Below are 115,343 nucleotides of genomic sequence, written 5' to 3' on the forward strand. Positions count from 1 at the left end.
CAACTATTATAACCTCAGTGCATTTGAGCTTTCCTGTCGTTATGAGTATATCGACCCAAATTATAAGTTAAATGCAAATGCAAGGCAAACTTTTACGCCAATGTTTGGTCTGGAGTTTTTGAAAAATTATGGTGCGCGGATACAGCTTGGTCTTCAACTCGATCGCTATAAGAAGCAGACTCAGAATACCAATGAATACAATAAAAACTTATTTATCGTACAAGTACAAAGTAGATTCTAATCTTTTAAACCTCAATTATTATGAAGGAAATTAGTATCAAAAATGTTGCCATCACTTTTATTGTTGCGCTCATTTTGTGGTTTATTCCAGTTCCTAAGGGCGTTAGTCCTGAAGCTTGGCATTTGTTTGCCATATTTGCTGCGACCATACTCGGGATCATTCTGAAGGCGGCGCCAATGGGTACCATGTGTATGATGGCGATTGGATTTACGGCGCTTACACAGGTTTTAGCTCCCGGAGATGCGGGTAAATCTATTACGAAAGCGTTGACCGGCTTTGGGGATAAGGTTATCTGGCTTATAGGGATATCGTTTTTTATCGCACGCGGGTTTATCAAAACGGGCTTAGGCAATCGTATTGCATTTCTTTTTATTCGAGTTTTTGGAAAAAGTTCACTTGGACTGGCCTATGGTCTAGGTTTGGCTGACGTGTGTCTGGCACCCGCGATACCTAGTAATACGGCCAGAGGTGGCGGTATCATTTACCCGATTATGAAATCTATGGCCATCAGTTTTGATTCTGTTCCAGACAAACCAGAGACGCATCGAAAGCTGGGATCCTATCTGACACTGAATAGCTACTACATGAATTTGATTGCCTCCTCCATGTTTTTAACCGGAACAGCGAGCAACCCGATGTGTCAAAAGTTTGCTGCTAATCTAGGGATTGATATTACGTGGATGTCTTGGGCCGTTGCAGGCTTTGTTCCGGGCATCGTTGCTTTTTTTGTTGTTCCACTTGTACTTTATAAACTGTATCCACCTGAACTAAAAAAGACGGGTGATGCACCCAAAATGGCGGCGGAAAAATTAAAAGAGATGGGCCCCATATCCAGAAATGAGTGGTTGATGTTATTGGCATTTTTTATACTTCTGGCGCTTTGGATTTTTGGAGGTTCGCTGTCGATTGATGCGACTACAACTGCATTTATTGGATTGACTTTGCTTTTGCTGACTTCGGTGCTAACCTGGGAGGATGTAAAAGCGGAGAAGGGCGCTTGGGATACCATTGTTTGGTTTGCCGTTTTGGTCATGATGGCCAGTTCGCTGAATGAACTTGGATTTATAGGTTGGTTTAGTGATTTGATCAAGGTACAGATTGGCGGGCTGAGTTGGCAGATCGCATTCCCCGTAATTGTTTTGGTGTATTTCTTTAGCCATTACATCTTTGCGAGCGCTACAGCTCACGTTGCCGCAATGTATGCTGCATTATTGGGAGTGGGTGTATCATTAGGCATCCCGCCCATGTTGTTGGCCATGATGCTTGGGTTTCTGGGCTCCATCTATGGCGTGTTAACACATTATGGTCATGGTCCGGCACCCGTATTCTTCGGTAGCGGTTATGTTGATCTTAAGTCCTGGTGGTTGCGGGGTCTGGAAATCGGGATTGTGCTGCTGATTATCTATATGGGTGTAGGTGGTTTATGGATGAAAGTTATTGGTTATTATTAAATAAAAGGCTTATGTTATCGACCTTATCAAAGAAAATACTTATGTGCTTAACGGGGTTATTTCTCGCTTTCTTTTTGCTTATCCATTTTCTGGGAAATTTGCAGCTATTTTTACCTCAGGAGCAGGCACATTTACAGTTTAATGCCTATTCACACTTTCTCTCTGGAAACATCTTGATTAAAATTGTTTCCTATGTTCTTTATCTGAGTATTATACTGCATGCGATCGACGGATTGGCCATTACTATAAAGAATAAAAAAACAGGCGGGGAATATCAGTCAGACCAGCGTGGACGGGCAAGCAAATGGTATTCCCGAAATATGGGAATTCTGGGTACACTTATTCTGATATTTTTGGTTATCCACTTTCAAAATTTTTGGTACGTATATAAGTTTGGAGCTCCACCACTGGATGCAAAAGGAAATAAGGATCTCTATGTATTGGTTATTGCAGTGTTTCAACAATGGTGGTATGTGCTTATTTATGTTTTGTCCATGGTAGCCTTATGTTATCATCTTATCCATGGGATTCATAGTGCGGTGAGAACCCTCGGACTGTATCATCCAAAATTTGTCCATTGGTTTAAGGTAATTGGTACAACCTACTCCATTGTCATCAGCATAGGGTTTGCCTTAATGCCAATTTATATATTTTTTACTGTTAACTAAAGGCGAAGACATGACTTTAAACTCAAAAATACCAGCGGGACCTTTGGAGCAAAAGTGGACACGCTATAAAAAAACTGCAAAGCTTGTTAACCCCGCCAATCGCAAAAAATTGGATGTCATTGTTGTGGGGACGGGCCTGGCGGGAAGCTCAATAGCGGCATCTCTTGGCGAAATGGGCTATCAGGTCAAATCATTCTGTTTTCAGGACAGTCCCCGAAGAGCCCATTCTGTAGCAGCCCAAGGGGGAGTTAATGCTGCCAAAAATTATAAGAATGATGGCGATAGTGTCTATCGTATGTTTGTGGATACTTTAAAAGGGGGCGATTTTCGTGCGCGTGAAGCTAACGTCTATCGAATGGCTGAATGTTCGTTGAATTTGATAGATCAGGCGGTGGCGCAAGGTGTTCCCTTTGGACGTGAATATGGGGGATATCTGAACAATCGCTCTTTTGGTGGGGTTCAGGTGAGTCGAACATTCTACGCAAGGGGGCAGACCGGACAGCAGCTGCTATTGGGAGCTTATCAGGCCTTGATGCGGCAGGTCGGTAAAAAAACTGTTCAGCTCTTTTCCCGCCATGAGATGTTGGATGTTGTTGTCATCGATGGGAAAGTGCGTGGTATTATTGTTCGCAATTTAGATACTGGAGAGATTGAACGACATGCTGCACATGCTGTTATACTTGCAACGGGTGGATACGGCAAAATCTATTATCTATCTACCTTAGCAATGGGTTGTAACGGATCGGCAATTTGGCGGGCACATAAAAAAGGGGCATTGATGGCATCCCCAAGTTGGATTCAGGTTCATCCGACCTCTTTACCGCAATCAGGCGATTATCAATCCAAGCTGACGTTGATGTCAGAATCCTTACGTAATGATGGTCGCATTTGGGTTCCATTAAAACAGGATGAAAACAGAGCGGCCAATGATATCCCAGAAGAAGATCGAGATTATTACCTTGAACGTCGATACCCCGCATTCGGGAATCTTGCACCGCGGGATATATCCTCTAGAGCGGCCAAGGAGCGGATTGACGCTGGTTTTGGTATAGGTCCTTTAAAAAATGCCGTCTACCTTGACTTTGCGAAAGCAATCAAGGAACAGGGGAAGCAAAAAATTGAAGAGAAATATGGTAATCTCTTTGATATGTACCATAAAATAACGGGCTATGATGCGTATTCTGAACCGATGATGATATCACCCTCGGCCCATTTTTCGATGGGCGGACTTTGGGTTGATTACGAGCTGATGACCACCTTGCCAGGGCTATTTGCACTTGGTGAAGCTAATTTTGCCGATCATGGCGCTAATCGCTTAGGGGCAAATTCGTTGCTTCAAGCTTCAGTGGACGGTTATTTTATTGCGCCTTATACCATCGCCAATTATTTATCGAATGAAATTCACACCGGAAAGATTTCTACAGATCATGCGGAGTTTGAAAAGGCAGAGTTAGCGGTTAGAAAGCAAATTGATGAATTATTACAGATTAAGGGTAATAAAACCGTCGATTATTTCCACAAAACACTTGGGAAGCTGTTGTATGATTATTGCGGTCTCGCTAGAAATGAGCAGGGACTTAAATATGCAATAGTGGAAATCAAGAAGCTTAAGCAGGAATTTTATAGCAATGTTATGGTTAGTGGGCAACTAAATTCATTAAATACGGAATTAGAAAAAGCTGGACGTGTTGCAGACTATTTTGAAATCGGTGAATTGATGTGCTATGATGCGTTGACCCGTGAAGAATCCTGTGGCGCACATTTTAGGGAAGAATACCAAACAGCGGATGGAGAAGCGCTGAGAAATGATGCTGAATTTCAATTTATCTCCGCCTGGGCCTGGAAAGGAGAAGGGGAAGAACCTGAATTGATCAAAGAACCATTGACTTTCGAAGAAATACAACCTACCGTAAGAAGCTACAAATAAAATGAACAATTATGAATCTACATCTTAAAATCTGGCGACAAAAAGATAATCAAACAGCAGGAAAACTGGTAGCCTATGATCTACAGGGCCTTAATCCACATATGTCTTTTCTTGAAATGTTGGATACCTTAAATGAAAAGCTCATTGTGAACGGAGAGGATCCTGTTGAATTTGACCATGATTGTAGGGAAGGGATCTGTGGCCAATGCGGTGTAATGATTAACGGTATTGCGCATGGTCCGTTGAAACATACGACTACGTGTCAGTTGCATCTACGTTCGTTCAACGATAATGATACTATTGTGATAGAACCCTTCCGTTCATCAGCATTTCCGGTGAAAAAAGATCTTAAAGTGGATAGGTCCGCTTTTGACCGAATTATTTCCCTGGGAGGCTTTGTATCTATCAATACAGGTCAGGCACCGGATGCCACAGTTATTCCCATTTCACATGAACTCGCTGAAGAAGCTTTTGATTCAGCTGCTTGTATCGGATGCGGTGCATGTGTTGCCACCTGTAAAAATGGGAGTGCAGCGCTATTTACTTCAGCAAAGATTACACATATGGCCTTACTGCCACAGGGAAAGGAGGAAAGAAATCACCGTGTACTCAGTATGGTCAAGCAAATGGATGCGGAATCTTTTGGACACTGTTCAAATACAGAAGCATGTGAGGTTGAATGTCCACAAGGTATATCTGTCTTAAATATCGCCAGGATGAACTTTGAATATAATAGAGCCTTAATCTTTAAGAAGAAATAGCTTCTATTGTTTCAAAATTTTGCGGTCATGTATTAGACGATAATTAATGATATTAAACTGTTTAGACAAATATTTTTGTTGTTTTTGTAGCTGATTATCCCGGAAAATAGGGATTTATAAAATATTATACTTTTTAAGTAGGTTTTTGTAGTATTTTTGAAATGTAAAAAAATCACTTAAGTTATTAGGATAGATATGAAGTGTAGAAGGTTATTGGTCGCATTGTTCACATGTGGTGTGATCTTAGGTAATGTGTCGTGCAAAGATTTCTCCAACAAGGTATTGGGTAGTGGCAAAGAGGGCAGCAGGGATACTTTAAACGAAAAGTTAACCCAAAAGGAAAAAGTACCTGTTCTTTTGAATAAATGGGATTCTCTTCAAAAAAATCAGCTCCATTTTACAGTTGATAGTTTGCATCCTATCCCTGTAAAGCAACAAAAACGTAACCTGAAAGATTCGTTGCGAAGAGCTTTTGATGCACATCCAAAGCATATTTATTTGACATTTGATGATGGACCTTTGATCGGGAGTGCGGCGATAGATTCTTTGGCAAAAGAGAAAAATATAAAAGTAAGTGTGTTCTTAATCGGTAAGCATGCCAACATGAGCAAGGGGAGAAAACGGGATCTTCAGAAATATGAAAGTAATCCATTAATTGCTTGCTATAATCATAGCTATACGCATGCAAATAACCAATATTCACGATTCTATAATAATCCGGAAAAAGCTTTTGCAGATTTTGAAAAGAACGAAAAGGATCTTAATCTTCAGCATAAAATTGTTAGACTTCCGGGTAGAAATATCTGGATGTATGATGATATCCGGAAGATAGATTTAAAAAATGGCGCTACAACAGCTGATATGCTTCATAAAAATGGTTATCGTATTTTTGGTTGGGATGTGGAATGGCGTTTGAATAGTATTACAGGTAATGCGATAGTGAGCCAAGAAGCGACATTATCCCATATACGCAACTTTATGAACAATAAAAGTTCCATGGTCCCGAATAATGTAGTTTTTTTAATGCATGATGACATGTTTCAGACTAAGAAAGGGCAACAACAGTTATCTTCATTAATCGATGCACTTAAAAGCGATGGATACCAATTCGAGCTTATGCAAGATTACCCCATTAAATATTAAATAAAAAAGGATTGGCTGTCATCTACAGCCAATCCTTTTTATGTTATTCCAAACTCTTTTGGATAGACAACCACTCCTTTAACTCCGATTAATGCTCCCTGGTGGAGTTCGATAATCATGCAATTTTCATCTGGAACCTCAAATGGCATTTTAATACCATATTTGACCGTTTGTTCATAGCCAAATCTTGGGTAATAATCTGCATGCCCTAGTAGGATAATAGATCCGAAATCAAGTTGCTTTGCGATTTGATTGACTTCTGCAATTAGTTTACCTCCGATACCTTTTCCCTGAAATTCAGGTAATACTGCAATTGGGGCTAAAGCAAGAGAAGGATAGCTCTCTTGATTTTCTTCATTAACAATTTTAATCCTTGTCACTAAAATATAGCCAACTGGTTTACCATCGATCTCTGCAACTAGTGCAAGTTTGGGTATGAATCCAGTCGATTGACGGAGTTTTTCAACCAGAAACTGTTCCTGATGATCACTATATTCTTCCTGCTCAAATGCTTTCTGAACGAGTTCAAAAACGGCTTGATAATCACTTGGGATTTCTTGTCTAATGTGTATCTTCATGATTGAGGCAGATTTTTTTCGAAAGATATATTTCTACATTATTATTTCTATTGCTATCCGCAATTAACCAATAACAATGTTTCTTGTAAAAATACGTATTTCCATATAATTCTATAGCGATTATAATTAAAACTTATCATGTGATTTTTTCAAAATATAACTGTTCTATTTTTAAGTAAAAGATCAGACGTCTATGTATTTAGACGATATTTTTTTGAAACTACCAAATAGGGGGCTATATAACTATAAATTGGTTATTGTACAGCTTCAACCAGATCGATTTTACCCGGTATTATCAAGCTGTAGCGATCCATATATTTTCTTTTAATGACTTGTAAATGAGTTGTCTGCTTGTGTATTTTTAAATAGTGTTAAAATAACACTTGCATTGTTTATTTATTTTTGTATTTTCATCTATTCAAAATTCAATTATAAACCGCCTTTGATAAGATCCTAAACCGAGTATCTTGTGAAAGCAAATAAATAACTAATAAACATACAATTTAAACCATTAAACAGTTTTTATGATTAATTGCCATTATTTCTCAAATCAATGGAAGAGAGCGTTTTGGACAGGATCACTGTGTTCAATCGTCGCACTGAGCCCCCAAACTGTAGATGCTGTAAGCCTAGCGTCTTACGGAAATCTCTTTCAACAAGAATTAAGTGTCACTGGTATCGTGCGAGATGAATCAGGAATGCCAATTTCTGGAGTAACCGTTTCGGTTAATGGAACTAATTTGGTGACAAAAACGGACAATGAGGGTCGCTACAAATTGGACAAAATTCCGCCCAATAGTACGGTCAATTTTCGCATGGTTGGTAAACAGACTATGGATGAAGTGATCAATGGACGACGTGCCATAGATGTAACACTGCTAAATTCTCAATCCAGCTTGGATGAAGTCATTGTGGTTGGTTATGGTAAACAGCGGAAGGAAACAGTAACCGGTGCAGTAGCTACAGTTAAGGGGAGTGATCTTGCCCAGTCACCGGCATTGAACATTTCCAATGCAATGACGGGAAGAATTCCTGGGGTTATTGCTACAAATGGTAGTGCGGAGCCCGGAAATGATGGATCCACGATCAAGATCCGTGGTACAAATACCTTAGGGAATAGTAGCCCATTAGTGGTTATTGACGGTGTTCCGGCCCGTGAAGGGGGAATCGAGCGGCTTAACCCCCGCGATATTGAAAACATTTCTGTTCTAAAAGATGCTTCAGCAGCAATTTATGGTGCAAGGGCAGCGAATGGCGTTATCCTCGTGACAACACGTCGGGGGAAAACCGGTAAGCCACAGTTTTCTTATACCTTCAATCAAGGGTATTCTCAACCAACGGTAATTCCCAAATTGACAGACGCTACACAGTTTGCGGAAATTCGTAATGAGCTTGAAATCTATAACTTACCTGTAGATGAATGGTCAGCAGCATTAACCGCTATAAATGGTACAGGATCTTATACCAAAAAGGATGGAACAGTGTTGGGAGCACCTTTTAAACCTGACGATATTCAGAAATTTAAAGATGGTTCAGATCCTTGGGGACATCCGAATACAGACTGGTATAAATCTACATTGAAAGATTGGTCTCCTCAACAACGTCATAATCTCCAGATTAATGGAGGAACAGAAGATGTTAAATATCTATTGTCATTGGGTTACCAAAATCAAGATGCTTATTACAAAAATTCTGCAACCGGTTACAAACAGTATGATTTACGTATTAACCTTGACGCAAACATAAGTCAATACATCAAAACGCAGTTTGGTGTCTTGGGGAGGCAGGAAAACCGTAACTTTCCGACAAAAAGTGCAGGAACTATTTTTCGTATGTTGATGCGCGGAAACCCTACTCAACCAGCGATATGGCCAAATGGAAAACCGGGACCTGATATTGAGAATGGCGAAAATCCTGTCGTTATTACAACGAATGCCACCGGATATGATCGGGATAAGCGATATTACTTCCAGACAAATGGACAAGTGGATATCACAAATCCATGGGTAGAAGGGCTTAAACTAACATTAAATGCTTCTGTTGATAAGTACGTAAAAAACCAGAAGACCTGGGGTACTCCTTGGACATTGTATTCCTGGCCGGGTGCTTACGAAGCGGATGGTAAGACGCCACTATTGCAAGCTGGCCGACGTGGCCCAGCGGATCCAAACCTAAATCAAAGTAATGAAGATCAGCTCAATATTCTATTAGGGGGGATTTTAAGTTTTGACCGAAAATTTGGAGACCATCAAGTAAACGCTATTGCTGGGGTGAACAGAGAGACGACGGATAACGACAAGTTTAGTGCCTATAGGCGTTACTTCCTCTCAAATAGTATAGATTACCTATTTGCAGGTGGAGAACAAGAGAAAAATAACGACGGAACAGCTTGGAAAAGAGCGCGGTTAAATTATTTTGGCCGTTTCGGTTACAACTATAAAAGTAAATATATTGCGGAGTTTCTCTGGCGCTATGATGGCTCCTATATGTTCCCTGAAAGTGAACGTTTTGGATTTTTCCCTGGTGCAATGGCTGGTTGGGTGGTATCGGAAGAGAATTTCTGGAAGGAAAATATCCCAGTCATCAACTATTTTAAAATTCGTGCCTCTTATGGGCAAATGGGGAATGACAATATTTATTGGGAAGATAAACTGCAAGAATATCAATACTTTTCTACCTATTCATTTGGAACCTATGTTGTGGATGACAAGCTAGCCAAAACATTGTTTGAGAGCCGTGTACCAAATGAAATGGTTACCTGGGAGGTTGCCAATAATTATAATTTGGGCTTTGATTTCCAATTTTTACAGGGTAAGTTAAATTTTGAATTTGATATCTTCAAAAATCGCCGGAATTCCATTCTATGGCGAAAAAATGCTTCTGTTCCGCAAAGTACCGGTATGACTCTACCAGCTGAAAATATTGGTAAGGTGGATAATAAAGGCTGGGAATTTAATCTCGGTTATAAGGGTAAAGTCGGTGAACTTGGATATACAGTCGGAGTCAATGGGGGATATGCGAAGAATAAAATTATTTTCTGGGATGAGGCTCCAGGTGCTCCTGCTTGGCAGCAAAGTACAGGCAAGCCTATCAAAACAGATATCTATTATGTATATGACGGAGTATTTCGAGATATGGATGATATCGCTGCCAATAAACTTGATTATAGTGCCATTACCAAAACTTTACGTCCGGGTGATATGAAATACAAAGACCATAATGGCGACGGGAAAATCACACCGGATGATAAAGTAAGAAGAGATAAAAATAGTGACCCAACATTCCAAGGAGGATTTAATTTTAGTTTGAGCTATAAGGATTTTGATTTGTCTGTTTTGTTCCAAGGAGCAACAGGCGGAGAAATTCGTGTTGGTACAGATGAATCGGGTTCTATTGGTAATTTTCTGGAAGAATTCTACGATAAACGGTGGAGCATAACTAATCCGAGCAGTGAATACCCTCGACTAACGGATCGGAGTAACCAATATTACTCGTACAATAATACATATTGGATGCGGAGCACCGATTACCTACGCCTAAAAAATGTAGAATTGGGATACAACCTTCCATCAACAATCTGCGATAAAATTGGTATTGGTTCATTGCGTGTGTATGCGAATGGTATGAATTTAGTCACTTGGAGTAAGCTAAAGATGTACGATCCAGAGGCTGTAAACGCACTGGGACAATATTATCCACAGGCGAGATTACTGAATGCAGGGGTGTTGTTATCGTTTTAAGTAGTATAAAATTATGAAAATAAAGAAAGGCTAGTTGTCCGTACTTATGGACCAATAGGTTTTGGGTACAACGAATAGCCATTGGAAATTTATTCTCAGAAAAATAAATCAGATAAGAAAATGAAAAAAATTGTAAATATATCACTATCTATACTTGTATTATCGGCCGGACTCCAGTCATGTAACGACGATTTTGTGAATACAAAGCCGCTTAGTGAAGTTCCTAACGAACTGGTGTGGTCTGATCCAGGACTGTCAGATGCTTTTGTGGTTGAAATATACAATGGTTTTGGTGTGGGCGGTTTCTACGAACAAGAGATGGCTTCTATGACAGATGAAGCACTATTCACTCACCCAAATCGTGGGATTAATACAGTAACTGAATCACGGTCCAATCCAGCTGATCAAGGCTATATCATGGATACCTATGAATATGGACGTATGTATGTACGTATTCGGGCAAGCAATATTGCTATTTCAAATTTGAGACAGGCAAAATTTGATCAAGTAAAAGCAAATAAAATATTAGGGGAGGCGTATTTCTTGCGTGGATATTATTATCAGCAACTCTTACGTTTCTATGGTGGTGTACCCGTAGATAATAAGATCTATACCTTAAATGATAAGGATTTTATGAAGCCTAGAAATAGCTACGCTGAATGTGTCGATGCGATCGTCAAAGATCTAGATAGCGCAGCGCTACTTTTAAAGGATATAACACCAGCCAAAGGGAGGGCAAGTGAAGCAGCAGCTTTGGCACTAAAATCACGTGTATTGTTATATGCCGCGAGTGATCTTCATGATGCTAATAAGGCCGGTGCGAAATCGGCACTTTTGAAAGCATATACAAAACCGGAATATTTGATGTATACCAGTGGTAGCCAGACTGAGCGCTGGAAAAAAGCAAAGGAAGCGGCAAAAGCAGTCTTGGATCGGGCCAGTTTTGCCTATAAACTGGATATGACCAAGCCCGTATCGGCAACAGAGGGAACGGCAAACTATATGGCTTTGTCGCTAGGGGGTGGAAGTAAAATGGCAGATGCTGCAGGGGCAAAAGATATTATTTTGGGCCGTTTTTTCATTAATGAAAAAGACGAACGCGGTGGATGGGTTGGACGTGATAATGGGCCAAATGGTTATCACAACTGGGCGGGAAATACACCTATTCAATTGCTTGTTGATGATTATGAGACGGATAAGGGGCAAAAATTTGATTGGTCAAATGCTGCCATGGCTGCGGCTCCCTATCAAAACCGTGATCCGAGATTGAAGGCAACAATTCTATACGATGGTTCCGACTGGAAACCAAGGACAGCCGATGTGACAAAAAGAGATCCCAGCAATCAGATCCAAACCGGTCAATATGAAATTGTTAATGCGCAAGGTAGTAAAGTCACGCATTTTGGTTTAGACACTAGAAAAAGTCCTGTTGAAGACTGGAATGGCTCAAGAACGGGGTATTATATGCGGAAGTTTGTTGATCCTGATCCTGCTCAGGAAGATCAAAATACAAGACAACGTATTCCCTGGCCGATGTTGCGTTATACTGAAGCTGTATTAAACTATGTGGAGGCCTGTATCGAATTAGGCGAAGAGGCGGAAGCAAGAACTTGGTTAAATAGAATTCGATTCAGAGCAGGAATGCCTGCAATCGCAGTTGAAGAGACAGGGGCAGCACTCAAAAACCGCTACCGGAATGAGCGCCGAATTGAATTGGCTTATGAAGAGCATCGTTTTTTTGATGCAAGACGCTGGATGATCGCAGCAGAAACGATAGGACGTAAAGCCAACATCATCAATATCACAGGAACGCTAAAAGACAATAAGACAGTGACATTGTATAAATATGATCCGAGCAATTATAATTACAAATATTTTGTAAGTAATATTGATCCAGGAATCGAAAATAGAAACTGGGATGATAAGATGTATTTTACTTCTTTACATCGTGATGAAATAAATAGAAATACACAGCTTATTCAGAATCCGGGATATTGATATCTTTAGAAACATCTCTCCGGTAATTATCGGAGAGATGTTTTTTTATCAGGCCTTTTTCTGACGTTCAATATTGGGTAATAAGCCCGTCGCAATACCGATCAATGGAAGATAGGCGCAGATGTTAAAGACGTGTTCAATGGAAGTTCTATCTGCGAGCCATCCCAAAATGGCAGAACCAATTCCCCCCATCCCAAAGGCAAGTCCAAAGAAGAGTCCAGCGATCATGCCTACTTTTCCCGGAATCAATTCCGTAGCGTAAACCAATATAGCAGAGAAAGCAGAAGATATAATCAGTCCGATCAGAATAGACAGTATCATTGTTAATGTCAGCCCCACATGTGGCAAAAGTAATGTAAAGGGCGCCGCACCAAGTATTGAAACCCAAATAATGAGTTTACGGCCGTATCGATCGCCTAATGGGCCACCGAGTATTGTTCCAACCGCTACGGATGCAAGAAAAACAAAAAGATAAATTTGTGATTCTTGTACAGTAATGCCAAACTTATCGATAAGATAAAATGTAAAATAGCTGGTCATAGACGCCATATAGAAATACTTTGAAAATATAAGAATCAACAGGATAACTAGAGCAAAGATGATTTTAGATCTGGAAAAACTCGATTTTACCTGTGTCGCATTGAGTGCGCTGACCGTAGCTTTTGGTTTAAGATGCAATTGATACCAATTTCCGACATAGGTAAGAATTAAAATGGCTAGAATGGCCAATACACCAAAAACGCCGATGTATTGTTGGCCAAATGGGATAACAATCAGCGCAGCTAGGAGAGGACCAATTGCACCACCTGCGTTTCCACCGACCTGAAAAATTGATTGCGCCAATCCTTTTTTGCCACCAGAAGCTAAGTGTGCAACACGGGAGGCCTCGGGATGAAAAATAGAAGATCCCATGCCGATCAGGCTCACTGAAAGCAAGATATAGATAAAATTGGAAGCAAAGGCAATACAAAGCAAACCGGCGAGGGAAAACAACATTCCGATAGCCAAGGATCTTGGCGTAGGATTCTTATCCGTGTAAAGTCCAACAAAAGGTTGCAGAATGGAAGCTGTCAGTTGAAATACTAGGGTGATAAAGCCAATTTGCGTAAAGCTAAGAGCATAATTAGATTTTAACAGCGGATAAACAGCTGGAATAACTGATTGAATAAGATCATTCAATAGATGAGAAATACTAATTGCAAATAAAATAGGGTAGACCGTCTGGGAACTATTCCAAGAACCATCTGCTTTTAAAGATTCTGTTTTCATAAATTAATACATCAGGTCATCTGATGTTTTGTGACATTATTTATTATTGTTTGGTTTTCGTGATTTTTATTACAAAAGCTTTTAAAAATTATTTATGTTGGATAATTTGATTTGCGACGGCAACAGCTTGTTGGATGTTTTTATCTTTAATAGCTTCCATCAGCTCCTCATGTTGCTTTTGTGATGCAATGAAGGGTGTTGTATCCTTATAGATTTCCATAAAAAATTTATTCACGTGAACCGATAAGGTATTGTATAACGCTGTTAGAATATTATTTCCACAAGATTCGGCGATTGCGCTATGAAAAGCGATATCTGCTTCTACACAAGCGATAAGATCTCCGCTAATGGCATATTTTGCTCTATTTTTAAGCGCAAGAGCCATATCTTTCAAACCTTTTGCGCTACGATTTATTGCGGCTTTTTCAATGATTTTCAATTCCAGAACGTGTCTAACCTCGAAAATATCGTTAAAATTACCTTTTTCAATTTTTGCATCAAGTGCATGGTGTCCGGTCACACTTTTGATAAATGTTCCCAAACCTTGTTGTACATTTAGATAACCAGATTGACTTAAATACTTTATTGCTTCCCGAATTGTAGATCTTCCAACAGCAAATTGTTTCATCAACTCGGGCTCAGTAGGGAGTTTTGAATCCACCGGAAAATTACCCAATTTGATTTTTTCTTCAATTGCGGCAGCGACTTCTTCAGCCAAGGATCTTCGTACGATGTGTTCATTTTTCATATAGTCATATCATCTGATGATTGCAAAGGTAAAATAAAATTCAGCTACAACACAAATAAAATTTCATTTTTATTATCGGGCCCATTGTGGGAGTTTTTCGGATACTTCAATATCTGCTGAAGCATATTGATATTGAAAAATAATTTCGGGCTCTATGTGGTTTTCCCGCACATCTACTCCTTTTAATGTATCGAAAATATCCAAATTGCGTTTCAGGAGTGGGAGTGCCCGAATGTATAAATCCTCAATATTTTCTAAACTGCGAGGTATTTGGCTACTCTTCCGATTTTGTGCCCGAGCCAGACAAATGTCGAGATTGTCCGTATAGAAAAATAATATTTCGATTCTATTATCAGGGTGGAAAGCTTTTATTTGTCTCAACAGGTCGAAATGTTTTTTCAATCCTAAATTGATTTCTATTGCAAAATCCTGATTAGCTAGAAGCATATCCTGCAACATTTTCTCGAACCGTTTGTATCCATTCATTATTCCGAGCTCGCGATAACGCTGTATAGTGAGATCGGCATCAAGTATTTTAATGCCTTCGGGTATAAAATATGGCCCACAAGTGCTTTTTCCAATGTTTGGTGGTCCCGCTATTACGTAGATTGTTGCCATATTCAGATAAATTGAATTGTCCCATCCAAGTACTCAGCAATCATTTGTCCGTTCTTATGATAGATCAAAGGTAATTGCTGTGAGAACAGATGACGGCGGATATTTTGTCCTAGGTCTTTTTTCCAGGCTATTTTTTCTTCGATTGCCATTATAAAAGGATCCTTTTGCATCCTTCCGATTGTAATCAGTTCTTCTTCCGGGATTATTTTTTTCATTTAGTATTTAATTAAATGTTGTCAGGTTTGTTTTAAATATAAACAGATATTGTTAAATACTAAAATTATATTAACATAAAATACATAGATTTCTGAGTATTTCTTTTGTATGTTTGTATAAAAGTATCCGCGGTTTGGAAATCGAAATAGCTAAAGGCAGGTAACCGCAGGCATGGGGTGGGCTGACTGTCTATGCTTGCTAATATTTCTCCGATCTATGTGGTCCATGCTGATTGGGGAATTTTAGCTAAAAAAAAATACTATTTGTTACATTTTGAATAAGCAGTATGTTGTCAAAAGAAAACAAAACACCAAAAATATTCTTTTGTTAACTAACTAAAACTATAAAAATGATTAATTCACGTAGAGATTTTATTAAAAAAGCGGGATTGCTGGGAGCCAGTATGTATACAGGAACACATGCTTTCAGTGCTTCAAGTTATCGACGGATTATTGGTGCAAATGATCGCATCAATATTGGAGTGGTTGGATTTTCAGATAGACATAAAGGGGCACATGCACCTTCGTTTCTCGCGGCTTATAAAGATTTGAATTTTGATATTATTGCTGTAAGCGATATCTGGAAGTTGCGCCGAGAGGAAGGTGCTGACTTCTGGAAACAAAAGTTAGGACATGCCATTAAACCATGTCTAAATAATGAGGCCATGTACGACATCAAGGATATTGACGCTGTATTTGTTTCAACTTCCGACTTTCAGCATGCTATACATACGATAGAAGCTGTTCATGCTGGTAAAGATGTCTATGTCGAAAAACCATTAGCCGATACGATGGAAGATGCACGTGCAGTACTAAAGGCCGTTAAAGATAGTAAGAGGATCGTGCAGATCGGTTCACAACGTCGGAGCGGTTTAAATTACTTTGCCGCAAATGATTTTATTAAAAGCGGAAAATTTGGAGATATTGTCATGGTTGAACTCACTTGGAACGTAAATCAGCCGGGACGATGGCGTAGACCTGATCTAGTGGCGAAGCTAAAAGAGGAAGATACTGACTGGAAACGCTTTTTGCTTAATCGCCCGTATGAACCTTTCAATGCCAGACATTATCTGGAGTATCGATTATTTTGGCCCTATTCATCTGGTATTCCCGGACAATGGCTATGCCATCAGATTGATACAGTGCATTGGTTTACAGGTTTACCACACCCACGTAGTGTAGTTGTAAATGGAGGAAACTATCTTTGGAAAGATGGAAGAGAAAATGCGGATACCTTTACTGCTGTATTTGATTACGGTCCATTAGACGATCTGACTAAAGGATTTCAGGTATTGTTTAAATCCAGGCAGACAAATTCAGGCGTCCTGAACGGGGAGGAGGTGAAGGAAATTTATTACAGCAACGGCGGAACGCTCAATTTGGATACCAATAACATCTCAGCTACAGGTGGTCTGACTGAAGAGTACGCTCGTGCAATGGGAATGAAGGCAAATTTATTGCCGGATATTAGTCTGAATAATATCCGTGTTGGTACAGCGGCGAATACCGGTGGGGATGTTGTCACCATGGCACATATACGCAACTGGATGGAATGTGTCCGCAACCGTAAAGAACCCAACGCACCAATTGAAGCGGGGTACAACCATTCTATTGCAGTTATTATGGCAAATGCGGCCTACAGGACAGGCGAAAGGGTTATTTTCGACGATAAGCAACAAGAAGTGATTGCGGGAGGAAAAGTATTCAAATATTAGCGGGGTTTAATTCAGATCAATCAAAAAAATGAAAAAAATACTCTCATTTACGCTATTTCTGGCGGCCATTATACCCATAGTCTCCGCCCAAAAAAAGCAATTCATAACCGTTCGGGAAGACAGTGCACGTAAAGAAATTATCGTTATGGCAGATGATAGCCCCTTCACCGCGTTTATCTATCCAGATAATTTGGAAAAACCTACATTGTATCCGATTTTTGCAGCCAATGGCGAAGTTATTACCCGAGGGTTTCCATTGGCCCCACGTCCTAATGAACCAACGGATCACCCCCATCATATAGGCTTGTGGATGAACTATGAAAGTGTCAATGGTCTTGATTTTTGGAATAACTCGTCTGCCATACCCGAAATTAAGAAAAACAAATATGGCTGGATAAAAACAACGGCCATTTCCGAAACTAAAAGCGGTACAGCAGGTGTCATAAAATACACGGCAGACTGGTGCGACATTAAAAAACATGTGCTATTGAAAGAGCATACGGCATTTACTTTTACGGCAACGACCAACTTTCGAGTCATCGACCGGACGACAACATTTACTGCTATGGAAGCTGTTTCTTTTGCCGATGTTAAGGATGGGCTATTAGGCTTGCGCGTGGCACATGAACTGGAATTGCCTTCCAAAGAAGAACGGCAGTTTACAGATATGCATGGTTCTGTAACAACAATTAAGGGTAATTCTGAGAGTAATACCATAGGCCATTACATAACAAGTGAGAATAAGGTGGATGATGATGCTTGGGGTACGCGTGGGAAATGGTGTATGCTTTATGGACAAAAGGGAAAGGATACTATTAGCATTGTGATCATGGACAATCCAGATAATGTCGGTTATCCGACCTATTGGCATGCACGGGGCTATGGTTTATTTGCAGCCAATCCGCTCGGACAAAAAGTTTTTAGTAATGGAAATGAAGTCTTGAATTTAAGATTGGAAAAGGGCAATTCAGTTACATTTCGCTATCGTATCCTCATCGCATCGGACAAAAAAAGGTTGTCAATAATGGCAGTCAACAGATTATGGGAAGAATTTGCTTTTTCCAATAAGAGGGATCGGAAGTAATAGCGATTTACCTTTGGTAACGCAGTGTACAATTTTGTTTCAGCTATAGTTCGAAGGAAATTGACTTGAATAATTTATTTAGGTGAATAAAATGATCTTATGAAGAAGCCTTCAGTTTTATTAGGAGCTGCAGTTAAGTAGCGAAAACACAAATGAAAAAAGTAATTTAGAGATAATTTTCATTCTGTTTTAATAATCTTCATAATTATAGGATGTGAATACATACTATTTTTGTATTCACTATACAGGGCCTATCATCTATATGGTTCTGCTGTCAGTTATCTCATGCTTTGGGCTTACGGTAGTCGGCAATTATCAGGGTGTAATGAACTTGCTATTCTACGTCACGTTTACTTTTCTTTTATTGGCTTCTTTAGGTTTTCCACGTATGAAATGCACAGCGATAGAAGATCATTAATACTAATAAAAATGATTCTCAGTAGTTTTTCGACTACCGTTCATAAGACATAGATTTCAATAAGTTTTTTCTAAATTAGATCTTATAAATTGATCTCATGAAAAAACTTCCAATTTTATTCCTTTTACTGATTTCTAATACACTCTATTCTCAAAATCTTACGCCGTACGAAAAAGGTAATGGCAATCAATCCACTACTTATGAGGAAATGCGTGAATTCTATCGGGGATTGTCAAGGCAATTTCCAGCGATCAGTTATGAAACAAGGGGGGAGGACGATAATAAGGCTCCGATTGATGTAGTGATTTTCAACCCTTCAGAACAAACTTTGGAAGGATCAAGAAAAGACAAGTCAGTGTTGTTTATCAATAACGGGATTCATCCAGGTGAGCCAGATGGAATCGACGCAACAATGATGCTGATGAGAGATTTGGCGACAGGAAAAATAATAGCACCTAAAAATGTAATTATCGCTGCCATAGCTAGCTATAATATAAGTGGAATGTTAAACCGAAATGGTTTTTCTAGGGCGAATCAAAACGGGCCAGAGGAGTATGGATTTCGTGGAAACGCTAGAAATTACGATTTAAATAGGGATTTTATAAAAACAGATACCAGAAATTCGAGGAGTTTTCAGCAGATTTTTCAATGGATAAAACCGGATGTGTTTATTGACAACCATGTCAGTAATGGTGCAGATTATCAATATACGTTCACCTATATTTCTACCAATAAAGAGCGTTTGGGAAAGGAGTTAGGAGACTATTTTAATGGTCATATGCAACGAAAACTGCTTATGGATCTTGAAAATGACGGTTTTATTTCCGTCCCTTATGTCAATATTCATAATGATGTTCCCGATGGTGGTTTTCCAGTTTTTATGGATTCGCCACGATATGCAACCGGCTATACAAGTCTATTCAATGTAATTGGTACCGTCGTGGAAACACATATGTTGAAACCTTATAAAGAACGGGTAAAGGCAACATATGATTATATGCTATATAACCTCAAATTTATTGATGAGAACCATAAAGCTATCCGACAAAAAAGAATAGAAAATCTCAAACAGTATCGTATAGGGAATAGATATCCCATTATGTGGAAACTCGATTCTACAAAATATGAAAACATCGATTTTAAAGGTTTTGAGGCTAAATATAAGCCGAGTGAAGTTTCCTCAGAAAGTAGATTATGGTATGACCGAAATGCCAAATTTTCAAAACAAGTTAAATTGTATAACAGCTATATCCCGACCAAAGAGATTACTATACCAAAGTATTATGTGATTCCACAATCCGAATGGAAAGTTCTTGATTTATTGAAACTCAATCAGATTAAATTGAATCCAATACAAAAGGATTCTATTATTACTGTCGAACAATATAAGATCAAAGATTTTAAGACAACTTCAAGCCCCTATGAGGGACATTATCTCCATTATGATACTCGCGTACTCAAAGAATTGAAGAAAATTAAGTTCAGAGCTGGGGACTGCTTAGTCCCGCTGAATCAAGAGGGGGTAAAGTTTCTTTTGGAAACACTCGAACCAGAAGCGATTGATTCCTATTTCAACTGGAATTTCTTTGATGCGATTTTAGGCCAAAAAGAATACTATTCGGCCTATGTTTTTGAAGATACTGCTGCTAAACTTTTAAAAGAAGATAAAGATCTAAAATCTGCATTTGATAAAGAGAAAGCAAGCAATCCAAAATTTGCTGCTGACGGAAAAGCACAGTTAGATTGGGTATACAAACATTCAAACTATTATGAAAAGTCACACCTTCTTTATCCTATTTTTAGGATTATGCCTTAGGTACTTATAAATAGCAGAGATTCTGTTACAGATTTCCCTAATTGAGTTACACTGATTATTACAGTTCTTCAGAACTTTGTGTCTATAGGTAAAACAAAATAATATGCAAACAATATTAGGTGCCAATGGACAGATTGGCGAAGAACTGGCAAGGGAGCTTAAGAAAAACTTTACTTCAGCTATTCGCATTGTCAGCAGAAATGCAAAAAAGGTAAATGATACGGACGAGGTATTTTCAGCCGATCTTTCCGTATACGAGGAAGCAGTTGAAGCAGTGAGAGGAAGTAAAATTGCCTATTTTACATTAGGTCTTCCGATTAATTCGGCATTGTGGGAAGAACAGTTTCCCCTTATTTTAAGGAACGTGATTGACGCTTGTAAGATCAATGGAACAAAACTTGTATTTTTTGATAACACTTACATGTATCCTCAGAATGATCATGCTTTAACTGAAGAAACGGCATTTGCTCCAGTAGGAAGAAAAGGGAATGTAAGAAGGAAAATGGCCGAAATGGTATTAAGTGAAATCGAATCCGGTGAACTAGACGCAGTTATATGTCGGGCACCTGAGTTTTATGGACCAGATAAAACCCAGAGCATTACCAACACCCTCATTTTTAACAATATTAAGGAAGATAAGAAACTCAGGGTACCATTGAGCGATGGTAAGAAAAGAAGTCTAATATGGACACCAGATGCAAGTCGAGCAACGGCTTTGATTGGAAATACACCTGATGCATTTGGCCAGACCTGGCATCTTCCTGTTGACAAAAAACACCCTACCTACAAGGAGTTTATTCGTATCGCGTCTGGTATTTACAATAAGGAACTACAGTATGCCGTTGTGCCAAGGTTTGTATTTAAGATAGGAGCACTATTTAATAAGCGATTAAAAGAGCTACTTGAACTTCTTCCAAGATATGAATATGACAATATATTCGATGATTCAAAATTTCGGAACAGATTTCCGGAGTTTCAGGTAACATCATACCATCAGGGCATCAGTTTGATAAAAATGAACAGCTCACAATCAAAATATAATAAGTAAATTCGTATGTAAACTCGACAATGAACACATGAAAACCCCGGAGAAGGTTTCATCAATTAGCACACTGCATCAATTTTTGGGATTGACAAAACCTTCAAATCCATTGATCAGTGTATTTAATTTTGATCAGGTCAGGCTAGAATCAGAAACTATTCTCAGCGCGGTGACGACAGATTTTTATGTTATTGCTTTAAAGAAAGACTGTGCAGGAGGAAAATGCAGGTATGGTCAACAATATTATGATTTTGATGAGGGTATCATGTATTTTATCGCTCCACATCAGGTATTGCGATTTAAAGATGTACTATTGAACGGTGTTCAAGGCTTTGTTCTGGTTGTTCATCCAGATTTCCTACATGGATATACATTAGCATCCCAGGTAGGAGCATATGGATACTTTTCCTATACAGCAAATGAAGCTTTGTATCTTTCGGATAAGGAGGAAAAATCCATTACAGATATTATAAACAATATTGAAAAGGAAATAGATACGAATATGGATGCGTTCACACAAGATTTGCTAATCTCTAATCTTGACCTCTTATTAAAATATTGTGACCGTTTTTATAACCGTCAATTTCTGACAAGAAAAAAAGCAAACAACGATCTACTTTCTAAACTGGAAATCTTATTGGATGATTATTTCAAGAATGATAAATTGATTGAAAATGGGATCCCCAGTGTTCATTCTATTGCAGCACAATTGAATCTCAGTGCAAACTATCTCAGTGATATGCTTCGGGTTCAAACTGGACAAACAACACAACAGCATATTCAGAATCGGCTTGTTGAAAAAGCGAAAGAATTGCTCTCAACCACCGAGATGTCTGTTTCCGAAATTGCATACCATTTGGGCTTTGAACATCCGCAATCTTTTCATCGCTTATTTAAAAGCCGTACCTCGATTTCTCCATTAGAATTTAGGGTATCATTTAATTAGTGCCTGTTACAGAGATTAGGCTACAACTTTCCTTATTTCGGTTACTTCATTTCAACTGTTTCTAGAGAACTTTGTTATACTAAAGGAAATAAAGATGAGCATGCTGAAAATCTTAATTATTGTGACCAATGTTGGTGTATATGCAAATAGTAAGCTAGCAACCGGTTTATGGTTGAGTGAGCTGACCCATTTGTATCATGCTGCGAAGGAGCGGGGCTACACGGTTACGATTGCGAGCCCTAAAGGAGGTGATATTCCCGTCGATCCCGAAAGCCTCAAGCATTTTACACTTGATCAAACTTCTAAAAGATATTGGAATGAGGACAGTTTCCGAAAATTGTTGAATAATAGTAAGCGATTGACCGAAGTCGCAGATGAAGATTACGATTTGATCTATCTTGCGGGGGGGCATGGTACGATGTATGATTTTCCGGATGATTTAACAATACAATCGATCATTAAGACACAGTACGAAAGTGGGAAAAATGTTGCTGCGATTTGCCATGGTGTAGGGGGACTACTTAATGTCAAGCTTTCCAATGGCGAATATCTGATCAAAGGAAAAACAATTACTGGCTTTGACTGGTTTGAAGAAACAATTGCTGGTAGAAAGAAAAAAGTACCGTTTAATCTTGAAGCGGCTATCAAGGCACGTGGAGCGAATCTTAAAAAGGCGTTTATCCCGATGACTTCAAACGTAGAAGTCGATGGCCACCTTATCACAGGACAGAATCCTTTTAGTTCCAAGGAGATGGCCAAGATTGTTGTCCGACAACTTGAGGGGAAATAAATTAATAAATTGAACTCAACGAGCTACAATAGTTACGTTAATCATTAAAATTCTAATTATGGCACAGAACATGAAAGCGGAAAACGATCCGCAAATCCTTTTGGATATCCGAGAATTTTTGAAAGCGCTAAATAATAGCGGCGGTAAACCATTAGAAACATTGACACCCGAAGAGGCAAGACAAGTACTAGTCGATGCACAAAAATCAGTAAAAGTCGACTATTCTGGTATTACCGAAACAGAAAGAGAAATTACGCAGGACGGATTTACAGTGAATATACATATTGTAAAACCAACAAATGCTGCTTCCGAAAACCTTCCCGTATTTATGTTTACGCACGGCGGCGGTTGGATATTAGGAGATTATCCAACACATCGGAGATTAGTACGGGATTTAGTGGTAAATAGCGGTGCAGCTGCAGTGTTTACAGATTATACGCCTTCGCCTGAAGCCCAATACCCTGTTGCTATCAACCAAATATATGCCGCTACGAAATGGGTCTCTGAAAATGGCGCTGAAATTGGTGTAGATGGTCAAAATTTGGCTGCTGCCGGAAATAGTGTTGGTGGCAATATGACTGCTGTTCTCTGTCTAATGGCCAAGGACAAAGCTGGTCCAGAGATAAAATTTCAATTGTTGTTATGGCCGGTCACAGATGCCGATTTCTCTCGTGAGTCTTGGCAGAAATATGCTGAAGGACGATTTCTTACAGCGCCGTTAATGAAGTGGATGTGGGCGAATTATCTACCGGATACCGCAAAACGTAAAGAATATTATGCAACACCTTTCAATGCTTCTATAGAACAGTTGAAGGGACTTCCGCCGGCATTGGTGCAGCTAGCGGAAAACGATATCCTGTTTGACGAGGGATTAGCCTATGCTAGAAAATTAGATGAAGCAGGTGTCCCAACTACTATTCAAACTTATAATGGGTTTATTCATGACTATGGATTATTGAATCCTTTGGATCATATCGAAGCAGTGAAGCTTTCAACAGAACAGGGCGCGCTAGCGCTCAAAAAGGCGCTATTTAGAAAGTAGCAGCAAGTGAATTTTAGATTAAGGTATATATTTTATTCGGTGATGGCGTAAAAGTTATATTAGAATAAAGTATATACCTTTATTGTCTGGTAACGAACTGTTTACATTCACATTTGAGATTAAAAAAATAATGAGTTAGATGAAGTACATAGTGAAAGATATCATAAGTTTGACAGATAGGAAGAGACATTTTATTGAACGCTTTGTTGATGATCTAAGCGCGATAGAACACATTGAGGCGATTGCATTGGGGGGATCACATGCGACGGGAAGAGTAAATGAAAACTCCGATATTGATATAGCCATTTATTATAACGAAAAGCAGCCTTTTTCAATCCAAGGCATCAGAGAATTTGTGAAAAAATACACAATGGATGATACTCCGGTAGTCGTTGGTTTTTATGAATGGGGACCATGGGTAAACGGTGGCGCTTGGATGCATACAGAAGTAGGAAAAGTAGATCTTTTATATAGAAATATAAATCAGATTGAAAATACGATTGACGAAGCACAAGTGGGCAAATGGGAAAACCATTATGAACAACAGCCACCTTATGGATTTACATCAATGATTTATTTAGCAGAATGTATTGCTTGTATTCCTTTGTATGATGCAAAAGGTATTATAAATCGGTTAAAGCGGCTGGCCACAAAATATCCCCAGGCATTAAAAGAAAGTGTGATAAATAGGGCTCTCTGGTCAGCAGAATTTACATTGGCGCATCTTGATGGCTTCACTTCAAACAAAGACATGTACAATCTGTCGGGAAGCTTTGCCCGTATATTGAAAAGTTTGGTGGAAACATTGTTTGCATTAAATGAAACATATCCTATCAGCGACAAGTATGCCATCCAATTGCTTTCAAAGGCAAAAATTACGCCTCAAAATCTTGAAAATAAAGTGAATGCTATTTTGACTTTGGATATAAAATCCTTGGAAAAAAATACAGCCGAATTGAAAAATCTATTTAATGATGTAGTCCTTCTCACCAAGGGTTTATATCACCCAAAATTTGATTTTAAGAAGTAATACAGATCGGACCTATTTGAATATCACTGGAAATAAGAGGTAAATTATGTTGCTTTAGTATCTTCGGTATTTTTGGCTGCTGTTTGCACAACTTTTGGGGCCCTGCTTTTGGCGGGTGATTTAACTGCAGCTGTTTTAGGAGCTGGTGAAGTTATTTTTGTAGGCGCGACCTTAGACTGTTGTTCGGTTGAACTAAGGGTATTTTTGGCTGCTGTTTGCACAACTTTGGTGACCCTGCTTTTGGCGGGTGATTTAACTGCAGTTGTTTTAGGAGCCGGTGATATTGTTTTTGTTGGTGCGGGCTTAGGCTGTTGTTTGGTTGAACTAGGTGTATTTTTGACTGCTGTTTGAGCGACTTTAGGTTGTTGATTATCTACGTTTGTCGTTTTAGTAACTGGTTGAGCATCTTTAATTAGTGTTTTTTTAGCTGATGCTTTAGGTGTATTTTCTTTGATAGGAGTAGACTTACTCTTATCAACAACAAGTTCTTTTTTTATAAGTTTTTCTTTTGCTGACTTAACGCTTTTTTTCTTTAAATCCTTACTTTTAATACCTTCTGTCAATAATTTGGCGGTTTTTTCTATCCGGTTACGAAACTCCTTTTCGCTTAAATGGGCACGCAAATACTCGATTGCACCCTGTAGATGAATAATTACTTGATTTTTTAATTCTTTTTTAGGAGATTGAATTTTCGCAGATTTTGCCATAATTTATTATTGTTTTCGGAATTAACATAAATATAACATTAATTTAAGCATAAATACAATAAGTGAAAATAAATTTTGTTGACCAATAACCGATATATTGAAAGGGCTTTCTACTCGTATCTGGGAATATTCAATAAAAGTTGAAATTGTAATAGTTACATAGCATTTAATATCATAGTCTTCAGTATGATTAATAGTCTCAAGTAGCGTTTTCATAATTTTATCTTTTATACGATTGGGAATTTGAGTGATTTTTAAAATTTTCAAGAATTCAATTTGGGCTAAATTCTATTCATCTTCAATAATTTTATCAAATAAGCTCCATTTGGTATGATCTCCTGCATTTTTTGATAAACTTATTTCGTCATTAAATCGTCGCAACTAGTCACTATTTTTTCAACAAGATACCAGTACCTTTTAAGTTTGGCTAAACAATTCGAGATAAGCACATGCTTGTCTAAGATTTGAACATATAAAATACATAACAATGCCAAAAAGATATTTTCTTGTTCCGTTAATAGGTTTGTTCCTTATGGGTAAATCCATTTTTAGTGTTTACAGTTTCAGATCGGAGGTTGGAGATCGCCATAGCCCAGCAATGGAAGATTCAATAGTGACAGCAAAATTAAACCGTATTATAAAGAAATATAGGGAAATTGATAAGTCTAGATTCGTATTTATGGACAAATATGATAGTAACGCCTGTTATCAAGGATCAATAGGGCTAATCTCTTTAGACCCAGTTAAAAATTAGCTGTTACCGACGGAGCCAGGTTTCATCTTACGATGAAACCTGGCAAATTTGATGATGTGAGATGGTCGCATACTGGAGACGGTCAGTGTATACCAATATTCATGATTTCATGCTTTAAAGCCAGTACGATGCCTCATAACGCTAACTTACTATCAAAATCTGAGCTGACAAGAACGACTGATGTCTCAATTTGTCGCAAGGGGATATTCCAATATTTCCGCAGTAATTCTTCTTTTTCTATATGGCTAACTTGACGAAAGCCGTTTTTTACATAGAAACCAATTACCCAATTGGCATTAGCCCAAGTGCCAATTAGGATGGGCTTATTTGTAAGTGTTGAAAGGTGTTTTAACAATTTGCCACCAATTCCATTGTTTCGGGCTGTCGTCCTCACATATGCGTGGCGGATTAGGGTCACATCTGATTTGTGTTGAATCCCCATTACACCAAGTATAGTGTTATCTTTGTGATAGCACCAAAATTCAACCCCATCAGCAATTTGTTCCCGCAACTCGTGTTCATCCATATAAGGCTCTTTCCACCGGTCTTCAGGTATCTTACCCTTGTAAGCTGTAGATGCATCGTTAATAATTTCGTAGATCGTATCGAATTCTGAATTTAGACTCTTACGTATCATATCCCTTGACATATAATTCATGAAATATTTTCTTTTGTTATTTTATAAATCAAAGTTATAAGACTGAGATCGCATAGTGCTTTACATATGTTGATAAAAATATTATTTTAACTGCTTACGAATTCTGCTAAGCTGAGTGGGGGTAATACCGAGATGGGAAGCGATATCCCGTAAGGGTACGTAATTCTCTATATTAGAATGACGTTTTAAAAATTTCTCATATCTAATTTGAGCTTCCTCCATGACGATGGATACTTCTCGTTCTTCTTTATCGATGACCCAGTTCTTTTCAAGATAATGAATATAAAAGGATTTTAGGTCGTCTGTTTGGAAAAGCAGTTCTCTGAACTTTTTATAGGAAAGACTCAATAATGAACAGTGGGTTATGGCTTGAAGGGTAAATTTTGAGGGACGATTTAGAATGCAGGAAACTGTGGATGCGACAAAGTCACCCCCAACGGCAATATTCTTGTTATAAATTTGTCCCTTTTCATCACTTATATATGCTCTTAAATAACCTGTGTGCAAAAAGCAAAACTCCCGCCCAATGGAACCCTGTTGCACAAGTACTTGATTTCTTTCGAGGTTCACAACTGTTGCTATTTTTAAAAGATTCTCAAATGAAACTTGTGAAATTTTATGATATGAGTATATTTTTTCCTTAAAGAGTTGTTTCAACGATTCTTCCATAGGGATAAAAATAGCAAATTTAAGATAGTAGTAATTGCGTCGTGTAAATTTTGTGTTTGTTTTATAAAGTATCGATTGTGCTTTCTATTGTCGTTTATTTCTATAACAATTCTTTTATTAAATTATGTTAGAATACACAAAAGCAACCTTTCCGTTGCCGGAGGTTGCTTAAGTTACACCACAAAGCAGCTGATATCGTTTCAACGTTTATTCACAGACCGATGGAGCAAGTTTTGCGTGCATTGTCTCTTCACTTTCTGTATTTTCTTTTGGAAAACTGACGAAACTCATAGCGAATGTTACAGCGAGCAACAGAATACTTACCCATAAAACATAATGAACTCCGTAATATGCACTTATTATTCCACCGAGAAATGCACCTAAGGATATGCCAATATTGAATGATGAAGTAAGTAAGCTATTGACAAATTCTAAGGCATGATGAGGAACAGACTGTGTCGTTCTAATATTTGAAACTAAAAAGCCTCCCGTATGAATCATTCCCCAAAGGGAAACAATAACGACCATTGGCGTGAAGATTCCACCAAGGTAGTAAGCTAAAACCTGTACTGTAATTAAAGAAGCCAAAAATAGTCTTGCAGTCAATAGCACATTTCTATTCAGGGCTAATCCCATAAGCCAGTTTCCTAAAGTTCCCATGCCACCAAAAAGAAGCAACATGATACTGATCTGTGCTCCATCCATTTTTGTAATTTGCTCAAGATAGGCGGTAAGATAAGTATAACTAGAAAACATTGCTGCTAATGTACAAATGGTAGAAATCAGATTGAGCCACAATTGCGGGCTTTTTAGAACAGACATCTGATTCTGTGCAGATTTTGTGTTATCTGCAGGGATCGAAGGTATGAAGAGTAATAGACCGATAAAGGCAATCAAACTGATTGCGCTACTGAGGAAGAACGAAGCCTGCCAATTGTGGAAGAGATCTACAGCATAGGTCGTTAATGGAATACCTAATACTGTAGCTAAGCTTAGCCCTAACATCACTGTAGAAACACCTTTTGCACCACTGTTTTTAAAAGCTATGGCAATAGAGATATTCCAGAATAGGGGATGTAAAATGGCTGGTAGTATACGGGCGACCATGAGTACCGAGAAATTTGACGAAAATGCTGAGATTAAGTTTGAGAAAACGAATATGCTCATGACCAAACACAAAAGGAGTTTTCGATTTATTTTGGTCGTGAATGAAGTGATAAAAGGAGAGGAGACTGCGACAGTTATGGCAAAAGCACTAAGCAACCACCCCGCAGTATCTATCGATACGTGGAATTGCCGACTAATTGTCGGAAGGATGCCAACTATCCCAAATTCAGTGGTGATTATGCCAAAGGCGCCCAAGGCCAGGACGTAGATTGAATTTTTCATTGATGTCTAAAATTTATGTATAGCAAATTTGAACAGAAAAATTCTGAAAAATCAGTATATTTTAATGATAAATAGGTATTTTTACATGATGAAACGTGAGAATATCGACCAACTTGTCAAAGTAGAACATCATAAGGAGGTAAACTGTCCACTAAAAGACAATCAGTTCTCTTTTTTTCAAATCATATATGTGATTTGCGGAAAAGGATTCCTTAAGATAAATAACAATACAGCCTCATACAGCGAAGGCAGCCTGATCCTCCTTACACCAAATGATCAGCACTATTTGGAAGTTGTCGAGAAAACGGAACTTTTGCTTATCAAGTTTAGCGAACGTTATGTTAAGGATTACAAATGGAACAGTATTAATTCTATGGAGTGCCTATTATACGGTGCTTCCTATTTGTCGGGCTGCATCTTACAGAATAAACCTGATGTTATTTTGGTTGATTCGATTGTATCGTCGCTTCTTCATAATATCAATCATCCAGACCTCTTTCATGAAGAGCTGACACTACACTATGTGAATGCTATTATTGTAATTGCTGCACGCAATATTTCAAAGATGAGAGTAGAGCATGTAGCCTCGAATACAGACAAGAGGGCCTTGGATATCATTAATTATATCCAAGGAAACATCCATGATCCAGCGCTGCTAAAGGTTTCTTCCATAGCACAAAAATTTGGTTTCTCTGAAAGCTATCTCGGTAGCTACTTTAAAAAGCAATGTGGTGAAACTATCCAGCATTATATCTTGAATTATAAAATAAGATTGATTGAGCATAGGCTTCTTTTCAGCGATATGCGGGTTAATGAAATTGTTTCCGAATTTGGATTTTCCGACGAAAGCCATCTCAATAAATTCTTTAAAAAGCGGCATGTAATGAGCTTGACTGAATTCAGAAAGACAAAAGGACAAACAGCGCTACAAGCGTAAATAAGACATCGGAGCTACCTGTACCAAGAAATTCGATAGCAAACGAATGATAGAGCGCTTGAATAAATGATTAGAATTGATTTGCGATAAATATATAAGTGGAAAATAGTGAAACATCTGAATAGTTTCGGGACATAGTAGAAAAGGCAGTACTTCGTAGGGAAAAGCTGAAAGAGATACTCATTGTTTTTTCTAAAGACGAAATAATTAGGTTTCAGGAAGAATTTGTGGATACTTCTATTGAATTACAGTGTGAACCATATACTGATTATATGGAAGAGTCTGAAGATGGGATGGGACGAATAGTCATGTCATAAGAACGAAACGCTATACATCAAATATAAGATTGTGGTTCGTTGTGGTGAAAAATAACGTAGTTTTAAATTGAATTTAACGTTAATCTGTGATCAACGCTTTGAAAAAAGTCATAGAAATGATTGAAACTACTTAACGGAGGTTCATATTTTGAATGTATACTTGGAAATATATGAAAAAAATTATCTTTAGGTTTTCGCTGTTTAATCTTCTACTATGTGTTATATTATTTATCTTTTATAGAATTGTTATTGGTGGATTAGAGCCTGCCGGTACAACTCTTTTTGATAGTTTTCTTATTATTATGGATTTGTTTCTAAGTCTTGGGTTTTCAATGCTATATGTTGTTGCTATTTGCGTTAGTACCTTGTTGTTTTTTCTAAATCAAATTGAAAAAATTAGAAACAGTTATTTTTTGTCCTTATTGACATTTTCAGGAATTCCGTTTTTGTGTGTTGTTTTTCTAACTGTCACTGTTTTGGTTGATATTTACCAATATAGTGTAACACTGATTCCATTAAAAATACTGTTATACTTTTCAATAATCTATTTACTATGTACTGTTGTTGAATTTCTAGTGTTCAGAAAGAAGCTTAGAAAAGTAATAGATAGCTGATTTGAATATAGATGTGGAAAAGCTAATTATATACCTTCGCTAGCTAATATAATAATCGTTATTGACTGGAAATTGCCAATAACGATTGTATACTATCAATGACTTAGAGCTCATTAGGTCAAAACTTCGTCTATTATTCCAAATTCTTTTGCTTCGGCTGCGACCATCCAATGATCTCTGTCACTAACATCGTGAACTTTCTGATAGCTTTGGCCGCTATGCTTGGCAATAATATCATAAAGTTCTTTTTTTATTTTTAAAACTTGATTGGCAGTAATTTCAATATCTGATGCCTGTCCTTGCACACCTCCTAACGGTTGGTGCAACATGACACGTGCATGCGTCAGCGCGCTTCGTTTGCCCTTAGCGCCACCACAAAGTAATATTGCACCGAAAGAAAGGGCCATGCCGGTACAGATTGTGGCAACATCCGGACTAATTAATTGCATGGTATCGTAGATACCAAGTCCAGCATAAACTTCACCGCCTGGAGAGTTAATATACATGTGAATATCTTTTTTGGGGTCAACGGACTGAAGGAACAATAGTTGGGCTTGTACGATATTTGCAATATTGGGTTCGACAGGAGCTCCCATAAATATAATACGGTCGATCATTAACCTGGAGAAAACATCCATCTGTGATACTCGCAACTCGCGTTCCTCGGTAATATAGGGTGTCATTGCATGGGGGATACTGGAGCTTTCAATATGTGCAATGTAATTATCTACCCTTTCTTTTGGGACATAGCAGTGCCCGGCCGCAAATTTGCGGAACTCATTTTTGTCAATATTCATGATTTTGGAGATTTATGGTTTTCTAAACAGCCGCATTACTTTTTGGCTAAAACGTATGTATTTGGGTTGTGTAAATAGTGTTTGATGTATAGCTTCAATTTCACTTTTTAACTGCTTGCGACCATATCCTTGTATGGCTTCGTAAGCTTTTTGTTGCATGATTACTTTCTCCGCCAATTCCTCGTCCAGCAACAAATGGGCTTCGAAAAGCAATATTTCACTAGGATGGTTTGTGCCTAGGAGATGAGTTTCTATCTGTTGGGTTTCATTCCATGAAGTCGTCATAAACCAAGGATTTTTCTTTAACAGTTTCTCTCACTTTCTCTAAGCATTTGTATTTTTGAACAGTAGCACTGCGGGTTCCTGAATACCCGAATTCATCTGCGATCTCTTGAAGTGACATCTGGTCATAGTAAAAGCTTTTTAATAAATCCATACATTTGCGTCCTGCAGTCTCCAGGAAGCGAAGCAGTCGTTTACTTGAAGGAGACTCATCGTTCGCTAATGGGATTTCAATATGATCTAAGGGTAGGTTCTGGCTCGTTTGATAATAACGTTTCAACCAGAGGTTTTTGGCTGTACCGACTAGATATCCAATATCATTCGTCAATACAGTTGGAGTCTGCGTAGTCTTTTCATAATATACCACCAAGGCGTCTTGAAATACATCCTTGGCTTCATCAAAGTTTCCTCCCATACGACTGACATATTTGGCGACTGCTGGAAATGCACTTTTATACAGATCCATTATAAGCGTCTGTCGCCTCATGGCTCGATTTGAATTACTAATACTGTGCATAGTATAATTATCTTTTATAACAATGTACCAATTGTGGTCAAAGTATCACCTTTTATTTTGAAAAAAATTATCTTTCTTTTCGGACTATTACAGTCAACATGTAGCTTAATCTTTTAGATTTTGCTATCTTCCTGGTATTTCCTAATTTTTATGACAACGATTACCCATCTCTATGCAGACTGACTATTGATTCAGAAGATGCAGTACGTTGATAAAGCTAACGATTTTTTGCACGAATATAAATTCATTAATAGGAAATAAAACTAACCTCAAGGGAGCAAGCCGTTAGATGCAATGTTTGGATTTACTTATGACGAGCCTTGGAATTTAGTCGATAAATTGCCTATTTTTAGGTAGTAAATAAAGAATATGATTTTGTCTCAAAGAAGCCTTGCTGCTTTCATCGCAATATTAAGCTGGACCGCTATTGGTGCTCAGTTTTTAATTAGTTGCAGCAATTCCTCTATTGCGATTAGCGAATTAGTCGTGAGGTTCTTTAGTTATTTTACAATCTTGACAAATCTCATGGTTGCGATTTGTTGTACTAGTATCGTACTGTTTCCGAAGAATAAAATAGGGCTCTTTTTTGCGAAACCGACAACAATCACAGCAGTGACATTGTATATTCTGATTGTTGGACTTATCTATAACCTGATACTTCGTTTCCTGTGGCAGCCTGCTGGAATAGCTAGGATTGTGGATGAAATGCTCCACTCACTTATTCCCATTTTGGTTCTAATCTATTGGGGGAGTATGATTGATCAGCGTATTATACACTGGAGATCTATATTTAACTGGTTATTGTACCCCTTTGTCTATTTGCTCTATACTTTGTGGCATGGAGCGCTTTCTGGATTTTACCCTTATCCTTTTGTAGATGTTTCTGAGCTGGGTATGAATAGCGTACTAACAAATAGCGTGATTATAACTGTGGCCTTTCTGCTAATAGGATTACTCTTAATCCGAATAAATAGACGAATAGCCCAAAAAAGGTAGTAAATGCACACGGACTAAATCCAATCGAAATATACTACGAATATATTTTTATTTGCATCAGGAAGGAGCTAGTCTATAAAAATTTTCTGTAGTATCTATAGATCGAGTCAAGTCTGTAAGATCTATCTGGACATATAATATATGCTTAAAGATGGTTATATTTAAAGTTATATAATCCGTGCCATGGTGATAGCCGACAAAAGAAAGCCCATAAGAAAGTTGACGATAAGATTAATGCTTCTGTGTATTATTTTAAGTCTATGTGGATGTGCTTCGTTGAAGCAGACGAGCCCAGATAGTATGCATGAAATTTCGGAACTACAGCTCTTCGATGGAACTTATGAGAATCTAACAAGTGATCATGAGGGGAGCGAATTTTCGTCTCTATGGAATCAGCTTATCCTGAAAAATGAAATTGATACGTTGGATTTCAAGAACGCGAAAATAAGACTCAAGGCAATCGGAAGGAGCCAAATCAAAGCAACTTGGTTGGATAGAGGTCTCGAAAAGAAAAGCATTGTGCTAAAAGGAAAGTTAAAAGGCAATTATTTCGTATCTCAGCATAAGCGTACCATCATACCTATCCCACTAATATATGGAATGATCCAGAATAACCAATTCCAACTCTGGTTGGACCAAGATAGCCAGTTGCATGTGGATAGGCTGCAGAATAGGTGGGGCTGGATATTTGTTTTCCTAGCGGGAACAGATAATACGTCTAACTACAAATACATAAAGGTGAAGGAATAGGAACGTAATCGAGTTTTGGTAGTATTGGTGAAGCTTAGCTATTATTAATTGATGCCATCAAAATTTGTAAAAGAGATTAGTTCAGATGGTAAATTTACAATTGGGTTTTGCGATGAGATACCACATTTGCGTGAATGATAGCGAATGAGTAGATTAGTATAAAAATCAATTCGATATGAAAGCCCTATTAACCTGTATTTTTTGCTCATTGATTTCCCTTTCGCTATTTGCCCAAGTACAAAAAAATAAAAATGATCATTTTGCTGCTATTGATTCGGTACTAGAACGGGTTTTAAGCGATCATCATGTCGCTGGTTTTGCAGTCGCGGTGGTGAAAGGGAATAAGGTCATTTATAGTAAAGGATTTGGCTATCGTGATATCGTCAATAAGAAACCCGTCACACCCAATACGCTTTTTGCCATAGGTTCCAGCTCCAAAGCTTTTACGGCTTCATTGTTAGGTTTGTTGAGGCAGGATGGTAAACTGACATTTGAGGACAAGGCGGTGACGCTACTTCCTAAGTTGAAGTTCTATAGCGATGAGATGGATAATCAGATTATTCTTCGGGATCTCATGGCGCATAGGACGGGTTTGTCTAGGTATGATTTATCCTGGTTTCTATTTAATAGCGATAACAAAGACAGTCTGATAACACGTGTTAAGTATATGAAACCTAGTTCGTCCGTACGGATGAAATGGTATTATAATAACTTTATGTATCTGGCACAAGGAATGATTGTTGAACGATTAAGTGGTAAAACTTGGGAGAAAAATATACAGGAAAGATTTTTCAATCCTTTAGAGATGACGCGTTCCAATACGGATATTCAGACATTTCAAAGAGATAGTAATGCTTCTTTACCCTATACTGTCTCTAAAGATAATGTGATTAAACAGATTGATTATTACAATATTAATGGAATGGGACCGGCTGGAAGTATAAACAGTAGTGTTAGTGACATGGCCAACTGGCTAAAGATTTGGCTCAACGGGGGGCGTTTCAATGGGAAAGTTATACTGCCAGTAGATTATATTAGTGAGGCTGCAAGTTCTCAAATGGTTATGGACACAGCATTACCGGACAAACACAAAGACATTTTCCTCTCCAATTATGGTTTAGGCTGGATGATAGGTTCCTACAGAGGGCATTATCAAGTAGAACATGGGGGTAATATAAATGGTTTCTCCGCAAATGTTGCATTTTTTCCAACTGATTCTCTGGGAATAGTGGTATTGACCAATCAAAATGTTTCTAAGGTCCCCACTGTCGTAAGGAATTCTATTGCGGATAGGCTACTCCAATTAGAGCCAATCGATTGGAATGGTGAAAAAAAGGCTGAAATTGAAGCTTCTCGTTTAGTTAAAAAAGAAGAAGAAAAGATTCCTGTCCCATCAACAACACCATCTCATAAGCTGAAAGATTATACTGGCTCCTTCGAGAATCCCGCCTATGGAATTATTAAAATACATCTTAAAGATAATAACTTATACACTGTGCTTGGTTATGAAAACATTATTCTCAAACATAGGCATTATGATGTTTTTGATCCAAGGTCAGTAGATAAAAATGGGGTTGCAGACACGGAACCAAGCAATCTTTTATTTAATTTTTTTAGCGATGTGGATGGTCAGATTCAAGGTATAGGAATTTTACTTGATGGTAGTGAAAAACCGATTATGTTTGATCGTAAGGCAACGCCTGTTGGCGCAATGAAGTAAAAGTTGATGTAAATAAATATAATAAGTACGATCAAATAACCCATGAATCATTGTGTTTATAATAAAGCGAATTATAGATGAACGCTATCAAATATCAATTGATAGGTCCCCCTTAACAGGAAATAAGGTAGATTTAAGTGGAATTTAGTTTTCGATCACAAATAAAATGATGGAGTATAATAGTAGATTGGTGACTAAAATTAGTAAAAATGGAAATACAAACCTCTTCATAAAAGTTAGAGAATGCTAATAGATATAATCAAAGATGCTAAGATAGAATTGCTTAAAAATGACCTCGGACATTTGCCCTTGATGAATAGGGCTCATATCGCTGAAAACCTGCGTGATCCGATAAAGATTAATAAGGTTTTCCTAGCCTGCTGTAAACTTGTCTATTCGACTTTAGAAATAAATGACAGTCTATTGTCCAATATCTTGAACAAAGCGGAACGCCATTTATATGGAAAGGAAAACTTTGATTTTAAAATGCTTTATGACAAAAACAAAAACTATTTAGAGGCAGTTAATTTAAAACCCCTCTCGGATGTTGGATTAGCCTGTTTGGCTCTTTGTGGGAGCATTTATACTGATGCTGCAAGCCTATTCGATATTGACGATTATGAAGATGATAATTCTTATGATCCGGAGAGTTGGTCAACAGATTTTTGTGCGGCAAATGCGTTCGCTGGTGGAAATCCTTTCTCCCATGAGGGAAGTAAAGAGAAAAGAGTACAATTTTGGAATTTCTTTTTGGATACTGTGGTTACAATCTCAAATTCTCCGAATCTTTCTGTGGTTGATAAAATAGAATATGAGGAACAAGTACCCATCCAAATGGACAGATCAAAAGTTTATGTTGATAGTTTTATCAAGAATAAAATTGATCGGGTTGTAGAATTAATTTTGAAGGATTTGAAAAATTCTATTGGGGAGGCATATTGGAATCGGGTGGAAATAGAGGGGCAAGATATTGGTGGTGTAGGTATGAAAGGATACTATTTTGACGCCAATGATCATGGAGAAAGATTAGAATTAACATATTATTTATATGATGGAGAGGAGTCAACTGTTAAATTATTGAGTGCGGTAAAGAAGTATATATACCAACAAAGCCCAGAGGAAGGTACCTGGTTTTCTTATAATTTGCTGATATATCCAAATGGAGAGTATCGCATCGTGTATAATTTTGACAATCCAAAGATTTATGCAGACAAACAGCCATCTTTAGAACCGTTTATAACGGAATTTACCAACTATCCAAGAACTAAGAGTTTTACCCCAAAATGGTGGCAGTCTATTGTCACCCAAAATAATCTGGAATACTTATGACAAACAAATTGTTAATTTGCTTATGGATAGACAGGAATTGAACAGGACGATATCCTGAAATCTAATGCGCTTTTTAGTCTTCCAGAAATTCCAAGATATCGCCTGGTTGACATTCCAATGCTTTACAGATAACTTCCAATGTACTAAACCTTATCGCTTTGGCTTTTCCAGTTTTTAAAATTGAAAGATTTGAAAGTGAGATGTCAACTTTCTCTGATAGTTCATTCAATGACATTTTTCTCTTGGCCATCATAACATCCAAGTTCACAATTATTGGCATCTTATACTGTTAAATCGTTTTCGTTTTGTAGTTCTATTCCTCTTCTGAAAATCACAGATATCACATAAATCACAGCCGCCATTAAAATAAAAGCTTGACTGTCTGTCCAGAATTGTGTTAAGTGTCCGATTTCATAGCCTTTTCGAATTATTCTACCGACAGTTTCTTGAGCAATACAGCTCAACAAACCAATTGAAAATGTAAAATAACTGATTCGTGTAATCTGTTTGGAAACTAAATTGCTAAATGGTTTATTTAAATCCAACTTGTGCATCATTTCGATCAGTAGATAAAATAAATGTGCTTTTAGTACCGCAAGGGCAATAATAAAAAAATAAATTGTATAAAAAGACATTCTGCTCTGATTGTACATCTCGGATAAATCAAGTTTTTGGTAAAGTCTTCCTACAAATTCTGGCTTGAAGATACTGAAAATGAAGTTAACGATAATGGCTCCAGCTTCAATCGATAATCCAATAAATATGATCCAAACGATTATATATAATCCTTTGAATACGATATTGTCCATTCCTTTCATGGTTTATAAGTTTAAAATTCAATACAATAATAATAAATATTTAGCGATAATCATAAAAAAAATATTATTTATCAATCATTTGTAATGACTTGAAGGTATCTGCCGATTTCCATGCGGACCTTCCCGAAATAGATTACGCAGGAAAACCACCCGTAATAAAAATAGACTGATATTTTTCTCCGGTTTCTTATTTAATCGTACAAATTATATGTATTTGAATTTTGTAATTAGATTAGTAATGTGTCATTCTGGAGAGTTTGAAACAAAAACGACGTCACACGCTGATGCACATATTTGAATCTCATCGCCAAGGGACCATTCTGCTGCTCTGGCTGCCATTGCCGATGGGACACCTTCGGAACCAGGGCCGGGTGGGACATCATAAGTTGCGTGTGCATCATGTGGGAGCAAAACATCAAAACCATATTCCAGGGCTGCTCTAGCGGTCGCAGCGAGGCACATTTCAGAAAGCAGGCCACATATTACTATTTTTCTAATTTCAAGTTTAGTCAGAGTAGCATAGAGGGATGTTCCTTCAAATCCATTATCTGTCTGTTTCCTAATTACATATTCTTCCGGTAGCGGAGAGAAGAACAAATTCCAACCCCAGGTAAAAGGTGCGTCTATCGCATCCGGAGGGCCGTCATTTTGAAGAAAGATTACAGGACATTTTGCAATTCTTGCTTTATCAAGTAATAGATCGACAGCAGAAATTAATCTGGTATGATCAGGTATTGCCGAGGAACCCGAAACAAAAGCGTTCTGAACATCAATTACAACCAAAGCCTCAGTTTGACTAATATTTTCTTCTTTCATTTGAAAATAGAATATTTAAAGTTTCATAAAATTACAACTTCAATCATATAACTAAGAATCTTAGATATTAATCAAAATATATCTGTTTACCGGTAATCTGATCATGAAATGGAACAGCAAACATATATGTTATAAGACTATATTCAAACCAAAGTTTTATTTACAAAGCGAATATAAATCCCCTAAAAGCGAATATTAAATGAAGCAAGTGCTTTTGGACATAATAATTTATATTTAATTATTGAAACCTTATTTTCGAAATGATAATACATTGAAAATTTTAGTTTTTGGTTAACGAATAACAATAGTCAATTTTTAAAAATTAGAGCAAATGAAGAAAATATTCCTGATAGCATTAATAACCTTTTCTCATTTTTTTGTTTTTGGCCAGCAGAAAAAACCGAATAAGAATACTATTCCGCCACCAATAAAAAAGAAGGAATATCCCATGCCCGAGGCGAAGAGAATAGAAGATATTGTTATGGAACAGACGAAGAGATGTTTTATTTATAAGATCGAAGAAAGGAAAGATTCGTTACTGTACGTAAGCAGCAATTTATTGGAGTATGGCTGGGCGGGAGATAATGCCCGAATGGTAATTAGCTCTTATAATTATGATCCGATAAAAAAGAAAGAAGCAGAACAGAAAGGGTATGTTCTGCTAGAAGAAAAGAATATTCAATTTATCAATGGATCATATAAGACAGAAAAGGATGTTTTGATTTTTACACCTGAAAAAGAAGATAGATTTGAAAAAAGAACATTCAAGTTGGTGTATAAACCTAAAACAAACAAAGTTGACTATCTCAAAGACGAGAAAAATAATAAATATATAGCTGGTGGCTGCCAAGAACCCATTATAGGTCAATAATTAAACCCATTATTCCTAATGAGGTATTGAATGATTTAATAGTGGATTATTGTCTAGTCTTTAAAACCTATCGTATGTATTTTTCAAAATAAAATGAAGACAGAAAGAGCTATATAGAAATTATCTTTAATTACAGGAGCGGAACCAAAAGTAATTAAATATAGTGGTAACACAGGTGATAGTATTCTTATTGAATTAACTGTTTAAAAGAAAAGTTAGGCTGGCGCATTTCAATTTCGTTTCTGCTTGAGGCCTGTTGTGCTTCCCGCGCGTAGACGAACATTTCTTTTTCATAGGCCTTAAGGGCGGCCTCAAGTGATGTGAAAGATTGATCACTGAGTTTTTCAGATAAAATCAATGCATCTAACAACCCCGTATTGACGCCCTTTCCTGCAAACGGAGGCATTAAATGTGCTGCATCACCAATAAGTGTTAGGGGGAGAGGACGATCATTCTTCCAAGGAGTGTCCAAGGAGAATTTTCTTGTCGGAAGATAGCTAAAAGATAATGTTGAAAGAAACAGTTCTTTAAATTGGTTATCCCAGTCATAAAGTCTATCCAAAAGGAAAGTATGTACGAAGTTTGGATTCTGGAATTCTTCTTCCTTATGATTGTTCCATCCAGCGGGCTTTTTGAAAATGATACCATAGCTCAACAATCCATTATTGTTTGGATTGACCACTAGTAAGTTTCCTTTATGGGCAACCATTAGCCTATGCCCATCACAGCGTTGATAAAATTTCGGGACATAATGTTCGGGATCAGAAATATCTCCCTGGATGATTATGGTTCCAGTATCTTCAACTTGTGCGTCAGTAAGATATGATCTCACTGTTGACATCCCACCATTGGCCCCGATTACAAGATCCGCTGTTGCCTGTAAGCCTGTTTCAAAATGTAGTAGCCATTGTCCGTCTGTAGCTTCAAGTCTTGTACATTTGCTATCCCAAACGACAGTATTAACAGTCAAACTCTCTAATAGCATTTTCCGGAAAACATTTCTGTTGATTTCAGGATTGTCGTATTGATTTTCAGGAGTAGAATGTTTTGTGAAAAGTGAAGCCCCTTTTTCATCAGCCATAATAATTCCCATAGGTAATGCCAAAGAATAATAATTCTCCAGCAGTCCTGCCTTTTTCAATGCTTCTTGACCTGAGCCTTTATGCAGATCAAGCGTACCCCCTTGAATTCTAGCTTGGGGATCTTTATCTCTTTCATAAACGGCGACATCTGCACCATTTTGTTGTAATAATCTAGCCAATGTAAGACCGGCAGGCCCAGCACCAATGATCGCTATTTTTTTATTTTTGAATACCATAATTTTTGTATTGTTTAAGATCGATACAAAATTGGCTGTCATTTTAGGAATAAAATAATTACATTAGACTCAAAAATAGCTATAAAAGACTTTTATGAAAAAAGATGATCAGACAATTCCCCTTGTTCTTCAAAAGCTGGCTTATTTCCTTGGAACTGAAATTAAAAGAAGAAAATTAGAGATCCCCAACGAATATGGAAACGGATACTGCATTGGGTTTGTTTTTAATGCACACATGAGGATGTTGATCAGTGACTACGAGTTGAATGAGGATGTTGTGATTGATAATCTAGAGCGTGATGATGCAAAAAAGGTTATATTTTTTAAGTTCCAAAACATTTTTCCCAGACTTGGATCATTATCTATAGGAACAAATCCCAAAGAAATACCTACCGTTTTGATTGCAACCAGTCGTATTAATACAGATGAGATAATTTCCATCCATTCCAATACGTCAACTATTAATATCGAAATAGAGGCCAGCTATCTGAGTAAATTATTTAGCATATCAGCGCAGTCTCCGGTTTTAGAAAGCCTCCTCGAGAATACACAACCTTATCTTTTTGAACAGATCATTTCGCCTTCTTTGCAGAAAGTGGTCGATGAGATTGTATCGGAAACTGTTGACGAAACGTTCGAACTATTCTTTCGAAGAATCAAAGCGGAGGAAATGATCTGCAGGCTATTGATGGAACTGGAAAAGCGGGATGAGAAACGTATGTATGCTTTGAGCAACCACGATATCACAATCCTGTATAGAATAAAAGACCAAATCCTTGACGACCTCGAAACGCCTCCTATTATTGGAGAGCTCGCACTTGAAGCGGCCATGAGCCCTACTAAACTAAAGCGACTATTTAGGCAGATTTTCGGCGACAGTATATTTAGTTATTATCAGAAGTTCAGAATAAAAAGAGCCGCTCTTCTCCTGCAAGAAAAAAAGTATTCCGTTTCAGAGGTTGGTTATAAACTCGGTTTTACCAACCTCAGCCATTTCTCAAAAGTATTCAAAAAGCATTTCGGTATCAACCCAAAACAATATACGATGATTAATGTCTGATCCTGCAGTGTAAACATGAAATTATGGTGATATTGTGGTAAGTGTAATGGGATAGTCTAATTTCAGTAAGGTATAAGAAGTTGCAGCCAATATACAGTTTTGAGAGACCATTTTTCAGCGGAGGATCACAGAACGAAAGAATTTTTAAGCGAATATAAATCCATTAAACACGAATAATAAATGACATAAGTATATTCATATCTGAAATGTATATTTAATTAGTGAATTGTCAATTTCAAAGGATATAATATAAAAAAATGGATGTAGATATTGAAAAGCAAAATCAGAAATGCGTCCGATACTGATTGTAATAATCGAAAAAATTGACCATGTACAAGTAAGAATTAAAAGACCGCAAAAAGCCCCCCGTGTTGGAACAGATTTTGCTCAATTATACAAACAAAATGATACCATTTTTTATGAACCTATGCGCATGGCAAAACCGATAAATAGACATAATATGCCCATTGTAGCGATTTCTCGAGGGTATATTGCCACAATTTCTGGCTGTACCATATTTATGGTGTTGCTTCTCTTTACCACTACGTGTTTCGCAACCTCGAGGAGGTATCTGCAAGATACCGTTCGAAGTGGTTCGGAACTGCAGGTCTTTGATACCATCGTGACGAAACGCGTCTATCAAGATGCATATGGAAAAAACACATTGCACGTAAAAGTTACGAATCCCTGCAATGCTGATTCGTCTAGATTTGATGGAGTACTCACCCAGATCGAAGCGCGTGTGAAAAACAAAAAAGGTTCTACATCGGTGGTCTACACATATCCCTATTCTCAAATGTCGTTAATCTACTTCGTAAAGGAAGAAATACATATTCAGAACCTTGGTGGGCGAAAGGCGGCTATCATTCCTTTTTATTACTGTGGGGGATATGAGAGTTATGATATGAAAGTATCCTATATTGTCATTTATGGAAACAAGGACTATATCTTCCATCTAGACTATTATTGTGGAGAAGGAAAGGACTGTAAACCTGTCCAAAGCTTAAAAGTTACGCTGAGTGTTCTTCCAAAAGATATTCGGACCTATTTGACCGGATACTTGACAAAAAAACATAAGTCCAGAGCCAGCTTCCACCAGGAATAAACTCTAAATATTACTATACGAATGTGACAGATATTTCTTGTCAATTTTTATGGTGGATATTATGTTTTAAATATAAGTTCGTGTTAAGAAATTATGAAATCTGCTACTTTGCTCATATAATGGTGATAGGCTTTGTATTTTTGTCTGGTGAACTTATTGGAACAACTTAATATTCAATTTTGGATTGTAGGCTTCTTACTAATTTTGTAGATTTATCTATAAAAGGTAAAAGACCTTATCCAATTATGAGTTAGCTTTTAGACATCATTTGTCTGATTTGAATAAAAATCGTTATGAAGAAGGAGTACTTCAAAGACCTATTTAATAGATACCATAAGAAAGTATTTTTATTCGTTCAATACTATATTGAATCCCAAGATGATGCTGCAGATGTAGTACAGGAAGTTTTTATTCATCTGTGGCGTTATGTTCATAAGCTATATGGCGTATCCAATCCAGAAGCAATAATTTTTAAAACCTCCAAGCAGGAAATTGCCAATTTTTATAGAAAACAAAAGGTTCAATTTACTTCCCTTGATAGCGCATACGAGCTGACAGAAATCGAAGAGAGGTTTGACGAATCTGCCTATCAGATTAAAGTAGACAAACTGAATTTATTATTGTCAGCTCTACCAGAACGTCGAAAAATAATGGTACTTGATAGTGTTGTGGATGAGTTAAGTTACAGTGAGATTGCTCATAAATTCAAAATATCCAAAACAGCCGTTGCTAAGCAGATCAACAAAGCCATGACTTTTCTTCGGGCTAATTTTTAATTTTTTTTTAAATAGGGGGTGTACGATATAGGGGTATAGACGTAATAGTTTATAGATACCATCTATACGATATGGCAAAAGGAAAAAAAGATCCGAAAGAAATCTGGGATGCAATTTCGGAGGACCCCTCCGTGAAACAGGAGACATCTCAATCCTTATGGGAAAACATTGATCAACGTATCCAGAAAAAGGAACGGGCTAAAAGAAAAAAGAGGAAAAGTATGCTACTTATTCTTCCCGTATTGCTGTTAGGAGCGTGGTTTATATTCCAACCCAAAAATGTGGAAGAACAGTACACTTTTGTGACAATGAACAATCGTGACACTGTATACCTTAAAGATGGTAGCCATATCATCATGGAACCCTTTAGTGAGCTGACTATATCTACCGAATTTGGGAGTAGCATACGAAAAGTAGCTTTCAGAGGGAAGGGATATTTTGATATCGCTAAGGACAAAAATAAACCTTTTCAGATTGATGCAATGGATTTTGATGTTGAAGTGCTGGGTACAAAGTTTGATCTTATTCAAACGGATACCGACCATCGGGTGCAATTATTTGAGGGAAAAGTTAAGATTAATAAAGACGGGAATACAACCTATTTAATGCCCGAAGAGGCCTGGTGTTTTAAAGCGGGATCGACACAAAAGCATTATATGCTACCATCCGCTAAAAGAACTTTTAAGTTTGACCACACTGAGCTAGCTATCGTATTACAACAACTGGAAGAATCTTACCAGATGAAAATAGCTTATCCAGATAGCCTAAAGGACAAAGTTGTGAGTGGTGCTTTCAGCGGTAATTTTGAGGATATCCTACAGATTATATCTTTCCCATTAGACCTAAAACCGACGCGAATTAATGAACAACAATATAGGTTAAAATAAAAAACACCGGTAACAGCCATTACCGGTGAATAAATCAATTCAAATAACTAGAATCAATTTTCAAATCATTTCAAATTTATGAAAAAAAACAGTTTTATAGCCTCTGCTATACTTTTTTCATTGTTTTGGTCCGCATTTCCTGAATCGACAAATGCGGCCCCTTACACTTTTGGTCAGCAGGCCAAGCTAAAATCACTGTCTTTACGCTCCGCGATCAACAACTTAGGCAAGCAGTTTGGTTACCAAGTCTACTATGTAGAAAGTGACCTGCAGGGACTATATGTGGAGGAAACAGTCCTTCAGTTTAAAACGATGAACGAATCCATAGATTTCTTCAAAAGGAATTTCCCGCTGGATTTCCTTGTTAAGGATAAGGTTCTTACGGTAAAACGTTTGATGAAGACAGCTAAACAACAACAGATCCTAGTTGGTGTTATCCGTGATCAAGACAACAAACCTGTTAGCGGTGTTACGATAGAATTTCTAAATAGCAGCGTTAAAACATTATCTCAAGCAGATGGGAGTTATCGACTAGCCGTGCCCAATGTGCCAGAAAAAGTTTTGATGGTTTCTCATGTGGGCTATGATACGTTCCGTACAACAATAGAGAGCCAAGATCAGCTTGACATTAAATTAAATACCAAAAATAGATTGTTGGATGAAATCGTGGTGATTGGGTATGGCGAGCAATCTCGGGCGAAAATCGTAGGTGCTGTCAGTAAGATTGACGCCAAAAGCCTAGAGAAGACTGCGGCGGCCAGTTTTGAGCAACAATTGGCAGGGAAGGTTTCTGGTGTTGTGATTAATCAGGCCGATGGCCAACCGGGAGCGAGCGCTCAAATTGTCATTCGGGGACGAGGTACATTGACTGCTGGGGCAAGTCCTTTGATTGTAGTTGATGGTTTCCCGCTATCCGAAGGAAATACATTAAACTCGATCAATCCTTCGGATATAGCAAGTATCAATATTCTAAAAGATGCTGCATCCGCAGCAATTTACGGTTCACGCGCTGCCAATGGTGTTATCCTGGTTACAACCAAGGAGGGAAAGATGGGAGCCGAAAAGACCAAAGTAGGCTTTGATGCCTATTACGGTTTCCAGCAGCAGACATCAGGCGTAAAACTTGTGGACGGTTATCAGTTGGCTCAATTCCTGTCTGAAGCTCGAGATTGGGGCTATGTATCCAAAGACCCAAGGAATCGTAGCGCTTCTGACCCAAATTCGGTACGTGTTACGAAAAAAATCAATGGCAAGAATATTGATGGGAGAGAGCTTTCGCTGGATTATCTAAGACCTTATCTTGACGGTCAGCAAGGTTTAACAAATACAGACTGGATGGATTTAGCGTTTCGAACAGCACCAATGTCCAGCTACAATGTTAATATTAGCGGCGGCGGAGCACAGTCAAAGTTCTACACCTCACTCGGGTATTTTAACCAAAAAGGAGTCGTCATTGGGTCTGATATGCAACGCTATTCTGCTGCCGTTAATTTGGAAACCAAAATATCAAGTAAACTTGATTTCGGGATTCATCTCAAACCAAGTTATACTCACCAAAATGCACGAGATCAATCTAGCAGAAGCGATGGCGCTTTGGGATTAATACCACTGTCTTTCCCATTTTATAGTCCTTACAAGGCAGATGGCAGTTTGAATATCAGTAACCAATTGGTACAAGAGCAACGTATTCTGGAAGGGGTAGCGATTAATGGTACACCCGTGGAGAATTTGCTAGCGACGTCAACATTGGTCAAAAACCTCAACCAGCGGTTCAAAACATTTGGTAATATCTTTCTCAATTATGAGATTATTAAAGGGTTAAAATACCGTTTTAGCCTAGGTGGTGATTACGATTCCTATTTAGCCGACTTCTATTATCCTTTAAGTGTTGGGGCATACCGGATTCCTGCGCCCAGACCGGACGCAGATGGAACACAAACTCGGATATCAACTTATAATTATCTCGTAGAGAATACCTTGAATTATGACTTCCGGATTCAAAAGCACTCATTTAACGTGTTGATAGGTCATACTTTTCAGAAAGAACGGATCAATTTAAATAAAACTACGGGGACAGGATATGCGGATGACAATATCCAGAACATTGCGGGGGCGAGTGCAACAAGATCAGTTCCTAAGATTGATATGTGGACATTAGAATCCTTTCTTTCCCGTATTCAATATGATTATGATGCGAAGTATCTCGTCTCGCTAGCGCTACGCCGTGATGGTTCCTCTCGATTCGGTGAAAACAACCGATGGGGAAACTTTCCATCAGCATCCGTTGGATGGGTTATGAGCAAAGAGAATTTCTTTCCTGAAAATAATTTTCTAAATTTTGCCAAATTAGCTTTAAGTTGGGGAAAGACAGGAAATAACCAAATTGGCAACTATAGTTCTTACGCGCTGGTTACCAATGTGAATGACTATACTAAATATAACTATGATTATCTCAATGGATCAACGGTTGCACCAGGGTATATTACGAGTACATCTTCCAATCCCAACCTTGGTTGGGAAATTGCCAATGCACAAAATATAGGCTTGGATCTAGGGTTTTTAAAAAATAGGTTAAATCTCTCACTGGCTTATTACAAAACGAATACCAAAGGATTATTGCTCAAAGTACCTGTCCCGGCTCAATCAGGTTATAGTGAGGCGCTTGCAAATGTTGGTGAAATGGAGAACCAAGGTTTTGAAGCTCAATTATCCGGTAATAATTTTATGATTGGTAAGGTCGCTATTGGTTTTAATGCCAATGCTACGCGTAATAGCAACAAAGTGTTGGCGTTAGGGCCGGGGCAAAACAAGATAGCCACTGGTGTCGATCAAAATTTCGTGACTAAAGTAGGTGGTTCTATTGCGGAGATCTACGCCTATACCGTTGATGGTGTATATAAAACCCAGGCAGAGATAGATAATTCGCCACATCTCGACGGAACGCTGACAGGGGATTATCGCGTAATCGATGTCAACAACGATGGTAAGATCAATGAGGAGGATAAAACCTCAAAAGGTTCATATGCACCAAAGTGGACTTATGGTTTTGGCTCAGATATCACATATAAGCGATTTAACTTTAGTTTTGATTTCGCCGGTATTTATGGACGGACATTGCTGGTCGGTGATATGTCTTCACTGACTGAATCCGGCGAGGGCTTCGCTGTTCCCTCGCAGTACTATTTTGAAAACAGATATCATCCCGAAAACAATCCCGGAGGGTTTCTGGGACAGCCTAATTTTGGTAACTTTTCCAATAGCCGAAAGCTGGTGCGCAGTTCTGTTGTTGTGCAACGCAATAATGGCGACTACTTTCGGTTACGAAATGTGCGCCTCGCCTATACCTTCGATTCAAGCTCTTTGAAAAAGATAAAGTTAAGTGATCTGCAGCTTTATGTTTCAGGTACAAATTTATTTACAAAAACCAAGTTTAGGGGCTGGAATCCTGATGGTACCACCATGGGAAATATTCTAACATCAGGATACAATACAGGAGGAAACTATCCAATTGCTAGAACAATAACTTTTGGACTCAAAGCAACTTATTAAAGATAACCATGGCAACATCGTTTAGACGAAATGTCAATAGAGAAATTAATTATACGAACGGAGTTTATTGAGATGAAAAAAATAATCTACATATTTTTGATTGGTTCGGCTACTATGCTGAGCTGTACAAAGGAACTTAAGATCTATCCTGAAACAGAGAAGGTTGCGCAACGGTTTTACCGAAATGAAAAGGAAATCGAAGAAGCGATAAATGCAACCTACGGTTCTTTACAGTTTAAAGGAATCTATAACTTGGGCATGCTGGCCATTGGTGAAATCCCCGGTGAGGACGCTTATGATGAAACGCCTGCCAATGATAATGGCGAGTATGGCATGTTGGACAATTTTACCAATATACCACAAAGCGGCCTCATCGAGGCAGTTTGGAGAGATCACTATATGGCTATTCAGAATGCAAATATTGTACTCAACAGAATTAAGGACATTTCGTTCAACAAAGAAGAATTGAAATCAAATAGGATCGGTGAAATGAAGTTTATCCGCGCCTTGCTTTATTTTAATTTGGTACGCTGTTTTGGGGATGTGCCACTTGTGGTTGATGAGATTAAAGATCCACAGGAGCTATTTGGTCAGGGCCGTACAAAAAAGGCAAAGGTTTACGACCAGATCAAAACAGATCTTAAAGAGGCCATTGCTTTGCTGCCAACACGTACAGAGTCCAATAAAGGCCGCGCGACAAAATCGGCTGCGCAAACACTAATGGGGAAAATCGAACTAACCTTAGGTAATTTCCAAAATGCCAAAACCTTTTTGGATGAAGTGATTAGTCCTACCTCAGGGCAAGGGTTGCTTGATGATATCACACAGGTCTTTCCAGTGGCCAATGAATTAAATAACGAAATTATTTTTGCTGTTCAGTTTGCTTCAGGTGTTAATTCCAACAGCGAAGGGACTGACGCTTATCGGATGTTTAATCCGACTGGACGTGTGGAAGGAAAGATGACTGGAACCAAAGGTCATGGTGTGCTAAGTAGCAAGTTCTATGGTCTATTTACAGATCAGGACAAACGTAAAGGAAGCTATGTCAAAAGCTTAGTTTCAGGTTTAGGCTATAGCAATAAAATTGCCGTTCCGGTGACTGTCGTTGAAGATGCCGGCAGTGATTTTGTTGTCTTGCGTTATGCGGACGTATTGCTGATGCTTGCTGAAATTGAAAATGAATTGGGCAGTACCACATCAGCTTTGAAATACCTTGATCAAATCCGGATGCGCGCAGGTATAGGCCCTTATAAAGGAGCTTTGACAAAACAAGATATTTTTGAGGAAATTGATATGCAGCGTCGCAAAGAACTCGTTTTTGAAGGCCATCGCTGGTTTGATATTATCCGTCGGGGACGTGCTGCGCTGCTTTTGGGCTTGACAGACAACAATAAGTTGTTGCTTCCTATTCCTGCAAGCCAGACCGCGACTGATCAGAGTATCTCACAAAATCCAGGTTATACTAAATAATTGGAAAATTGAAGCTTTTAAATCCATGAAGATAAATATCAGGCTGTTTTATTTCTATATGCTGCTACTTTTTGTACAGCAGTTACCAGCACAAGAGAGGGCTGCCAGCACTACGAACATCGAGCGGACAACAGCGCAACTGCGGAATTCACCCAGCGAAAAAGTTTGGGTCATTGCCCATCGCGGCGATTGGCGCAATGCGCCCGAAAACTCCGTTCAGGCAATCAAAAACTGTATTTCAATGGGCGTGGATATGGTCGAGATCGATGTACAACTGACTAAAGACGGAAAAGCAGTATTAATGCACGACTCCACTATTGACCGTACAACTACCGGAAAAGGAAGGGTCGGAGACTGGACGTTGGACAGTCTAAAGAACCTATTTCTCAAAGACGGGCTCGGTATAGCTACGTCACATCGTATCCCAACCTTAGAAGAAGCATTGTTAACCTGCAAGGGGCACATTCTTGTTAATATTGACAAGGGTTTTGAGTTGTTCCCTATCTGTTATGCGATTGCTAAATCTACAGGAACGCTGGATCAGATCGTGCTTAAAGCCAATAAATCGTATGAGGAAATCAAAGAAAAACTGGGTAAAGGCTTTGAAGAGGTAAGTTTCATGCCAATTATTAATATGAACAGTTCCAATGCGAAGGTTTTATTGGATAACCATCTTCGAAATTATAAACCCATTGCGGTAGAATTCACGATAAACAAGGGCCAGGAGGACATATTGAAAAGATTTCAAGAATTACGGCAACAGGGGATCAATATCTGGGTTAATTCACTCTGGCCCAAGCAGAATGTTGGGCATGATGACGAAAGAGCTGTAACTGACCCATCCATTTATGATTGGTTTCTGGAGAATCATGTTAACATGATTCAAACCGACCGTCCGGCGCTTTTGATAAAGTATTTAAAGAGCAAAAAGCAGAACCCATGAAGATGATTAGAAAACTAGGAATGTTAGTGCTATTCTTCGCATTAGAAGCACCATTCCTGTTGGCACAGCTATCCCCGGTCAAGCATGGAACTTCAGTACAGCAGAAATTTCCGTTTTGGAAAAAAGGGTACATGGATATACATCACATTAATACAGGAGAGGGAAATTGTACCTTTATTATGATGCCTGATGGGACACGTATCTTATTGGATGCGGGAACAGTGGATAAAAAGGGTTTTGAGAAAAATAATGCGCCATTGAAAGCGATCGGTCCCCGCTACGCATCGACTGGTACCATTCAGGATGCGCTGATTGAGTATATAGAGTGGGCCACTGGGAGCCAGCGAAGTCCACTAGTGTTGGATTATGCTATTATCAGTCATTTCCATAGTGACCATTATGGTGCCGTAATGGATCTGCTGCCGAGACTGGATGTTAAAACTATCATTGACCGTAGTTATCCAAATTACGACTTTCCTTTGGATCTAAGAGTTAAATTGAAGGATGATAAGTTATTTCAGCGATATCTCCAATTGGTTGATAGTCGTTTGTATACCATTCAATCTTTGCAAGTTGGACGTCAAGATCAGATCGTGTTGACAAAAGATCCTAAAGCTTTTCCAATGGTACATATTCTGAATATCAAAAATAATGCGCAGGTATGGAATCCACAAAGTAATGAAAGGACTGAACTTTTTTCAGCTAAAGATATGCTCGACTTCTACAAAGGGGGGTATAATGAAAATCCTTTGAGTATGGCTTTAAAGTTCCGTTATGGTAAGTTTGACTACTATGCTGGTGCTGACAATACCGGTTTGCACGACGACTCAGTACCATCTTGGTTTGATGTAGAAACTTCTATTGCCAAAGCCGTCGGACGCGTCGATGCGATGGTATTGGATCATCATGGAAATCGCGATGCCAACAACGCAAACCTTATAGCGACACTGGATCCGAAAATTGCCATTCAACAAGTTTATAGTTCAGATCAGCCCGGACAAGAGGTTTACTATAGGCTGCGGAATTTGGGGAAGGGAAAAGATAGGTTGTTATTCTCAACCAATATGCATGATGAAACTTTGGTTACTTATGGTCCATGGTTCCAAAAGGGATATCAGTCATTTCGTGGACACGTTATTCTTCGCGTATTTGAAGATGGCCAAAGTTACAAAGTATATATATTGGACGAATTCAACCGTAACGTTAAATGGGAAAGCGGACTTCTAACTGCTGATGACTAGAGAACCTTGCCGATTGTATCAGAACCATCGGTACAATTTAGGTAACCATTAAGAATTTATTGATAATTAGGCCACTTTGGACAATCTCAAAGTGGCCTTTCTTTTTGTTGGTGGTATTTCGGAGGTTGAAAATAGTAAAAAAAAGAAATATCGATAATTACAAGAATAGATTTACGAATATTAAATTGTAGCAGACGAATATTAGTATTTGCACTAATTTGAGAAACCAGTTATTGATATTTGTGTTGTATGTATGGGGTACCGTCCGAAGTCATTCTTCTTTCGAAGAATATTACCATTTCATGGTTCCCTTTCTATAATAGCTATATATGTATAAAATTAATATCATTTATTTTATTACTTTATTTTCCCTTTTTTCCAACTACAGTAATGCTCAGATAGAAAATAAGGCAATAGACACAGGAGTATGTTCGATCGATAAGGGATCATTGTTCTTTAACAGAAATAACACTGACCGTATAACTTTACCATTTGGATATTCAGATATTTCGAAACAAGGGAGCATTGACGTCATTCTGTCTACCATACAGAATGAAAATAAATTGAAAGAACTCCATGCATTAAACTTTGAAAAAGTAATCAAAAAAGATCTGATATTACTTCCCGAAGAATATGATATTTTTTTGCCATTTAGTGAGAATGTAAATGAGCAATATGATAGGCTTAAAATTGCATCTAATTTTCTGAGTTATGGAGTGCATTCATTGTACTTTGTGGCTGTATATAATACCGTCCGTTATGCCGAACCGTTTATTGAAAAAGTGTACTTAATTTCAACGAAGGACAGTAAGCTTATTGATATGAAAAGAATATATCTTCATCATGAGGGGGAAATGGGATTTGCACACTATAGCTTATTTAACATCACTGAAAATTATATAATTTCCATACAAGATTATGAATTTGGCGAAGACCCTTTAATATTAAGACCTTTACGTAAATATCAGATTCTTCCCTCTGGAAAATTTTCTAGATACTATGATAATGATGGCTTCTACAAAAGTGATGAGGAGCAAGGAATGGTGAAAAGCCATAAGAAAGAAGGGAAATGGATAGAGTTTAAATCAAATGGTCATATTGATTTACAACGGTATTCAGAATTCACGGATCCTTATACTTACTTGGAAGCGGAGTATAAAGATGGTTCTCCTGTTGGAACATGGAATTTTTATAAATTACTGCAAAAACACAATGACGAAACAGGAGGACCTATATTAAATACCAGGAAAAAAGGACGGTTAATTTATACCGAAATATATAGCGATGGAATATTAGAAAAACGGGACTTTCGGTTCTAAGAAGCCAATTTAACAGATTGGTCTTACATTTAGGCTTCATTACCCGCTCTTAGAGTATCTATTTAGGCCACGCCTTTTATTCCCTCAACCAACTTCAATCTTAAAATTCCATTCGGCCAAAGATTTAATTGAGCACATCATTACTGAAATGACAACATTCGAATAAAAAGGAAATTATCCAAAACTACCTCGTAGCTGCAGTTATACCAATCATGACTCCAAAGTCCCCATCATTTTGTACCCAGTTTTTCTCAGGAAGATAGGCTCTGGAAACAAAACCATCTAGGTATAATGCATTTTTGCATCCTGATTCCTTAAAAAATCGTGCAAGATTATAAAAACTGATATCTTCTTTGGACAGGACAAAGAGGAGATCCCCATTTCCCAAAATGCCCACACCGTTCCTTATATTCAGATTTTTAGAATCTTTTTGAAAAATGGGATTTATTTCTCCATTCATGAGTAGCATCGGTCCAGATTGAGTAGCATATCTGATTTCCCTGCTCTGTCTGAATTTTTGAGTTTCAACAATTACTGCCTGATTATTTTTCGTCAGGTAGAATATTCCATTTGGAGGAAGGTAGAAGTTGCCGTTGCCTTTTAGCGTATCAATTGATTTTAGCAGTTTAAAATTTTCGATATAAAGACCTTTCGGGGAATTGTCGGGCTCAAACATTCCACCATTCATGGCAAACAATAATGTTTCATTCCTAGCTTCAACTTCTTTCTTCAGCCGAGCAATACTTCTTAGAATGGTATGATCATTATTTTTCCAATACAATCTTACATTTCCTTTATTAGGACTTACCTGATAAATTACAAACTGATCTTCATCTTTTATTTTTTCTTTACAGGATAACATGAAGAGGAGCATGAGGAAGAGGATAAAATTGGTTGTAATTTTCATGGGCTTTGCTCTGAACATTCTATTGACCGAATTAAGATACGAAAGATTGTAACAAAATATTACCAAAAATAGTACTTTCTATAAAGGCTTTATGGAAAAGGATTTACTGTTTTTATCAAAAGAATCTATTAAATATCAAAACTTTTAAAACAGATTTACATATTGATAAAGTTCCACTCATTGAAGTATAGGTAGTTGCATTCATTAGTGCTAATGTTCTAGACTGTGAAGTAAAAGAATGAAAGACAGGGTTTTAATATCCTGCCTTTTTTAAGTCTTTATTAATAGCATTCCTTATGATCAATAACCACAGATGTTTTGTATAAATCGAAATAGTTCCATCCCACTAATACTATCGTAACGACATAATATAATTGAGTGAGCTAGATGACTTTCCTTATACTATGAGCTCTAACAATTAGAAAGCTGAGTGTTCATTGTAGTATATACATCTGTGATTTTAGAAAGCCATATTTCAATAACCTCAGGGGTGGCACGATCGGCTTTATCAAAAAAGAAATGCGCTGTGACCTGAAATCCACAATAGGTGTAGATACCTTTATCGGATGTCAGCAGTAATGCCTTATCCATACCGATAGTGCTATACTCTTCATTAGATTTTCCATGCGTATTGAGAACTATCGCTTGTTTTCCAGTTAATAGTCCTTTTTGTATACCCTGATCATAACGATAGGCAAAACCATAACTAAATACCCTGTCAATGTATCCTTTCATAATCGCAGGCATACCGGTCCACCAGATTGGGTAGATAAAGGTGACTATATCCGCCCACTTAATATATTCCTGCTCTTTTTTAATAAGTTCATTGACAATGCCTTTTCGCTGTGCTGTCATATCTTCCAACGACAGCACAGGATCAAATCCGAGCGTGTAAAGATCTCTGACGATTACATCTTGTTTTTGCTGTACTAGATTTTTTTCAATAGCTTGTTTAAACTGACCATTCAAACTTTCCTGATTTGGATGGGCATAAATAATGAGATGTTTCATAGCGTTACTATATTTGATTGAACAGTACAAATTTAAAATAGGGCAAATCAGGAAAATTGTATGAAAACGAAAATAGCTATTTGCTGGTAGCTTGACAGATATCCTGCTCGAACTTTAGGTAGTTCCTAGGCGAAAGATTAATAAAATGTTTAAAGTCGTGAATAAGCTGGCTTTGATCATAATAGCCGCATTTATTGATAATTTCAAACCAGTTTACCTTTTCTTTGGAAAAATCTATCTGTTGAATCAATTCAATCGCTTTAAAGAAACGATGATAACGGATGATCTCCTTGGCGCTGAAACCAAAGTGCTTTTTATGAATCAATTGAATGTTTCTTTCACTTTGCCGCGCTTTTTCTGCAATAAACTTGATTGGATTTATTGTATCCGATTTGAAATTAGCTAATAGATTAGAAGTTACATTTTGAAGGTTGAGATAGGGCCGGCAGAAATTGAGAATATGTGCCACCTTTTCCTGTACACCATCTATACTATTCAATTGTGCCCATAGACTAGTAAAACAATTTTCTTCCATTGCTTCATCGGGATGAATAGGCAAATGATTAGATAAAAATGCTTTGCCAAAAAAACGATAGAATGAATCATCTTTGAAATTGAGAACCAATATGCTGGAGTTTGGGGGGATACCATATCCAAATGCGGACTTAATTGGTCCCAAAACAATACATTTTCCAACCTTGATTTTCGTGTTTTGCTTGGAAATCAAAAATGCAGACGCACCGAAATTAAAAACCATGATGGTTTGGAAAGATGGCAAAAGGGTTTTGGTTATTGTTATTTCGGTCCTATTTTCCGCAAAATAAAAATGAGAGAATACTGTTTCAAACTCTTGTGGAGAGGGAATTCTGTAATCATAATATGTTCGTTTACTGGATTTCATTTTTATAGGTTACAATTTAGGAAAAAACATTCATAAGCTAGATATAAGATCATTTCTATCTTACAGTCTTTCACATTTACAATACTAAAACATAGCTTTTTATAGCGAGTAACTGTTTCTTTTTCATACTTTTGACTTATAGAAATTAATAGTTCAAGTTTATGAAATCAACAACTACAATAATAGCATATGCTTTTGTACTCATGTTGTTGATTTCTTGTACAAGAAATCAGTCTAAAAGTATTTCAAACGATGAAGATATCAATTTAGCTAAAATTGATTCTAAAGTGATCGATGGTCGAATACCTAAGCCTAAGTCTATCAGGAAACAAGGTGTGCAAAAATATATTGATACATTGCATATTCCGTCAAAATATGTCGTAACAATTCCCTTAGAAATTAATGAAAGAAAGATAGACATTCGATTGCTACTCGCTAAGTCTGAAGATTTGTTAAGAGGAAAAAATTATACCATTGCTGAAATAGAAGAGGGGACAAGTAACTTTTTACCGAAGTCTGCTTATCGATGTATTGAAGGAACTATTGAACTTCAGCATTGGCAAACTATAAATAACGGTTCATATTATTATACCTATGGTTATTATAAGGATAAAGAATTTAGAGAAAATGAGTTCGTAAGTAGAAAAAGAATGACTTTTCGTAATAGAGATTATAATTTTATAACAATAATAGATATGGATAATGATGGATATGAAGACCTTCTTATTCTGGATCTCGCAAGCTCAATGAGAGACAATGATATGTACCAATTTTACAAGTGGTCTGAAAAAGAAAGTAAATTTATATTCGTGCCAGATTTTTTTGATAAAGCGGCTTTCTATGGATGGGACAAAACAGGGAAATATTTAATAACGGGTGTAAGTTACAGTAGAGAAAGAAAACTCTATAAAAACAAAATCGTTCGGGGCAAACTGAAGACCATTGATCAATGTATAGAATATGCTGTATCAGATAAATTTTGTTGGTAAATCAATATTTATCTGGGATTGATGTTGGAATGTATGGAGAAGGTAAAATTAAGATTGAAATGCCTTTTGCAAAGTGGGCGTCAAAGATATTATAGATGCTTACTGAATAACCATTTTTGAAGTTCATCCGTCAATAAATAGGGAATCACAATATTATTATGTTGTAGATTTTTAAATGTTGTAAATACAAGCTTGGAATTGCCATTCAATTTTTTGTATAATACCTTGCTTCCGATGTACGGATTATCGATGTCTTTTTCCCCATGAATTAACCAAATATCCTTATGTCTTAAGTGATCAAGATTAGATAAGTCAGGGACAGCTGCTATTGAGACCATCGCAGCGAATTTTTCAGGGGCTAAGCTCAATAAATTTTGAGCCGTCGAAGCGCCCATAGAATAACCGATTAAGTAAATTCGACCCAAATCAATATTCGGGTAGTCTTGCTCGATTTTTTTAATTAGAGCCAGAATTTGCACAGCATCATTTGATGGAAATGATGTCAAAATTCCCTCCGCATCTTGAACATAAGTGGACGAGCGTTGTGTAAACTGAGGTGCTAAAACAAAACAACTGAATTTGTTAAAAATATCATCTCTAATCCATGTTCGTGCTAAATGTTCCAATTGATTTTCGTTATCATTACCTATTCTTGATGAATTATGAAATGTGATTACGAGCGGATATTTTTTTGATAGGTCAAAGCCCTTAGGCAGAAGAAACCGATAAGGTATATTAACATTCCCATTTGTAAATACCTTTTTTTCAAACCCATTTACGGAAAGATTGTTTAATATATTTCTTGTCTGCGAAAATCGTGCACTATCAATAGAAGTTTGGTTGATTATATGTGTTTGTGCCTGAGAAAAATTACAAATAATTATACAGACAATAGAGGTGATTTGGAGCTTAATTCTGTTGGTATGCATTGGGTTTTATAGTTCAATTGAGTAAAATTACATTTTTTCTTCGTACATTTTGATTAAAATATCTGATCTAGGGCTGCTGTTTTTTGGAATAAAATCATGATTAAATGTTATATACACTTTGATCGTAACAATTGCCCCTGTTATTAATCAATAATTTTTTGGATTCGTTTCTTATTAATAGGGAAGAGTTAGTTAAAAGACTATCATATGTAAGTGCTGGAAGAAAACGATATTTCTATTTTTGATAAGTAAATGCGGATTTAGTTTAATCAATGTAGCCGAATATAAGCGAGTTGTCGAAGCCAAGCGGAAGGGAAACCGACAGATAATCCGTATATTGAATCAATTACTGGAAGCTTTTACGATGAATGTCCGAACGTAAGCAGATTCCATTCTCTGGATGTTCTTTACAGAAATTTGTTGAAATGGCTCGGTAATGATATCCATCCAACTTTGAGCGAAGAGGAACTCTTTGCATTTATAGAAAAGGAGTTTTTAAATAGAAAATTGAGTTTAATCATTGAATAGATCTGAAAATAGAATAAGCATGCAAAAACTGTTTAAACTACTGTTGATAACAGTATTTTTTTTCTTAGGCTGCGACAGCAAAACGGAAAAGAAAACTACAAAAATACCGCTAATAACAAAAAGTATTGGAGATGATGGCGCTATTATAGAAAAAGGCAAAGAAATTTTCAATTATGATCTAGACTTATTGGCACAGCTTCCTCTAAGAAATCTTCCGATAATAGACAGTACTACTTTCGACAATGTTGAAAAATCTGGAGTATATGATACAGGTTTTCTGAAGCGTATAAAGTTTGATCCTGGATGTAAGGATGCAACAAACTTCAGGTTAAAATATAAAATACCTTTCTCTGAAAATTTTACTTCCATTGTGGTTAGCTATCAGTGCGGTGAACACGAGCTCCTCACAACATTGATTACAGTAAATAAAAAACACAAAATCATCGATAGACTTCAAATTGCTTATGACGAAATAGCAGAATCTGCATTTGGTAAAAGGAGCCAAGTTGAAAAAGATAAAATAGTCATAACGAGCTCAAACTGGATGAATGAAGAGCCCATTTTTGAAACAGAAACATATGCTTTACTAAACAATGGCAAGTTTAAAAAAATGTAACTGCAATATATGAATATGATAATAGTAGAATTTTACTAGAAAGCATACAAGGATGATTTAGACGTTTTTAAAAGATGATAAAATTGGAACAATATTACCCTGGGGATGAAGAATGAGCAGCATTTTCCACGTTGTATAGGTCTATGCCTCAGCTAGCGGTATTAACGGAATTGAAAAATAGATTTCTTGATGAGTCTTTAGTCTATGTTATAGTAGGAATAATTGGGGATACGGCCTTAGCATGGGTTGAAAGAAAAATAACCGCTTTGGATAATCTCCGTCCAGTAGATTGTGTTGGAAATACTAGGCTGGAAAGAAGATTAAAAACAATGTTGATGAGAATGGGCTAGTAGCATTAGGTATTTGAATACATCCTGACAAAAGTACAATTGACAACTGTAACATTAGTTAATTAGCGTGCTTTTCCATGGAAAGACTATCTTAACAATCGTCCAGTTGACAAGCAACAAGAAGAAAAAGATCTTATCACATAAGCTTTTGAGAAGATGATACTCATGTGATTTGAATCAATTGGCTTCGCTACTCTGCATTCCAATTTATTTCATTCATATAGCAATCCAATATTCTGTAAACTTTTATAGTATCATCTTCTGATATATATCTTTTTGCATCTTGCAAAGAGTCAAATTCTACATACATATCGTAGTCATCTTTCGAAAATAATTGAAACTCAATTGTGTAAGTGCCTTTTTCTATTCGAAGGGCGTCTGTCTCTTTTTTATTAGCAGCGATAAGTAATTGCGTATTAGCTTCCAGTAGTTCAAAATTACCTTCTAATACAGAAGAATACCTTTTTAGTAATTGTACCTTTTTATGTTTTCATTTTCAAGCTCGAGATTATCAATGTAATAGTTGTTTATTTTTGCCCAAATTGGGGTAGATACAATTGCTTCAAACCAAATATCAATCATTATATCATCTTTATGAGCCTCATAATGCATTTCATAAGTAATTTGGCGTTCTTCAAAATCCGAGAAACCATATTTTTTTTGCAAGAAGGAAAAAATAAGTTTGATGCTTTCAATAATATCTGTGTAAAAATTAGTTTCTTCCATGGGTTTATATTTGTTACTAAACTAGGATATAATCACAATATATTTTTAGATTTCTTTCAGGACTTATGATTAGCAATATGCGAACGGGTAATAGGAGAAAAATAGCAAATTATCAGATTCTAAGCAATTTTATTGCTGATCTAATAATGTGGAAATTGAAGTACGATAGGAACAACCATTTACAGAGATTTATGGACAGTTTTAAGTTGTTCGATTTTCAGTTATATTTATATCATGTCAATAATAAGTTAAAAGGGCCTGCAAGCTGTAAACAAAAAATAAACTTTACATATTTAAATCCTTTATCCTTATTTTTAATTCAATATATTATTTACAGCTATGAATAAGCATATAATTTTTGGAATATGGAACTTAATTTCTATTGCAATACTAATTGCATTTGCCTCATGTAATAGTTCTAATGAAGACAAAGCTGACCGTCTTAATAATGATGGAAAAACCGAGGAAGCAATCAAACATTATCAACTTGCCATCGAAGAGGGTAGTGTAGAAGCAATCAGCAAACTAGCATTATTGTACAGTAATACCCACCAGCCCGAAAAAGCTAAAAAATACTACATATTGGCATCGGAGAAGGGGGATAAAAAAGCAACAGAAACCCTTGCTAACTTCAGCCTAAGAGATGGATCTTACAATGATGTGATAACCTATCTTAAACCAATGGTGGAAGCCGGGGACACTACACAGGTTTACGCGCTAGGAAGTGCCTATGTAAAATTGAAAAAATATGACGAGGCAGTCCAAGTGTTGCTAAAAAATAAGGACAATGTCTATGTTAAGGCTATATTGGGTGAAGCTTATTATGAGCTTGGCGATCTAAAAAACGCCGAAAAATATTGGAAATCTGCCGTATACAACCATAAATCAGGAGGAATTAACTCGTACAACAAACTCTTAGAACTCTACCGCCAACAGGGTAGAGAGGCCGATTATAAAGAGCTTGAAGGGGCGTACTGATTAAACACAAACAACACTTGGCGCATCGGGAAAATTTAATGAAAAGAACATGCATTTACGGGATATAAGGGTAACTCGAAAAGCAGGCCAAAACCAAACAAGATGAATAGAATTAATAAAAATTTTTACCCTTACCTTATATTCTTTTTAATTGTAGTCCCAATGACTGCATTCTCTCAAAAGGTTAAAAATAAAAACAATTATACTTATCAGGTTAGAGAAGAAAAGGGGGACTTAAATCACGATGGTAAAATGGATAAAATAACTGTGAAAATGGATACTGTTGATGAAACAAGGCCGTTGAGATTACAAGTTTTCCTGTCTCAGCCTAATGGAAAGCTAACTTTGGCGGTATCGTCCGATAAAATCATCGAACCGCAATTTCCTACTGAAAATCATGGCAAATTTAATGGCTTTCAAATTCCGAATTTCTTTATAGAAAAAGGAGTTTTAAAAATGTGGAGTGAAATTAAGGGAGGAAACATTACTTACCACTTCAAATATAACAAGGGCAATTTTGAATTGATTTATGTTGATAAGCTCACAAGCGACACAACTAAGGGCTATGTTGACGAAAACACCATATTCACGGAAACAAAATTTAACCTGATTACGGGGGTTCGAACCGAATCCGATGAAAAATTAGGTTCAGCCGAAGCACCGAAAGTAAGAAAAAAAAGAGTTTTAATACGACCTTTACCCAAAATACAGGATTTTAAATTTTCTGATAAAAACCGATATTAATTATTGTCGAGTGAATATTGCATTCGGAGATCATCGTACAGTCAATCTGAACAAAATTGAAAAAAGTAACAAAGATAAAATAAAAGGAATTGCTGCTAGAATGACAATATAAAGACGTAAATTCGTGTATTACCAATAATAAATTTAAGGATATGATATATTTAGGAATTCTAATCTTTTTCGGACTTATTACCCTATTTGCTTCCTTTTATACTGTAAAACAAGAATCTGCAGCTGTGGTAGAAAGGTTAGGTAAATTTTTAAAAGTAAGCCATGCCGGTTTGCATTTAAAAATTCCGTTTTTTGATCAAATCTCCAAACGTCTGAATCTTAGAATAAAGCAATTGGATGTCATCATCGACACCAAAACATTGGATAATGTTTTTATAAAGATGAAAGTTTCTGTTCAGTATCAGGTGATTAGAGAGAATGTAAGAGATGCTTATTATCGTCTGGAAAATCCTGAAAATCAGATTACGTCTTATGTTTTTGATGTTGTGCGTGCTGAGGTTCCAAAAACAAAATTAGATGATGTTTTTGTAAGAAAAGATGATATTGCCATTGCCGTAAAAAGTGAATTGCAGGAAGCGATGCAAAGTTATGGTTACGATATTATCAAAGCTTTAGTGACAGATATCGATCCTGATGAACAGGTAAAACATGCTATGAACAGAATCAACGCTGCCGAACGTGAAAAAACTGCTGCAGAATATGAATCCGAAGCCCAAAGAATCCGAATTGTTGCTGTTGCAAAAGCTGAAGCAGAATCTAAAAAGCTTCAAGGACAAGGGATCGCAGACCAGAGAAGAGAGATTGCAAGAGGATTAGAAGAATCTGTGAAAATGCTCAATGCGGCTAATATCAACGCTCAGGAAGCTTCAGCTTTAATCGTGGTTACTCAACATTACGACACGCTGAATGCTATTGGAGCCAATAGTAGGAGCAATTTGGTTTTACTTCCGAACTCGCCGACGGCTGCAAGCTCCATGCTAAATGATTTGGTTGTCTCCATGGCAGCAACACAAAAAATAGATGAATACAATAAAGATCAATCACCTGAACTTCCCAAAAATAGAGGTCATCAGGAATAGAAACATAAAAGAGTTTGTTTCATAGGTATTGCTACTTTTTAGTTCATATATCAATAATCAGGCTGTTATTAAAACCATTATAGGCCTCATCAATATACCCATGCGGGTTACATATGATTTTAGTGTTACCTATTTTATACTGTATAGGTGTATGTATATGACCATGAATCCAATAGGAGGGTTGATGCTTTACTATAAAATCTTCCATATCCGAAGCGTATGCGGCGCTGATTGGATCATCTAAATATTTATTTGGTAAAGATTGTATTGTTGGCGCATGATGCGTTACAACAATATTATGTTTGGATTCACTGAGGCTAAGACTTTCCGCCAGCCATAATTTTGAAGTTTGGTGTATTCTAAAAGTGTCTATACTTCTCAATTTGCCATAGCTGTCACCCAACCTAATCTTTTTATAATCATTCATTCGACTTTGGCACAACGATCCATATACAGCGGGATTCCCTTTTAAGGAAAAATCAGTCCAGAGTGTGCAGCCGTGGAAACAAACTTTATCAATTTCCAAAGATTCATTTTCCAATACGTGAATATTTGAGTTGCTTGCTACATCTTTAATTTTATGTAATGTTTTAGGATAAGCCCCCTTATAGTATTCATGATTGCCCAGCACATAAATGATAGGTATATTCAAAGAGAGCGATTTGAGCCAGCTGATACCTTTTACACCCACATCAGTATCTCCCGCCAATATCACAACATCAGCTACACGCAGATCTATATTGTTGTATCCAAACTCTCTATGTAGGTCACTGATAATATGGACTTTCATTTTTGGCTTTTATCAAAGTTAATAAATTCAATGCCAATCATGGAAACAGAAACGGCATTGTCTTGCTGTTGGTGTCCTGGCCAATTTCCCACAATTGGGGCAGTAATTAAAAAAGATTTGTGAAACATGATCATGTATTATACGCGCTGCCGTATCCTCATTAAATTTCTCTAGGCCATTATTCAATAAACTTAACGCATTTTCGTCTTTGGTTAGCCATCCAGCTTTAAAGTAGACTCTCTTTATTTTTTCAATATCCTCATTTTGATCTATCTTTGAAAGTGAATGCGCATGTTTATATGCAAGCTTTTCTTTTGGAGACATCAAATGTAGGTAATGGTTTATGATGTAATCTTGTTTTTCTTTTTCCATAACTACGATATCTGAGTTTTCTTGATCAATTTTAATTTACGTGATCTTTCCCAAACACCATTTTCATCGAGAATTTTTAAATAGCTGTTCGTTGGTTCGTTAGCATGATAATAATGATAAAGCTGATCGGTTAATGCTGTGAGAAAGTCAAAAAAAACTAAAAAGTCTTCCTTTGAGTTGTAAAAACTGCCCCATTCGCTCAAAACCCAACGGAATATTTTGCTATCATCAGTTGTAATTGAAATTACAAGATTGGGCGTATCTACCTCGGTTTGTTTGTAATAATCGTACTTTTTCCCTCCAAGCAATGATATACTTCGCACGGGAATATTTATAGCGCTTATATTGGAAAATAAGACTGAACCGAAACAGGCACTAGTAAACCCTTCTTTATTTAGTGTAACACTGTCTGTCGACTGTCTTTCGGACACTGTTCTAAACAGCTTATAAATAGCAATTAACACTAACGGAAGGAAGATCAACAGTAGCCAGGTCGGAAAATATGGTCCCGAAGGTATGAGTAAAGTGATGCATGTTAAAGTAATCATCAACAATGTTGAAAAAAACCAAATCAGAATCGCTGAGGTTTTGCTGCTGTTATTAAAACGAAATCGATAAGTCTTCATTTTAACCTATACTTCCTTTTTTGTCTAAGCTTCAAATTTTTCATACTTCTTCTTATTTCGTTGTTCGATCACTATATTTAAAAGTCGGACTTGTTCGTCCGCAACTAGAATAGAGCCTCTATAATCCCTAAACAAGTTCTTCAAGTCTATAAAGAATTTTGATAATGAACGATTCCTACTTGAAATGAAGTCTTTATTAGATTAATACCAATTTACTATTTTTTTCAGTTTTATTATTCAATTAACACTGCAAGATATGTATATTGTATCTTGATGGGGGTATAATTGATTTACATCTGATGAAGTTAAAAGATACGCTAAAGAATATTTTGATAAGAGGTTTCGCAATTATTATGGAGCTTTTGACTAGTATATAAGTGTTTAAATTTATCATAATGAAGTCAGATGAAAAAGACAGCTTAAAATATTACAGATAATGATAACTTTTGGTCAGATGCGATTTATTCTCTCAATCTTCGGACTTATACCTTTTTTGGCTTTTAGCCAACCACAAGATATTTCTAAATCGAAGGGGGGGGAAATAGGGAACTCAGTATGCGTGAGATCCGACTTTAAGATATATTTTGATCAGTGTCAAGTAGATGGTTCAATTGCTATTTACGACAACACTAAACAGACCTGGATTCTGTCAGATACTATTGGAACAAAGAGGGAAGTTCTTCCTGCTTCAACATTCAAGGTAATCAATATGCTTATTGCTCTAGAAACCGAAGTTATTAAAGATGAGAACGAAATCGTGAAATGGCCAGGGAAGACCGATACAATAAAATACGGTTACCGACCAAGTATCTATCATGATATGTCAGTAAAGGAAGCTTTTGAAGTTTCGGCCGGATGGGCGTTCGTTGAATTATCAAAGAAGATAGGAAAGGAGAGATATAGGAGCTATCTGACCAAATGTCGTTACGGAAATCTAGATCTTTCCCAATCCGATCCAGATTTCTGGAATTATGGTAAGTTTGCGATATCACCAATAAATCAAGTCACTTTTTTAAAGAAACTATATGATGGCACACTTCCTTTTTCGAAACGGAATGTAGCTATTGTAAAGCGAGTCATGCTTACCGAACAAAAACAGAGCTATAGTATTCGGTCTAAAACAGGATGGACTAGACAAGATGGAATCAATACTGGCTGGTGGATTGGCTACTTGACAACGAAAGACAATGTATATTTCTTTGCCACCCGATTACTACAAGATCGTAAAAACAATCAGTCATCTTTTGGCAAGTGCAGGAAGGAGATCACACTGTCGGTATTGAAAGATCTGGGTGTATTAGATCAAAATACGACGGGTCAAACGTCTATCAACAAAGTAAAGCATTAGAATAATCCCCATAATAGTAAGTATTACAAGCACTGGTACACTCCATTTTGTATAACAGATATCATGGTTTTAGAAATAGACCAGCGACTAATGGGTGAAAACAATGTAAAACTTAAGCTTTCATTAGCTGAAGTTAGCGGCGATCAATTGCCAGAAATATGCTCAATTATACTTGTGCCTAGAAATTAGGAGTAATTCAATAGCTTAATGCTGCTAATTACGAAGCTGCCGTATGGGTAGCACGAAGCCATAAAGTCAAGATAAACTACTTTGCTTTTCTTTCAAAACGAGATTCTTCAATGCTCTTTTTCGAAGCTTTTGCTGACGGATTATAATCAAGACATATTTTAATCCAGTATTCAAAATCATCAGATTTTTGAAAACCATGAGGTTCTACGTAACAATACCCTTTGAGCTGTTTTCCTTTCATAATCATTGGCAAAAAGCCCTTTTTTTCCGAAACCTCATCCTCCAGTTCAGCGCTATAACGGCACATTAGATTGTCGTGGCTAATATTAATACACATTTTCCCATTTACAAGAAACGATAATCCGCTGAACATTTTCTTTTCCTCAACTTCAATATTTTCTTCTATTGAAAGTCTTTCACGCACCCGATTAACAAGTTCACTATTATAAGCCATCTTTTTAGTCTTTTTATTATTTACAAATTCAACCGATTTACTTTTTTTGGATGATATTGATATTTTTTGGAGTAACATTTCGATAGGTAAAATGTTTTGGAAAGGTATTTAAAAATATTCCTGCGATATTATTCATCCATTAAAAAGAGTAATCACTACCAATTTCATTATGGAGAGAGAGTTCACGATTACGATCCAATAATTGCCAGTGTTGTTATCAGCAGAAATATTTTTAGTTATGTTATAATATGGTAAAACTAACGGATGATCGCAGTAAAATAAGAACTGAAAATTGAAGACAGTTAGTATTACTTCAATTATTTTACTTTTTGATTTATAAAAGGAAAACCTATACCTGTTTCAATGAATGATTTTAGGCTGACAGTAAATTGTTTCCATCCATCGGAGCAAACCTGATAACATTCAATTTCAGGATGTAAACCAATATGGGTAAGGTGTAATTCTACACCATTGTCCTTTTCGGCTATTTCCCAAATGATTGTTGTTCCAATCCATTCCCTTTTATTTTCTAATCCCGGAATATCTAAAAAAGAATCTTCTACGTACCATACCACTTTTGTGTTAGGAGTAAGTTCATGTACTTTAAATTGTTTGAATACATGTTCCCCGAAATGGATGGTGAAAGACTTCCCCTCTTGATCTGATACACCTTCAAACATCTCTGTCCACCATCGTGGAATATCATTGCTTAAGGCGTTGAATACACTTCTATTAGATGAGTTGAGTTTTATGATATTACTATAATTTTCCATATCGTTCTTTTTAATTTCCCTAAAAAGTCATTCGACAATTAGAACTCCTACATTTTAATTTATAGCAGGTATTTGTGCTGATTGCCCTCATATCTTATGGAATTAAATCCCCTAAATATGCATTCGAATTTATGTTTTAGTTTTTTATTACTTCTTAGCATAGGGCAAGTTTTAATCTCCTTTTAAATTTTGTGCACCCGAAAATTTCCTGACCAGATATCTTCACCTCGATTTCTTAGAGAAGTTCTATTAAATGCAATATTAGATACGTTCTTAAACAGAAGTTTTATTCCTCTTGGTTCCCAATATTGACACCAAAATCCATATAGTTACAACTGTTGATATTACAGGTTTAATCGGTTGATTACTTGTGTTATAATGATAAAATTTGACAACAAATTGAAACAGAAATGCTACTTAAATTTTTGTTTTTAATGTACTTTTCAAAAACTACTGTAAAACTTTAAATAATGCCTCATAATAATTGAGAAAACATCGAATAACCAATAAAGATTTAAAATAGGCAATTCAATCGCTAATTGCTCGCAAACAATATTTTGTGAAAGCTTGATGAGCCAATAAGGACTAGTGCTAGCAATATAAGTAAGGAAAAATCAATTAGAATCAAATAAAAATAAAATAAATCAAAAATGAAAAGAAGAACATTTTTACAGGCCTTAAATTTAGGCATTGCATCCACAGCATTATATCATGGTGTAGGAAATGCCATGTCATTAACAGCTATCTTGAACAGTAACTTCCATGAGAAGGAACTTTCGTATCACCGGATACAGGAAATAAAATATTCAACCGTTCAAATGAAATATCCCCGCCTCGTAGGGAAAAATGCTCGACTGGATCTGCATGGCTATGGCCCCAATGTGGAAATCTGTGTTATCAAAACAGACAAAGGTGCTATGGGGTGGGCTTCTTTACGAGGATCCAGAAAAGATGCTAAGCAGATAGAAAAGGAACTCATCGGTAAAAAAGTATCTGAACTTTTTGCTTCCAATATGGGCATTTTGAATGATAGGCACATCGCATTTGATATTGCCCTTCATGACCTTGCGGGAGTAATCTTGCAGAAACCAGTGTATGAACTACTTGGCCGCGAGAAGCCGTATACCACGGACTATTATAGTGGGATGATCTATTTCGATGACTTGGAGCCATCTGAAAAGCCTGCGGGTATAGACCGGATTCTGGAAGAGTGCAGATATGATTATGGAATAGGGTATAGACAATTTAAACTAAAGATTGGGCGGGGACACAAATGGATGCCGTTCAAGGAGGGACTCCAGCGCGATATTGAGGTAACCAATGCCGTGGCCAAAGCCTTCCCTAATTGTGGCATTTTAGTAGATGGGAACAATGGTTTTACAGTAGATCAATTCATCCAATATCTAAAGGGTATTCCATTGGTCAATTTATTTTGGATAGAAGAACCCTTTCATGAAACCGTTGCCGACTATCAAAAACTGAGAAATTACATCAACGCCACGGGAATAAATACTTTGTTGGCAGATGGTGAAGCAGATCCCAATCCAGCGCTACTCAAGGAACTCTTTGAAAAGAAACTATTGGATGTGCACCTTACAGATATCGAGGGATTGGGCTTCACGAACTGGAGAAGATTGATGCCGCAATTGAAGAAAATGGGTGCGCAGGCTTCACCGCATGCATGGGGCTCGCTGCTTAAATCCTACTATACGGCACATCTGGCAGGAGGGCTTGGCAATACGGTTACAATAGAGGGGGTAGCGAGTACGTCGGACGACGTTGATCTTTCAGGCTACAAGATCCAGAACGGCAAACTGATCCCACCATCCACAGCAGGTTTTGGAATGCCTCTACTAAAGAAAATATGAAAAATGCTCACAATTTCTTTATCCGCCCCCATATTCATGATGAGGCGGATTTTTAATCCCTAGTACTGACAGTCGAAATGCGGAGTAAGGGAAGAAGACATCACAAACAATTATGAATATCTCTGGCTAAATGAGACTAAAGTAATCACTTCGATCATCTCAATGATTTATTCAATTTCGTTTAGTCACAGATAATTGTAAAGTCTTAACGGATAATAAATACAGCGTAACGAATCATAAATCTCCCTAGATATTGAGAAAACCAACAGATTTTAAGATCTGGTAATTTCTTCAATGCCTCCGATTCTTTGCATTGTTTTCTGTCCAATGATACACGCTGCCTAATTTCACCGATGTGCTGATAGATGGTAAGATCGGTACTCAGATACACCATATAGTCAGTGATGCGATCGCATGGAGTTGACAAAAGAACACATAAGAAACTCTCTGAGGGGTACATCTGCTCCAAATGCCCCGGAACTACAACAAACACTTTTAAATGACCAGAAAGCTGAGGTCGCTGATCAATAGTTTCGCGGGGGGCTTCGCTAGTTAAAATCCAAATCCTTTGCTTATCACCAAGCTTATATGTGTATACATATAGACTTATTTGTTTGGATATATAGTAGCGGATGTTTATATTAGCCTAAACTTAAATAAAAAACGTTCTATTTCATACCATAATTAAGCATTGGAGATGTTTTATAGCAATATTATTATAATATTCGATAGCATGAATTACAAATTCAACACTTAAGTAGTGTAACTTTTATATAGTAAGTTCTTGAAATTAAGTTTTATAGTTTCCGATATACGGCCATTCACAGGTAGTAATAAAGAAAAAAACACGAATTAGGGTAATGGAATATCAGATGTGTATAATAATCCATTAAACTAATAATAACCAATATAAATAGATAACACATATTAGACATTATTCAAGCGGCTGTTTGTTTTGTGTCTTAAGATTTAAACTAAAGTATGATGACTAGAAGATCTTTTTTTTCTAAAAACAACTCATGGGTAATCATCTCAGTTTTGGGTAGTTTAGCGATCATAATTTCTTTGTTAACGATGTGTAGCCCGAGTTCAGAATCCTCAACTTCAAGTTCTGGCACCAATGTTTTACCGAAGTTTGTGGATTATAATTACCACATCAAGCCTATTCTTTCTGATAAATGTTTTGCGTGTCACGGTCCCGATAACAATACAAGGGAAGGAGGGTTGCGCCTAGATACTAAAGAAGGGGCCTATAAAGCATTATCGGAAAGTCCTGATAAGCATGCGATTGTTCCAGGTAAACCACATATCAGTGAAGCTTTTTTGAGAATTACAACAAAAGATGAGTCGATTCGTATGCCTCCGATTGCCGCTAATCTTCCCTTAACTAATTTCGAAATCGAACTTATTGAACAATGGATCAAACAAGGTGCTGTATATAAACCACACTGGGCATTTACTGTTCCGGTAAAGCCCGAAATGCCAAAAGCGAGTGAGATAGAGTGGGGAAATGGCGAAATTGATAGATTTGTATTGGACAAGATGGTTAAGGCTGGTTTTAAGCCTAATCCTGAGGCAGATAAAAACCGTTTATTGCGTAGAGTGAGCCTCGATCTAACAGGTTTGCCTCCTGAGGAAAAGGTCATGGAGCGATTTCTTAATGATAAATCGAATAAGGCTTACGATCGGCTGATAGATGATTTAATGGCGTCTAAAGCATATGGCGAACAAATGGCGCTTCACTGGATGGATGTTGCCCGGTACGCAGACTCGTATGGATACCAAGATGATGATATCCGGACACAATGGCCATGGCGGGATTGGGTTATTCATGCTTTCAATAAAAACATGCCTTATGACCAGTTTGTTACTTGGCAATTAGCGGGAGATTTATTGCCTAATCCGTCTAAAGAGCAACTCTTAGCAACAGCATTTAATCGGAATCATAAGATCACTGAGGAAGGTGGTGTTGTTGATGAGGAATATCGAGTTGCTTATGGACTCGATAAAACAAACACTTATGCAAAAGGTATATTGGGAATTACAATGGAGTGTGCGCAGTGCCATGATCATAAATATGATCCCTTTACCCAGAAAAATTATTATGGGATGTATGCCTTTTTTAATAACTCTTTGGAGAAAGGCCTAGAAGGACTTGTAAACTCTGGGCCTTCGAAAACACCACGATTGACAGTCACAAAAGAGGACGTTAAAGGAATATTAAACTTTATAAACAAATTGGATGATGACGCAGAGGTGTCTGTCTCTGTAATGGGCGAGCGTGATACCGTCAGACCAACGTATGTTCTTGATAGAGGTGTTTACGATGCCCCAGGAGAGCGGGTATATCCGCAGACACCAGAAGCTATTCTACCATTTGATAGCAAAAAATATGTTTCAAACCGTTTAGGATTGGCACAATGGACATTTAGTGACAGAAATCCACTTACCTCGCGTGTGTTTGTCAATCAAATTTGGGCCATGATTTTTGGTCGTGGATTGGTCGCTTCAGTCGCTGATTTTGGTAACCAGGGTGATCTGCCCAGTCACCCCGAATTATTGGATTGGTTAGCGCTGGATTTCCAGAAAAACGGATGGAATGTAAAAAGATTAATCAAACAATTGGTCAGTACGGCAACTTATAAACAGTCATCTCAAATTACAACCAAGCACCTAGAAAAAGATCCGGATAACATTTATCTGGCACGGGCAAAACGCTTGCGATTACCTGCCCAGATGATTAGAGATCAAGTTTTAGCGACTAGTGGTCTGTTAAACAAGACTATCGGTGGGCCGAGTATCAAACCTTATCAGCCTGATGGCATCTGGGAGGTTAGCAGCTCAGGGCGGGGCACGTTGGCCCAATACGTACAGGACCATGGCAAAGACTTATACAGGAGAGGATTGTATGTGTTTTTTAAGCTGACTTTACCGCCACCTAATATGTTGATTTTTGATGCGAGTAATCGGGATGCATGTCAGGTGCAACGAACAAGGACAAATACCCCTTTGCAAGCTTTGGTTATGATGAATGATCCAGCAGTATTGGAGGCTGCACGAGTGTATTCAACACACTTAATTAATAGTGCCCCAAATAAGCCGCAATCCGATTATATAAAAACAGCTTTTAAACGCGTATTATGTCGCGATGCAACAGAAAATGAACTGAAGCTGCTGAACCAATATTATAGCGAGGAAATAGATCGCTTCAGCAAAAGAAAAGATGATGCAAAAGCATTTCTTCGTGTTGGAGAGGCTCCGCTCGACGATCGTATTCCAAAGGAAAAGCTAGCAGCATTAATGTCAGTGGTGCATGCCATATATAATTTGGAAGAAACATTGACTAAAGGGTAAATGAACAGGTAAAGAAGACTTTAAATTGATTGTTATGAAAAAGAAGCTAGATTCCAATTTTGAAAAAGAAGTGCGAGAAGCACAGTTATTTCAAAATCGTAGACAATTTCTTTCTAGTTTAAGTATTGGTATTGGGAGTGTAGCATTGGGAGCGCTGTTGATTCCTGATCTTTTCTCCGGAAAACCCGGAAGTCAGGAGGAATTTGAAAAGGCCTTGCCGCATTTTGCTCCCAAAGCAAAGCGTGTCATTTACCTTTTTCAGTCTGGAGGCGTCTCTCAGTTGGAGTCATTCGATCATAAGCCAAGATTGAGAGAAATGATGGGACAAGACCTTCCGGCTTCTATTCGTGGGAATCAAAGGCTTACAGGGATGACTGCTGGTCAGGCGAAATTTCCCCTTGTCGGTTCGTATTTTGATTTTGCTCAATACGGGCAAAGCAGGGCATGGGTGAGTAGTCTGTTTCCATATATGGCCAAGGTAGTAGATGATTTATGTATAATCAGATCAATGCATACAGATGCTATTAACCATGATCCGGCGATTACTTTTTTTCAAACCGGATCTCAGCAAGGCAGTAGAGCGAGTATGGGGGCCTGGTTGAGTTATGGATTAGGAAGTGAAAATCAAAATCTACCTGGCTTTTGCGTACTTGTCTCCAAAGGAAAAGGAAATGGTCAAGGCGTATATTCCAAGCTATGGACGAATGGATTTCTGGATTCAGTTCATCAAGGGGTTCAATTTATGGGAGGGCCAGATCCTGTTCTTTATTTGAATAACCCAGAAGGCACAGATAAAATAAGCAGAAGAAAATTATTGGATAAGCTTGCTGAACTCAACGGTATGCAATATGAAACCTTCGGTGATCCTGAAATTACAGCTAAAGTACAACAATATGAAATGGCTTATCGAATGCAGACCTCTGTTCCGGAGGTAACTGATCTTTCAAAAGAACCGGATCATATTATCAAAATGTATGGGGCAGAATGTTTAGTTCCAGGCACCTATGCCGCCAACTGTTTGCTTGCTCGGAAATTATCTGAAAATGGTGTTCGATTTGTACAATTGTACCATCAGGGATGGGACCAGCATGGTGGACTACCAAACGAAATGGCACTACAGGCAAAAGATGTAGATCAAGCATCCGCCGCATTAATTACCGATTTGAAACAACGAGGTCTGCTGGATGAAACGCTCGTGATTTGGGGCGGTGAATTTGGAAGAACAAATTATTGCCAAGGTGGGCTTACCGTGGATAATTATGGGCGAGATCACCATCCGCGCTGTTTCAGTATCTGGATGGCTGGAGGTGGGATCAAACCAGGCATAGTCTATGGAGAAACCGACGAATTGGGCTACAATATCGTGAAGAATCCTGTTCATGTGCACGACTTCCATGCTACTATTCTCCACACATTGGGCATAGATCACGAAAAATTAACCTATAAACACCTTGGTCGACGATATCGTCTTACCGATGTTGCTGGAAACGTTGTCAAAGATATTCTCGCCTAAATAGAAACGTTAGATGACTTTAAAAAATTCGCATTTCAATATTCTACTTGGCTTAAATAGCTTTATTGTGTTCTTCTTAATCTTTGAAGAAAAAATAGAAGTTCCTGTTTTTCTTCAGGTTATCGGTAGGATGCATCCCTTACTATTGCATTTTCCTATCGTATTGCTAATTATTTCCTGGCTAATATTTTTGTTTAGAAATAGATTGAAAAAGGAAGTCCCAGCGATTCAATCTATTATCAACATATTATTGTTCATCAGTTCTTTATTGACGGCAATTACTGTAATTATGGGGCTGATGCTTTCGAAAGAGGGCGGATTTGAAGGGAGCAATTATGACTGGCATAAATATGGTGGTGTGCTTCTTTCAATACTTTCACTTGGGCTTCTGGGTTATTTGAGGTTCAGGAAAAATAAAGATTATCACCCGGTCTTTGTTGTTGGAATTAATATAACCATGATTTTATTGTTAATGGTCGGACACTTTGGTGCGGCACTCACTCATGGCGAAGATTTCATAAGCAGTCCTCTAATTAGCAAGGAATCGAGAGCACTTGATGTCGAAAATGCAATGGTTTTTGAAGATGCAGTCCTACCAATTTTCCAAGCCAAATGCATGGGTTGTCATAACTCCAACAAACCTAAGGGCGGTCTCATTTTGTCTGATTCAACAGCGATATTAAAGGGAGGAAAAAATGGTAAGCTATTCATTGCTGGAAACCCAATGAATAGTTTGATGATTGAACGTTTGTTGTTGGATATCGAAAATCAACATCGTATGCCTCCTAAAGGTAAACCACAGCTGACCATTGATGAAATAGCGCTGTTAAGAGCGTGGGTTAAAAGCGGAGGAAAATTTAATGTGCCTCTAGCGACCTTTAGCGAACAAGATACATTAGTTCAATCTGCAAAATCCGTTTACGGATTTCAAGGAACTCAAAATTATGAATTTGCGGCAGCGGACGAAGATGAAATCAAAAAATTAATAACACCTTATCGAATTATTCATCCTTTAGATGCTGGCTCTCCGGCATTGGATGTTAATTTTTATGGAAAGGATTTTTTTAAAAGTCAATCTTTATCAGAAATCCTTCCGATTGCTGAACAAGTAGTCTCTCTTAACCTAAGCGGAATACCCATAAAGAAAGAGGATATTCAAACCTTAGGGAAATTTAAAAACTTGGGCACCTTGAATCTGAATAATACAAAATTGTCGAATGAGGATGTTCAATCGTTAAGTGCTATTGCAAGTTTAAAGAATATCAGCTTAATTGGTACTCAGGTAAATAAAAGCGGTTTGGAGAAACTTGCAAAAATGCCAAACCTTCGAAAAGCCTATGTTTGGAATACCGCGGTAAAACTGGATGAATTGGATGCAATCCGAAAAGCCTTTCCAAAGTTGAGAGTTGATGCAGGAATTAAATTTGATGAGCATCAGAAATTAGCCTTAACAGTTCCGAAAATTAGTCCCGCAAGAAGTTTCTTTCAAAAAGAAATGCTGCTATCGCTAAGTCACCCAGTGAGTGGCGTACAGTTGCGGTATACGTTGGATGGAAGTAACCCCGATAGTACTACAGCATCAATTTACAAATCACCCATTCGAATTCAGAAAGATGTGAGATTACGCGTCAAAGCAATTAAAGATGGCTGGTTACCCAGTAATGAAGTTAGCCAAGAATTTTATGCTGCGTTTATTATACCCAACAAAGTAAATTTAGAGAGTAAACCAAACCGACTATATAAAGCTAGGAAAGAACAAAGTTTTTTTGATCTTGAGAGCGGAGGGAATAATCATGCTGACGGCAAATGGCTCGGATTCCAGGGAAATGAACTTTCAGCGAGTATATTCTTTGATACTCCAATAAAATTGAATTTTCTTGCATTAAGTATTAAACAGGAGTATAACCAACATATCTACCCACCTCACTACATAGAGGTTTGGGGTGGAGCAGACACTTCAAATATGAAGTTGTTGAATAAGGTAACAGTAGATTTGGAAAAAGCAGATAAAATGAGAAAGAAGAGAATGGTTACTTGTAATCTGCCAGATCTAAAAGTAAGTGTTATCCGATTAAAAACTAAGCATTATGCCAAAATTCCTGAAGGATTCGCTGGAACAGGAAACCCACCATGGCTTTTTGTTGATGAAATAGTATTAAAGTAATTTATAGTCTCATTTAAACATGAATAGAAAAACATTTATCCAGAGATCCAGTTTACTGGCAGGGGGGCTTATCATCATGAAAGATCTTTTTGCAAGACCCAAAGAAATGCAGTATGGCCACAATAACATGAAATATACCTTGGATAAAAGCTGGGCAACAAAACATTCACCCAATCTGACCGTAAAAGACTGTCATGAAATGGTGCAAGATAAAAAAGGAAGGTTGTTGTTATTGACCAATGAAACCAAAAATAATATCATTATTTTTAATAAGGATGGTCGGGTTCTTGAAAGTTGGGGGCATGAATTTCCAGGTGGCCATGGCCTGACCATTCATGATGAAAGTGGGACGGAATTTCTATATATTACAGATAATGAGAGACACCAGGTTTACAAGGTTGACCTTAACGGTAAGATACTTTTGACTATCGATGCGCCGTTGGGCATTGGCTTATATAGTAAAAAAGAAGAATTTATACCAACAGAAACTGCAATTGATAGTAACGGAGACATCTTTATTGCCGACGGATATGGCGCTCAGCATATTTTGCACTATGATAGTAATGGTAAATTAAAAAATCATTTTGGAGGTAGAGGTGAAGGTGATTCCTTTTTGGATAATGCACACGGAATTTGTTTTGACCAACGAAATGGCAAGAAATCGCTTTTAGTAACAGATAGGGCCAGAAACTGCTTTAAGCGGTTTGATACGACGGGTAAGCTAATCGAGATCATAAGTTTACCTGGTGCAGGAGTTTGTAGACCCGTAATAAAAGGAGATAATCTTTATGCAGCTGTTCTGCGTTCTCCGAATATGAATGTCGAGAATTCCGGTTTCGTAACGATCCTAAGCAAAAAAAATAAAGTAGTTAGTAATATTGGAGGAACCGAACCTATTTATAAAGATGGCAAACTTCAGCTCATCCAACAGCAAGATAAAATATTCGCTCATCCCCACGATGTATGTGTGGATGATGATGAAAATTTATATGTTGCTCAATGGGCATCGGGCAAAGTCTTTCCTTACAAATTGAATCGGGTTTAGGGATCTAGGTCCTGTGCATTTGTCATAGACATAAAGTAGCTATAATTCGGGAAGTCTGGACAAGCCTTCGGGAAATGACGATATTTCCCGAATCTATTGTTGAAGCTAATTTTGTTGTTGTAGATCTTAAATAAAACAATTATGAGCTCAATCAAAAAAATTAGACAGACAGCAACGTACGCTCTTTGCTTTGGATGTGGTATTGCCATGCTTGCTTCATGCAGCGACGATGATATGATACCACAGGTACAGTCCAATACGATTACCATAGAAAATGTTTTGGATGCCAAGCCACTCGTCGAGTCGGGAACTTTTATGGGAACAGGTACTCCTCCAGTGATTTTCCCTGGACAGTCCATTAGTATAGAGTTTTATGCCGGCGCAGGGCAGGCACTTTCTTTCGCAACGATGTACGGTTGGAGCAATGACCTTTTCTTCGCGCCTGAAAATCCGGGCATAACCCTCTATAAAGCAGACGGAACTCCTGTGACTGGAGATGTATCCGCCCAGATCAAATTGTGGGATAATGGAACGCGGGTCAATCAAGCGCCAGGCATAAAGGTTGTGCACCCCGGAACAGCTGAGCCAAGTCCTGGCAATATAACCGAAGTAAACGGAAGCGATGCCCAAGGAAATATGTACCTGCCCGCGTCCCAATTGATGAAAGCGACTCTTTCTTATCAGGGCGATTCTAAATTTAAGCTAACGATCGAAAATAAGAGTGGTGGTACAGCTAATGAAACACCTTTTAGTCCCGGAGTGTGGACCGTTTCCTATGCTCCAGGGGGAGATATCCTTGAAAAAATGCCGATTTATACCAAAGGTAAACCCACAGCAAATGGACTTACGAATATTGCCGAGATGGGTGACAATGCTATGATGTCTGCACACCTTCGTGGAATGACTGGGATTTTTACGCCACTTTCTCCAGTACTCGTTGTTGTTTATAAGGGTAATGAAAACCCCTTTTATAAAGTAGGAGAGAAGGACAGAGCGGAGGGACTAAGTGATCTGGCACAGACCGGCAATGCCGACATACTTGCAGCAAAACTCCAGTCCAAATCCGGTGTTAAGAAAGTTTATGTACTAAAAGAGTCAGTGAGTACTGTTCTTCTTCCAAAGATTGGCAATGCTAATGGAGGTAAGGTTATGCAGCAATTGGATATCGAAAAAGGGGATAGGATTGCGATCGCCACCATGTACGGATTGAGTAATGACTGGTTTTATGCTACGAAGGGTAATGGTATCGATGCCACAAGAAAGGGCGATGTGTCGGATGAGGTATCTCTGTATGACAATGGGACGAAAAGGGACCAATATCCTGGGGCAAATATTCGGATTGATCTTTCAGGTATGTCCCTCGGGGAAAGTAAATCCATTCAAGAGGTACCTAATCCAAATGTATTTACTACTTTGCCGCAGATTGTAAAGGTTACGCTTAACTAAGATATACTGAATGGACGGGTTTCTTTCAGATTGATAAGCCTGTCCATTTATTGCTTAATCCGGATAATTCTTTACTAAATTTATACCACTGGATACGTTCAAAAGGAAGAGGATGAAATTAGAATATGTAAACGAAAAGACCAATGGAACTTTTGTGGTTGGCAATGATAAGTCAATACTTACCCATGCAGGAATTTTACGTGACAGCACGATAAATTCGATTGTATTTAATTTTCAGGAAGATCAGCTGGCATTTATAGATGAGGTACAATATACCTTTCCAAAGAACACTGTACTCCCATTGATGGCCAACCAAAATTTTAGATTCGAACACCCTGAACAATTGGTCGCCTGGCAGTTTAATCGGGAATTCTACTGTATTGTTGACCATGATGCGGAGGTAGGTTGTGTGGGCTTTCTGTTTTACGGTATCAGCAATCCCATGTTTATAGGGCTCTCGCAACAGGACATTGATGATATACAGCTGACAGGACAGTTTTGCGAAACGGATATGCAGGTTAGGGATCGGATGCAAAACGAGATGTTGCGTACGCTGCTCAAGCGGGTTATTATCAGTGTCACCCGTCTAGCCAGAAAACAGACCGCTGGTAATGCACTGCTTACCGATGAAAAATTGGATCTGATACGAAAATTCAATCTTCTTTTGGAATGTAATTTTAAAACCGAACATGAAGTTCGTTTTTACGCAGGGGAGCTCAATAAATCGCCCAAGACACTTGCTAATGTCTTTTCTTTATTGAAATTCCCTTCTCCTTCAAGTCTTATACAAAAGAGGATTATGCTAGAAGCCAAACGTTACCTGAATTATACGGATAGGTCAGCCAAGGAGATAGCTTATCAATTGGGGTTTATCAGTCCAGCGCATTTCAGCCGCTTTTTCAAACAGCATGCTGGAGATACGATTTCTGCGTTCAGGGATAAATAGTAACAAGATTAAAATATGAACAAACAATGCGAAAAATAATAATTACTCTATTTGGGATAGCTTTTTTTATGATTAATTCTGCTCAAGCGCAACCCAACAAGCAAGATCCACAGGAATATCCTGCAAAAGCTGAAGATATCAGCCCTCTGCTGATCGGAGAAATGATACCCAAGCAAGAATTGACAGATGTCAAGGGTGGCGCCATCGACATAGGAAAAGCAATTTCTCAAAAACCAACCATATTGGTATTTTACCGGGGTGGATGGTGTCCGTATTGCAACCTGCAGCTTTCAGGCCTACAGGAGATCGAAAAAAAATTGATTGGATTAGGATACCAGGTTATTGCAGTCAGTACGGATAAACCGGGGAATCTTCAATCCAGTATTGACAAAGCGCATTTGACATATACTTTGCTATCAGATGCAGATCTGTCGTTGGCGAAAAAAATGGGAATTGTATTTAAGGCGCCGATAGCCTACCATAAATTTTTGCCCGAGACAAGTGGTGGGAAAAATACCGATATGTTACTTCCTGTTCCATCAGTATTTATCTTGAACAAAAAAGGGGAGATACGATTTGAATATATCGAGCCTAATTTTAAGGAAAGGATCAGTCCAAATTTGCTTCAAGCAGCTGCGGGCGCACTTTATGATTCGCTTTGAAATATGTTAAAAGCCTAGATATTTCATATCTCTAATTAGGTTCTTCAATTTTTCAGGATTATTTTCGAAAGCTTTTATTTGGCCGATATGCTCAGCCGTAAATGAGAGGAGCGCGCCATTTGAATCGCTAGTTCTATTTTCATCCTTTGCTTTTAAGTTTCTGTAAATGTATACTGGAGTTTTCAGTATGCCAAAAGGAATTCCCCACCAGCCCAAGAGCGAACATGAGATGATGGCTTTTCTATTTTGCTTATCCAAACAATCCGGACAAGCAATGACTATCTTCGTTGCGGTAAATGTGGTAATTATAATGCTTTTGATAGTGTAGCAGACCGTTCCATTTAATTTATCTCGACTATTGTCACAGATTGGGCAAGGCAAATCTCGCAGTAGTTCCGAATGACGGTAGATATCTTCTAGAGAATGGTGTTCATTTTGAGATATTACTGCATTTAAAAGATTTGGGTCGAGATTACGCTTTCTAATTTCATTTTCTATGATTCCGAATACCTCCGGCTGAATTCCCTGTGCATTTGTAGTAATAACTTCGATAAGTTTGCTATCCGACATTCTCTCATAGTTTTTTTCTATCGCCCTTAAGTCCATATAATTTAATGATTAGATTTTTAAATTGATTTTGTTCGAATATCTATCTAATTAAAATTAGCGGCTGTCAGATACCCCGATGATCTTAGTTTTTCCAGGATATGTTTTGCTTCAGCTTCATCCATATCATTCGCAAATTTTATGGTTTTCAAACCATAATCAAATCGGATAGTGCCTCTGTTCCTAAAGACGCCTAAATCATTGCGTCGACCCCAAAAAACAAACTCAAAAGGTTCTTCCTCAACGTGAAATCTCTTTGCTTCCCGTAGATCATATATCTTCTGTCTGAAGAGTAAATCATTTTTTCTAGCAATACTTATTTGTTCGTGATCTATTATTATGATCTCCTGTCCAATTAAGTACCAGATTAAAGTTTTCATCACAAATAAACCACCAGCTATCCAAAAGGCCAACCATACCATAATAAACATACCCTCGATGCCCAAACTTCCATTTATGGTGCCGTAAAAATCTTCGAGCAACGAGCTAACAGAAATAATAGATAGTATCCAACCGACCAGCCACAAACTAAAGATAATAACAATAGGTAAATGTTTTTTTGCCGGGACGGCGATATGATATCCACTTGGGGTTTCGTGCAGAGTTGCGATGCCCCTATAAGGTCTCTCCATAATTTATTGGTATTTAATAGATTGTGCTTGCTTGAATAGTTTCCTTTTTTAATGGCTAATATGCGAAAAGTCAAAGAATAAAAAAACGAATTTCAATATAAATATTGGTCGGCAAGGCAATTTTTAACTTTCTGGAGACGTAATTTATCCTTTGTTTCTTGAACTTTTGTTCAACAGGGATGTTAATAGGAGCCATAGATAATGTTAATGGCCGTTTAAAAATATAGAAAGAGTGAGGAAAAACCGATGCAAAAAAAAAATACCATTATAAACAAATGGACATGATAGGTTGCAGTGCTATCTTCCTGCGACTAATTTTGAACCCGAGCATGTCCTTATCAATTTATGATAAGGACTATAGCTTATTGTTTCCATTTCATTTTTCCATTATTGTCAAACATTTCGATAGAAGGATTTCCTAGACTGTCAACTTTTAAAATAATTCTCGGTACTTCATGATTATCTTTCATCACCAAAGATGCATTCCCGTTTTCAGTTAGCAGGTTAATACGGTTGATATTATGTCCAGGCCTACCGGATAGGTCTTTGTCATTAATCAATAGACCAGCCCTGAAATAATTGTCGTGTTTATTATCTTGTGCCAAGATACCGATGGCATCGGCATTCTGATAATCAAATGCTAGTGCATTCAGATTAGTCTCCTCATTATCAGTAATCGCCAAACCACCTCTTTCGTCGCCATTTTTATCATAGAAAATCAGACCTGCAGGGGAGTAAGCCCTTTTGTACGTCTTCCCTTTGATAATGGGTTGCGGAATGTTATCTGTGTTTGCAATAACGATACGATTTTTCCCCGATCTGTCCTTGATATCTATTCTTTCTGCGGTTAAGCCGCGCTCGTTGTTTAAAAAAAAGTAGGCTACACAGGCCATCAGAACGACATTTACAAGAATAAGTGCGGTTAGAAATATTCTTAGTGTTTTAGAAATTGTTTCCATAATTTAATATCAGTTTTAGTTATTACTTGCTCATATTCGACTCTTGAATTAGCATTAATCTGTGCTCTACTTCAAATTAACATGCTATAATCTGCTTCTTTTATTGCTTATAAAAATCAAAAATAAAGTTTGGTTTCGAGTATACCCTTTACATAGGTTGAGTACAAGGTTATTTTTATCTTTTGTTTCCATCTCCGGTATGCAGGTCACTATACTTCACTTCCCTTAATAGATACTGTCAACAAATCAAGAATGCGATATTTACATTCCAATTTTGCCTGACCTATTATATTCACGGCAAAATTAAAGCATGATTTTAAGCCCACATTTTCAATAGGTTGAGCACAATGATTTTTTATCTGGTTAGTTCTTTCCGAATTCTGCTCAATTGTGTTGGGGTAATGCTCAGGTGTGAAGCAATATATTGTAGTGGAATTCTGTTCTCTATTCCCGGATGTGCTTGCAACAATTTTAGATACCTTGCAGTGGCACTTTCGGTAAGTAAGGAAATTTCTCTTTCTTCATTAATGACTATCCATTTTTTTTCCAGATAGGCAATGTACAGGTTCTTTAATTCATCATTTTGATTAATAGCCTTTCTTGTCTGATGATAGGGCAGACATACCACCGTGGTGTTTTCAATTGCTTGCAGTGTGAATTCATTTGGTGTTTTTATGATTGCCGAAAATCTGGTGCTCGCAAAATCTCTCTCCAAATAAATCCATTTATTCCAGATAGCTCCTTTTTCATCTATAAAATAAGAGTTTAGTGCACCTTTACAAACAAAGAAGATGTCATTAGCGACATGCCCTTCCCTTAGTAAAACTTCATTTTTTTTAAACTGCTGAATGTACACCGTTTCTGCCAACAAATTAAATGCCTTATCCGAAATAGGATATACGTTTACAACAGCTTCTTTAAAGTCTGCAAGGTATTTTTCTAGTTCTGTCATTTCTTGTGGTGGGCTTACCTGATGATATTACTTTTAAATAAATATAATGTATCTTTTAAATAGTTAAAATTGTTGAGCCAACATTTATGTTGGACGGGATAGGATATAGGTGAGCATATTTGGAACATTGATGTGTGTATTTTTAAAATGAAGTGGAACTTGTTCAAAACCAAGTCTTTTTAGCAGCCTCAGGGAAGAAGGGTTGTCACCAGAAGGGAATGCGATTATTGTTTCAACGCCCATGACGTCGAATGCATATGTGAGTATCCGCTCAATAACCTCTCCCATAATTCCTCTACCATGAAACTTTTCGAGCAGTTCATACCCGATTTCTACTGTACCTTTTGTAATATCAAAGTTCCAAAGGCATGCTGCTCCAATCAAAGCCGGGTTTCCCCGATAGGACACTGCCCAAAATATACATTCATTTTTATTGATCATATTATCAATCTTATCGATATATGCAATAGCCTCGTCGATGCTTGCACATGCTGTCCTTCCCGTCAGCGCAGCGACTTCAATGTCCGAACGCAGCTGATAGATTTCTTTTGCGTCATTCAATAAAAGCCTACGAAGAACCAATTTATTGGTCTCTAATACCGGGAAATTTGAAAAGTTTGGTTGCTTCATGATGTGTTAGGATCCGGTTTTTTCTAATACTAAGTTTTGGATGATACAATCCATTTGCGAGTACCACAACTTTAGCAAATTGATTATTGATAGATCCCTGTATGTTCTCTATTTTGTTTAGATCCTCCGATTTTTCTTCACTCTGTTACATCAAAGTAGATGGGCGAAGGAAACAGTTCCAATTTAAATATCAATATTTAATCAAAATTAGCGGCAGTCAGATACCCCGACGATCTTAAGGTTTCCAAGATATGGTTTGCCTCAGCTTGATCCATATCATTCGCAAATTTTATCGTTCTCAGACCATATTCAAATCGAATAGAACCCCTGTTCCTAAACAATGACAGATCATTTCGCTGACCCAAAAAGGAAAACTCAAGATGCTCTTCCTTAACATGGAATCTCTTTGCTTCTGTTAGATCGTATATTCTCGGCCTGAAGAACACATCATTTTTTCTAGCAATACTTATTTGTTGGTGGTCGATCATAATGATCTCCTGTCCAATTAGATACCAGACCAAAGTTTTAATCACAAACAAGCCAGCTGCTCCTCCAAAGACGAGCCAAACCATTGTAAACAAGCTATCAAACCCCAATTTTCCATTTATAATATTATGAAAATCATTACCGAACGAAGAGCCAAAAAAGTTAATTGCCATCAGCCAACCAACCAGCCACAAAGTAAGGAAAATAATAACAGGCAAATGTTTTTTTACGGGTATTGTGATATGATATCCGGTTGGGGTCTCATCAAGGATAGAGGTGCCGTTATAAGTTCTTTCCATATTCATTGGTATTTTTAAGTTTTACTAACTTAAATGTTTTGCTTTTCCGATTGCTAATATGCAAAAAGTCAAAGAACAAAAAGACGAATTCCAATATTATATTTAGATCATATACCCACATTCTCCCAATCTGAGGTTATAAATGTTGTGCCTAGCAGGGGATACCCGTCGGAAAACTCGCCTGAATAAAAAATCCGTCTACAATTGCTCATGTAGCAAATCGTAAACCAAAGCCAGCGAATCATAAATCCTTTTGGCGTGTTATAGAAGAGATACTTTAAATTTGAAGTGCAAATAAACAATTAAGCACTGAAAAACATGTATCAATTAAGTGAGTTGGAGCATGTTTGACAAACCGACAAAAAAATGAAACAAAATACAAATTTCAGTTTTATAGTAGTTATCGCAATTTTTTTATCTATTTCAAACTTAAGTTTATATGGACAAGAAATTGTCAATAACAGTCAAACAGAAACGATAAAGTTACCACTAAAGAAAGTTGTACGCTATTTTGATAATTTCAACGATTCTTCCATGCTTCAGTATAGTTTGAAAGAAACGAAAGTTGATTCTATAAGCCGAAACGAAAATATTGCGACTATTTACCTTACAGAGAACAAAAACTATGTTTCAGCCAACATCTTTACCGATTTAAATTTATACAAAAAAACAATTCGAGAGAAATCTTTTGAATCTAACATAATCATGCTTTACAAGGGTGAATATAATAAGGAAACACTTAAATATCCAATAAAACCAATGATTCATGAGTCTTTTTCCAAGAAAGGAATACTTAAATGGAAAGTTAACATTGAAGGAATTGATGAAAATTCTACAAAACTGACATTTATTTTTGACTCATTTGACGAGAAAAGTAAGCAAAATTTTATTTCCAATTTTACAAAAGAGATAGATAACTATTTCAACTATGCAATTCTAAAAATATATGTTTGTGACAATTTTAAATTTGATATCTTAAAATATTTAGAAAACTATTCAAAATCAGATGCATCTGATGTTCCACCGACAAAAGGAAATTAACAAAGTACTATTGCAAGACTTGTTGCTAGAGTAGCAATGAAAAGAGTTATCTGGATAGAAGCATTCAAATGCATGACTTACCCAAAGTTAAATTTTTGAAAACCAAATGAACCTTCACGAGCTTATAGAAAAATCATACAGCCTATTTGAGAAATATGTCATTGGGAAAACTTTGCATGTATGCAAAGTTTGTTGTGTAACCGCTGAGGAGGAATCAAGATTGATAAATACACCATTATGAACAGTATCAAGTGAATTATTGGAGGCTGCTTATTACCGATCTGCAAGAAATTATTCGGATAGAGAATTGTGGGAAATGAAACATTTCTTACCAAGAGTAGTGGAGCTTGCAAATAACTTTGATTTTCCTTGTCACTCAACAGAAATCGTATTTGCCAGATTAGACCTTGACAAGCCCGAAAAATGGGCCAAAGAGGAAATGCAGTTGCTCACTGAATTTTCAGTACTATATTTTAGAAAGTGTTTGACCTTTTATCCCTTTTCTCCAGAAAGAGAAAGAGTGGGTACTTATTTGGTCATGTTTGGTGTTGCAAATTTCAACCTAAAACCGCTTCTGAACGAATGGGAAAATACAGACAGTATTGAAGGTCTGCTACATTTTAAAGATTTTGTTTTGAACGATATAGAGTACAATGCTCAAAGTCCGTATAGATTGACAAATGCTTTTTCCAATCCAGCTATTGATGGGGAGGTAATAAATTGGTTAGCCAATAAAGCAACAAGACGAGCATTTTCTGTAAAAATAGAAAAGCAGATTATAGAAAATAAAAGCTTAGACGACGAAACCTTAGCCGAATTAAGCTGGACTTATGAATTGCTCCAACAATAAACGAAAATTCAGGAATTGTAAACGAATGAAGATGATACAACATATAGAAATTAGAAAAATAATGAAAAGATATACTTATCACCTATCTGTTGTTCAGTAATATTCGTGATAATTGCTTTGAAAATATTGCGCCCTTCTTAAAGAGAAATTATCAGTAGTCAAAATCGTCTCTCCTGTAAACTAAAGAATCATTCGTCTGAAAATACAATACGATTGAGAAATCTGTTAATAATGCTGCTGCAATAATAGTCTTGACATGATTTACTATCTATTCAAGCTACAAAACCTAATCTACGCCCCTTAACGAATTCTACTTATTGTAACTAACAACCTTGGAGTAGGTTTTTTTACTGCAGTAAAAACAACGCAAACGTTTGCGTATTATTTAAATTTGAAAATGATAATATTTATAAATATTTTGTTCCTACAAATATAACACTTGTTTGATTTTGTGAGTGGAATATTTATTTATATGCACTTGGTTAATAGTGGTTTGAGTGTTAATTAATAAATTAAAAGGCGATTAGGCGTGAGCAATACTGTTGGGGAGCAAAAATTATGGACGGAATTCAAAGGAGGAAGCTATGACGCATTTTCCGAAATCTACCATTTATTTGCGACCGATATTATAGCCTACGGATTTAAAATCCACCATGATGAGGATCTTATACGTGACGTGATGCACGATTTATTTGTTGAACTTTGGAGTACACGGGAGCGTTTGGCCAATGTAGGATCCGTTAAGTTTTACCTCTTTAAGTCTTTTCGTTACAAGTTATTAGCTACATTAAAGAGGAATGAGAAGCGAATTATTAAATATGAATTTAATGAAGAATTAGTTGATCAGGACCTGCTAGAACTTATCAATGATAAAGAGAATAAACTGAACAAATTAGAAGATACTCTTCATCAATTGGCTCCGAGGCAGCGGGAGGTCATTTATCTCTATTTTTACCTCTCTTACTCTATTACAGAAATATCTACTTTATTGAGTGTAAATTACCAGTCGGTTTCAAATCTGCTGCAACGCGCACTCATACGTCTACGTAGTCTACTCCATATTTTACTAAGTCTGTCTGGCTTTTTTATATCCCGTTTGCACATATAAAGCAAGCGATCCTGGCAATATATATACTTCCTTTTTTGTAAATGCATTTTTTTAACTGTGTACGTCTAAAATATTCATTGTTTTTTTGCATAAAAAACCAATGAATGAGGATACCCACATAAAAAAATAAAAAAAAAGCAGAAATAGGTGAGTATAAAAGCATACAATGATACACTATAGTATATAGACCAACGAATTTATGCTTAAATATTAAGAATGGAAGTAGAAGATTACTTGAAAGACAACCAATTTATTAAATGGGTAAATGAACCGAATGAAGATCGAAGCCGCTATTGGTCCGAATGGCTAGCTAATAATCCACAAGACGAGGACAATATGCTACGTGCTAAGGCTATAGTTGAACGCCTAAACAAGATCCATCAACCAACCAAACAGATTATAGAAATGAAGGATCAGATCTGGGAGCAGATCGAATTTACGGTATCATCTCAATCCCATCATCCCAAAAGATTCATTTCGAGTCTTTGGTATAAATGGACAGCTGCTGCAATAGCTTTTTTTATATTGTTTTATGGGAGTCTACTTTATGTAAACAATAAAGATCATAAATCTATTAATCTAGCATCGGAGCGTGGCTATAACGTTTATGTCAATAGGAGCAAGATTCCCAAAATTATTTTTTTACCTGATGGTACAAAAGCAAGCCTAGAACCAGGAGCAGTACTAAAACGCAAAACATTATTTAATGATAAAATAAGGGAAGTATCCATTAGTGGCCGCATATTTTTTGATGTGGCTAAAGATAGTACAAGAAGGTTTGTCGTTGAAACACCGTTTTTTAATGTAAAAGTAGTAGGGACTAGTTTTTGGGTATTGGCAGATGTGTATACGGAGAAACAACAAGTGGCGGTAAAGAGTGGAAAGGTGGAGGTCGGCCGTATTCAAGAAGCTGAAAGTAAACCGTATACGTTATTGCCTTCAGAAAGGCTGACACTTAATTCCAGCACCGGGCAATTTGTAAAAGACAAATTTGAAAACGAATCTACCTATACTACACCACAAATGGCCGATGATATACTGGTATTCAGAAATGTATCACTTAGTTACGTATTAGATAGTCTCTCCAATATGTATGATATCAAAATTCGATTTGATAGGGATCAATTAAATCAGTGCAAAGCAACCTTACCATTACCAAAAGGTTCTATCTATGATAAATTATTTATTATTTCCAGAACAACAGGATTGCGCTACAAGATAGAAGAACAGACTATTGTTGTGGATGGCACTTGTAGTGGGAGTAGAGAAGAAATAAGATAATAACCAAATATATAAGCCTATGTAAAATTTCAACCTACTTACGAAATAAGACGACGATGCGGGAACATCGTCGTCCGAAAAAAGATCTATACACATTCAAGGCATGTGTACAGGCTTTCTATTGTATTTACTTCAACCACTAATTTATGAACAAAAAGATAAATAACCAATTACAAAGACTATTTATGAGACTATCTTTTGTAAATGCGTTTTTAGTCAGTGCACTCATTGCCGAAGGAGCAACAAACACACTCCTCGGACAAGAGGTATTGAACAAAAAAGTAAACTTTACGGCACGGCAAGAAAGTCTATCTGTTATCTTAAGACGGATTGAATCCCTTGGTGGGGTGAAATTTAGTTACCTGTCATCTCTAGTAGATAACAAATCAAAAACTTCTGTCGATGTCAAAGACCAAAGTTTACAGGAACTTTTAGATGAACTATTGAAGCCACTTGATCTCAAGTACGAGATCTTTGGGAATCAGATTATCCTTAATAGGCTAGCCACAAATACAAATGCAATCTATTCTTTACAATTAATTCAAGGGGTTATCATTAATGAAAAGGGCGAACCAATAGCCGGAGCAACAGTTTCAGATAAAAAGAATCCTAAAACGGCCACTTCTACTTCTACTGATGGTAGTTTTAAATTGGACGTTGAAATAGGAGCTACATTGATCGTTTCGGCTATCGGGTACGAACAACAAACCGTTGTAGTAGACCGATCGACTATGCAGGTCCGTCTTAAGGTTTCAGATAATGCCTTAGAAGAAGTTGTTGTGGTAGGTTATGGATCTCAAAAGAAATCTACTGTAACAGGGTCTATTTCCAGCGTTTCAGGAGATGTATTGCGGCAGATCCCAACCTCCAATATTACCAACGCCATAGCAGGCAATATCCCGGGAGTCATATCCACTACACCAAATGGAACGCCGGGTTCTGGGTCAAATCTTCAGATTCGCGGTATCACCACCCTTAATGACAATTCACCATTAGTTGTTATAGATGGTGTCGTGCGTTATGATGGATTTGGCAACATTGGCTCTGACGAAATAGAGAGTATTACCGTACTTAAAGATGCATCAGCAGCAAGTGTGTATGGTGCCAGAGCAGCAAATGGGGTCTTTCTGATCACGACGAAAAGAGGTAAAATGGGGAAACCTGTCATTACATATTCTGGCATGATCGGTAAACAGCAGCCTACCAATTATCCCAAATTAATGTCAGCCTATCAATTTGCATCCTTAAGGAACAAGGCCTTGAAAAATATGAGTTATGATCCCGCTAATCCAAATCACGCAGGTCTATTTTACTCAGAAGATCAGCTTACTGACTTTCAGTCAAGAGGAGATGAAAATGTTTGGTATGATGCTACATTCAAAAAAAATAGCATGCAGCATGATCAAAATGTTTCAGTCAATGGCGGCACAGAGGTAATCAAGTATTTTGCGTCAGTTGGTATTTTTGATCAGGATGGTATGTATGATAATATCAATTTTAAACGCTATAATTTCCGAAGTAATACCGATGCACGCATAAACAAAAATTTGGTAGTAAAACTGGGGCTTGAAGGCCGCCAGGAAAATAGCAATAATCCTGGATTTGATGCCGGATCTATTTTTGCAGCAGTCTTAAGGCAAAATCCGACTTATTCTATTCTCAATTCGGATGGTTCATATTTTAATACCACAGGAGAACATCCTGTAGCAATGTATGAGTCAACAGGATATAATCGCAATGTATGGAATGTATTTCAGGGTTCACTATCCTTTGAGCATAAGCTGTCTTTTATAACAGAAGGTTTGAGTCTAAACGGCCTATATTCTATTTATAAAGACCGTCTATTCAATAAAACCTTCTTTACCCCTTATACGATGTACGATGTTAATCCTGCGGGTCAGGTGACGGGGACTAAGCTCGTTGGAAATCAAACTTCCCTTAATCAAAGGTACCAGGAAAGCGACCAACAGTTTTATAACCTTTCTGTCAACTATGACCGCAAATTTGGCAAACATGAAGTTAGGGGAGTTTTGGTTTACGAAGAGTATAACTCTACCGGGAATACATTTTTCGCTTACAGGCAGCAGTTTCTTTCCAACATCAAAGATGAACTATTTGCATCTGGGACTGAAAATCAGAACTTAGGTGGAAACGGAATAATTACTGATGCACGTCGCAGCGTGATCGGTCGGGTCAATTACAATTTTGCTGATCGCTATTTACTGGAAGGAGTATTCCGTTCGGACGGCTCTTATCGTTTCCCCGTAAGAAGCCGCTGGGGATTTTTTCCAGCCATTTCTGCGGGTTGGGTAATGTCAGAGGAACCGTTTTTTAAGGATAGCCCAATAAATAATGTAGTGTCTTATCTTAAGTTTTTTGGTTCAACAGGTTTGACGGGTAATGACCGTGTTCAAGCGTTTCAATTTCTGGATAATTATAGTATTGTTTCTGCTTCTGGTCCTATTTTAGATGGCAGCTCTACACCGAGATTAAATTATGGAGTCTATCCAAATGCAGCGATAACTTGGGAAAAACAGCAGAGTACCAATTTTGGGATTAACGCAGCTTTATTGAATTCAAAAGTCAATTTAAATTTTGAATACTTTATTCGGAATACCAAAGATATCCTTATGGCGAGAGCCTTGTCTGTGCCCGCTACATTCGGAAGAGATTTGCCCACTGAAAACTATGGTAAAATGAGAAACCGTGGCTGGGAAGCATCACTGGGATATCGCGAGAAAATAGGTGCTGTCAATGCGAACTTTAATTTCAATATTAGCCATGTTGTAAATAAAGTAACGAAAATTGATGATCCAGTCACAGCTTTGGACTATCAGCGCCAATTGGGACGAGTTTATGGATTTAGATCCGGCTACGAGACCGATGGCATTTTCCGGACTCAAGAAGAGGCCGATCAATGGTTTGGAGGTCAACAATTTGGACAAAAGTCTTTGGCCGGGGATCTCAGATATGTTGATATCAATGGCAATGGACAAATTGATATCCAGGATCAAAAGGTGATTTCCAACTACAACAATACACCCCGTATGATGTTCGGACTGTCGAGTACCTTAAGCTGGAAGCAGTTTGATCTTAACTTTTTGGTTCAAGGCGCCGCACAGCGTAATCTGATGATTCAGGGCACAGGCCGTGTGTTGTATGCTGGCGGAGGATCCTCAGGCAACTTTGCCTATTTGGAAGACTCATGGACCCCAGATAATATCAATGCTGAATACCCAATAGCTTGGACGGATGCAAGATCGATCAATAATAGAAATTCGACTTTCTGGCTTAAAGGTGCAGGGTATGTCCGACTTAAAAGTGCTAGCCTTGGCTATACATTAGATAATACCTGGTTGCACAAAAATGGCATTAGCAAAATAAGAGTCTATTTGTCAGGTTTCAACCTCCTGACCTGGAGTCAAATAAAACAATTTGACCCAGAGGTATCAGCGAGCAATGGACTCTATTATCCACAACAACAGAACTTCAATCTTGGCATTAACCTTACACTTTAAAAAATGGGACTATTTCAATCTAAAATATTCAAATTTATTTTTGTCGCATGGACGATATTGTTGTTCCATTCCTGCAAGAGCGGTATGTTGGACCCCGCTAATCCCGGTGCTATCACTTCAGACGATGTTTGGAAAGATACCAAGTTAATCGAAGCTTATGTGGCTGGAATGTACCAAGATGTCCCAGGCTGGGATTATAATCTGTATAACAACATTACGGATGAAGCGCGCAGCAATTATCCTGGGCAAGCTCCAAACAATGTTTTGGTAGGCGAGTGGGATGAAACAAATTGTCCTATGGATAACTGGGCAGGTAGCTATCAGCGCATTCGTCGAATCAATGAACTATTAGCACGTATCGACGGTAGTCCAGTACCTGCAGATCGCAAAAGTAGCATCAAGGGTGAAGCCTATTTTTTGCGAGCATTGCATTATTTTGGACTAGCCAAGCGTTATGGTGGAGTTCCGATTATTAGGCAAGCGCAGACATTATCCGATGATTTACTTGTAAAGAGAAATTCCATTAAAGAAACATTTGATTTTATTGTTGAAGATCTGGAAAACGCCTATGCCATGCTGCCTACTGATGTTTCACCAAGCAAAGCTTCAAAATGGGCTGCAAAAGGGTTACAGGCACGCGCTTTATTGTTTGCGGCAAGCCCATTGTTCAACACATCCAACGATCCCACATTATGGTCAAAGTCAGCAGCGGCTAGCAAACTTGTTATCGAAAGCGGGAAGTTTACCTTACATCAAAATCTAAAAACACTTTGGCAGGTCGCCAATAAGGAATCCTTGTTTGAGGTTCAATACAAGATGCCCGATAAACATCATGGGTTGGATGCACTGGTAAAACCGCTGCGACTGGCAAATAATGACGCAGGCCAATGTTCACCAACACAGGAACTTGTCGATGCATTCCCAATGGCAAATGGAAAACAAATAACGGAAGCTGGATCCGGCTATAATGCCCAAAATCCCTATGTCGGAAGAGATCAACGGTTTTATGCTGCTATTGCTTACAATGGTAGCAAGATGAAAGGGACAACTTCTGGTCCACCGCTACAGGAAATTACGGTAGAAACCTATAAAGGGGGACAAGATTTCGATGCAAATCCTGCAACAAAAATTTATAATACCATCACGGGATACTATAGGATTAAATCAGTTAATCAGGAAAACACCCTCTATTCCTATGGTTATGGAAGCACGCAGCCCTGGATCGAGCTTCGATACGCGGAGGTCCTGCTAAACTTCGCTGAGGCTCAGAATGAGGCGCTTTCAAATCCCGATGCCTCCGTATATACAGCGATCAACACGATACGCAATCGTGCAGGTATCAGCTCCAATATTCCACAAGGCAGCCTGACAAAAGAGCAAATGCGCGAACTGATTCGCAATGAGCGTTACGTAGAGCTCTGTTTTGAGGAAAAGAGGTACTTTGACCTGAGACGTTGGAAGGTTGCTGGTTCAGTATTACATGGGAAAAAAGGCACAGGCGTATTTATTACTAAGAATGCAGACGGTACCTTTACTTACCAATATTTGGCTATTGATCCCAATCCAATCGTATTTACGGAGAAAATGTATTTGATTCCAATTCCTTTTTCTGAAACCAGCAAAAATGCAAATCTGCTACCCAATAATCCCGGTTGGCAATAAGTTATTTCTGTAGGGAGCTTTTGTTAATCCCCCAGATGCGAAGCAAATGGGGGATAACATTAGTGTATAAAAAATAACCGCTCTATAAATAGGGACATTAGGAGCTGTTCTGATAATTAATATATGTGATATGTATAAAGTTTTAAAATATAAGGTATTATCGATCTTATTTTTCTTTGTTATAAAAGGTTATGGACAAGTCGATAGTCAACCTTACGAGGGGCTGGATGAGTGGTCCAAGACAAAAGACCATCGAATGGAATGGTTTCGTAAAGCACGCTTTGGCATGTTTATTCATTGGGGGCTTTACAGCGCGGCCGGTGGGAGCTGGCAAGGTAAGCAATACCCGCAGCATTATGCAGAATGGATACAGACATGGGCGACGGTACCGAGTAAAAGTTATGCAACAGAATTGAAACCAAAATTTACAGCAGCCAAATTGAATGCGAATGAATGGGCAACACTTGCAAAAAATGCGGGAATGCAGTATGTGGTTTTGACTTCCCGCCACCATGAAGGATTCAGTCTTTTCAATAGCAAACAGCCATTTTCAGTTTCGAATACCATCACCGGTGGAACAAATATATCACCCAAAGGGAGAGATCTTTACGGGGATATCGTACAAGCCTTTCACAAGAAGGGGCTTAAAGTTGGTGCATATTATTCACTATTGGACTGGCAGCATCCTGATTCCTACGAGGGAAAACAGTTCAATAGCGAATTGAAAGATCATATACCCGATCGTAAGGTTTATAAGGAATACCTTTACCAACAGATTAAAGAATTAGCAACCAATTATGGAAAATTGGATATATTATGGTTGGATTTTAGTTCTAAGAACCGACAAGGTGAGACTTGGGGAACCAAGCGTATCCTGAAAGATCTTCTCAAATGGCAGCCGGATATTATTGTTAACAATCGTTTTTGGAATGGTTTAGAGAATAAAAATGGTGATATTGGTACACCTGAAAAATACATTCCACCCACAGGGCTTCCAGGCATGGACTGGGAAGTGAGCCATACCATGAACGAAAGCTATGGTTTTAGCAACCATGACAGTAAGTGGAAATCCTATGATCAAATCATGCGCTTATTTCTGGAAACTGTAAGTAAAGGCGGTAATTTCCTATTGAACGTTGGACCAGACGCGGCGGGTACTATCCCAGAGCCAGCAGTTAAATTGTTGCATAGCATCGGAGATTGGATGAAAATCAATGGCGAATCTATCTATGGGACGACTGCGAGCCCCTTTCAGACTTTGGATTGGGGATATTGTACCCAGAAAAATGATAAGTTGTATTTCCATGTGTTCGATCGTCCTAAAGATGGTCAGATTTCCGTGCCATTAGCAAGCCCACTAAAGGAGGCTTACCTTCTTCAATCACCCCGGCACAAACTATCGATACAGGAAGGGCAGGGGACTAAAATCATTAACATACCTGAAAATAAGGCAATACAGTGGCCACAGGTTATTGTAGCTAAACTAATTGGACCACTTAAAGTGGCTGAAAACGCTGTTCAAACCTCAGCGGATGGGCGGATAGTGCTTACTGCGAACAATGCGAAATTACAAGGTAGTGGTGGAATCAAATTGATAGGTGCCACAACGCATGATCCTAACCGACCGAATGCCATTGGCAATTGGTCTTTGGCAACAGACCAGGCCTACTGGGATATTAAGGTTCAACGTCCAGGCAGCTATAATCTTGTGATCAGCTATCTTCCAAACAAAAAAATGGCTGGAACAATAGAAATAGCTCTTGGCGACCAAAAAATAAGCCATAAGATTCCATCAGGAGATGAAAATAAGTTTATAGAAAAAGAAATCGGTGTTTTAGAAATAGACCAGCGACTATTGGGTGAAACCAATGTAAAACTTAAGCTTTCATTAGCCGAAGTTAACGGTGATCAATTGCCAGAAATAAGTTCAATTATTCTTGTACCTAGAAACTAGTGGTCAATTCAATAGCTTAATGGCCTAATAACGATTCGGTAAAACACAATCAATAGTGAAACGCCTTGATTAAGCACCAGCTCTAAATGATGTTTACTTTTGGCCATTGCAAAATTAAGATAGATTTAGGCTCAATTACAGCCGCGTTAAAAAAGTGTTAGTATTTGCTAATATCGTTGCAAGCTATACTGGAGTAACCATCTATTTTTGAGATAATGCAGTTTGTGATTTTATGTTATGGAGAAAGCTAGCAAATCCATTCCTTTAATCATATAATACTATCTATAATAACTAATTAAAAATGAAGTCAATGATAAATCGTTTAACGGTCTACGTGTTACTTGCATCAAGTATATGTTTACAACCTAGGACGTTATTTGCGCAAGAAATGGACAAAATGTGGGGAGATAAAGCCGTCACCACAAAAAAATCACAAGCAGACTCAGATAAAGGAAAGCGCTTCCGTGAGGGGAAATATGCCATGTTTATTCATTGGGGGTTGTTTTCGCAATTTGCGAATAAGTGGAACGGGAAGACCTATTATGGTATTGGCGAATGGATGATGGATAAAAATATGGCCAATCTGACAACGGCGGAGTATGCGCCGATTGCAAAGGAATTCAATCCTGTGGACTTTAATGCCAAAGCCATTGTTCAGCTGGCTAAAAATGCGGGAATGAAATACATCATTGTTACTGCTAAGCATCATGACGGATTTGCGATGTATGATTCAAAGGCCAGTGATTTTAACATTGTCAAAGCCACACCCTTCAAAAGGGATCCCATGAAGGAACTCGCTAAAGCTTGTGCGGAAGCGGGAATGGGGTTTGGATTTTATTACTCCCACAATCAAGACTGGACAACACCCTATGGGACAGTCTTCAATACGAAGGACAACTTGGATCCCAAATCATTTGAGAGTTATTTTAGACATAAATGTTTACCTCAGGTGGAAGAAATAACCTCGAATTATGGTCCCATTGAATTGGTCTGGTTTGATACACCCGGCGATATGAAAAAGGAGTATATCGAAGAATTGGTTGCTGTGGTTCGCAAAAATCAGCCGAATGCTTTTGTTTCGGGCCGGGCTGGTCATGGACTGGGGGATTATAATACGCTTGGTGATATGGAGATACCATTAAGTAATGTAGATGGTTTATGGGAAGCCGTTGACGTCAGCAACGATGCATGGGGTTATGCCTGGTACGACAACAATTGGAAGGATCCCAAAGAAATTCTTAGACGTCTTATTTCAACGGTAGCCCGTGGCGGTACGTACATGCTAAACATTGGGCCAGATGGCAGGGGAAATGTTCCTCACCAGCAGCAGAAAACATTGCTGGCCGTTGGCGAGTGGCTGAAACGCTATCCAGATGCAATCTATCAGGCTGAGGCATCTCCCTGGAAGCATGCATTGCCCTGGGGCGATATCACAAAAAAGAAGAATAAGCTATCGCTAAGTGTTTACAATTGGCCAAACACGGGTAAATTATATATCCCAGGGTTACAAACGGCTATAAAGACTTCGAGACTCCTAACAGGGAAAAATACGATTCCTTTAAAGCATTATACTGAGCAGGGCTGGACAGTGCTGGATATACCATTTGCTCCCGGCGATCCATTGGTTTCTATTATCGAATTGGAACTTTCTGGCGAAGCTAGGGTAGACCCAAGTTTAGCGCTCGATCCGCAGGGCGTTTCTACCTTCGCCGCTGAATTCGCAGAAACCAGTGCTGTGAAAAAATTCCGAAAGGGCTGGATGGAAAAATTCGGGGAATGGAAACATGTTACCCAAGTGACAGAATGGACAGACCAAGGTACAGCTACGTGGACGATAAATGTACTTAAGCCGGGTTATTATCAAACCGAATTGGAATATAGTGGTGAGGGAAGGCTTGTTTGGCGCATAGATCAGAAAGGCGGACAAGCTGTACAGAATCAACAAAATTCATCAAATATCTATACCTGGCAGCCTATGGGTTGGATGTACTTTGCCAAACCCGGAACTTATGAGATTGCAGTTTCGTTAGTGGAAGGAAAACAAAAATCTACAAGTTTAAGTGGCTTACGGTTCTCTCCGATACGATTTTAATATGGATTATATAGCTTCCAAAAAATTAGCTAGTTAAATTCATCCTATGAAGTAAATAGGTAACTAAATAGTTCTGCATTTGATATTATATAAACAATGAAAAAAATACGGTTATTGGTCCTGGTTTTTATAGCCATGTATCATTCCTCCTGGGCGCAGTGGTCTGTTTTGATGGATGATAAAAAGTATAATGAAACGGAATTTTTCCTCTACCAACGTTTTACGCAGAAAGAATGGGATGCAAGCAATTTTGCCAAGCCGGAAGATATGAAATGGTTTTTGGACGCACGCTACGGTATGTTTGTTCATTTTGGTCTCAATTCCTACGTGAATAAAGATATGAGTTGGCCGATAGTCCGTAACCGCAAAATGCCAGATCATGGACAGGGAGCCTATCCTGACCAAGCCTGGCAGGTTGAGTGGCCTTCCAAATTCAAACTTGAAAAATTTAATGCAAAGGAATGGGTCAATATCGCACAGCGCTCGGGAATGAAGTATATGACAATTGTCGTTAAGCATCATGATGGTTTTCATCTATGGGATACCCAATTCTCTGATTTTAAAATTACAATTACACCTTTTGGCCGAGACTATTTAAAAGAATTAATTGATGCCTGCCATGCCGCAGGTTTGCCGGTTGGGCTCTATTATTCGCAGCGTGACTGGTATCATCCGGATTATGAACCTATAGATACCAATACAGTCCATTCTATTTCCGATCCGCCGTATTATGAGTCCCTACCGGGCAAACGTGTAACAGCAGGGGCAAAACATAAAAAATATATTGACTATCAGTTCAAAGCGATTCGAGAATTACTGACTAAATATGGTAAAATTGATATTTTCTGGTTTGATGCAGTCAGTTGGGGTGGGATGTTTACCGCGGAGATGTGGGATTCCGAGCGGTTGACGCGCATGATCCGAGAATTACAGCCTGGGATTGTTATCAACAATCGGGCAAGTCTTCCCGGAGATTTTGATACACCAGAGCAGCGCATTGGCATGTATCAAGAACGACCCTGGGAGAGCGCAATGACCTTAAATGGCAGTTGGGGTTATGATCCGGAGCATAAAATAAAACCGGTTAAAAATCTGGTTCGTGAAATGCTGACTGCTGCGGCAGGCAATGGCAATGTATTGATAAGTTGGGGTGCAAAATTTGATGGGGCCTTTGACAGTCCGCAAATTGACAGCTTGTTGGCAATAGGTCATTGGTTAAAACAATATGGAGATTATTACTATGGCACCAGAGGTGGTCCCTGGATGCCAACAAAGGAATATGGTGCCGTTCATAAAGCAAATAAAGTATATCTCTATCTTTTTGATCAGGCCATGGAAACGATAAAACTTCCCATCTTAAAACATAATCGTTTGCGCCGGTTTCATCGTGTAGGTGATGATAAGGCGTTGAACTGGAAAGAGGCAAATAACAATTACGTGTTTACAGACATCAAAACGACTGACCCTATTGTACAGATTTTTGAACTTGAATTCGATAGCCCAATTCAAGAAACTGTCGGGGACAGGACTTACTCTATTTTTGATTCCCCAACATATGGTAAGTTGATCTATGAAAAAAAGCTGAATAAAGTGCCTCGCAGGAGAATTACCGTTGATTTAAAAAAAATCAGTAAAGTAACAGGTATTGGACTCTATGGGAATATTGAAAATTTAATAGTAGAATATAGCATCAACAATCAGGATTGGGAAAAACTTTCTGTAAAGCAAGGTTTGAGTCAACAAGAATTGAGTCTGAATAGCTTTATGGCTGGGATGCAGGTTCCGGGTAAGGAAATACGCTATCTGCGTATATATGGTAAACCAAACCCGGAGGTGAATATAAAGATCTTTTCGCAATAATTTGTCTGCGTTTAAGTTGTACTCTTTCAATTATCTCTTATTGATACCTCTGCAGATTGAATTGAAAAAAAATTAACAAGTGGGGATCGCACAAGCCCTTTTGTTGAAAGTTTATCTTCAAAAATCCCCAATTTTTCGGATACAAATCTTTAGCATAATTCAGAAATTCATCAGTACTTTTATCATATAGGAGTTTAGGTGCTCAGTCTCATATAATTTTGATTCATAGCAATAATTATTATTGCCTTAAAGAACTGCGATCTTCTGTATCCTACACTAAAGATGATTAAGTATAAAGACCTTTCTCTAAAATTAGTCAATTTATTTCATCATGAAATCTTCTGATGCATCTGAGACAATGAACACTGCGAGATATTATATAAAAATGTAACACAATAAAACTTTTCCCTAGAAGGACTTGTTTCATATCTAGTTATCAATGGTAAACGGAGTGGGGGGCAATGGACAGATAGGAGGGGTGATGAGGATTGATGTTGTACCTTAAAAACAGAATATATGAGAGCGATCTGGAATGGAGCAATAGGTTTTGGCTTGGTAAATATACCGATCAAGCTGTACTCGGCCAGTGAATCGAGTACCTTGGATTTAGATATGCTGGACAAAAAAGATTTCAGCAATATCAAATACAAAAGGGTAAATGAAAATACCAATAAAGAAGTAGCTTGGGAAAATATCGTAAAAGGCTACAAAATAGAAGACAAATATATCGTATTGGAGAACGCGGATTTTGAGGCAGTAAGTCCCGAAAAATCTAAAATATTGAGTATTATTCAGTTTGTAAAAGAAGAAGAAGTGGATCCGGCACTTTTCGAAACGCCCTATTTTCTGGAGCCTCAAAAAAATGGCGAAGCGGCCTATAGATTATTACTGGAAGCATTAATGAAAACCAAAATGGCGGGAATAGGTTCATTCATTCTTAGAGAAAGGGAAATCCTATGTATGATTCGTCCTTACGAAAAAGAGGTCCTGATGGTGAACAGAATGCGGTATCCTGAAGAAATGAGAAATTATAGTGAATTGAATATTCCATCAGGTAAAGCACCAAAACCCGAAGAACTGAAGATGGCAGAAACCTTAATCAAATCATTAGCAGAAACTTTTGATCCCTCAAAGTACCGAGACACCTACAATGAAGACCTGTTGAAAATTATCCAACAGAAAGCAAAAGGTAAAAAGACAAAACCTAAGGAGATCAAAGAGCCAGCTGGAAAAGCGGCGGATCTTATGGCAATGCTAAAAGCTAGCCTCGAATCTGGAAAAAGAAAAGTGGGATAGATTAATTTAAGTTTTTCAATATGCCATTAGAAGAATATCATAAAAAGAGAGACTTTAAGGCTACTTCCGAACCGGAAGGTAAACAGAATGAAAATGCCACAAAATTAAAGTTTGTCGTTCAACGCCACGCTGCAACACGTCTGCATTACGATTTCCGGTTGGAAATGGAAGGGGTTCTTAAAAGCTGGGCCGTTCCCAAAGGCCCTTCCCTTAATCCATCGGACAAGAGATTGGCCATGATGGTGGAAGATCATCCCTACGAATATAGGACATTTGAAGGAAGCATTCCCCAAGGAAATTACGGAGCCGGAGAAGTTGAAATTTGGGACGAAGGAACTTATGAACCATTAGAGAAAATAGCAGGAAAAACCGACGATTTGATCATGCGTGCTGAACTGCACAAACAATCTCTAAAAGTTGTCTTACATGGTAAGAAGCTGAAAGGCGAATTCGCGCTGGTAAAAATAAAAAATGCCGCAGAAGAAAATGCATGGTTGCTCATTAAGCATAAAGACAAATATTCTGTTTCCGAAGATTATGATGCCGAAGAACATATCTCAAAAAATTCTAAAGTCACAGCTTATCTTCAGAAGAAGACCAGCAAAAAAAAAATGAAAATGCCGAAAGTCTGAAGCATTATAAAAATTATGCGCAGGCACTTTCTCAAGAAAAGAAACTGCCCGGTTTCATCAAACCCATGCTATGCAAAACGACCGAAAAGCCTTTTGATGACAAAGATTGGGCTTTTGAAATAAAATGGGATGGATACCGAGCTATCGCAGATATTCGGAATGTCAACATTCAGCTATATTCCAGAAACGGACTGGATTTTTCGACATCCTTTAAAAAAATTGCTGGTGCGCTCAAAATTCAAACGCATGAGATGATACTCGATGGTGAAATCGTTGCCTACGATGATAAAGGAAAGCCCAATTTCCAATGGTTACAGCGCATAGGGGAACAACACATAGATCTGGTGCTGATATATCAGGTTTTTGATCTATTATGGCTGAACGGGCATTCTACGGAAAACCTTTCTTATCTGCAGCGAAAAGAATTGCTAAAAGAAGCCTTAGTGCAAAATGAAATTATCCAGTATCATGATCATATTCTACATAAAGGGAAAGATTTCTTTCGGGCTGCTAAAGATATGGGACTGGAGGGTATTATCGCTAAAAAACTGGACAGTACATATAAAGAAAATATGAGAAGTTCGGAATGGCTGAAAATAAAGATTCATAAAAGCGACGAAGCGGTGATCTCTGGGTTTACAGAACCGAGGGGATCAAGGAAACATTTCGGATCACTTATTTTGGGAAAGTACCTGGAGGATGAACTGGTTTTCTGTGGGCATACCGGCACAGGCTTTACGGATAAACTCCTCCTAGATTTATATCAGAAAATGCAACCACTGATTGTGAAAGAATCGGCATTTAAAGTAACGCCTAAGACCAATTCCAAAGCTACCTGGCTCGATCCTGAGTTGGTGGCTGAGATCAAGTTTAGCGAGCTTACAGCAGATCATATTTACCGACATCCTGTTTTTTTAAGATTAAGAGAAGATATTGATCCATTAGATGTAAAATTTGCGACAGACCTACCTGATAAAAAAACTAAAATGGAATCTAAAACACCGAAAAAGGCCCCTGAAAAAGATCAAGTAAAGAAGATCGGCAAACAACAGGTCACCCTTACCAATCAGAACAAGCTGTATTTTCCCGAAGATGGAATTACTAAAGGGGATGTTGTTGATTATTATCAGCGTATTTCCAAGTTTATTCTGCCACATCTTAGAAACCGCCCCCAGTCACTCAATCGTTTTCCAAATGGCATTGGAGGATTAAGTTTTTATCAGAAAGATGCGGACGAACATACACCTGATTGGGTCACCTTACAGAAAGTGTTTTCTGAAAGCAATGATAAATACCTCGATTATATCATTTGTAATGATAAAGAAACACTGGCTTACCTCAATAATTTAGGCTGTATTGAGCTTAATATATGGACCAGCCGAGTACAAAAAGCTGAATTTCCCGATTATCTGGTACTCGATCTTGATCCTTCCGAAAAAAACACATTCGAGGATGTTATAGAAACAGCGTTATCCGTAAAGGAAGTATTGGATGGGGTGGGGATTTCAGGATATCCAAAAACTTCAGGAAGCTCTGGTATTCACGTCTACATACCTATGGGAGGAAAATACACCTATGATCAGGTAAAAGATTTTGGGCATTTACTCATGCAGCTGGTTCAGGAGAAACTTCCCGATCTTACCACATTAGAAAGAAGCCTTCAAAAAAGGCACAAAAAGAAAATCTACCTGGACTATCTCCAAAATAGAAGAGCACAGACTTTGGCAAGTGTGTACAGCATACGTCCAAAAGCAGGAGCGCCAGTTTCTGCTCCTCTGGAATGGACTGAAGTCAAAAAAGGTCTTCGCCCAACTGATTTCAATATCTTCAATATAGCAGAACGGTTGAAGGAAAAAGGAGATTTATTCAAGCCCGTATTAGGAAATGGAATTGACCTTCTGAAGGCGCTGAGCAATTTTGAAAATCAATCCGATTTATAGATTTCCAAATTATTGTGAAATATTGCTAGTAAGCTAATGAGATGTGTGATTTTCGCTGGTTCGAAAATAAATTTAGACTCATTATAATGGGGATGTATAATCCTAAAGGGTCATATCCATATTCCTATCTTATATTACTTTGCTAGACTTCTGAATCAAAAAATAAGCAACAGCCAAATTTGGAATCCAGCACCACCATGCTACAACAATATATGCGGTTTCAAAATCACCTAGTATTGCATTTAGGAAGGGGAGCCAAAGTCTTAGTGTAACAGCTGCAAAACAACAAGCATAACTATAAATTATCATATTCCTGTGTGGTAGCAATTGACGCCTCTTGATAGATAGAAATGCCATTAAAGTTGTATAGAACCAAATAACGCTAAGGGTCATAAAACCAAAAGCCGCATACAGTCCTGCTGTTGTATAAAAAGCAATATGAAATCCTGCAACCGAACTCAATAAAACAGCGGTTATGTATACTTTACCGATTTGCCTGTGAAGCATGACATTTTTGTTTCTGATTTTGTGGTTGAATTGAAGCCATCCAATAAGCAAGGCAAGCCCCCCAAGAATGATGTGCGTATAGAAACTCAGATTCCAAAACGGATTAAGAAAAACCTCCTCAGGTTTAGTTTTCAATACACCTGTTTTACTTTCTCCTATAAAGTATAAACTTGGATAAAGACCAATTATGAGTGCTAATACAGCCATCAATAACCATAATATTTTTCTTAGCATTTAAGTACAATTTGAGCTTCAAAAGAAGTAATAATCCATCTCTCAATCGCTCCAAAAGGTAAGGTGATACTTTTTTATATCCGATTACTTAATTGTATTTTTTCTTGTTGACAAAATTGTGTTGGAGAAAGTCCAGTTGCCTTCTTAAAATTTCGGTTGAATGATGTTTTAGAATTAAATCCTACTTCGAATGCCAAAGAGAGGAGTGTATATTTGTTATTTTCGGGCAATATAACAATACGTTGAAACTCTTTGACACGAAAATCATTGATGTAGTCATAGAAGTTTCTTTGTTCCATTGAATTAATTACCTGCGATAAGGTATTACTATGAATATTTAGTCGTTTTGCTACTTCACTCAGGTTTAGTTCGGGTTCTCTAAAAAGTCTTTCTGTTAGCATTAACAGGGTTAATTCTTGGTGAATCTTTAACATCAATTCATCGCTAATAGGTGTTTTCTGATATTTAATTTTTTCATTGCCATCAGGATTTTTAATCTGAGGATCAGACATTTCCTCTGTGTTTTCGGCTTCTATTGTATCACTACTAATCTTTATTAATTGATTATTGAAAATGCCAACCTGTTTTACCCCGAAATAACCGATGAATAAAACGAATAAATCAACTAGAAAAAAAGTGGAAATATCGTTTCCGAATATAACCGATATCCAAATAACAGTCATTCCAATAGTGAGATATACCAACCAGTCCAGATTTATTCTTTCAGAATAGGAAAATTGTCGTTGGATATTGATATGGTGTCTTTTTAGTAGTAATAGCGAAAAAGATATATAAATTATGCCTGAAGGTATGATCGGGATCTGTATGGCTGAAACAAGATTTTCATATCCAAAGCCATGATTTTGATATACTATGATCTTTTGCTCAAATGGAAGGATAAGAAAACCTGACAATAAAAGAAATGCCACAGATACAGGAATGAAATGGATAGACCAATGTAACTTTCTACTTCTTTGATTAGTTAAAGTAGCAACGTATAAATAAAAAAATGGACTATGAACAAGTGGCAACGGGATTTCCATTCCCAGAAAATAAGGGAAATCGAGATAAATACCTGAAACCAATAAATAATAGCAAACTAAATGAAAGGCAATTACAATCAGCCATAGCCCTAAAATAAAATCAGCAACTGATTTGCCCTTTTTTGTAAAAAGAAGCGACGCGAGAAAAGATGAAATAACTATTCCTATAATGTGAACCATTTATTTTTTATATGTAATATTGCTTATAACGTTTTTTTTCGACGATTTTACATGCCAGTTGATATGACCCTCTCCAAACACTTGAATCACAGTTTCATATTCACCTCCGCGCTTAGGGGAGTTTATTGTTCGTTGAATTTAACTTTTTCTTATTATTAAGACAATACAATGTTAATGGATTTTTTGAATATTTATAATCAACTGTTAGTTAGTTATTTATATCAAGAACCGGTACTGTTGCTTCTGTTTTGTTAACGGCTTGTTTATGGGTGGTTCCTTTTTGTAACGCCATTTTTAGCAAGGTTGATTGGCATAATTTCCAATTTCGTATCAGTCCATAAGGATCGCGAAATTCTAAACAATTAAGAGCAACTATGAAAACACTTTTTACATCAGTACTTGTCTTTTTCACTATGCTATTATGCCAAGCGCAGCAGGGTAGCGGTGTCATTACAGGCAAGGTTATGGAGAAGATCACAAAAGCTTCTTTGCCCGGAGCTACTGTAAGATTAAATATTGGCAATAGATATACGATCTCCGATCAGACCGGAGATTATGAATTTTTAAAAGTACCGGTAGGAACTTATACAGTTGAAGTCGTCTATATGGGCTACCAGCTACAGCGTCAAACGGTTACTGTAGCCAGGGGTGAGAATGCAACGATCAATTTTTCGCTGGAGGATGCCTCACACAGGATGGATCAGGTAGAGGTGATGAGTGATCGAGTGCGGGGACAAGCTCGAGCACTAAATCAACAGAAAAATAAATCCAATATTACTAATATTATTTCTTCCGATCAGGTCGGACGTTTTCCCGATGCCAATATCGGTGAAGCCTTACGACGTGTACCCGGCATTACCATGCAGAATGATCAGGGTGAAGCCCGTAATATTATTATTCGCGGCCTAGCACCTGAACTTAACTCCGTGATGCTGAACGGAGATCGTATTCCTTCAGCCGAAGGTGATAACCGACGCGTACAAATGGATTTAATTCCTTCAGACATGATCTCCAGCATTGAGGTCAACAAAACCTTAACTTCTGATATGGATGCCGATGCGATTGGAGGATCTGTCAATCTGATTACCCGCGCCTCACCCAATGGTGAACGGATTTCAGCTACCCTGTCTTCAGGGTATAACCCGATTCGCGATAAGGCGCTTTATACAGGTGGATTTGTCTATGGCAACCGTTTTGCTAAAAGCACGATCGGTATGGTATTGAGTGGTTCTTATAATAACAATATATACGGTTCCGACAATGTTGAAGCAGTCTGGGCAAAGGATAAGTTTGGTAACGCTTTTATCGAGGAGACGGATATTCGGAAATATGACGTACAGCGGATTCGTCGTAGTGTGGCAGCGGCTTTTGATTTCAAGCTTGGTCAGAACCACACCATTTTTGCGAATGCCATGTACAACTGGCGGGATGACCGTGAAAACAGGTACCGTATGCGCATTGATGATATTGAACCGCAGTACAATGAAGGTAATCAGATTACTGGTTACAAAGGCCGGATCGGATTCCAGACCAAAGGTGGAATCGATAATGACCGTAACAAAATGGCACGCTTAGAGGACCAACGTGTACAGAATTATTCCTTGCGCGGCGAGCATCTACTTGCTTCAAATCTGGATATGGACTGGACCGTGAGCTATTCCAAAGCACGTGAATACCGCCCAAATGAACGCTACATGTTATTCCGCCAGAGCGGTCGGACCTTTGATTTCGCGGGTTCAAGTGAGTTTCCGGTATTTAATGCGGTGAACTTTGATGCCAATGCCGTCAGTTTGAATACCATTTCCGAAAATAATGACCTGACCGAAGAAAGTGAATTGGGTGCCAAATTAAATTTTAGATTACCACTTTCCGTTGTTGCCGGCCAAAAAGGTCGCTTGCGTTTTGGGGGGCGCCTACGCGTGAAAGATAAGGACAGAAATAATATGTTTACAACATATTCCCCCATCAACAGCGCGCTGATTCCGAATTTAGGATCTATTCCTAATGTGTTTTTTGATGGTAAAAATTTCCAGGCTGGCGAACAATATGTTCCCGGATTGTTTGCCAGCAGAGCTTATTTGGCCAGCTTAAATTTGACAAATGGTAAAGTATTTACAGGCGAAGAAGATCCGACAGAATTCTTAGCCCTAAACTATTCCGCCAAAGAAAATATCTATGCTGGCTATCTTCGCTGGGACCAAGATATAAACGATAAATTGTCTGTTATTACCGGTTTACGTCTGGAGCATACCAAGATTAACTACACGGGTAATATCATCGAAAACGAAGAAGATCTAGCCGGCACACGTAGCTCAAAAAATAGCTATACCGACCTACTACCTAGCGTCGCTGTGAAATATCAGGCCAAAGAAGATCTGGTTTTGCGGGGAGCTTTTACGACCGCCTTGGCTCGTCCCAACTATTATGCACTAACGCCTTTCGTGGGTATAGTGGCAGGGGATGAGCAGATCACGGCTGGTAACCCTAATCTCGATGCCACCAATGCGTACAATTTGGACTTCATGGCGGAGCAATATTTCAAGTCCGTAGGACTTTTGTCTGGAGGGGTGTTCTACAAGCGGCTGAATAACTTCATCTATACCTATGCCGACCGCGCCTATACGACTGAAAAGTTTGCCAATGATTTTTCTGATCTGGCCAATCCGATTCCTGAAGGCGAGCAGTGGGCATTTACACAGAGCCGCAACGGTGAAAGTGTCAATGTCTATGGTTTCGAGGTCGCCGTACAGCGACAACTGGATTTTCTGCCAGGTAGATTCTTGAGCGGCTTCGGTGTTTATGCTAACTATACGTTCACCAAATCTAAAGCAAAAGGCGTAGCGAACAGTGATGGCGAGTTGCGTGAGGACATGACCCTGCCTGGTACAGCACCTCATATGTTGAATGCCTCCCTTTCCTGGGAAAATAAACGTTTTGCTGCACGGATCTCGGCAAATTATACCGCCGCTTACATCGATGAATTAGGTGGGGATGCCTTTGGAGACGCGTTCTATGATAAGCAATTTTTTCTTGATGCAAATGCATCCTTTAAGGTGTCTAAAGTCGCCCGCTTTTTTGCGGAAGCAACCAATTTAACCAACCAGCCCCTGCGTTATTATCAGGGTGTGTCGAGCCAGACACGGCAGATGGAATACTATCGTCCAAGGTATAATTTCGGGGTGAAGTTTGACTTTTAAATAAATAATGAATAGCGCAGTATGATAAAAAAGTTGATTGGCTTATTCGTGATAATATTTTGTGCAAGGGAGACTTCCTTTGCACAAAATACAGCCTCCATCCATGAGATTGCAGAGGACTTACTAGAAGAACGGGAACCACAACGCTCAGATGCGCTATTTATACGACAAGACGAGCTTTTTAAGCAGGCCCGAGCCAATGGAGATTTGCTACAGGAGGCCCGAGCATTGCAGCGCATGGGCCAGATTTGTTATCAGATGGGCTTATTCACACAGTCATTACACTATCATCTCAAAGCTGATGAGATCTTTAAGTCTGATAAAAATGAACAACAGACCGCGGACAACCTCAATGATCTGGCACTACTTTTTCTTTTAACCAAACAGGAAAACGATGCCCGGCAAAGCTATTTTAAAGCTTTGGCAACCTTTCATCGCCTGCGCAACGAGAAGGGTATAGCACGAACCTACGCCAACATAGGGCATTTTTATGAGAAAATAGTCAATTATGATAGTGCCTATTTCTACCAAGAAAAAGCAATGGAAGTGTTTGATCGTATTGGTGATGCCGAAGGCGTAGCCTTGGTTCATGAAAACCTCGGGAGCATTTATGAAGACAAATTGGAGTTAGATAAAGCCTATTTTCATTTTTCCAAAGCCTTAGTCTGGTTTGAGCAAGGGAGCAATACCGAGATGCGCATTGATGTGTTTAATAACCTAGGCGATGTATACCGCAAGAAAGGCAACTACAAGCAGGCTTTATACTATACACGACAGGCTGAAGTCTTGGCCAAAAATACCAATTCGTACAGTAGACTGAGTAGCGCTTATCGGGATCTGGGAAAAACCTATAATTTTTTAAAACAGAGCGATAGTACTTTTTCTTACCTGGAACTGAGCCGGGTTTATTTTCTCAAATCCTATTCAGAAGAGAGCAAAAATCAGGAAGCCCTATTAAAGGTAATCTATGGCCTGGATCGAAAAGAACTGCAGCTCGCTGAGATGGAGCAACAGGAGAAGATCTCCTGGGCGATCTACCTTGTTTCGGGCATTGTTGCAACATTTTTTATTCTGGCTGCAGGCATTATTATCCGAAACCAACGGCACCGGATGCGACGGGAGAGCCAAACGCGTTTGCGTGAAGAAGCAATCCTGAAAACACAGCAAGAACTTCTGGAAATTGATCTAAACAACAAAAAATTACAGGCGGAACAACTGAAGGAAAGTGTACATAACAAAGCCCGTGAGATTACGGTACATACACTACAGTCTATTCAGAAGAACCAGTTGTTGGAAGATATCGGTGTGACCTTGAAAGAGATGATCAAAAGCGATGGGCGTAGTTACAAAAAAGAATTACGTAGTTTATTGAATAAGATCAATCAGAATTTTCACAAAGATAACTATTGGGAAGATTTTAGACGGATTTTCGAGGAAATCAATCAGGATTTTTTTGATAAACTCCAACAAATTAATCCTGGCCTTTCGGCGACCGAGATCAAATTTATCTCCCTTATAAAACTCAATATGAATGGGAAGGATATTGCAGCCCTTCTAGGGGTTTCGAGTGATAGCCTCCGCGTGTCACGATATCGCCTCCGAAAAAAATTAAAACTGGAGCAGGGCTGCAGTCTAACAGCCTTTATTCAATCCATTTAATAGGTAATGTTGCTTTTTTGTTGCTAGCAAAAGGTCCGTTGTTCACTATTTGTAACGGTATATCTAGGTGTAATTCAATATAAAAGTGGCATTTTGGCCTACACTAAAGTAAAAGAAATATGAACAATTTGAGAACATTATTTTTCACACTACTAGTCTTATCACTGGCTGCATGCAAGAATAAACAACAGTCCAAAAATGCGGGTAATCCGGATACCTTACAGACGACCGTGATCACTGACAAAGTACAGCACGACACGGATGATCCTGCTATCTGGATCAATCCAGTTGATGCAAGTAAAAGTCTTATTATCGGTACAGATAAAGACAAGGATGGTGCCCTATACGCCTTTGATCTTTCAGGCAAAATCGTGAAGCGTGTGGGCAATATCCAGCGACCTAATAATGTGGATATTGCTTATGGCATGACCCTGAATAGTAAAAAAATTGATATTGCAGTCACCACAGAACGTGAAGCTAATAAAATCCGGATCTTTACTTTGCCCGATCTCCAAGCCATCGATAATGGTGGAATTGACGTTTTTGTGAACGAGCAAGATCGCGCTCCAATGGGTATTGCCCTGTACACGCGGCCTTCGGATCAAGCCATTTTTGCCGTTGTCGGTCGTAAGTCTGGACCACAGGACGGGTATTTATGGCAATATGAGCTAAAGGCTGTCAATGGAGCGATTACAGGGACTGTGGTACGCAAGTTTGGAAAATACAGCGGTAAGAAGGAAGTCGAAGCCATTGCCGTGGATAATGAACTAGGGTTTATCTACTATTCCGATGAACAATTTGGTGTGCGAAAGTATGTGGCCGATCCAGCAGCAAAGGACGACGGCGAACTTACTGTATTTGCACAGGAAGGCTTTTCTGCCGATCACGAGGGGATTGCCATTTATAAAACAGGCGCAACCACAGGCTATATTTTGGTTTCCAACCAAGGATCCCAAAGTTTTATGGTTTACCCTCGCGAGGGGAGCAACAGTGATCCGGACCGCTATGAGCTGTTAGCAGAGATTCCGGTAAGTGCGATGGAGACGGATGGAGCAGATGCAACAAATGTTAATCTAGGTCCCAATTTTCCACAGGGAATTTTTGTTGCCATGAGTACGGATCGAACCTTTCACCTATATGATTGGCGATTACTGCACAAAAAGATCTTGGCGGCAAGCAAAAAATAATATTATAGGTTTTACCTAACCTTGCTAACATCTTCACTTTTAGGAAGGATCTGTCTTATCTTATTTGAGGTAAACTGATCCTTTTTTTATTTCACAGCTGAATACCATCACGGACTTTCTGAGCGATAGCCTGGCAGCCTATGCAAAACACTTATATTGAACGGTTCAATAGAAGTTATCGCAAAGAAATTTTGAATGCTTCTCACACGTATAATGTTTGAATACGCGGATTTGAAAAGAAATCCCGCGGATTGTAAATGAAATAACCCTATCATTTTTATTTTGTGTAAACTTGAATAGCAAATCTTTATAGAATTAAGAGAATTACTGTTTTATGGAGTATTAGAGACCGAAAAAATAAGGATACTTAAAGATCAGATTTGTATAACTGCTATTTATTATAGGTTCAACTAATAAAGGATCAAAAAGTAAGAATTTGTTTGAATTTCTTGCTGAAACTTCACAGCAGCTATTAGGACGGCTTTAAAAATGTTCAAGAAATTATTTCAAAAAAAACCGCACCTGCGGAGCAATACTTAAAGCTGCCCCAAATATAGTTGCCGAAGCTATTTTGTAACATGACGGAGTAGCTACCGAAATTTAAATACTTTCCAATGGACATAGTAAAACACATTCAACAACATTATGATAATCTAGGCGTAGAGCTTAGAAAACTTTCGATCGAACAAATAGCGAATTTGAAGCTGGCAGTATTTGGTTTTTACTTTCTCTTACCCAATTTTGAAGAGGTTATGAAAAAGTATATCCAAATCGATATTGATAAAAAAAAGTTAATTGTTGACATTAAAAATAAAAATGTAGCAGATTATCGAAAAGCGATTGAAAAAAGCAACGCTGAAACTGACGAATATGCAGATGATTTTGAAGAGGCCGAACCTATTGAAGTTTTTATATTGGAAGCCTTTGCCGACGCCACTTCTGATTTAGATGATGTAAAAAGTTTAGAAAGATTATTTTATGGAATTATTGACGCATTGGATTGCTATGAAAATTTTTCAGATAATCCTGAATATTGGAATAATTTGGTGGAAAAAGAAATTATCTTTCAATTGGAAATACTGAATATTATAAAAAATCAAGATATCTTCGATATTTCCATCTATCAAAAAAAATACATCAATGTCACTTTTAATGAGCTTTAATAAATAAACTTTATGATCTCACACCTCGGGCCAAACCGATTGCCCTAATATCTTAACAAGCATCAGCGAATAAAATCATTGTTCACGTTTGCAATGCCATTGGCAGCGACGGGGGCAAATGTTTAAGCGGGAAAAGATCAAATCAAAATAGAATAAGTTTAGCGAAAATACCGTATGCTCTCGTATGGCTTTACCAAAAGCTTGATCTTCATAGTCTTTTTTATGACCTTGAAGAGCTGCTAGAAAAGCTTATAAGGTGTTGGCATAGTTCTTCATTCTACTAGGTTCCCTCCACTGCTAAATATATTCAAAATCAGTAAATGAAAAAAATCTACTTGTGAATTTGATTTTGCATCCTTATGGGGGAGATGAAATTCATAAGGATAATTTGGATGTAATAACTATATATAGCACAGCTGCTATAGTTATAATTGCGGCAATAATAAGTTTACTAAATTGTATTTCAAGAGCGATCGTTAATTCTCCTCAGCTTTTTTCATAATATAAATAATTCCAGAAGTTCCGCCGGAGCCGTTATAGTTATCAGTTAGATCGAATGTATTTACTAATTCATAGCCAATTTTAGACATATAGTTCAATATAGAGGCATACGACTTTTTATTGGTCAATATTTCGGAAAGCTTTTCACCTTCCGCGATCTGTTCATCTGAGTCACCTAAGTCAACTTTCACCTTTAGTTTTTTTGATAGGAATTTTCCTTCTACACGTATATAGGCATACGAGAAAGTGTTATGTATTTCATTATTTGCAGAGTTGGTAGTGGATTGGGCAAAGCTACTACTTAGGCAACAGATAGTAAGTAAAATAATTAGAGATAATTTATACATAATCGATTTTATTTTAATAATAAGACCCTTGAATTTACAAAAGAGGATTTAAATAGACAAAATATATAACTCAGTAACTATAATTTCCATACCTATTTTGTACCTTGATAGCACATGAGTAATCTAGCTATAAGGAAGTCAAAATATTATATATAGGTAATAATTCAGCTTACAGGACAGTCCTGCAGATTGCGATCATTTTTTTTGCACTAAGGAAGACGCGATTGAACACTGTCAAAGAACTAATAGACATATTATGAAACTCTAATGAAGAAATTATATTTGATCATATTCGCGCTCTTTGTGCTGCTTATAGTCATTCTTCTTTTCAGCCACTTAATGGTTGCCATTGTACCGA

General features: G+C 37.8%; 99 protein-coding genes and 1 pseudogene (2 of these 100 cut by a window edge). 64 read left to right on the top strand and 36 right to left on the bottom strand.

The genetic code is table 11. The features are described from left to right. The 6 genes from ABFX33_RS13765 to ABFX33_RS13790 form a co-directional block, all read left to right on the top strand. On the top strand, positions 1 to 241 hold the 3' end of the coding sequence (locus ABFX33_RS13765; RefSeq protein WP_120257830.1) for a porin. 926 nt of this gene lie to the left of the window's left edge; only the last 241 of its 1,167 coding nucleotides appear in the window; its start codon lies off the left edge, out of view; the stop codon is at positions 239 to 241. Between the two features lie 20 nt (positions 242 to 261). Beyond that, positions 262 to 1,692, top strand: coding sequence for an anion permease (locus ABFX33_RS13770; RefSeq protein WP_346086471.1), 1,431 nt, complete (start codon positions 262 to 264; stop codon positions 1,690 to 1,692). Between the two features lie 11 nt (positions 1,693 to 1,703). Continuing rightward, entirely contained in the window at positions 1,704 to 2,360 is a 657-nt protein-coding gene (locus ABFX33_RS13775) for a succinate dehydrogenase cytochrome b subunit (protein WP_257090234.1), read from the top strand. A 10-nt stretch (positions 2,361 to 2,370) separates the two neighbouring features. Next, positions 2,371 to 4,287: a fumarate reductase/succinate dehydrogenase flavoprotein subunit gene (locus ABFX33_RS13780; RefSeq protein ID WP_346086472.1), complete on the top strand. Its 1,917-nt coding sequence runs from the start codon at positions 2,371 to 2,373 to the stop codon at positions 4,285 to 4,287. Positions 4,288 to 4,298: 11 nt separating this feature from the next. Beyond that, the gene (locus tag ABFX33_RS13785) at positions 4,299 to 5,048 is read left to right on the top strand and encodes a succinate dehydrogenase/fumarate reductase iron-sulfur subunit (protein ID WP_346086473.1); all 750 of its coding nucleotides are present in this window, start codon (positions 4,299 to 4,301) and stop codon (positions 5,046 to 5,048) included. Positions 5,049 to 5,243: 195 nt separating this feature from the next. After that, a complete protein-coding gene (locus ABFX33_RS13790; RefSeq protein ID WP_346086474.1) occupies positions 5,244 to 6,191 on the top strand; it encodes a polysaccharide deacetylase family protein in 948 nt (315 codons plus the stop codon). Between the two features lie 38 nt (positions 6,192 to 6,229). On the opposite strand, the gene ABFX33_RS13795 is transcribed toward ABFX33_RS13790, so the two are convergent. After that, entirely contained in the window at positions 6,230 to 6,769 is a 540-nt protein-coding gene (locus tag ABFX33_RS13795) for a GNAT family N-acetyltransferase (RefSeq protein WP_346086475.1), read from the bottom strand. Positions 6,770 to 7,293: 524 nt separating this feature from the next. Between ABFX33_RS13795 and ABFX33_RS13800 the strand changes: the two genes are divergently transcribed. Both ABFX33_RS13800 and ABFX33_RS13805 read left to right on the top strand, forming a co-directional pair. After that, a complete protein-coding gene (locus tag ABFX33_RS13800) occupies positions 7,294 to 10,509 on the top strand; it encodes a SusC/RagA family TonB-linked outer membrane protein (protein WP_346086476.1) in 3,216 nt (1,071 codons plus the stop codon). Positions 10,510 to 10,629: 120 nt separating this feature from the next. Next, complete coding sequence (locus tag ABFX33_RS13805) at positions 10,630 to 12,507, top strand: RagB/SusD family nutrient uptake outer membrane protein (protein WP_346086477.1); 1,878 nt, start codon at positions 10,630 to 10,632, stop codon at positions 12,505 to 12,507. A 48-nt stretch (positions 12,508 to 12,555) separates the two neighbouring features. On the opposite strand, the gene ABFX33_RS13810 is transcribed toward ABFX33_RS13805, so the two are convergent. From ABFX33_RS13810 to ABFX33_RS13825, 4 genes are all read right to left on the bottom strand, one after another. After that, a complete protein-coding gene (locus tag ABFX33_RS13810) occupies positions 12,556 to 13,776 on the bottom strand; it encodes an MFS transporter (RefSeq protein WP_346086478.1) in 1,221 nt (406 codons plus the stop codon). A gap of 88 nt (positions 13,777 to 13,864) precedes the next feature. Further along, entirely contained in the window at positions 13,865 to 14,524 is a 660-nt protein-coding gene (locus ABFX33_RS13815; protein ID WP_346086479.1) for a FadR/GntR family transcriptional regulator, read from the bottom strand. A 72-nt stretch (positions 14,525 to 14,596) separates the two neighbouring features. Further along, a complete protein-coding gene (locus ABFX33_RS13820; protein WP_346086480.1) occupies positions 14,597 to 15,142 on the bottom strand; it encodes a hypothetical protein in 546 nt (181 codons plus the stop codon). 2 nt (positions 15,143 to 15,144) lie between these two features. Beyond that, on the bottom strand, positions 15,145 to 15,357 hold the full coding sequence (locus ABFX33_RS13825) for a hypothetical protein (RefSeq protein ID WP_346086481.1): 213 nt from the start codon (positions 15,355 to 15,357) through the stop codon (positions 15,145 to 15,147). 350 nt (positions 15,358 to 15,707) lie between these two features. Here ABFX33_RS13825 and ABFX33_RS13830 point away from each other — a divergent pair, with 350 nt between their 5' ends. The 8 genes from ABFX33_RS13830 (at position 15,708) to ABFX33_RS13865 (ending at position 25,240) form a co-directional block, all read left to right on the top strand. Next, complete coding sequence (locus ABFX33_RS13830) at positions 15,708 to 17,072, top strand: Gfo/Idh/MocA family protein (RefSeq protein WP_346086482.1); 1,365 nt, start codon at positions 15,708 to 15,710, stop codon at positions 17,070 to 17,072. 28 nt (positions 17,073 to 17,100) lie between these two features. Beyond that, a complete protein-coding gene (locus ABFX33_RS13835) occupies positions 17,101 to 18,156 on the top strand; it encodes a DUF6807 domain-containing protein (RefSeq protein WP_120257819.1) in 1,056 nt (351 codons plus the stop codon). Positions 18,157 to 18,671: 515 nt separating this feature from the next. Further along, positions 18,672 to 20,390, top strand: coding sequence for a M14 family metallopeptidase (locus ABFX33_RS13840; RefSeq protein WP_346086483.1), 1,719 nt, complete (start codon positions 18,672 to 18,674; stop codon positions 20,388 to 20,390). A gap of 103 nt (positions 20,391 to 20,493) precedes the next feature. Further along, positions 20,494 to 21,438: an NAD-dependent epimerase/dehydratase family protein gene (locus ABFX33_RS13845; protein WP_346086484.1), complete on the top strand. Its 945-nt coding sequence runs from the start codon at positions 20,494 to 20,496 to the stop codon at positions 21,436 to 21,438. 28 nt (positions 21,439 to 21,466) lie between these two features. Then, positions 21,467 to 22,378 carry a helix-turn-helix domain-containing protein gene (locus tag ABFX33_RS13850; RefSeq protein ID WP_346086485.1) on the top strand — a complete coding sequence of 304 codons (912 nt, stop codon included), beginning with the start codon at positions 21,467 to 21,469 and terminating at the stop codon, positions 22,376 to 22,378. A gap of 94 nt (positions 22,379 to 22,472) precedes the next feature. Next, positions 22,473 to 23,168, top strand: coding sequence for a type 1 glutamine amidotransferase domain-containing protein (locus ABFX33_RS13855; RefSeq protein WP_346086486.1), 696 nt, complete (start codon positions 22,473 to 22,475; stop codon positions 23,166 to 23,168). Positions 23,169 to 23,226: 58 nt separating this feature from the next. After that, on the top strand, positions 23,227 to 24,210 hold the full coding sequence (locus ABFX33_RS13860) for an alpha/beta hydrolase (RefSeq protein ID WP_257090259.1): 984 nt from the start codon (positions 23,227 to 23,229) through the stop codon (positions 24,208 to 24,210). Positions 24,211 to 24,349: 139 nt separating this feature from the next. Then, positions 24,350 to 25,240 carry a nucleotidyltransferase domain-containing protein gene (locus tag ABFX33_RS13865; RefSeq protein WP_346086487.1) on the top strand — a complete coding sequence of 297 codons (891 nt, stop codon included), beginning with the start codon at positions 24,350 to 24,352 and terminating at the stop codon, positions 25,238 to 25,240. A gap of 44 nt (positions 25,241 to 25,284) precedes the next feature. Here the strand turns inward: ABFX33_RS13865 and ABFX33_RS13870 are convergent, their stop codons facing one another. The 4 genes from ABFX33_RS13870 to ABFX33_RS13885 form a co-directional block, all read right to left on the bottom strand. Beyond that, positions 25,285 to 25,947: a hypothetical protein gene (locus tag ABFX33_RS13870; protein ID WP_346086488.1), complete on the bottom strand. Its 663-nt coding sequence runs from the start codon at positions 25,945 to 25,947 to the stop codon at positions 25,285 to 25,287. 887 nt (positions 25,948 to 26,834) lie between these two features. Beyond that, complete coding sequence (locus ABFX33_RS13875) at positions 26,835 to 27,338, bottom strand: GNAT family N-acetyltransferase (RefSeq protein WP_346086489.1); 504 nt, start codon at positions 27,336 to 27,338, stop codon at positions 26,835 to 26,837. A gap of 102 nt (positions 27,339 to 27,440) precedes the next feature. Continuing rightward, the gene (locus ABFX33_RS13880) at positions 27,441 to 28,028 is read right to left on the bottom strand and encodes a Crp/Fnr family transcriptional regulator (protein WP_346086490.1); all 588 of its coding nucleotides are present in this window, start codon (positions 28,026 to 28,028) and stop codon (positions 27,441 to 27,443) included. 207 nt (positions 28,029 to 28,235) lie between these two features. Further along, the gene (locus ABFX33_RS13885; RefSeq protein ID WP_257090266.1) at positions 28,236 to 29,417 is read right to left on the bottom strand and encodes an MFS transporter; all 1,182 of its coding nucleotides are present in this window, start codon (positions 29,415 to 29,417) and stop codon (positions 28,236 to 28,238) included. An 85-nt stretch (positions 29,418 to 29,502) separates the two neighbouring features. Between ABFX33_RS13885 and ABFX33_RS13890 the strand changes: the two genes are divergently transcribed. After that, positions 29,503 to 30,354, top strand: coding sequence for an AraC family transcriptional regulator (locus ABFX33_RS13890; protein WP_257090267.1), 852 nt, complete (start codon positions 29,503 to 29,505; stop codon positions 30,352 to 30,354). 1,044 nt (positions 30,355 to 31,398) lie between these two features. Here the strand turns inward: ABFX33_RS13890 and ABFX33_RS13895 are convergent. Genes ABFX33_RS13895 through ABFX33_RS13905 form a run of 3 tightly spaced genes read right to left on the bottom strand, consistent with a single transcriptional unit; the run spans position 31,399 to position 32,881 of the window. Next, positions 31,399 to 32,082 carry an ATP-dependent Clp protease proteolytic subunit gene (locus ABFX33_RS13895; RefSeq protein ID WP_346086491.1) on the bottom strand — a complete coding sequence of 228 codons (684 nt, stop codon included), beginning with the start codon at positions 32,080 to 32,082 and terminating at the stop codon, positions 31,399 to 31,401. A gap of 12 nt (positions 32,083 to 32,094) precedes the next feature. Further along, on the bottom strand, positions 32,095 to 32,367 hold the full coding sequence (locus tag ABFX33_RS13900; RefSeq protein ID WP_257090268.1) for a hypothetical protein: 273 nt from the start codon (positions 32,365 to 32,367) through the stop codon (positions 32,095 to 32,097). Next, positions 32,348 to 32,881, bottom strand: a complete 534-nt coding sequence (locus tag ABFX33_RS13905) for an RNA polymerase sigma factor (RefSeq protein ID WP_257090269.1) — start codon at positions 32,879 to 32,881, stop codon at positions 32,348 to 32,350. Before ABFX33_RS13905 ends, ABFX33_RS13900 begins: the two co-directional genes overlap by 20 nt. A gap of 369 nt (positions 32,882 to 33,250) precedes the next feature. Between ABFX33_RS13905 and ABFX33_RS13910 the strand changes: the two genes are divergently transcribed. From ABFX33_RS13910 to ABFX33_RS13925, 4 genes are all read left to right on the top strand, one after another. Next, positions 33,251 to 33,877 (top strand): Pr6Pr family membrane protein, encoded by a 627-nt coding sequence (locus ABFX33_RS13910; protein ID WP_346086492.1) that lies wholly within the window; start codon positions 33,251 to 33,253, stop codon positions 33,875 to 33,877. A 300-nt stretch (positions 33,878 to 34,177) separates the two neighbouring features. Continuing rightward, a complete protein-coding gene (locus tag ABFX33_RS13915) occupies positions 34,178 to 34,627 on the top strand; it encodes a hypothetical protein (protein ID WP_346086493.1) in 450 nt (149 codons plus the stop codon). A 175-nt stretch (positions 34,628 to 34,802) separates the two neighbouring features. Continuing rightward, positions 34,803 to 36,347, top strand: coding sequence for a serine hydrolase (locus ABFX33_RS13920; RefSeq protein WP_346086494.1), 1,545 nt, complete (start codon positions 34,803 to 34,805; stop codon positions 36,345 to 36,347). Between the two features lie 243 nt (positions 36,348 to 36,590). Beyond that, complete coding sequence (locus ABFX33_RS13925; protein ID WP_257090272.1) at positions 36,591 to 37,676, top strand: Imm5 family immunity protein; 1,086 nt, start codon at positions 36,591 to 36,593, stop codon at positions 37,674 to 37,676. Positions 37,677 to 37,749: 73 nt separating this feature from the next. On the opposite strand, the gene ABFX33_RS13930 is transcribed toward ABFX33_RS13925, so the two are convergent. From ABFX33_RS13930 to ABFX33_RS13940, 3 genes are all read right to left on the bottom strand, one after another. After that, positions 37,750 to 37,956: a helix-turn-helix domain-containing protein gene (locus ABFX33_RS13930; RefSeq protein WP_346086495.1), complete on the bottom strand. Its 207-nt coding sequence runs from the start codon at positions 37,954 to 37,956 to the stop codon at positions 37,750 to 37,752. Between the two features lies 1 nt (position 37,957). Beyond that, positions 37,958 to 38,494 (bottom strand): DUF2975 domain-containing protein, encoded by a 537-nt coding sequence (locus tag ABFX33_RS13935; protein WP_346086496.1) that lies wholly within the window; start codon positions 38,492 to 38,494, stop codon positions 37,958 to 37,960. 243 nt (positions 38,495 to 38,737) lie between these two features. Further along, positions 38,738 to 39,310 (bottom strand): isochorismatase family protein, encoded by a 573-nt coding sequence (locus ABFX33_RS13940; RefSeq protein WP_257090276.1) that lies wholly within the window; start codon positions 39,308 to 39,310, stop codon positions 38,738 to 38,740. Between the two features lie 331 nt (positions 39,311 to 39,641). Between ABFX33_RS13940 and ABFX33_RS13945 the strand changes: the two genes are divergently transcribed. Further along, positions 39,642 to 40,181: a hypothetical protein gene (locus tag ABFX33_RS13945; protein ID WP_346086497.1), complete on the top strand. Its 540-nt coding sequence runs from the start codon at positions 39,642 to 39,644 to the stop codon at positions 40,179 to 40,181. 187 nt (positions 40,182 to 40,368) lie between these two features. Here ABFX33_RS13945 and ABFX33_RS13950 read toward each other — a convergent pair whose 3' ends face one another. Beyond that, positions 40,369 to 41,541, bottom strand: coding sequence for an FAD-dependent oxidoreductase (locus ABFX33_RS13950; RefSeq protein WP_428835647.1), 1,173 nt, complete (start codon positions 41,539 to 41,541; stop codon positions 40,369 to 40,371). A 52-nt stretch (positions 41,542 to 41,593) separates the two neighbouring features. Here ABFX33_RS13950 and ABFX33_RS13955 point away from each other — a divergent pair, with 52 nt between their 5' ends. The 9 genes from ABFX33_RS13955 (at position 41,594) to ABFX33_RS13995 (ending at position 53,849) form a co-directional block, all read left to right on the top strand. Continuing rightward, on the top strand, positions 41,594 to 42,559 hold the full coding sequence (locus tag ABFX33_RS13955; RefSeq protein WP_346086499.1) for a helix-turn-helix transcriptional regulator: 966 nt from the start codon (positions 41,594 to 41,596) through the stop codon (positions 42,557 to 42,559). 433 nt (positions 42,560 to 42,992) lie between these two features. After that, on the top strand, positions 42,993 to 43,664 hold the full coding sequence (locus ABFX33_RS13960; protein WP_346086500.1) for a hypothetical protein: 672 nt from the start codon (positions 42,993 to 42,995) through the stop codon (positions 43,662 to 43,664). 293 nt (positions 43,665 to 43,957) lie between these two features. Next, a complete protein-coding gene (locus ABFX33_RS13965) occupies positions 43,958 to 44,440 on the top strand; it encodes an RNA polymerase sigma factor (protein WP_257090285.1) in 483 nt (160 codons plus the stop codon). Between the two features lie 71 nt (positions 44,441 to 44,511). Then, positions 44,512 to 45,327: a FecR family protein gene (locus ABFX33_RS13970; protein ID WP_346086501.1), complete on the top strand. Its 816-nt coding sequence runs from the start codon at positions 44,512 to 44,514 to the stop codon at positions 45,325 to 45,327. Positions 45,328 to 45,405: 78 nt separating this feature from the next. Beyond that, the gene (locus ABFX33_RS13975; protein ID WP_346086502.1) at positions 45,406 to 48,876 is read left to right on the top strand and encodes a SusC/RagA family TonB-linked outer membrane protein; all 3,471 of its coding nucleotides are present in this window, start codon (positions 45,406 to 45,408) and stop codon (positions 48,874 to 48,876) included. A gap of 72 nt (positions 48,877 to 48,948) precedes the next feature. Then, positions 48,949 to 50,346 (top strand): RagB/SusD family nutrient uptake outer membrane protein, encoded by a 1,398-nt coding sequence (locus ABFX33_RS13980; RefSeq protein ID WP_346086503.1) that lies wholly within the window; start codon positions 48,949 to 48,951, stop codon positions 50,344 to 50,346. Positions 50,347 to 50,371: 25 nt separating this feature from the next. Then, positions 50,372 to 51,289, top strand: a complete 918-nt coding sequence (locus tag ABFX33_RS13985) for a glycerophosphodiester phosphodiesterase family protein (protein ID WP_257090290.1) — start codon at positions 50,372 to 50,374, stop codon at positions 51,287 to 51,289. Beyond that, the gene (locus ABFX33_RS13990; RefSeq protein WP_346086504.1) at positions 51,286 to 52,530 is read left to right on the top strand and encodes a ComEC/Rec2 family competence protein; all 1,245 of its coding nucleotides are present in this window, start codon (positions 51,286 to 51,288) and stop codon (positions 52,528 to 52,530) included. Before ABFX33_RS13985 ends, ABFX33_RS13990 begins: the two co-directional genes overlap by 4 nt. Positions 52,531 to 52,859: 329 nt before the next feature. Then, complete coding sequence (locus ABFX33_RS13995) at positions 52,860 to 53,849, top strand: hypothetical protein (protein ID WP_346086505.1); 990 nt, start codon at positions 52,860 to 52,862, stop codon at positions 53,847 to 53,849. Between the two features lie 184 nt (positions 53,850 to 54,033). On the opposite strand, the gene ABFX33_RS14000 is transcribed toward ABFX33_RS13995, so the two are convergent. The 3 genes from ABFX33_RS14000 to ABFX33_RS14010 all read right to left on the bottom strand — a co-directional run bounded on the left by ABFX33_RS14000 (position 54,034) and on the right by ABFX33_RS14010 (position 56,668). Beyond that, entirely contained in the window at positions 54,034 to 54,756 is a 723-nt protein-coding gene (locus ABFX33_RS14000) for a phosphodiester glycosidase family protein (RefSeq protein ID WP_346086506.1), read from the bottom strand. A gap of 411 nt (positions 54,757 to 55,167) precedes the next feature. Then, positions 55,168 to 55,767, bottom strand: a complete 600-nt coding sequence (locus tag ABFX33_RS14005; RefSeq protein ID WP_346086507.1) for an NAD(P)H-dependent oxidoreductase — start codon at positions 55,765 to 55,767, stop codon at positions 55,168 to 55,170. Between the two features lie 76 nt (positions 55,768 to 55,843). Continuing rightward, entirely contained in the window at positions 55,844 to 56,668 is an 825-nt protein-coding gene (locus tag ABFX33_RS14010) for a helix-turn-helix domain-containing protein (RefSeq protein ID WP_346086508.1), read from the bottom strand. Between the two features lie 161 nt (positions 56,669 to 56,829). On the opposite strand from ABFX33_RS14010, the gene ABFX33_RS14015 reads away from it, so the two are divergent. Continuing rightward, entirely contained in the window at positions 56,830 to 57,657 is an 828-nt protein-coding gene (locus tag ABFX33_RS14015; RefSeq protein ID WP_257090298.1) for a hypothetical protein, read from the top strand. Positions 57,658 to 57,746: 89 nt separating this feature from the next. Here the strand turns inward: ABFX33_RS14015 and ABFX33_RS14020 are convergent, their stop codons facing one another. Next, positions 57,747 to 58,586, bottom strand: a complete 840-nt coding sequence (locus ABFX33_RS14020) for a carboxylesterase family protein (RefSeq protein WP_257090300.1) — start codon at positions 58,584 to 58,586, stop codon at positions 57,747 to 57,749. A gap of 318 nt (positions 58,587 to 58,904) precedes the next feature. Between ABFX33_RS14020 and ABFX33_RS26720 the strand changes: the two are divergent. After that, a pseudogene (locus ABFX33_RS26720) lies at positions 58,905 to 59,114 on the top strand (integrase core domain-containing protein); the annotation flags it as partial. A gap of 19 nt (positions 59,115 to 59,133) precedes the next feature. Further along, entirely contained in the window at positions 59,134 to 59,730 is a 597-nt protein-coding gene (locus ABFX33_RS14025; RefSeq protein WP_346086509.1) for a hypothetical protein, read from the top strand. 815 nt (positions 59,731 to 60,545) lie between these two features. On the opposite strand, the gene ABFX33_RS14030 is transcribed toward ABFX33_RS14025, so the two are convergent. Continuing rightward, on the bottom strand, positions 60,546 to 60,806 hold the full coding sequence (locus ABFX33_RS14030) for a hypothetical protein (RefSeq protein WP_346086510.1): 261 nt from the start codon (positions 60,804 to 60,806) through the stop codon (positions 60,546 to 60,548). Positions 60,807 to 61,145: 339 nt separating this feature from the next. Between ABFX33_RS14030 and ABFX33_RS14035 the strand changes: the two genes are divergently transcribed. From ABFX33_RS14035 to ABFX33_RS14045, 3 genes are all read left to right on the top strand, one after another. Further along, positions 61,146 to 61,784, top strand: a complete 639-nt coding sequence (locus ABFX33_RS14035; RefSeq protein ID WP_346086511.1) for a tetratricopeptide repeat protein — start codon at positions 61,146 to 61,148, stop codon at positions 61,782 to 61,784. A gap of 102 nt (positions 61,785 to 61,886) precedes the next feature. Beyond that, on the top strand, positions 61,887 to 62,528 hold the full coding sequence (locus ABFX33_RS14040; protein WP_346086512.1) for a hypothetical protein: 642 nt from the start codon (positions 61,887 to 61,889) through the stop codon (positions 62,526 to 62,528). Positions 62,529 to 62,680: 152 nt separating this feature from the next. After that, the gene (locus tag ABFX33_RS14045) at positions 62,681 to 63,619 is read left to right on the top strand and encodes an SPFH domain-containing protein (RefSeq protein WP_257090305.1); all 939 of its coding nucleotides are present in this window, start codon (positions 62,681 to 62,683) and stop codon (positions 63,617 to 63,619) included. Positions 63,620 to 63,662: 43 nt separating this feature from the next. Here ABFX33_RS14045 and ABFX33_RS14050 read toward each other — a convergent pair whose 3' ends face one another. The 3 genes from ABFX33_RS14050 to ABFX33_RS14060 are packed head-to-tail and all read right to left on the bottom strand — an operon-like array spanning position 63,663 to position 65,329. Next, the gene (locus ABFX33_RS14050; protein ID WP_346086513.1) at positions 63,663 to 64,409 is read right to left on the bottom strand and encodes a metallophosphoesterase; all 747 of its coding nucleotides are present in this window, start codon (positions 64,407 to 64,409) and stop codon (positions 63,663 to 63,665) included. Positions 64,410 to 64,436: 27 nt separating this feature from the next. Next, positions 64,437 to 64,781, bottom strand: coding sequence for a hypothetical protein (locus ABFX33_RS14055; protein WP_257090309.1), 345 nt, complete (start codon positions 64,779 to 64,781; stop codon positions 64,437 to 64,439). Positions 64,782 to 64,783: 2 nt separating this feature from the next. Next, positions 64,784 to 65,329 carry a hypothetical protein gene (locus ABFX33_RS14060; RefSeq protein WP_346086514.1) on the bottom strand — a complete coding sequence of 182 codons (546 nt, stop codon included), beginning with the start codon at positions 65,327 to 65,329 and terminating at the stop codon, positions 64,784 to 64,786. Positions 65,330 to 65,843: 514 nt separating this feature from the next. Between ABFX33_RS14060 and ABFX33_RS14065 the strand changes: the two genes are divergently transcribed. Beyond that, positions 65,844 to 66,755, top strand: coding sequence for a penicillin-binding transpeptidase domain-containing protein (locus ABFX33_RS14065; RefSeq protein WP_428835648.1), 912 nt, complete (start codon positions 65,844 to 65,846; stop codon positions 66,753 to 66,755). A gap of 265 nt (positions 66,756 to 67,020) precedes the next feature. On the opposite strand, the gene ABFX33_RS14070 is transcribed toward ABFX33_RS14065, so the two are convergent. Together ABFX33_RS14070 and ABFX33_RS14075 are read right to left on the bottom strand one after the other, a co-directional pair. Then, complete coding sequence (locus tag ABFX33_RS14070) at positions 67,021 to 67,476, bottom strand: TfoX/Sxy family protein (protein ID WP_346086516.1); 456 nt, start codon at positions 67,474 to 67,476, stop codon at positions 67,021 to 67,023. Positions 67,477 to 67,715: 239 nt separating this feature from the next. Further along, positions 67,716 to 68,171: an SRPBCC family protein gene (locus ABFX33_RS14075; protein ID WP_346086517.1), complete on the bottom strand. Its 456-nt coding sequence runs from the start codon at positions 68,169 to 68,171 to the stop codon at positions 67,716 to 67,718. A 650-nt stretch (positions 68,172 to 68,821) separates the two neighbouring features. Between ABFX33_RS14075 and ABFX33_RS14080 the strand changes: the two genes are divergently transcribed. After that, positions 68,822 to 70,039, top strand: coding sequence for an enolase C-terminal domain-like protein (locus tag ABFX33_RS14080; protein ID WP_346086518.1), 1,218 nt, complete (start codon positions 68,822 to 68,824; stop codon positions 70,037 to 70,039). Between the two features lie 205 nt (positions 70,040 to 70,244). On the opposite strand, the gene ABFX33_RS14085 is transcribed toward ABFX33_RS14080, so the two are convergent. Beyond that, a complete protein-coding gene (locus ABFX33_RS14085; RefSeq protein ID WP_346086519.1) occupies positions 70,245 to 70,532 on the bottom strand; it encodes a hypothetical protein in 288 nt (95 codons plus the stop codon). 488 nt (positions 70,533 to 71,020) lie between these two features. Between ABFX33_RS14085 and ABFX33_RS14090 the strand changes: the two genes are divergently transcribed. The 7 genes from ABFX33_RS14090 to ABFX33_RS14120 all read left to right on the top strand — a co-directional run bounded on the left by ABFX33_RS14090 (position 71,021) and on the right by ABFX33_RS14120 (position 81,169). Then, complete coding sequence (locus tag ABFX33_RS14090; RefSeq protein ID WP_346086520.1) at positions 71,021 to 73,393, top strand: PSD1 and planctomycete cytochrome C domain-containing protein; 2,373 nt, start codon at positions 71,021 to 71,023, stop codon at positions 73,391 to 73,393. Between the two features lie 34 nt (positions 73,394 to 73,427). Then, positions 73,428 to 74,906, top strand: a complete 1,479-nt coding sequence (locus ABFX33_RS14095; RefSeq protein ID WP_346086521.1) for a DUF1501 domain-containing protein — start codon at positions 73,428 to 73,430, stop codon at positions 74,904 to 74,906. A gap of 13 nt (positions 74,907 to 74,919) precedes the next feature. Further along, complete coding sequence (locus tag ABFX33_RS14100; RefSeq protein ID WP_346086522.1) at positions 74,920 to 77,070, top strand: c-type cytochrome domain-containing protein; 2,151 nt, start codon at positions 74,920 to 74,922, stop codon at positions 77,068 to 77,070. Positions 77,071 to 77,089: 19 nt separating this feature from the next. Next, entirely contained in the window at positions 77,090 to 78,115 is a 1,026-nt protein-coding gene (locus tag ABFX33_RS14105; RefSeq protein WP_346086523.1) for an NHL repeat-containing protein, read from the top strand. A gap of 141 nt (positions 78,116 to 78,256) precedes the next feature. Next, positions 78,257 to 79,561 (top strand): spondin domain-containing protein, encoded by a 1,305-nt coding sequence (locus ABFX33_RS14110; protein ID WP_346086524.1) that lies wholly within the window; start codon positions 78,257 to 78,259, stop codon positions 79,559 to 79,561. A gap of 112 nt (positions 79,562 to 79,673) precedes the next feature. Then, the gene (locus ABFX33_RS14115) at positions 79,674 to 80,507 is read left to right on the top strand and encodes a helix-turn-helix domain-containing protein (RefSeq protein WP_120257764.1); all 834 of its coding nucleotides are present in this window, start codon (positions 79,674 to 79,676) and stop codon (positions 80,505 to 80,507) included. A 68-nt stretch (positions 80,508 to 80,575) separates the two neighbouring features. Further along, positions 80,576 to 81,169 (top strand): peroxiredoxin-like family protein, encoded by a 594-nt coding sequence (locus tag ABFX33_RS14120; protein WP_346086525.1) that lies wholly within the window; start codon positions 80,576 to 80,578, stop codon positions 81,167 to 81,169. A gap of 6 nt (positions 81,170 to 81,175) precedes the next feature. Here ABFX33_RS14120 and ABFX33_RS14125 read toward each other — a convergent pair whose 3' ends face one another. The 6 genes from ABFX33_RS14125 to ABFX33_RS14150 all read right to left on the bottom strand — a co-directional run bounded on the left by ABFX33_RS14125 (position 81,176) and on the right by ABFX33_RS14150 (position 85,733). After that, a complete protein-coding gene (locus ABFX33_RS14125; protein WP_346086526.1) occupies positions 81,176 to 81,739 on the bottom strand; it encodes a hypothetical protein in 564 nt (187 codons plus the stop codon). 83 nt (positions 81,740 to 81,822) lie between these two features. Further along, positions 81,823 to 82,407 (bottom strand): hypothetical protein, encoded by a 585-nt coding sequence (locus ABFX33_RS14130; RefSeq protein ID WP_346086527.1) that lies wholly within the window; start codon positions 82,405 to 82,407, stop codon positions 81,823 to 81,825. Positions 82,408 to 82,769: 362 nt separating this feature from the next. After that, entirely contained in the window at positions 82,770 to 83,366 is a 597-nt protein-coding gene (locus ABFX33_RS14135; RefSeq protein WP_346086528.1) for a hypothetical protein, read from the bottom strand. Positions 83,367 to 83,721: 355 nt separating this feature from the next. Next, positions 83,722 to 84,318 carry a Crp/Fnr family transcriptional regulator gene (locus ABFX33_RS14140; RefSeq protein WP_346086529.1) on the bottom strand — a complete coding sequence of 199 codons (597 nt, stop codon included), beginning with the start codon at positions 84,316 to 84,318 and terminating at the stop codon, positions 83,722 to 83,724. 84 nt (positions 84,319 to 84,402) lie between these two features. Continuing rightward, positions 84,403 to 84,948 carry a GNAT family N-acetyltransferase gene (locus ABFX33_RS14145; protein ID WP_346086530.1) on the bottom strand — a complete coding sequence of 182 codons (546 nt, stop codon included), beginning with the start codon at positions 84,946 to 84,948 and terminating at the stop codon, positions 84,403 to 84,405. A gap of 197 nt (positions 84,949 to 85,145) precedes the next feature. Continuing rightward, a complete protein-coding gene (locus tag ABFX33_RS14150; protein ID WP_346086531.1) occupies positions 85,146 to 85,733 on the bottom strand; it encodes a hypothetical protein in 588 nt (195 codons plus the stop codon). 366 nt (positions 85,734 to 86,099) lie between these two features. On the opposite strand from ABFX33_RS14150, the gene ABFX33_RS14155 reads away from it, so the two are divergent. The 12 genes from ABFX33_RS14155 to ligD all read left to right on the top strand — a co-directional run bounded on the left by ABFX33_RS14155 (position 86,100) and on the right by ligD (position 104,967). Next, a complete protein-coding gene (locus ABFX33_RS14155) occupies positions 86,100 to 86,774 on the top strand; it encodes a hypothetical protein (protein ID WP_257090342.1) in 675 nt (224 codons plus the stop codon). 316 nt (positions 86,775 to 87,090) lie between these two features. Next, a complete protein-coding gene (locus tag ABFX33_RS14160) occupies positions 87,091 to 87,624 on the top strand; it encodes a hypothetical protein (RefSeq protein WP_257090343.1) in 534 nt (177 codons plus the stop codon). 529 nt (positions 87,625 to 88,153) lie between these two features. Beyond that, positions 88,154 to 88,732 carry an RNA polymerase sigma factor gene (locus ABFX33_RS14165; RefSeq protein ID WP_346086532.1) on the top strand — a complete coding sequence of 193 codons (579 nt, stop codon included), beginning with the start codon at positions 88,154 to 88,156 and terminating at the stop codon, positions 88,730 to 88,732. A gap of 216 nt (positions 88,733 to 88,948) precedes the next feature. Beyond that, positions 88,949 to 90,013, top strand: coding sequence for a FecR family protein (locus tag ABFX33_RS14170; RefSeq protein ID WP_346086533.1), 1,065 nt, complete (start codon positions 88,949 to 88,951; stop codon positions 90,011 to 90,013). Between the two features lie 185 nt (positions 90,014 to 90,198). Then, positions 90,199 to 93,531: a TonB-dependent receptor gene (locus tag ABFX33_RS14175; protein ID WP_346086534.1), complete on the top strand. Its 3,333-nt coding sequence runs from the start codon at positions 90,199 to 90,201 to the stop codon at positions 93,529 to 93,531. 3 nt (positions 93,532 to 93,534) lie between these two features. Further along, positions 93,535 to 95,193, top strand: coding sequence for a RagB/SusD family nutrient uptake outer membrane protein (locus ABFX33_RS14180; protein WP_346086535.1), 1,659 nt, complete (start codon positions 93,535 to 93,537; stop codon positions 95,191 to 95,193). A 130-nt stretch (positions 95,194 to 95,323) separates the two neighbouring features. Next, positions 95,324 to 97,147, top strand: a complete 1,824-nt coding sequence (locus ABFX33_RS14185; protein WP_346086536.1) for an alpha-L-fucosidase — start codon at positions 95,324 to 95,326, stop codon at positions 97,145 to 97,147. Positions 97,148 to 97,457: 310 nt separating this feature from the next. Further along, entirely contained in the window at positions 97,458 to 99,239 is a 1,782-nt protein-coding gene (locus tag ABFX33_RS14190) for an alpha-L-fucosidase (protein WP_346086537.1), read from the top strand. A gap of 96 nt (positions 99,240 to 99,335) precedes the next feature. Continuing rightward, positions 99,336 to 101,099, top strand: a complete 1,764-nt coding sequence (locus tag ABFX33_RS14195; protein ID WP_346086538.1) for an alpha-L-fucosidase — start codon at positions 99,336 to 99,338, stop codon at positions 101,097 to 101,099. Positions 101,100 to 101,615: 516 nt separating this feature from the next. Further along, positions 101,616 to 102,395, top strand: a complete 780-nt coding sequence (ku, locus tag ABFX33_RS14200; RefSeq protein ID WP_346086539.1) for a non-homologous end joining protein Ku — start codon at positions 101,616 to 101,618, stop codon at positions 102,393 to 102,395. A 20-nt stretch (positions 102,396 to 102,415) separates the two neighbouring features. Next, complete coding sequence (locus ABFX33_RS14205; RefSeq protein ID WP_346086540.1) at positions 102,416 to 103,027, top strand: DNA polymerase ligase N-terminal domain-containing protein; 612 nt, start codon at positions 102,416 to 102,418, stop codon at positions 103,025 to 103,027. Between the two features lie 65 nt (positions 103,028 to 103,092). Then, positions 103,093 to 104,967, top strand: a complete 1,875-nt coding sequence (ligD, locus tag ABFX33_RS14210) for a DNA ligase D (protein WP_346086541.1) — start codon at positions 103,093 to 103,095, stop codon at positions 104,965 to 104,967. A 129-nt stretch (positions 104,968 to 105,096) separates the two neighbouring features. Here the strand turns inward: ligD and ABFX33_RS14215 are convergent, their stop codons facing one another. After that, complete coding sequence (locus tag ABFX33_RS14215; protein ID WP_346086542.1) at positions 105,097 to 105,708, bottom strand: DUF2306 domain-containing protein; 612 nt, start codon at positions 105,706 to 105,708, stop codon at positions 105,097 to 105,099. 74 nt (positions 105,709 to 105,782) lie between these two features. Next, entirely contained in the window at positions 105,783 to 106,931 is a 1,149-nt protein-coding gene (locus ABFX33_RS14220) for a helix-turn-helix domain-containing protein (protein ID WP_346086543.1), read from the bottom strand. A 374-nt stretch (positions 106,932 to 107,305) separates the two neighbouring features. Between ABFX33_RS14220 and ABFX33_RS14225 the strand changes: the two genes are divergently transcribed. The 5 genes from ABFX33_RS14225 to ABFX33_RS14240 all read left to right on the top strand — a co-directional run bounded on the left by ABFX33_RS14225 (position 107,306) and on the right by ABFX33_RS14240 (position 114,137). Next, the gene (locus ABFX33_RS14225; RefSeq protein WP_346086544.1) at positions 107,306 to 110,128 is read left to right on the top strand and encodes a TonB-dependent receptor; all 2,823 of its coding nucleotides are present in this window, start codon (positions 107,306 to 107,308) and stop codon (positions 110,126 to 110,128) included. A 21-nt stretch (positions 110,129 to 110,149) separates the two neighbouring features. Further along, entirely contained in the window at positions 110,150 to 111,787 is a 1,638-nt protein-coding gene (locus ABFX33_RS14230) for a tetratricopeptide repeat protein (RefSeq protein ID WP_346086545.1), read from the top strand. A gap of 119 nt (positions 111,788 to 111,906) precedes the next feature. Further along, positions 111,907 to 112,974 (top strand): phytase, encoded by a 1,068-nt coding sequence (locus ABFX33_RS14235; RefSeq protein ID WP_346086546.1) that lies wholly within the window; start codon positions 111,907 to 111,909, stop codon positions 112,972 to 112,974. A gap of 140 nt (positions 112,975 to 113,114) precedes the next feature. Then, the gene (locus ABFX33_RS26725) at positions 113,115 to 113,195 is read left to right on the top strand and encodes an integrase core domain-containing protein (protein ID WP_373564902.1); all 81 of its coding nucleotides are present in this window, start codon (positions 113,115 to 113,117) and stop codon (positions 113,193 to 113,195) included. 393 nt (positions 113,196 to 113,588) lie between these two features. Next, on the top strand, positions 113,589 to 114,137 hold the full coding sequence (locus ABFX33_RS14240) for a hypothetical protein (protein WP_346086547.1): 549 nt from the start codon (positions 113,589 to 113,591) through the stop codon (positions 114,135 to 114,137). A gap of 476 nt (positions 114,138 to 114,613) precedes the next feature. Here ABFX33_RS14240 and ABFX33_RS14245 read toward each other — a convergent pair whose 3' ends face one another. After that, positions 114,614 to 114,829 carry a hypothetical protein gene (locus tag ABFX33_RS14245; protein WP_147420323.1) on the bottom strand — a complete coding sequence of 72 codons (216 nt, stop codon included), beginning with the start codon at positions 114,827 to 114,829 and terminating at the stop codon, positions 114,614 to 114,616. 423 nt (positions 114,830 to 115,252) lie between these two features. On the opposite strand from ABFX33_RS14245, the gene ABFX33_RS14250 reads away from it, so the two are divergent. Further along, a protein-coding gene (locus ABFX33_RS14250; protein ID WP_346086548.1) for a hypothetical protein crosses the window boundary here: on the top strand, positions 115,253 to 115,343 show its beginning. The gene runs 902 nt beyond the window's last position; 91 of the gene's 993 nt are visible here — the first part of the coding sequence; the start codon lies at positions 115,253 to 115,255; its stop codon lies off the right edge, out of view.

Source organism: Sphingobacterium ginsenosidimutans, from assembly GCF_039536865.1.
Lineage (GTDB): Bacteria > Bacteroidota > Bacteroidia > Sphingobacteriales > Sphingobacteriaceae > Sphingobacterium > Sphingobacterium detergens.

Excerpts from the sequence above, each read along its gene's own strand:
- ABFX33_RS13770 (WP_346086471.1), top strand. The coding sequence starts at position 262 with ATGAAGGAAATTAGTATCAAAAATGTTGCCATCACTTTTATTGTTGCG.
- ABFX33_RS13775 (WP_257090234.1), top strand. The coding sequence starts at position 1,704 with ATGTTATCGACCTTATCAAAGAAAATACTTATGTGCTTAACGGGGTTA.
- ABFX33_RS13780 (WP_346086472.1), top strand. The coding sequence starts at position 2,371 with ATGACTTTAAACTCAAAAATACCAGCGGGACCTTTGGAGCAAAAGTGG.
- ABFX33_RS13785 (WP_346086473.1), top strand. The coding sequence starts at position 4,299 with ATGAATCTACATCTTAAAATCTGGCGACAAAAAGATAATCAAACAGCA.
- ABFX33_RS13790 (WP_346086474.1), top strand. The coding sequence starts at position 5,244 with ATGAAGTGTAGAAGGTTATTGGTCGCATTGTTCACATGTGGTGTGATC.
- ABFX33_RS13795 (WP_346086475.1), bottom strand. The coding sequence starts at position 6,769 with ATGAAGATACACATTAGACAAGAAATCCCAAGTGATTATCAAGCCGTT.
- ABFX33_RS13800 (WP_346086476.1), top strand. The coding sequence starts at position 7,294 with ATGATTAATTGCCATTATTTCTCAAATCAATGGAAGAGAGCGTTTTGG.
- ABFX33_RS13805 (WP_346086477.1), top strand. The coding sequence starts at position 10,630 with ATGAAAAAAATTGTAAATATATCACTATCTATACTTGTATTATCGGCC.
- ABFX33_RS13810 (WP_346086478.1), bottom strand. The coding sequence starts at position 13,776 with ATGAAAACAGAATCTTTAAAAGCAGATGGTTCTTGGAATAGTTCCCAG.
- ABFX33_RS13815 (WP_346086479.1), bottom strand. The coding sequence starts at position 14,524 with ATGAAAAATGAACACATCGTACGAAGATCCTTGGCTGAAGAAGTCGCT.
- ABFX33_RS13820 (WP_346086480.1), bottom strand. The coding sequence starts at position 15,142 with ATGGCAACAATCTACGTAATAGCGGGACCACCAAACATTGGAAAAAGC.
- ABFX33_RS13825 (WP_346086481.1), bottom strand. The coding sequence starts at position 15,357 with ATGAAAAAAATAATCCCGGAAGAAGAACTGATTACAATCGGAAGGATG.
- ABFX33_RS13830 (WP_346086482.1), top strand. The coding sequence starts at position 15,708 with ATGATTAATTCACGTAGAGATTTTATTAAAAAAGCGGGATTGCTGGGA.
- ABFX33_RS13835 (WP_120257819.1), top strand. The coding sequence starts at position 17,101 with ATGAAAAAAATACTCTCATTTACGCTATTTCTGGCGGCCATTATACCC.
- ABFX33_RS13840 (WP_346086483.1), top strand. The coding sequence starts at position 18,672 with ATGAAAAAACTTCCAATTTTATTCCTTTTACTGATTTCTAATACACTC.
- ABFX33_RS13845 (WP_346086484.1), top strand. The coding sequence starts at position 20,494 with ATGCAAACAATATTAGGTGCCAATGGACAGATTGGCGAAGAACTGGCA.
- ABFX33_RS13850 (WP_346086485.1), top strand. The coding sequence starts at position 21,467 with ATGAAAACCCCGGAGAAGGTTTCATCAATTAGCACACTGCATCAATTT.
- ABFX33_RS13855 (WP_346086486.1), top strand. The coding sequence starts at position 22,473 with ATGAGCATGCTGAAAATCTTAATTATTGTGACCAATGTTGGTGTATAT.
- ABFX33_RS13860 (WP_257090259.1), top strand. The coding sequence starts at position 23,227 with ATGGCACAGAACATGAAAGCGGAAAACGATCCGCAAATCCTTTTGGAT.
- ABFX33_RS13865 (WP_346086487.1), top strand. The coding sequence starts at position 24,350 with ATGAAGTACATAGTGAAAGATATCATAAGTTTGACAGATAGGAAGAGA.
- ABFX33_RS13870 (WP_346086488.1), bottom strand. The coding sequence starts at position 25,947 with ATGGCAAAATCTGCGAAAATTCAATCTCCTAAAAAAGAATTAAAAAAT.
- ABFX33_RS13875 (WP_346086489.1), bottom strand. The coding sequence starts at position 27,338 with ATGATACGTAAGAGTCTAAATTCAGAATTCGATACGATCTACGAAATT.
- ABFX33_RS13880 (WP_346086490.1), bottom strand. The coding sequence starts at position 28,028 with ATGGAAGAATCGTTGAAACAACTCTTTAAGGAAAAAATATACTCATAT.
- ABFX33_RS13885 (WP_257090266.1), bottom strand. The coding sequence starts at position 29,417 with ATGAAAAATTCAATCTACGTCCTGGCCTTGGGCGCCTTTGGCATAATC.
- ABFX33_RS13890 (WP_257090267.1), top strand. The coding sequence starts at position 29,503 with ATGATGAAACGTGAGAATATCGACCAACTTGTCAAAGTAGAACATCAT.
- ABFX33_RS13895 (WP_346086491.1), bottom strand. The coding sequence starts at position 32,082 with ATGAATATTGACAAAAATGAGTTCCGCAAATTTGCGGCCGGGCACTGC.
- ABFX33_RS13900 (WP_257090268.1), bottom strand. The coding sequence starts at position 32,367 with ATGACGACTTCATGGAATGAAACCCAACAGATAGAAACTCATCTCCTA.
- ABFX33_RS13905 (WP_257090269.1), bottom strand. The coding sequence starts at position 32,881 with ATGCACAGTATTAGTAATTCAAATCGAGCCATGAGGCGACAGACGCTT.
- ABFX33_RS13910 (WP_346086492.1), top strand. The coding sequence starts at position 33,251 with ATGATTTTGTCTCAAAGAAGCCTTGCTGCTTTCATCGCAATATTAAGC.
- ABFX33_RS13915 (WP_346086493.1), top strand. The coding sequence starts at position 34,178 with ATGCATGAAATTTCGGAACTACAGCTCTTCGATGGAACTTATGAGAAT.
- ABFX33_RS13920 (WP_346086494.1), top strand. The coding sequence starts at position 34,803 with ATGAAAGCCCTATTAACCTGTATTTTTTGCTCATTGATTTCCCTTTCG.
- ABFX33_RS13925 (WP_257090272.1), top strand. The coding sequence starts at position 36,591 with ATGCTAATAGATATAATCAAAGATGCTAAGATAGAATTGCTTAAAAAT.
- ABFX33_RS13930 (WP_346086495.1), bottom strand. The coding sequence starts at position 37,956 with ATGCCAATAATTGTGAACTTGGATGTTATGATGGCCAAGAGAAAAATG.
- ABFX33_RS13935 (WP_346086496.1), bottom strand. The coding sequence starts at position 38,494 with ATGAAAGGAATGGACAATATCGTATTCAAAGGATTATATATAATCGTT.
- ABFX33_RS13940 (WP_257090276.1), bottom strand. The coding sequence starts at position 39,310 with ATGAAAGAAGAAAATATTAGTCAAACTGAGGCTTTGGTTGTAATTGAT.
- ABFX33_RS13945 (WP_346086497.1), top strand. The coding sequence starts at position 39,642 with ATGAAGAAAATATTCCTGATAGCATTAATAACCTTTTCTCATTTTTTT.
- ABFX33_RS13950 (WP_428835647.1), bottom strand. The coding sequence starts at position 41,541 with ATGACAGCCAATTTTGTATCGATCTTAAACAATACAAAAATTATGGTA.
- ABFX33_RS13955 (WP_346086499.1), top strand. The coding sequence starts at position 41,594 with ATGAAAAAAGATGATCAGACAATTCCCCTTGTTCTTCAAAAGCTGGCT.
- ABFX33_RS13960 (WP_346086500.1), top strand. The coding sequence starts at position 42,993 with ATGGCAAAACCGATAAATAGACATAATATGCCCATTGTAGCGATTTCT.
- ABFX33_RS13965 (WP_257090285.1), top strand. The coding sequence starts at position 43,958 with ATGAAGAAGGAGTACTTCAAAGACCTATTTAATAGATACCATAAGAAA.
- ABFX33_RS13970 (WP_346086501.1), top strand. The coding sequence starts at position 44,512 with ATGGCAAAAGGAAAAAAAGATCCGAAAGAAATCTGGGATGCAATTTCG.
- ABFX33_RS13975 (WP_346086502.1), top strand. The coding sequence starts at position 45,406 with ATGAAAAAAAACAGTTTTATAGCCTCTGCTATACTTTTTTCATTGTTT.
- ABFX33_RS13980 (WP_346086503.1), top strand. The coding sequence starts at position 48,949 with ATGAAAAAAATAATCTACATATTTTTGATTGGTTCGGCTACTATGCTG.
- ABFX33_RS13985 (WP_257090290.1), top strand. The coding sequence starts at position 50,372 with ATGAAGATAAATATCAGGCTGTTTTATTTCTATATGCTGCTACTTTTT.
- ABFX33_RS13990 (WP_346086504.1), top strand. The coding sequence starts at position 51,286 with ATGAAGATGATTAGAAAACTAGGAATGTTAGTGCTATTCTTCGCATTA.
- ABFX33_RS13995 (WP_346086505.1), top strand. The coding sequence starts at position 52,860 with ATGTATAAAATTAATATCATTTATTTTATTACTTTATTTTCCCTTTTT.
- ABFX33_RS14000 (WP_346086506.1), bottom strand. The coding sequence starts at position 54,756 with ATGAAAATTACAACCAATTTTATCCTCTTCCTCATGCTCCTCTTCATG.
- ABFX33_RS14005 (WP_346086507.1), bottom strand. The coding sequence starts at position 55,767 with ATGAAACATCTCATTATTTATGCCCATCCAAATCAGGAAAGTTTGAAT.
- ABFX33_RS14010 (WP_346086508.1), bottom strand. The coding sequence starts at position 56,668 with ATGAAATCCAGTAAACGAACATATTATGATTACAGAATTCCCTCTCCA.
- ABFX33_RS14015 (WP_257090298.1), top strand. The coding sequence starts at position 56,830 with ATGAAATCAACAACTACAATAATAGCATATGCTTTTGTACTCATGTTG.
- ABFX33_RS14020 (WP_257090300.1), bottom strand. The coding sequence starts at position 58,586 with ATGCATACCAACAGAATTAAGCTCCAAATCACCTCTATTGTCTGTATA.
- ABFX33_RS14025 (WP_346086509.1), top strand. The coding sequence starts at position 59,134 with ATGCAAAAACTGTTTAAACTACTGTTGATAACAGTATTTTTTTTCTTA.
- ABFX33_RS14030 (WP_346086510.1), bottom strand. The coding sequence starts at position 60,806 with ATGGAAGAAACTAATTTTTACACAGATATTATTGAAAGCATCAAACTT.
- ABFX33_RS14035 (WP_346086511.1), top strand. The coding sequence starts at position 61,146 with ATGAATAAGCATATAATTTTTGGAATATGGAACTTAATTTCTATTGCA.
- ABFX33_RS14040 (WP_346086512.1), top strand. The coding sequence starts at position 61,887 with ATGAATAGAATTAATAAAAATTTTTACCCTTACCTTATATTCTTTTTA.
- ABFX33_RS14045 (WP_257090305.1), top strand. The coding sequence starts at position 62,681 with ATGATATATTTAGGAATTCTAATCTTTTTCGGACTTATTACCCTATTT.
- ABFX33_RS14050 (WP_346086513.1), bottom strand. The coding sequence starts at position 64,409 with ATGAAAGTCCATATTATCAGTGACCTACATAGAGAGTTTGGATACAAC.
- ABFX33_RS14055 (WP_257090309.1), bottom strand. The coding sequence starts at position 64,781 with ATGGAAAAAGAAAAACAAGATTACATCATAAACCATTACCTACATTTG.
- ABFX33_RS14060 (WP_346086514.1), bottom strand. The coding sequence starts at position 65,329 with ATGATTACTTTAACATGCATCACTTTACTCATACCTTCGGGACCATAT.
- ABFX33_RS14065 (WP_428835648.1), top strand. The coding sequence starts at position 65,844 with ATGATAACTTTTGGTCAGATGCGATTTATTCTCTCAATCTTCGGACTT.
- ABFX33_RS14070 (WP_346086516.1), bottom strand. The coding sequence starts at position 67,476 with ATGTTACTCCAAAAAATATCAATATCATCCAAAAAAAGTAAATCGGTT.
- ABFX33_RS14075 (WP_346086517.1), bottom strand. The coding sequence starts at position 68,171 with ATGGAAAATTATAGTAATATCATAAAACTCAACTCATCTAATAGAAGT.
- ABFX33_RS14080 (WP_346086518.1), top strand. The coding sequence starts at position 68,822 with ATGAAAAGAAGAACATTTTTACAGGCCTTAAATTTAGGCATTGCATCC.
- ABFX33_RS14090 (WP_346086520.1), top strand. The coding sequence starts at position 71,021 with ATGATGACTAGAAGATCTTTTTTTTCTAAAAACAACTCATGGGTAATC.
- ABFX33_RS14095 (WP_346086521.1), top strand. The coding sequence starts at position 73,428 with ATGAAAAAGAAGCTAGATTCCAATTTTGAAAAAGAAGTGCGAGAAGCA.
- ABFX33_RS14100 (WP_346086522.1), top strand. The coding sequence starts at position 74,920 with ATGACTTTAAAAAATTCGCATTTCAATATTCTACTTGGCTTAAATAGC.
- ABFX33_RS14105 (WP_346086523.1), top strand. The coding sequence starts at position 77,090 with ATGAATAGAAAAACATTTATCCAGAGATCCAGTTTACTGGCAGGGGGG.
- ABFX33_RS14110 (WP_346086524.1), top strand. The coding sequence starts at position 78,257 with ATGAGCTCAATCAAAAAAATTAGACAGACAGCAACGTACGCTCTTTGC.
- ABFX33_RS14115 (WP_120257764.1), top strand. The coding sequence starts at position 79,674 with ATGAAATTAGAATATGTAAACGAAAAGACCAATGGAACTTTTGTGGTT.
- ABFX33_RS14120 (WP_346086525.1), top strand. The coding sequence starts at position 80,576 with ATGATTAATTCTGCTCAAGCGCAACCCAACAAGCAAGATCCACAGGAA.
- ABFX33_RS14125 (WP_346086526.1), bottom strand. The coding sequence starts at position 81,739 with ATGTCGGATAGCAAACTTATCGAAGTTATTACTACAAATGCACAGGGA.
- ABFX33_RS14130 (WP_346086527.1), bottom strand. The coding sequence starts at position 82,407 with ATGGAGAGACCTTATAGGGGCATCGCAACTCTGCACGAAACCCCAAGT.
- ABFX33_RS14135 (WP_346086528.1), bottom strand. The coding sequence starts at position 83,366 with ATGGAAACAATTTCTAAAACACTAAGAATATTTCTAACCGCACTTATT.
- ABFX33_RS14140 (WP_346086529.1), bottom strand. The coding sequence starts at position 84,318 with ATGACAGAACTAGAAAAATACCTTGCAGACTTTAAAGAAGCTGTTGTA.
- ABFX33_RS14145 (WP_346086530.1), bottom strand. The coding sequence starts at position 84,948 with ATGAAGCAACCAAACTTTTCAAATTTCCCGGTATTAGAGACCAATAAA.
- ABFX33_RS14150 (WP_346086531.1), bottom strand. The coding sequence starts at position 85,733 with ATGGAAAGAACTTATAACGGCACCTCTATCCTTGATGAGACCCCAACC.
- ABFX33_RS14155 (WP_257090342.1), top strand. The coding sequence starts at position 86,100 with ATGAAACAAAATACAAATTTCAGTTTTATAGTAGTTATCGCAATTTTT.
- ABFX33_RS14160 (WP_257090343.1), top strand. The coding sequence starts at position 87,091 with ATGAAACATTTCTTACCAAGAGTAGTGGAGCTTGCAAATAACTTTGAT.
- ABFX33_RS14170 (WP_346086533.1), top strand. The coding sequence starts at position 88,949 with ATGGAAGTAGAAGATTACTTGAAAGACAACCAATTTATTAAATGGGTA.
- ABFX33_RS14175 (WP_346086534.1), top strand. The coding sequence starts at position 90,199 with ATGAGACTATCTTTTGTAAATGCGTTTTTAGTCAGTGCACTCATTGCC.
- ABFX33_RS14180 (WP_346086535.1), top strand. The coding sequence starts at position 93,535 with ATGGGACTATTTCAATCTAAAATATTCAAATTTATTTTTGTCGCATGG.
- ABFX33_RS14185 (WP_346086536.1), top strand. The coding sequence starts at position 95,324 with ATGTATAAAGTTTTAAAATATAAGGTATTATCGATCTTATTTTTCTTT.
- ABFX33_RS14190 (WP_346086537.1), top strand. The coding sequence starts at position 97,458 with ATGATAAATCGTTTAACGGTCTACGTGTTACTTGCATCAAGTATATGT.
- ABFX33_RS14195 (WP_346086538.1), top strand. The coding sequence starts at position 99,336 with ATGAAAAAAATACGGTTATTGGTCCTGGTTTTTATAGCCATGTATCAT.
- ku (WP_346086539.1), top strand. The coding sequence starts at position 101,616 with ATGAGAGCGATCTGGAATGGAGCAATAGGTTTTGGCTTGGTAAATATA.
- ABFX33_RS14205 (WP_346086540.1), top strand. The coding sequence starts at position 102,416 with ATGCCATTAGAAGAATATCATAAAAAGAGAGACTTTAAGGCTACTTCC.
- ligD (WP_346086541.1), top strand. The coding sequence starts at position 103,093 with ATGCTATGCAAAACGACCGAAAAGCCTTTTGATGACAAAGATTGGGCT.
- ABFX33_RS14215 (WP_346086542.1), bottom strand. The coding sequence starts at position 105,708 with ATGCTAAGAAAAATATTATGGTTATTGATGGCTGTATTAGCACTCATA.
- ABFX33_RS14220 (WP_346086543.1), bottom strand. The coding sequence starts at position 106,931 with ATGGTTCACATTATAGGAATAGTTATTTCATCTTTTCTCGCGTCGCTT.
- ABFX33_RS14225 (WP_346086544.1), top strand. The coding sequence starts at position 107,306 with ATGAAAACACTTTTTACATCAGTACTTGTCTTTTTCACTATGCTATTA.
- ABFX33_RS14230 (WP_346086545.1), top strand. The coding sequence starts at position 110,150 with ATGATAAAAAAGTTGATTGGCTTATTCGTGATAATATTTTGTGCAAGG.
- ABFX33_RS14235 (WP_346086546.1), top strand. The coding sequence starts at position 111,907 with ATGAACAATTTGAGAACATTATTTTTCACACTACTAGTCTTATCACTG.
- ABFX33_RS26725 (WP_373564902.1), top strand. The coding sequence starts at position 113,115 with ATGCAAAACACTTATATTGAACGGTTCAATAGAAGTTATCGCAAAGAA.
- ABFX33_RS14240 (WP_346086547.1), top strand. The coding sequence starts at position 113,589 with ATGGACATAGTAAAACACATTCAACAACATTATGATAATCTAGGCGTA.